The organism is Streptomyces sp. HNM0574, assembly GCF_012726235.1.
In the GTDB taxonomy this organism is placed as follows: Bacteria; Actinomycetota; Actinomycetes; order Streptomycetales; family Streptomycetaceae; genus Streptomyces.
Genome location: NZ_JAASAH010000004.1, coordinates 1 through 111,664, shown reverse-complemented (window position 1 = coordinate 111,664; position 111,664 = coordinate 1). Strand labels below are relative to the sequence as shown.

Annotated in this window: 107 protein-coding genes (1 of these 107 cut by a window edge); 59 read left to right on the top strand and 48 right to left on the bottom strand. The window is 72.9% G+C overall.

The genetic code is table 11. From position 1 onward, the window contains the following. The 9 genes from rapZ to pgi all read left to right on the top strand — a co-directional run. On the top strand, positions 1-276 hold the 3' end of the coding sequence (gene rapZ / locus HCC30_RS09565; protein WP_206323604.1) for an RNase adapter RapZ. Its footprint begins 687 nt before the window's first position; the window shows 276 of its 963 coding nt (coding positions 688-963); the start codon falls outside the window, past its left edge; the stop codon is at positions 274-276. Further along, positions 276-1,298, top strand: coding sequence for a uridine diphosphate-N-acetylglucosamine-binding protein YvcK (gene yvcK / locus HCC30_RS09560; RefSeq protein WP_169441990.1), 1,023 nt, complete (start codon positions 276-278; stop codon positions 1,296-1,298). Before rapZ ends, yvcK begins: the two co-directional genes overlap by 1 nt. After that, positions 1,289-2,266 (top strand): DNA-binding protein WhiA, encoded by a 978-nt coding sequence (gene whiA / locus HCC30_RS09555; RefSeq protein ID WP_169441989.1) that lies wholly within the window; start codon positions 1,289-1,291, stop codon positions 2,264-2,266. The genes yvcK and whiA overlap by 10 nt, the downstream gene beginning before the upstream one ends. 532 nt (positions 2,267-2,798) lie before the next feature. Beyond that, the gene (gap, locus tag HCC30_RS09550; RefSeq protein WP_169441988.1) at positions 2,799-3,803 is read left to right on the top strand and encodes a type I glyceraldehyde-3-phosphate dehydrogenase; all 1,005 of its coding nucleotides are present in this window, start codon (positions 2,799-2,801) and stop codon (positions 3,801-3,803) included. Positions 3,804-3,966: 163 nt separating this feature from the next. Continuing rightward, positions 3,967-5,178, top strand: a complete 1,212-nt coding sequence (locus HCC30_RS09545; RefSeq protein ID WP_169441987.1) for a phosphoglycerate kinase — start codon at positions 3,967-3,969, stop codon at positions 5,176-5,178. Between the two features lie 74 nt (positions 5,179-5,252). Beyond that, entirely contained in the window at positions 5,253-6,029 is a 777-nt protein-coding gene (tpiA, locus tag HCC30_RS09540; protein WP_169441986.1) for a triose-phosphate isomerase, read from the top strand. Between the two features lie 173 nt (positions 6,030-6,202). Beyond that, complete coding sequence (secG, locus tag HCC30_RS09535) at positions 6,203-6,430, top strand: preprotein translocase subunit SecG (RefSeq protein WP_169441985.1); 228 nt, start codon at positions 6,203-6,205, stop codon at positions 6,428-6,430. Between the two features lie 232 nt (positions 6,431-6,662). Beyond that, positions 6,663-6,998, top strand: coding sequence for an RNA polymerase-binding protein RbpA (locus HCC30_RS09530; protein WP_169441984.1), 336 nt, complete (start codon positions 6,663-6,665; stop codon positions 6,996-6,998). Positions 6,999-7,115: 117 nt separating this feature from the next. Then, positions 7,116-8,795 (top strand): glucose-6-phosphate isomerase, encoded by a 1,680-nt coding sequence (gene pgi / locus HCC30_RS09525; RefSeq protein WP_169441983.1) that lies wholly within the window; start codon positions 7,116-7,118, stop codon positions 8,793-8,795. Positions 8,796-8,877: 82 nt separating this feature from the next. On the opposite strand, the gene pgl is transcribed toward pgi, so the two are convergent. The 5 genes from pgl to tkt form a co-directional block, all read right to left on the bottom strand. After that, positions 8,878-9,660, bottom strand: coding sequence for a 6-phosphogluconolactonase (gene pgl, locus HCC30_RS09520; protein ID WP_169441982.1), 783 nt, complete (start codon positions 9,658-9,660; stop codon positions 8,878-8,880). After that, positions 9,657-10,772, bottom strand: a complete 1,116-nt coding sequence (gene opcA / locus HCC30_RS09515; RefSeq protein ID WP_169441981.1) for a glucose-6-phosphate dehydrogenase assembly protein OpcA — start codon at positions 10,770-10,772, stop codon at positions 9,657-9,659. Before opcA ends, pgl begins: the two co-directional genes overlap by 4 nt. Then, positions 10,769-12,295 (bottom strand): glucose-6-phosphate dehydrogenase, encoded by a 1,527-nt coding sequence (zwf, locus tag HCC30_RS09510; protein WP_169441980.1) that lies wholly within the window; start codon positions 12,293-12,295, stop codon positions 10,769-10,771. The genes opcA and zwf overlap by 4 nt, the downstream gene beginning before the upstream one ends. Positions 12,296-12,300: 5 nt before the next feature. Beyond that, entirely contained in the window at positions 12,301-13,419 is a 1,119-nt protein-coding gene (gene tal, locus HCC30_RS09505) for a transaldolase (RefSeq protein ID WP_169441979.1), read from the bottom strand. Between the two features lie 78 nt (positions 13,420-13,497). Further along, positions 13,498-15,588 carry a transketolase gene (gene tkt, locus HCC30_RS09500; RefSeq protein ID WP_169441978.1) on the bottom strand — a complete coding sequence of 697 codons (2,091 nt, stop codon included), beginning with the start codon at positions 15,586-15,588 and terminating at the stop codon, positions 13,498-13,500. Between the two features lie 481 nt (positions 15,589-16,069). Here tkt and HCC30_RS09495 point away from each other — a divergent pair, with 481 nt between their 5' ends. Beyond that, the gene (locus HCC30_RS09495; protein ID WP_169441977.1) at positions 16,070-17,017 is read left to right on the top strand and encodes a heme o synthase; all 948 of its coding nucleotides are present in this window, start codon (positions 16,070-16,072) and stop codon (positions 17,015-17,017) included. Positions 17,018-17,107: 90 nt separating this feature from the next. Here the strand turns inward: HCC30_RS09495 and HCC30_RS09490 are convergent, their stop codons facing one another. Continuing rightward, on the bottom strand, positions 17,108-17,422 hold the full coding sequence (locus tag HCC30_RS09490) for a hypothetical protein (protein WP_169441976.1): 315 nt from the start codon (positions 17,420-17,422) through the stop codon (positions 17,108-17,110). A gap of 150 nt (positions 17,423-17,572) precedes the next feature. Between HCC30_RS09490 and HCC30_RS09485 the strand changes: the two genes are divergently transcribed. Then, positions 17,573-18,763 carry an amidohydrolase gene (locus HCC30_RS09485; protein WP_169441975.1) on the top strand — a complete coding sequence of 397 codons (1,191 nt, stop codon included), beginning with the start codon at positions 17,573-17,575 and terminating at the stop codon, positions 18,761-18,763. Here HCC30_RS09485 and HCC30_RS09480 read toward each other — a convergent pair. The 3 genes from HCC30_RS09480 to HCC30_RS09470 form a co-directional block, all read right to left on the bottom strand. Then, positions 18,715-19,755 carry a COX15/CtaA family protein gene (locus tag HCC30_RS09480; RefSeq protein WP_169441974.1) on the bottom strand — a complete coding sequence of 347 codons (1,041 nt, stop codon included), beginning with the start codon at positions 19,753-19,755 and terminating at the stop codon, positions 18,715-18,717. The genes HCC30_RS09485 and HCC30_RS09480 overlap by 49 nt on opposite strands. A gap of 71 nt (positions 19,756-19,826) precedes the next feature. Then, positions 19,827-20,621, bottom strand: a complete 795-nt coding sequence (locus HCC30_RS09475; protein WP_169441973.1) for an ABC transporter permease — start codon at positions 20,619-20,621, stop codon at positions 19,827-19,829. An 85-nt stretch (positions 20,622-20,706) separates the two neighbouring features. After that, complete coding sequence (locus tag HCC30_RS09470) at positions 20,707-21,633, bottom strand: ABC transporter ATP-binding protein (RefSeq protein WP_169441972.1); 927 nt, start codon at positions 21,631-21,633, stop codon at positions 20,707-20,709. A 280-nt stretch (positions 21,634-21,913) separates the two neighbouring features. Between HCC30_RS09470 and HCC30_RS09465 the strand changes: the two genes are divergently transcribed. The 12 genes from HCC30_RS09465 to HCC30_RS09410 all read left to right on the top strand — a co-directional run bounded on the left by HCC30_RS09465 (position 21,914) and on the right by HCC30_RS09410 (position 31,826). Further along, entirely contained in the window at positions 21,914-22,684 is a 771-nt protein-coding gene (locus tag HCC30_RS09465; RefSeq protein WP_346776580.1) for an ArsR family transcriptional regulator, read from the top strand. Continuing rightward, positions 22,681-24,102: a Fe-S cluster assembly protein SufB gene (gene sufB, locus HCC30_RS09460; RefSeq protein WP_169441970.1), complete on the top strand. Its 1,422-nt coding sequence runs from the start codon at positions 22,681-22,683 to the stop codon at positions 24,100-24,102. The genes HCC30_RS09465 and sufB overlap by 4 nt, the downstream gene beginning before the upstream one ends. 92 nt (positions 24,103-24,194) lie before the next feature. After that, a complete protein-coding gene (sufD, locus tag HCC30_RS09455; RefSeq protein ID WP_169441969.1) occupies positions 24,195-25,376 on the top strand; it encodes a Fe-S cluster assembly protein SufD in 1,182 nt (393 codons plus the stop codon). Further along, positions 25,373-25,717 carry a non-heme iron oxygenase ferredoxin subunit gene (locus HCC30_RS09450; RefSeq protein ID WP_169441968.1) on the top strand — a complete coding sequence of 115 codons (345 nt, stop codon included), beginning with the start codon at positions 25,373-25,375 and terminating at the stop codon, positions 25,715-25,717. Before sufD ends, HCC30_RS09450 begins: the two co-directional genes overlap by 4 nt. Before the next feature lie 7 nt (positions 25,718-25,724). Further along, positions 25,725-26,489, top strand: coding sequence for a Fe-S cluster assembly ATPase SufC (sufC, locus tag HCC30_RS09445; RefSeq protein ID WP_169441967.1), 765 nt, complete (start codon positions 25,725-25,727; stop codon positions 26,487-26,489). A 115-nt stretch (positions 26,490-26,604) separates the two neighbouring features. Then, positions 26,605-27,861 (top strand): cysteine desulfurase, encoded by a 1,257-nt coding sequence (locus HCC30_RS09440; RefSeq protein WP_169441966.1) that lies wholly within the window; start codon positions 26,605-26,607, stop codon positions 27,859-27,861. Between the two features lie 57 nt (positions 27,862-27,918). Beyond that, the gene (gene sufU, locus HCC30_RS09435) at positions 27,919-28,431 is read left to right on the top strand and encodes a Fe-S cluster assembly sulfur transfer protein SufU (RefSeq protein ID WP_169441965.1); all 513 of its coding nucleotides are present in this window, start codon (positions 27,919-27,921) and stop codon (positions 28,429-28,431) included. Next, positions 28,428-28,757, top strand: a complete 330-nt coding sequence (locus HCC30_RS09430; RefSeq protein ID WP_169441964.1) for a metal-sulfur cluster assembly factor — start codon at positions 28,428-28,430, stop codon at positions 28,755-28,757. Before sufU ends, HCC30_RS09430 begins: the two co-directional genes overlap by 4 nt. Before the next feature lie 148 nt (positions 28,758-28,905). After that, positions 28,906-29,226, top strand: coding sequence for a multidrug efflux SMR transporter (locus tag HCC30_RS09425; protein ID WP_169441963.1), 321 nt, complete (start codon positions 28,906-28,908; stop codon positions 29,224-29,226). Beyond that, positions 29,226-29,780 (top strand): TetR family transcriptional regulator, encoded by a 555-nt coding sequence (locus tag HCC30_RS09420; RefSeq protein WP_206323602.1) that lies wholly within the window; start codon positions 29,226-29,228, stop codon positions 29,778-29,780. The genes HCC30_RS09425 and HCC30_RS09420 overlap by 1 nt, the downstream gene beginning before the upstream one ends. Before the next feature lie 74 nt (positions 29,781-29,854). Beyond that, positions 29,855-30,844: a 2,3,4,5-tetrahydropyridine-2,6-dicarboxylate N-succinyltransferase gene (gene dapD, locus HCC30_RS09415; RefSeq protein WP_169441962.1), complete on the top strand. Its 990-nt coding sequence runs from the start codon at positions 29,855-29,857 to the stop codon at positions 30,842-30,844. Positions 30,845-30,908: 64 nt separating this feature from the next. After that, entirely contained in the window at positions 30,909-31,826 is a 918-nt protein-coding gene (locus HCC30_RS09410) for an EI24 domain-containing protein (protein ID WP_169441961.1), read from the top strand. Here the strand turns inward: HCC30_RS09410 and HCC30_RS09405 are convergent. Further along, positions 31,800-33,647 carry an endonuclease/exonuclease/phosphatase family protein gene (locus tag HCC30_RS09405; RefSeq protein ID WP_169441960.1) on the bottom strand — a complete coding sequence of 616 codons (1,848 nt, stop codon included), beginning with the start codon at positions 33,645-33,647 and terminating at the stop codon, positions 31,800-31,802. The two genes, HCC30_RS09410 and HCC30_RS09405, sit on opposite strands and share 27 nt — an antisense overlap. Positions 33,648-33,884: 237 nt before the next feature. On the opposite strand from HCC30_RS09405, the gene HCC30_RS09400 reads away from it, so the two are divergent. Next, a complete protein-coding gene (locus HCC30_RS09400) occupies positions 33,885-35,432 on the top strand; it encodes a hypothetical protein (RefSeq protein ID WP_169441959.1) in 1,548 nt (515 codons plus the stop codon). 18 nt (positions 35,433-35,450) lie between these two features. On the opposite strand, the gene HCC30_RS09395 is transcribed toward HCC30_RS09400, so the two are convergent. Further along, complete coding sequence (locus HCC30_RS09395; protein ID WP_169441958.1) at positions 35,451-36,818, bottom strand: DUF5753 domain-containing protein; 1,368 nt, start codon at positions 36,816-36,818, stop codon at positions 35,451-35,453. After that, entirely contained in the window at positions 36,808-37,545 is a 738-nt protein-coding gene (locus HCC30_RS09390) for a hypothetical protein (protein WP_169441957.1), read from the bottom strand. Before HCC30_RS09390 ends, HCC30_RS09395 begins: the two co-directional genes overlap by 11 nt. Positions 37,546-37,780: 235 nt before the next feature. Between HCC30_RS09390 and HCC30_RS09385 the strand changes: the two genes are divergently transcribed. Next, the gene (locus tag HCC30_RS09385; RefSeq protein WP_169441956.1) at positions 37,781-38,020 is read left to right on the top strand and encodes a hypothetical protein; all 240 of its coding nucleotides are present in this window, start codon (positions 37,781-37,783) and stop codon (positions 38,018-38,020) included. Here the strand turns inward: HCC30_RS09385 and HCC30_RS09380 are convergent. Further along, positions 38,017-38,661, bottom strand: coding sequence for a chorismate mutase (locus HCC30_RS09380; protein ID WP_346776560.1), 645 nt, complete (start codon positions 38,659-38,661; stop codon positions 38,017-38,019). The two genes, HCC30_RS09385 and HCC30_RS09380, sit on opposite strands and share 4 nt — an antisense overlap. A gap of 116 nt (positions 38,662-38,777) precedes the next feature. Next, a complete protein-coding gene (locus HCC30_RS09375; RefSeq protein WP_169441955.1) occupies positions 38,778-40,511 on the bottom strand; it encodes an amidohydrolase in 1,734 nt (577 codons plus the stop codon). A 512-nt stretch (positions 40,512-41,023) separates the two neighbouring features. On the opposite strand from HCC30_RS09375, the gene HCC30_RS09370 reads away from it, so the two are divergent. After that, a complete protein-coding gene (locus HCC30_RS09370) occupies positions 41,024-42,424 on the top strand; it encodes a sulfatase-like hydrolase/transferase (RefSeq protein WP_169441954.1) in 1,401 nt (466 codons plus the stop codon). Positions 42,425-42,516: 92 nt separating this feature from the next. Here HCC30_RS09370 and HCC30_RS09365 read toward each other — a convergent pair whose 3' ends face one another. Next, the gene (locus tag HCC30_RS09365; RefSeq protein WP_169441953.1) at positions 42,517-43,272 is read right to left on the bottom strand and encodes a crotonase/enoyl-CoA hydratase family protein; all 756 of its coding nucleotides are present in this window, start codon (positions 43,270-43,272) and stop codon (positions 42,517-42,519) included. Between the two features lie 367 nt (positions 43,273-43,639). Here HCC30_RS09365 and HCC30_RS09360 point away from each other — a divergent pair, with 367 nt between their 5' ends. Further along, positions 43,640-44,959: a YeeE/YedE family protein gene (locus HCC30_RS09360; RefSeq protein WP_169441952.1), complete on the top strand. Its 1,320-nt coding sequence runs from the start codon at positions 43,640-43,642 to the stop codon at positions 44,957-44,959. A gap of 66 nt (positions 44,960-45,025) precedes the next feature. Here the strand turns inward: HCC30_RS09360 and HCC30_RS09355 are convergent, their stop codons facing one another. Beyond that, entirely contained in the window at positions 45,026-45,256 is a 231-nt protein-coding gene (locus tag HCC30_RS09355; protein WP_169441951.1) for a hypothetical protein, read from the bottom strand. 186 nt (positions 45,257-45,442) lie between these two features. Here HCC30_RS09355 and HCC30_RS09350 point away from each other — a divergent pair, with 186 nt between their 5' ends. From HCC30_RS09350 to HCC30_RS09340, 3 genes are all read left to right on the top strand, one after another. After that, a complete protein-coding gene (locus HCC30_RS09350; protein WP_169441950.1) occupies positions 45,443-45,820 on the top strand; it encodes a GntR family transcriptional regulator in 378 nt (125 codons plus the stop codon). A 74-nt stretch (positions 45,821-45,894) separates the two neighbouring features. Beyond that, positions 45,895-46,818, top strand: a complete 924-nt coding sequence (locus HCC30_RS09345; protein WP_169441949.1) for an ABC transporter ATP-binding protein — start codon at positions 45,895-45,897, stop codon at positions 46,816-46,818. Next, on the top strand, positions 46,815-47,831 hold the full coding sequence (locus tag HCC30_RS09340) for an ABC transporter permease (RefSeq protein WP_169441948.1): 1,017 nt from the start codon (positions 46,815-46,817) through the stop codon (positions 47,829-47,831). Before HCC30_RS09345 ends, HCC30_RS09340 begins: the two co-directional genes overlap by 4 nt. Positions 47,832-47,862: 31 nt before the next feature. On the opposite strand, the gene HCC30_RS09335 is transcribed toward HCC30_RS09340, so the two are convergent. From HCC30_RS09335 to HCC30_RS09320, 4 genes are all read right to left on the bottom strand, one after another. Then, complete coding sequence (locus HCC30_RS09335) at positions 47,863-48,927, bottom strand: DUF2993 domain-containing protein (RefSeq protein WP_169441947.1); 1,065 nt, start codon at positions 48,925-48,927, stop codon at positions 47,863-47,865. A 110-nt stretch (positions 48,928-49,037) separates the two neighbouring features. Continuing rightward, the gene (locus tag HCC30_RS09330; RefSeq protein ID WP_169442243.1) at positions 49,038-50,240 is read right to left on the bottom strand and encodes a TerD family protein; all 1,203 of its coding nucleotides are present in this window, start codon (positions 50,238-50,240) and stop codon (positions 49,038-49,040) included. 105 nt (positions 50,241-50,345) lie between these two features. Further along, entirely contained in the window at positions 50,346-50,612 is a 267-nt protein-coding gene (locus HCC30_RS09325; protein ID WP_346776579.1) for a GlsB/YeaQ/YmgE family stress response membrane protein, read from the bottom strand. A 245-nt stretch (positions 50,613-50,857) separates the two neighbouring features. Continuing rightward, entirely contained in the window at positions 50,858-52,309 is a 1,452-nt protein-coding gene (locus tag HCC30_RS09320) for a penicillin-binding transpeptidase domain-containing protein (RefSeq protein ID WP_169441946.1), read from the bottom strand. Positions 52,310-52,539: 230 nt separating this feature from the next. Between HCC30_RS09320 and HCC30_RS09315 the strand changes: the two genes are divergently transcribed. Next, positions 52,540-53,124: a carboxymuconolactone decarboxylase family protein gene (locus tag HCC30_RS09315; RefSeq protein WP_169441945.1), complete on the top strand. Its 585-nt coding sequence runs from the start codon at positions 52,540-52,542 to the stop codon at positions 53,122-53,124. 15 nt (positions 53,125-53,139) lie between these two features. Here the strand turns inward: HCC30_RS09315 and HCC30_RS09310 are convergent, their stop codons facing one another. After that, positions 53,140-53,910, bottom strand: coding sequence for an IclR family transcriptional regulator (locus tag HCC30_RS09310; RefSeq protein ID WP_169441944.1), 771 nt, complete (start codon positions 53,908-53,910; stop codon positions 53,140-53,142). Positions 53,911-54,157: 247 nt separating this feature from the next. Between HCC30_RS09310 and HCC30_RS09305 the strand changes: the two genes are divergently transcribed. Then, positions 54,158-56,017, top strand: a complete 1,860-nt coding sequence (locus tag HCC30_RS09305) for an alpha/beta fold hydrolase (RefSeq protein WP_169441943.1) — start codon at positions 54,158-54,160, stop codon at positions 56,015-56,017. Positions 56,018-56,100: 83 nt separating this feature from the next. On the opposite strand, the gene thpD is transcribed toward HCC30_RS09305, so the two are convergent. The 4 genes from thpD to ectA all read right to left on the bottom strand — a co-directional run bounded on the left by thpD (position 56,101) and on the right by ectA (position 59,513). Then, positions 56,101-57,000 (bottom strand): ectoine hydroxylase, encoded by a 900-nt coding sequence (gene thpD / locus HCC30_RS09300; RefSeq protein ID WP_169441942.1) that lies wholly within the window; start codon positions 56,998-57,000, stop codon positions 56,101-56,103. An 87-nt stretch (positions 57,001-57,087) separates the two neighbouring features. Continuing rightward, entirely contained in the window at positions 57,088-57,492 is a 405-nt protein-coding gene (locus tag HCC30_RS09295) for an ectoine synthase (protein ID WP_169441941.1), read from the bottom strand. Between the two features lie 79 nt (positions 57,493-57,571). Further along, positions 57,572-58,843 (bottom strand): diaminobutyrate--2-oxoglutarate transaminase, encoded by a 1,272-nt coding sequence (ectB, locus tag HCC30_RS09290; protein WP_169441940.1) that lies wholly within the window; start codon positions 58,841-58,843, stop codon positions 57,572-57,574. Positions 58,844-58,985: 142 nt separating this feature from the next. Beyond that, entirely contained in the window at positions 58,986-59,513 is a 528-nt protein-coding gene (ectA, locus tag HCC30_RS09285; protein WP_169441939.1) for a diaminobutyrate acetyltransferase, read from the bottom strand. Between the two features lie 707 nt (positions 59,514-60,220). Between ectA and HCC30_RS09280 the strand changes: the two genes are divergently transcribed. Beyond that, positions 60,221-61,315, top strand: a complete 1,095-nt coding sequence (locus tag HCC30_RS09280) for an amidohydrolase family protein (RefSeq protein WP_169441938.1) — start codon at positions 60,221-60,223, stop codon at positions 61,313-61,315. Between the two features lie 359 nt (positions 61,316-61,674). Continuing rightward, positions 61,675-63,225: an amidase gene (locus HCC30_RS09275; protein ID WP_206323599.1), complete on the top strand. Its 1,551-nt coding sequence runs from the start codon at positions 61,675-61,677 to the stop codon at positions 63,223-63,225. A gap of 51 nt (positions 63,226-63,276) precedes the next feature. Here HCC30_RS09275 and HCC30_RS09270 read toward each other — a convergent pair whose 3' ends face one another. Next, positions 63,277-63,999, bottom strand: a complete 723-nt coding sequence (locus tag HCC30_RS09270) for a FadR/GntR family transcriptional regulator (protein WP_169441937.1) — start codon at positions 63,997-63,999, stop codon at positions 63,277-63,279. A gap of 335 nt (positions 64,000-64,334) precedes the next feature. Between HCC30_RS09270 and HCC30_RS09265 the strand changes: the two genes are divergently transcribed. From HCC30_RS09265 to HCC30_RS09255, 3 genes are read left to right on the top strand one after another with little or no spacing between them, the layout of a single operon-like run. After that, positions 64,335-65,654 carry an SLC13 family permease gene (locus tag HCC30_RS09265; protein WP_169441936.1) on the top strand — a complete coding sequence of 440 codons (1,320 nt, stop codon included), beginning with the start codon at positions 64,335-64,337 and terminating at the stop codon, positions 65,652-65,654. A gap of 30 nt (positions 65,655-65,684) precedes the next feature. Continuing rightward, the gene (locus HCC30_RS09260) at positions 65,685-67,139 is read left to right on the top strand and encodes an acyl-CoA synthetase (RefSeq protein ID WP_169441935.1); all 1,455 of its coding nucleotides are present in this window, start codon (positions 65,685-65,687) and stop codon (positions 67,137-67,139) included. Continuing rightward, entirely contained in the window at positions 67,132-68,514 is a 1,383-nt protein-coding gene (locus HCC30_RS09255) for a carboxyl transferase domain-containing protein (protein WP_169441934.1), read from the top strand. The genes HCC30_RS09260 and HCC30_RS09255 overlap by 8 nt, the downstream gene beginning before the upstream one ends. Before the next feature lie 450 nt (positions 68,515-68,964). Here the strand turns inward: HCC30_RS09255 and HCC30_RS09250 are convergent, their stop codons facing one another. From HCC30_RS09250 to HCC30_RS09200, 11 genes are all read right to left on the bottom strand, one after another. Next, entirely contained in the window at positions 68,965-70,308 is a 1,344-nt protein-coding gene (locus HCC30_RS09250) for an alpha/beta fold hydrolase (protein ID WP_169441933.1), read from the bottom strand. An 82-nt stretch (positions 70,309-70,390) separates the two neighbouring features. Then, entirely contained in the window at positions 70,391-71,467 is a 1,077-nt protein-coding gene (cobC, locus tag HCC30_RS09245) for an Rv2231c family pyridoxal phosphate-dependent protein CobC (RefSeq protein WP_169441932.1), read from the bottom strand. Continuing rightward, a complete protein-coding gene (locus tag HCC30_RS09240; protein ID WP_169441931.1) occupies positions 71,451-72,584 on the bottom strand; it encodes a cobalamin biosynthesis protein in 1,134 nt (377 codons plus the stop codon). Before HCC30_RS09240 ends, cobC begins: the two co-directional genes overlap by 17 nt. Then, on the bottom strand, positions 72,581-73,996 hold the full coding sequence (locus HCC30_RS09235) for a cobyrinate a,c-diamide synthase (protein WP_169441930.1): 1,416 nt from the start codon (positions 73,994-73,996) through the stop codon (positions 72,581-72,583). Before HCC30_RS09235 ends, HCC30_RS09240 begins: the two co-directional genes overlap by 4 nt. A 34-nt stretch (positions 73,997-74,030) precedes the next feature. Continuing rightward, positions 74,031-74,627: a cob(I)yrinic acid a,c-diamide adenosyltransferase gene (gene cobO, locus HCC30_RS09230; RefSeq protein WP_169441929.1), complete on the bottom strand. Its 597-nt coding sequence runs from the start codon at positions 74,625-74,627 to the stop codon at positions 74,031-74,033. Then, positions 74,627-76,774, bottom strand: a complete 2,148-nt coding sequence (locus tag HCC30_RS09225; protein WP_169441928.1) for a putative cobaltochelatase — start codon at positions 76,772-76,774, stop codon at positions 74,627-74,629. Before HCC30_RS09225 ends, cobO begins: the two co-directional genes overlap by 1 nt. A gap of 67 nt (positions 76,775-76,841) precedes the next feature. Beyond that, positions 76,842-78,461 (bottom strand): cobyric acid synthase, encoded by a 1,620-nt coding sequence (locus tag HCC30_RS09220; protein WP_169441927.1) that lies wholly within the window; start codon positions 78,459-78,461, stop codon positions 76,842-76,844. Beyond that, a complete protein-coding gene (locus HCC30_RS09215; protein ID WP_169441926.1) occupies positions 78,458-79,516 on the bottom strand; it encodes a cobalamin biosynthesis protein in 1,059 nt (352 codons plus the stop codon). Before HCC30_RS09215 ends, HCC30_RS09220 begins: the two co-directional genes overlap by 4 nt. Before the next feature lie 573 nt (positions 79,517-80,089). Continuing rightward, positions 80,090-80,302 (bottom strand): hypothetical protein, encoded by a 213-nt coding sequence (locus HCC30_RS09210; protein WP_169441925.1) that lies wholly within the window; start codon positions 80,300-80,302, stop codon positions 80,090-80,092. Between the two features lie 60 nt (positions 80,303-80,362). Continuing rightward, positions 80,363-81,688, bottom strand: a complete 1,326-nt coding sequence (locus HCC30_RS09205; protein ID WP_169441924.1) for an inorganic phosphate transporter — start codon at positions 81,686-81,688, stop codon at positions 80,363-80,365. 180 nt (positions 81,689-81,868) lie between these two features. Beyond that, positions 81,869-82,630: a lysozyme gene (locus tag HCC30_RS09200; protein ID WP_169441923.1), complete on the bottom strand. Its 762-nt coding sequence runs from the start codon at positions 82,628-82,630 to the stop codon at positions 81,869-81,871. A gap of 179 nt (positions 82,631-82,809) precedes the next feature. On the opposite strand from HCC30_RS09200, the gene HCC30_RS09195 reads away from it, so the two are divergent. From HCC30_RS09195 to HCC30_RS09185, 3 genes are all read left to right on the top strand, one after another. Beyond that, entirely contained in the window at positions 82,810-83,502 is a 693-nt protein-coding gene (locus tag HCC30_RS09195) for a class II aldolase/adducin family protein (protein ID WP_169441922.1), read from the top strand. 78 nt (positions 83,503-83,580) lie between these two features. Further along, positions 83,581-84,738: an alpha/beta fold hydrolase gene (locus HCC30_RS09190; RefSeq protein ID WP_169441921.1), complete on the top strand. Its 1,158-nt coding sequence runs from the start codon at positions 83,581-83,583 to the stop codon at positions 84,736-84,738. A gap of 126 nt (positions 84,739-84,864) precedes the next feature. Beyond that, positions 84,865-86,319 carry a hypothetical protein gene (locus HCC30_RS09185; protein WP_169441920.1) on the top strand — a complete coding sequence of 485 codons (1,455 nt, stop codon included), beginning with the start codon at positions 84,865-84,867 and terminating at the stop codon, positions 86,317-86,319. A gap of 56 nt (positions 86,320-86,375) precedes the next feature. Here HCC30_RS09185 and HCC30_RS09180 read toward each other — a convergent pair whose 3' ends face one another. After that, positions 86,376-86,798, bottom strand: a complete 423-nt coding sequence (locus HCC30_RS09180; RefSeq protein ID WP_169441919.1) for a VOC family protein — start codon at positions 86,796-86,798, stop codon at positions 86,376-86,378. Between the two features lie 261 nt (positions 86,799-87,059). Between HCC30_RS09180 and abc-f the strand changes: the two genes are divergently transcribed. From abc-f to HCC30_RS09165, 3 genes are all read left to right on the top strand, one after another. Further along, positions 87,060-88,658 carry a ribosomal protection-like ABC-F family protein gene (gene abc-f, locus HCC30_RS09175; RefSeq protein ID WP_169441918.1) on the top strand — a complete coding sequence of 533 codons (1,599 nt, stop codon included), beginning with the start codon at positions 87,060-87,062 and terminating at the stop codon, positions 88,656-88,658. 425 nt (positions 88,659-89,083) lie between these two features. Further along, positions 89,084-89,305: a helix-turn-helix domain-containing protein gene (locus HCC30_RS09170; RefSeq protein ID WP_346776559.1), complete on the top strand. Its 222-nt coding sequence runs from the start codon at positions 89,084-89,086 to the stop codon at positions 89,303-89,305. A 79-nt stretch (positions 89,306-89,384) separates the two neighbouring features. After that, positions 89,385-90,164, top strand: a complete 780-nt coding sequence (locus HCC30_RS09165; protein ID WP_169441916.1) for an enoyl-CoA hydratase/isomerase family protein — start codon at positions 89,385-89,387, stop codon at positions 90,162-90,164. A gap of 42 nt (positions 90,165-90,206) precedes the next feature. Here the strand turns inward: HCC30_RS09165 and HCC30_RS09160 are convergent, their stop codons facing one another. Continuing rightward, on the bottom strand, positions 90,207-90,938 hold the full coding sequence (locus HCC30_RS09160; RefSeq protein ID WP_169441915.1) for a hypothetical protein: 732 nt from the start codon (positions 90,936-90,938) through the stop codon (positions 90,207-90,209). Between the two features lie 196 nt (positions 90,939-91,134). Between HCC30_RS09160 and HCC30_RS09155 the strand changes: the two genes are divergently transcribed. Genes HCC30_RS09155 through amaP form a run of 5 tightly spaced genes read left to right on the top strand, consistent with a single transcriptional unit; the run spans position 91,135 to position 93,493 of the window. Continuing rightward, positions 91,135-91,602 carry an Asp23/Gls24 family envelope stress response protein gene (locus HCC30_RS09155; RefSeq protein ID WP_169441914.1) on the top strand — a complete coding sequence of 156 codons (468 nt, stop codon included), beginning with the start codon at positions 91,135-91,137 and terminating at the stop codon, positions 91,600-91,602. A gap of 36 nt (positions 91,603-91,638) precedes the next feature. Then, on the top strand, positions 91,639-91,824 hold the full coding sequence (locus HCC30_RS09150) for a hypothetical protein (RefSeq protein ID WP_169441913.1): 186 nt from the start codon (positions 91,639-91,641) through the stop codon (positions 91,822-91,824). A 4-nt stretch (positions 91,825-91,828) separates the two neighbouring features. Then, positions 91,829-92,203: an Asp23/Gls24 family envelope stress response protein gene (locus HCC30_RS09145; RefSeq protein WP_169441912.1), complete on the top strand. Its 375-nt coding sequence runs from the start codon at positions 91,829-91,831 to the stop codon at positions 92,201-92,203. Positions 92,204-92,229: 26 nt separating this feature from the next. After that, the gene (locus tag HCC30_RS09140) at positions 92,230-92,871 is read left to right on the top strand and encodes a DUF6286 domain-containing protein (RefSeq protein ID WP_240979465.1); all 642 of its coding nucleotides are present in this window, start codon (positions 92,230-92,232) and stop codon (positions 92,869-92,871) included. A 25-nt stretch (positions 92,872-92,896) separates the two neighbouring features. Then, a complete protein-coding gene (amaP, locus tag HCC30_RS09135; protein ID WP_169441911.1) occupies positions 92,897-93,493 on the top strand; it encodes an alkaline shock response membrane anchor protein AmaP in 597 nt (198 codons plus the stop codon). A gap of 40 nt (positions 93,494-93,533) precedes the next feature. On the opposite strand, the gene HCC30_RS09130 is transcribed toward amaP, so the two are convergent. From HCC30_RS09130 to HCC30_RS09115, 4 genes are all read right to left on the bottom strand, one after another. Continuing rightward, positions 93,534-94,295 carry an SDR family oxidoreductase gene (locus tag HCC30_RS09130; protein WP_169441910.1) on the bottom strand — a complete coding sequence of 254 codons (762 nt, stop codon included), beginning with the start codon at positions 94,293-94,295 and terminating at the stop codon, positions 93,534-93,536. A 46-nt stretch (positions 94,296-94,341) separates the two neighbouring features. Continuing rightward, positions 94,342-95,172, bottom strand: a complete 831-nt coding sequence (locus HCC30_RS09125; RefSeq protein ID WP_169441909.1) for an SURF1 family protein — start codon at positions 95,170-95,172, stop codon at positions 94,342-94,344. A 26-nt stretch (positions 95,173-95,198) separates the two neighbouring features. Next, positions 95,199-96,263, bottom strand: a complete 1,065-nt coding sequence (locus tag HCC30_RS09120; protein ID WP_169441908.1) for a DEDDh family exonuclease — start codon at positions 96,261-96,263, stop codon at positions 95,199-95,201. A 230-nt stretch (positions 96,264-96,493) separates the two neighbouring features. After that, on the bottom strand, positions 96,494-97,270 hold the full coding sequence (locus HCC30_RS09115) for a serine hydrolase (protein ID WP_169441907.1): 777 nt from the start codon (positions 97,268-97,270) through the stop codon (positions 96,494-96,496). Positions 97,271-97,459: 189 nt separating this feature from the next. On the opposite strand from HCC30_RS09115, the gene HCC30_RS09110 reads away from it, so the two are divergent. Continuing rightward, positions 97,460-98,368 carry a sterol desaturase family protein gene (locus HCC30_RS09110; RefSeq protein WP_169441906.1) on the top strand — a complete coding sequence of 303 codons (909 nt, stop codon included), beginning with the start codon at positions 97,460-97,462 and terminating at the stop codon, positions 98,366-98,368. Between the two features lie 79 nt (positions 98,369-98,447). Here HCC30_RS09110 and HCC30_RS09105 read toward each other — a convergent pair whose 3' ends face one another. Then, positions 98,448-99,953, bottom strand: a complete 1,506-nt coding sequence (locus HCC30_RS09105) for a S8 family serine peptidase (protein ID WP_169442240.1) — start codon at positions 99,951-99,953, stop codon at positions 98,448-98,450. A 372-nt stretch (positions 99,954-100,325) separates the two neighbouring features. Here HCC30_RS09105 and HCC30_RS09100 point away from each other — a divergent pair, with 372 nt between their 5' ends. The 3 genes from HCC30_RS09100 to moaA all read left to right on the top strand — a co-directional run bounded on the left by HCC30_RS09100 (position 100,326) and on the right by moaA (position 103,513). Continuing rightward, positions 100,326-100,673 carry a DUF485 domain-containing protein gene (locus tag HCC30_RS09100; protein WP_346776558.1) on the top strand — a complete coding sequence of 116 codons (348 nt, stop codon included), beginning with the start codon at positions 100,326-100,328 and terminating at the stop codon, positions 100,671-100,673. Continuing rightward, complete coding sequence (locus tag HCC30_RS09095; RefSeq protein ID WP_206323596.1) at positions 100,670-102,322, top strand: cation acetate symporter; 1,653 nt, start codon at positions 100,670-100,672, stop codon at positions 102,320-102,322. Before HCC30_RS09100 ends, HCC30_RS09095 begins: the two co-directional genes overlap by 4 nt. A 201-nt stretch (positions 102,323-102,523) precedes the next feature. Beyond that, positions 102,524-103,513 carry a GTP 3',8-cyclase MoaA gene (gene moaA / locus HCC30_RS09090; protein WP_169441904.1) on the top strand — a complete coding sequence of 330 codons (990 nt, stop codon included), beginning with the start codon at positions 102,524-102,526 and terminating at the stop codon, positions 103,511-103,513. 52 nt (positions 103,514-103,565) lie between these two features. Here moaA and HCC30_RS09085 read toward each other — a convergent pair whose 3' ends face one another. Beyond that, positions 103,566-103,817, bottom strand: coding sequence for a hypothetical protein (locus HCC30_RS09085; RefSeq protein ID WP_346776557.1), 252 nt, complete (start codon positions 103,815-103,817; stop codon positions 103,566-103,568). A 257-nt stretch (positions 103,818-104,074) separates the two neighbouring features. After that, complete coding sequence (locus tag HCC30_RS09080; RefSeq protein WP_169441902.1) at positions 104,075-104,440, bottom strand: DUF3099 domain-containing protein; 366 nt, start codon at positions 104,438-104,440, stop codon at positions 104,075-104,077. A 279-nt stretch (positions 104,441-104,719) separates the two neighbouring features. On the opposite strand from HCC30_RS09080, the gene HCC30_RS09075 reads away from it, so the two are divergent. After that, positions 104,720-104,998 carry a GlsB/YeaQ/YmgE family stress response membrane protein gene (locus HCC30_RS09075; protein ID WP_169441901.1) on the top strand — a complete coding sequence of 93 codons (279 nt, stop codon included), beginning with the start codon at positions 104,720-104,722 and terminating at the stop codon, positions 104,996-104,998. 60 nt (positions 104,999-105,058) lie between these two features. On the opposite strand, the gene tyrS is transcribed toward HCC30_RS09075, so the two are convergent. Next, positions 105,059-106,480 (bottom strand): tyrosine--tRNA ligase, encoded by a 1,422-nt coding sequence (tyrS, locus tag HCC30_RS09070; protein ID WP_169441900.1) that lies wholly within the window; start codon positions 106,478-106,480, stop codon positions 105,059-105,061. 300 nt (positions 106,481-106,780) lie between these two features. Between tyrS and fabG the strand changes: the two genes are divergently transcribed. Both fabG and fabI read left to right on the top strand, forming a co-directional pair. Next, positions 106,781-107,500 (top strand): 3-oxoacyl-[acyl-carrier-protein] reductase, encoded by a 720-nt coding sequence (fabG, locus tag HCC30_RS09065; RefSeq protein ID WP_169441899.1) that lies wholly within the window; start codon positions 106,781-106,783, stop codon positions 107,498-107,500. 2 nt (positions 107,501-107,502) lie between these two features. Further along, positions 107,503-108,264, top strand: coding sequence for an enoyl-ACP reductase FabI (gene fabI, locus HCC30_RS09060; RefSeq protein WP_169441898.1), 762 nt, complete (start codon positions 107,503-107,505; stop codon positions 108,262-108,264). Between the two features lie 64 nt (positions 108,265-108,328). On the opposite strand, the gene HCC30_RS09055 is transcribed toward fabI, so the two are convergent. Beyond that, positions 108,329-109,018, bottom strand: a complete 690-nt coding sequence (locus tag HCC30_RS09055) for a FadR/GntR family transcriptional regulator (protein ID WP_169441897.1) — start codon at positions 109,016-109,018, stop codon at positions 108,329-108,331. Between the two features lie 105 nt (positions 109,019-109,123). Between HCC30_RS09055 and HCC30_RS09050 the strand changes: the two genes are divergently transcribed. The 4 genes from HCC30_RS09050 (at position 109,124) to HCC30_RS09040 (ending at position 111,655) form a co-directional block, all read left to right on the top strand. After that, complete coding sequence (locus HCC30_RS09050) at positions 109,124-110,494, top strand: MFS transporter (RefSeq protein WP_240979449.1); 1,371 nt, start codon at positions 109,124-109,126, stop codon at positions 110,492-110,494. Between the two features lie 17 nt (positions 110,495-110,511). After that, positions 110,512-110,628 carry an SGM_5486 family transporter-associated protein gene (locus tag HCC30_RS28980; RefSeq protein ID WP_277347966.1) on the top strand — a complete coding sequence of 39 codons (117 nt, stop codon included), beginning with the start codon at positions 110,512-110,514 and terminating at the stop codon, positions 110,626-110,628. Between the two features lie 139 nt (positions 110,629-110,767). Next, positions 110,768-111,019 (top strand): hypothetical protein, encoded by a 252-nt coding sequence (locus tag HCC30_RS09045; protein ID WP_169441895.1) that lies wholly within the window; start codon positions 110,768-110,770, stop codon positions 111,017-111,019. A gap of 117 nt (positions 111,020-111,136) precedes the next feature. Continuing rightward, entirely contained in the window at positions 111,137-111,655 is a 519-nt protein-coding gene (locus HCC30_RS09040; protein WP_169441894.1) for a histidine phosphatase family protein, read from the top strand. Positions 111,656-111,664 lie beyond the last annotated feature (9 nt).

The following is a 111,664-nucleotide window of genomic DNA, read 5'->3' as shown; positions in this document are numbered from 1 at the left end:
GTGCCCGAGCTGCGCCCCTTCACGGGCACCAGCGAGGAGGTCTCGGGCTACGTCTTCAACCAGCCCGGCGCCAAGGAGTTCCTCGACCGCTACAGCGAGCTCCTCCAGCTCATCGCCTCCGGCTACCGCCGCGAGGGCAAGCGGTACGTGACCATCGCCGTCGGCTGCACGGGCGGCAAGCACCGCAGCGTCGCCATGTCCGAGAAGCTCGCGAAGCGGCTGTCCGCCGAGGGCGTCGAGACCGTCGTCGTACACCGGGACATGGGGCGGGAGTAATGCCCCGCAGAACCATCAGGCTGCGGCGCCTCGTCGGCAGCCGCGGCACGCACCGCGGTACCCAGCCCAAGGTCGTCGCGCTGGGCGGCGGCATGGGGCTGTCGGCCTCCCTGACGTCGCTGCGCCGGATCACCGGTGACCTCACCGCCGTCGTCACCGTCGCGGACGACGGCGGCTCCAGCGGGCGGCTCCGCGACGAGCTCGGCGTCCTCCCGCCGGGCGACCTGCGCAAGGCCCTCGCGGCGCTGTGCGGCGACGACGACTGGGGCCGCACCTGGGCCGAGGTCATCCAGCACCGCTTCTCCAGCCGCGGCGACCTGCACGAACACGCGGTCGGGAACCTGCTGATCGTCGCGCTGTGGGAACAGCTGGGCGACCACGTCCAGGCGCTCGACCTCGTCGGCCGGCTGCTCGGCGCGCACGGCCGGGTGCTGCCCATGTCGGCCGTACCGCTGGAGCTCCAGGCCCTGGTCAAGGGCCACGACCCGGGCCGCCCCGAGGAGCTGTCGACGGTGCGCGGGCAGGCCACGGTCGCGCTCACGCAGGGCGAGGTGCAGCAGGTCAAGCTCGTCCCGCAGGACCCGCCCGCGGTGCCCGAGGTGATCGAGGCGGTGCTGGACGCGGACTGGGTGGTGCTCGGTCCCGGCTCCTGGTTCTCCTCGGTGATCCCGCATCTGCTGGTGCCGGAACTGCTCCAGGCGCTGACCGAGACCAAGGCCCGCAAGGTGCTGTCGCTGAACCTCGCGCCGCAGCCCGGCGAAACGGACGGGTTTTCTCCGCAGCGTCATTTGGAGGTTTTGGCCCGACACGCCCCTAAACTCGCCTTCGACGTGGTGCTGGCCGACCAGGCCGCCGTACCCGACCAGGAATCACTGCGCGAGGCCGCGGAGCGGCTGGGTGCGACGGCGGAGCTGGCGCCCGTGGCGGCGCCCGACCGTTCTGCCAGACATGATCCGGAACTGCTGGCCGCCGCGTACGACCGGATTTTTCGTATGCATGGAAGGATCGGCCCATGGCGATGACGGCTGCGGTGAAGGACGAGATCTCCCGGCTACCCGTCACCCGGACCTGCTGCCGGAAGTCGGAGGTCTCGTCGATCCTGCGCTTCGCGGGCGGCCTGCACCTGGTGAGCGGGCGCATCGTGATCGAGGCGGAGCTCGACACGGGGATCGCGGCCAGGCGGCTGCGCAAGGACATCCTGGAGATCTTCGGCCACGCCTCCGACCTGGTGGTGATGGCCCCCGGCGGACTGCGGCGCGGCAGCAGGTACGTCGTACGGGTGGTGGCCGGCGGCGACCAGCTGGCCCGGCAGACGGGCCTGGTCGACAGCCGCGGCCGGCCGATCCGCGGACTGCCCCCGCAGGTGGTCTCGGGGGCCACCTGCGACGCGGAGGCGGCCTGGCGCGGCGCCTTCCTGGCGCACGGCTCGCTGACGGAGCCGGGACGCAGCTCCTCGCTGGAGGTCACCTGCCCGGGCCCCGAGGCGGCGCTCGCGCTCGTGGGCGCGGCCCGGCGGCTGCAGATCGCGGCGAAGGCGCGGGAGGTGCGCGGCGTGGACCGCGTCGTCGTCCGGGACGGTGACGCGATCGGCGCGCTGCTGACCCGGCTCGGGGCGCACGAGTCGGTGCTGGCCTGGGAGGAGCGGCGGATGCGCCGCGAGGTCCGGGCCACCGCCAACCGGCTCGCCAACTTCGACGACGCGAACCTGCGCCGGTCGGCCCGCGCGGCCGTGGCCGCCGGTGCCCGGGTGCAGCGCGCGCTGGAGATCCTGGGCGACGAGGTGCCCGAACACCTCGCCGCGGCGGGCAAGTTGCGCATGGAGCACAAGCAGGCGTCCCTGGAGGAGCTGGGCGCGCTCGCCGACCCGCCGCTGACGAAGGACGCGGTCGCCGGCCGTATCCGGCGGCTGCTGGCGATGGCCGACAAGCGGGCCCAGGAGCTGGGCCTGCCCGGGACGGAGACCTCGCTCACCGAGGAGATGGTGGGCTGACCCGGGGGGCAGGGGGCGACGCTGCCGCGCCTCGCGCGCGGCACGCCCGCACCCTCCCCGCGGGGCCCCGAGGTGCGCGGGGCGCGTACCGGAATGGGTTCGGAAATCGGATCGTCCGGTGCCAGGAAAAACACGTGGAGAGTGCACCGGAATTGGGTGCGGGAAGGCGTTTCGGAAAGTTTTTCGACGGCCCGAAAGTGCTCCCCTGTGCAGGCCCCTTCTCGATTGTGCGGACGGGTTTCCCGGCGGGCCGCCCCGGTTCCGACATCCTTCATCTGTCTCGCATACGCTCGCGTTGGAAGCCGTAACGTTCGCCGCGCCCGAGGGTGTGCGTGCCCGTGCGTTCGGCTCGCGCACCCCGCAGTGTGGCGGGGGCAAAAACCCCGGCAGCGGCAGTCCGTGCCGCCCCGTCATGCCGTGGTGGTCGGTGTCACTCCGGAGCACCGATCGCGGTAGGGTCGGATGTGGTCGGGGACATCCCTAACAGCTTTCGCCGGTGTCTTTACCGGCGCACCAACGAGGAGATCGGTTCGTGACGATCCGCGTAGGCATCAACGGCTTCGGCCGCATCGGACGTAACTACTTCCGCGCGCTGCTGGAGCAGGGTGCGGACATCGAGATCGTCGGTGTCAACGACCTGACCGACAACGCGACCCTGGTGCACCTGCTGAAGTACGACAGCATCCTGGGCCGCCTCAAGCAGGACGTCAGCCACACCGACGACACGATCACGGTGGGCAACCAGACCTTCAAGACCATGGCGGAGCGCGACCCGGCCCAGCTCCCCTGGGGCGAGCTCGGCGCGGACGTCGTCGTCGAGTCCACCGGTATCTTCACCAAGCGCGAGGACGCGGCCAAGCACCTGGCCGCCGGCGCGAAGAAGGTCCTCATCTCGGCCCCGGCCAAGGACGAGGACATCACCGTCGTCATGGGCGTCAACCAGGACCAGTACGACCCGGCCCGGCACGACGTCATCTCCAACGCCTCCTGCACCACCAACTGTGTGGCGCCGATGGCCAAGGTCATGGACGAGAACTTCGGTGTCGTCAAGGGCATGATGACGACCGTCCACGCCTACACCAACGACCAGCGCATCCTGGACTTCCCGCACAAGGACCTGCGCCGCGCGCGTGCCGCCGCCGAGAACATCATTCCCACCTCGACCGGCGCCGCGAAGGCCACCGCTCTCGTCCTCCCGCAGCTGAAGGGCAAGCTGGACGGCATCGCCATGCGCGTGCCCGTCCCCACCGGTTCGGTGACCGACCTGGTCTTCGAGGTGGAGCGCGAGACCACCGCCGAGGAGATCAACGCCGCCTTCCAGAAGGCCGCCCAGGGCCAGCTGAAGGGTGTGCTGGAGTACACGGAGGACGCGATCGTCTCCTCCGACATCGTCAACTGGCCCGCCTCCTGCACCTTCGACTCGCAGCTCACGATGGTGCAGGGCAAGCAGGTCAAGATCGTCGGCTGGTACGACAACGAGTGGGGCTACTCGAACCGCCTCGTCGACCTCACCACCTACGTCGGCGGCAAGCTCTGATCACTGGCTGAACCGAGCCAGAGCGCCAACCGCCGCAGACCGCCGCGCAAGTGGCATGACACCAGGGCTCGCAGGGCGCGCTGACACGCGCCGTGCGGGCCCTGGCCCGTGTGGGCCCGGCCCCGGTTACGAGGGTCCGATTTCCAAGGAGCCGATACAAAAGATGAAGACGATCGATGAACTCATCGACGAGGGCGTGGCGGGCAAGCGGGTCTTCGTCCGCGCCGATCTGAACGTTCCGCTCGACGGGTCCGTCATCACCGACGACGGCCGCATCCGCGCCGCCGTACCGACGGTCCGCAAGCTGGCCGAGGCGGGGGCGCGCGTCGTCGTCGCCTCGCACCTGGGCCGGCCGAAGGGCGCCCCGGACCCGCAGTTCTCGCTGCGTCCGGCCGCCGAGCGGCTGGGTGAACTCCTCGGCGCCCAGGTCGCGTTCGCGACCGACACCGTGGGGGACAGCGCGAAGGCCACCGTCGCCGCCATGGCCGACGGCGAGGTCACGCTGCTGGAGAACCTCCGCTTCAACGCCGGTGAGACCAGCAAGGACGACGCCGAGCGGGGCGCCTTCGCGGACGAACTCGCCACTCTCGCCGACCTTTACGTCGGCGACGGCTTCGGCGCGGTGCACCGCAAGCACGCCTCGGTCTACGACCTCCCGGCCCGTCTCCCGCACGCCGCGGGCGGACTCATCGCCACCGAGGTCGGTGTGCTCAAGAAGCTCACCGAGAACGTCGAGCGGCCGTACGCGGTGGTGCTCGGCGGCGCCAAGGTCTCCGACAAGCTCGCCGTGATCGAGCACCTGCTGGAGCGCGCGGACCGGATCCTCATCGGCGGCGGCATGGCGTACACCTTCCTCAAGGCGCGCGGCCACGAGGTCGGCAAGTCGCTGCTGCAGGAGGACCAGATCCCGGCCGTCCAGGGGTACCTGAAGCGGGCCGAGGAGCGCGGCGTCGAGTTCGTGCTTCCGGTGGACGTGCTGGCCTCGGCCGACTTCCCGGACCTGAAGACCAAGGCCCCGGCGCACCCGGCCACCGTCGCGGCGGACGCGATCCCGGCCGACCTGGAGGGCCTCGACATCGGCCCCGAGACCCGTAAGCTCTACGCCGCGAAGCTCCAGGACGCGGCCACGGTCTTCTGGAACGGACCGATGGGCGTGTTCGAGCACCCGGACTACGCCGAGGGCACCAGGGCCGTCGCCCAGGGCCTGTTGGACAGCCCGGCCTTCACCGTCGTCGGCGGTGGCGACAGCGCCGCCGCCGTCCGGCTGCTGGGCTTCGACGAGAACGCGTTCGGCCACATCTCGACCGGTGGCGGGGCGAGCCTCGAATACCTCGAGGGCAAGACGCTCCCCGGCCTCGCCGCGCTGGAGAACTGACAACCGCTCCGCGGAACACGACCCCCGCCCGCGCCGCGCACCGCGCGGGCGGAGATGCACACGAAAGGACGGGTATGAGCACCCGCACCCCGCTGATGGCGGGCAACTGGAAGATGAACCTCAACCACCTCGAGGCCATCGCCCACGTCCAGAAGCTCGCCTTCGCCCTGTCGGACAAGGACTTCGACGCCGTCGAGGTCGCCGTCCTGACCCCGTTCACCGACCTGCGTTCCGTCCAGACGCTGGTCGACGGCGACAAGCTGAAGATCAAGTACGGCGCCCAGGACATCTCGGCGCACGAGGCCGGCGCGTACACCGGTGAGATCTCCGGTCCGATGCTGGCCAAGCTGAACTGCGCTTACGTCGCGATCGGCCACTCCGAGCGCCGCCAGTACCACGGCGAGGACGAGCCGCTGGTCAACGCCAAGGTCAAGGCCGCGTTCAAGAACGAGCTGACCCCGATCCTGTGCGTCGGCGAGGAGCTGTCGGTGCGCGAGGCGGGCGAGCACGTCCCGCACACCCTCGCGCAGGTCGACGGCGCGCTGAAGGACGTCCCGGCCGGGCAGGCCGAGACGATCGTGATCGCGTACGAGCCGGTGTGGGCCATCGGCACGGGCAAGACCTGCGGTGCCGCCGACGCGCAGGAGGTGTGCGGTGCGATCCGCGCCCGCCTCGCGGAGCTGTACAGCCAGGAGCTGGCCGACAAGGTGCGTATCCAGTACGGCGGTTCGGTCAAGTCCGGGAACGTCGCCGAGATCATGGCGCAGCCCGACATCGACGGCGCGCTGGTCGGCGGTGCCGCGCTGGACACCGACGAGTTCGTGAAGATCGTCCGCTTCCGCGATCAGTAACGTATGACGGCGGGCAGCCCGCCGTCGTACCCTGGCGGGGGCCGGACAGCGTGAGCCGTCCGGTCCCCGCCGCGCAGCAGCCACTGCCGTGGCGCACCCCGGCGCGCGGGCCGTGCCGGAAGAAATCCGTCAGCGTCGCCTATCAGTCCGAGAGAGTTGGTCCAGCCGTGGTTATGGGGTTCTCTATCGCCCTCCTTGTGTTCAGCGCCCTGCTGGGGCTGCTGGTCCTGATGCACAAGGGGAAGGGCGGCGGCCTCTCCGACATGTTCGGTGGCGGCATGCAGTCCTCCGTCGGCGGCTCCTCGGTCGCCGAGCGCAACCTCGACCGGATCACCGTCGTCGTCGGCCTGATCTGGTTCGCCATCATCGTCGTGCTCGGGCTGCTGATGAAGCTCGGCTGACGTCCGGCTCTGCCCCTGCGCGGGACGCTCCCTCCCGGGACGCGGTCCGTCACCCGACGGCGCAGAGCCCTCCACGCCCGGCTGGGCGCGGCCTATCATGAGGTCTCGCGTCCGGAGCCGACAGCAGTAACTCCGGTCACCGGGCGCGCGTTGGGCCCTGGGAACGCCAGGGCGCCCGCGGCGAGGCAGCGGCTTCGGGCCTGGCCGCACCATCAGGCAGGGAGTTACGACCGTGGCAAGTGGCAACGCGATCCGGGGAAGCCGGGTCGGAGCGGGGCCGATGGGGGAGGCCGAGCGAGGCGATTCGGCACCTCGCCTCCGCGTCTCCTTCTGGTGCTCCAACGGGCACGAGACCCAGCCGAGCTTCGCCGGCGACGCGGAGGTTCCCGAGACCTGGGACTGTCCCCGCTGCGGCTTCCCGGCGGGCAAGGAGCGGGAGAACCCGCCGGATCCGCCGCGTACCGAGCCGTACAAGACGCATCTCGCCTACGTACGGGAGCGGCGCAGCGACGAGGACGGTGAGGCGATCCTCGCCGAGGCCCTCGCCAAGCTTCGCGGCGAGATCTGAACCGTGATCAGACGACGGCCCCGGCGCCACCGCACACGCGGTGCGCGCCGGGGCCGTCGATCATTTAGGTTGGAGAGCAGCGGGGTACGTACGAGAAGAATGGGCTGATTCCGTCAGATGAACGCAGAGAGCAGCAGCGCCAGTTACGGCCGCACCCGGCTCGACCGGCTTCCCGAGTGGAAAGCTCTGGCCGGGCACCGGGACGAGATCGGTGAGACACATCTGCGTACGCTCTTCGACCGGGACCCGGCCCGTGCCGAGCGGTACGGCGTCACGGTCGGGGACCTGCATCTCGACTACTCCAAGCACCTCGTCACCGACGAGACGCTCCGCCTGCTGCGCGCCCTCGCCCAGGCCACGGACGTGGCCGGGCTGCGGGACGCGATGTTCCGCGGCGAGAAGATCAACGTCACCGAGCAGCGCGCCGTGCTGCACACCGCGCTGCGCACGCCCGAGTCGGCCACCGTCGAGGTGGACGGCGAGAACGTGGTGCCCAAGGTGCACTCGGTGCTGCGGAAGATGGGCGTCTTCGCGGACAAGGTGCGCAGCGGCCAGTGGAAGGGCCACACCGGCAAGCGCATCCGCACGGTGGTGAACATCGGGATCGGCGGCTCGGACCTCGGGCCCGCCATGGCGTACGAGGCCCTGCGCCCGTACAGCATGCGGGAGTTGGACTTCCGCTTCGTCTCCAACGTGGACGGTTCCGATCTGCACGAGGCCGTGCGCGACCTCGACCCTGCCGAGACGCTGTTCATCGTCGCCTCCAAGACCTTCACCACGATCGAGACGATCACCAACGCGAAGGCGGCCCGTGCGTGGCTGCTGGACGGGCTCGGCGCGGTGGGCGGGGACAACGAGGAAGCGGTGGCGAAGCACTTCGTCGCGGTGTCCACGAACGCCGAGAAGGTCGCCGAGTTCGGCATCGACACCGACAACATGTTCGCCTTCTGGGACTGGGTCGGCGGCCGTTACTCGTACGACTCGGCCATCGGTCTCTCGCTGATGGTGGCCATCGGTCCGGACCACTTCCACAGCATGCTCGCCGGGTTCCACCTCATGGACGAGCACTTCCGCACCGCCCCGCCGGAGCGGAACGCGCCGATGCTGCTGGGCCTGCTCGGTGTCTGGTACGGCGGGTTCTTCGACGCGCAGTCGCACGCGGTGCTGCCGTACAGCCACTACCTGTCCAAGTTCACCGCGTACCTCCAGCAGTTGGACATGGAGTCCAACGGGAAGTCCACCGACCGCGAGGGCAACCCCGTCGACTGGCAGACGGGGCCGGTGGTCTGGGGCACGCCGGGCACCAACGGGCAGCACGCGTACTACCAGTTGCTGCACCAGGGCACCCGGATGATCCCGGCCGACCTGATCGGCTTCGCCCGTCCCGTCGCCGAACTCGGTGACCTCGCGGGCCAGCACGACCTGCTGATGGCCAATCTCTTCGCGCAGGGCCAGGCGCTGGCCTTCGGCAAGACGGCCGAGGAGGTACGGGCCGAGGGCGTCGCCGAGGAGCAGGTGCCGCACCGCACCTTCCGCGGCAACCACCCGACGACCACCATCCTCGCCGAGGAGCTGACGCCGGGCGTGCTGGGCCAGTTGGTCGCGCTGTACGAGCACAAGGTGTTCGTGCAGGGCGCCGTGTGGAACATCGACAGCTTCGACCAGTGGGGCGTCGAGCTCGGCAAGGTCCTCGCCAAGCGGCTGGAGCCGGCGCTGACGGACGGCGAGCGGGTCGAGGGCCTGGACGCCTCCACCGCCGCGCTCGTGGAGCGGTACCGGACGCTGCGGGGCCGCTGAACTCGCGGTTCCGCCTGAAGCGACGACGAGGGCCCGTGACACCGTCGGTGGTGTCACGGGCCCTCGGCTTGGCCTGGTGCCGTCAGGAAGCCGGCGGATACAGGTCCGACGGCAGCTGTGAGGCCGCCGGTTCGTCCAGCAGCCACAGGGTCCGCTCGCGGCCCTGTGCGCCGGCCGCCGGGGCCTGCACCTCGCCCGCGCCGGAGAGCGCCATCGCCGCCGCGTTGGCCTTGTCCTCGCCGGCGGCGAGCAGCCACACCTCGCGGGCCGCGCGGATGGCGCGGAGCGTGAGCGAGACGCGGACGGGCGGCGGCTTGGGCGCCCCGTGCACGCCGACGACCGTGCGCTCGGTCTCCCGCACCCCGGGGTGCTCGGGGAAGAGCGAGGCCACGTGCGTGTCCGGGCCGACGCCCAGCATCAGCACGTCGAAGGACGGCACCGGGCCGTGGTCCTCCGGCCGTGCCGCCGCGGCGAGTTCGGCGGCGTACGCCTCGGCCGCGGCCTCGACGTCCGCACCGTACGCGCCGTCCGACGGGGCCATGACGTGCAGCCGCGAGGGGTCGAGCGGGACGGAGTCCAGCAGGGCGGCACGGGCCTGGGTGACGTTCCGCTCCGGGTCGCCCTCGGGCAGGAAGCGTTCGTCGCCCCACCACAGGTCGATCCGGGACCAGTCCACGGAGTCCCGCGCGGGGGACTCCGCGAGCGCGGCCAGGACGCCGTTGCCGTTCCGCCCGCCGGTGAGGACGACGGACGCGCTGCCGCGTGCCGTCTGCGCGTCGACGATCCGGGCGATCAGGCGTGCCGCCGTGGCCCGGGCCATCTCCTCCTTGTCGTGGTGGACGACGACCTGCGGGGTGGAGGTCACGAGCCGGCCCCCTGCCCGCCGGACTTCTTGCCCGCCGGCTTCTTCGCCGCGGCCTTCTTCGGCGCGGGCGCCGAAGCCTGCGAACTCTCCGAAGCCTCGGCGGACTTCGCGGCCGGCTCGGCGGCGCCCGTCCCCGAGTCGGCCGGGGCCGGGTCCGCCGGAATCGGCGCGGAGGGCGAACTCCCCGCGCCGGCGAGGCGGTTCACGCCGTACCGGACGGCCGCGGCGTACGCCTCGTCCGGGTCGAGCCGGCGCAGCTCCTCGGCGATCAGCTCGGCCGTGGTGCGGCGGTGCAGTGCCACGTGCCGGTCCGGCTGGCCCGGGACGGCGAGCTCGGCGAGCTGGCCGTCGGCGCGGTCCAGGCAGATCTCGCCGTCCCCGGCGTCCATCCGTACGGCCGTGATGCCCGGGCCCTCGGTGACCCGGCGCTCGACTGGGATGGCGAGGCGATCCGCGAGCCACAGGGCCAGCAGTTCGGTCGAGGGGTTGTACTCCTCGCCCTCCACCACCGCGGACTTGATCCTGGTGCGCTTCTGGTCGAGCGAGGAGGCGAGGATGCTGCGCCACGGGGTGATCCGGGTCCAGGACAGGTCCGTGTCACCCGGCGCGTAGGTCTCCCCGCGCAGGGCCAGCGCCCCGACCGGGTCCTCGGTGGCCGCCGCGTCGGTGATCCGGCGCTGCGCCAGCGTGCCCAGCTTGTCGTCCGAGGGGTGCTCGGGCGCGTCCTCGGGCCACCAGACGACGACGGGCGCGTCCGGCAGCAGCAGCGGCAGCACCACGCTGTACGAGTGCGAGGCGAGTTCGCCGTGCAGGCGGAGCAGGATGATCTCGCCCGAGCCCGCGTCGCTGCCCATCCGGACCTCGGCGTCGAGCCGTGCCTTCGCGCGGTCGCGGGGCGAGCGCCCGGGGCGCCGCACCACGACGAGGATGCGCGAGGGGTGTTCCTTGGACGCCTCGCTGGCGGCCTTGAGCGCGTCGTAGTGGTTGCCCTCGTCGGTGACGATGACGAGGGTGAGCACCATGCCGACGGCGGGGGAGCCCGCCGCCCTGCGCGCCTCGACCAGGGAGGCGTTGATCTGGCTGGAGGTGGTGTCCGTGAGATCGATGTTCATGGCCGGCGCCAGCTCCGTCCGTCGCGTGCCAGCATCTCGTCGGCGGCCTGGGGGCCCCAGGTCCCGGCGGGGTACTGCTCGGGCTTCCCGTGCTCGTCCCAGTACTCCTCGACCGGGTCGAGGATCTCCCAGGAGCGCTCGACCTCCTGGTGGCGCGGGAAGAGGTTCGCGTCGCCCAGCAGGACGTCGAGGATGAGCCGCTCGTACGCCTCGGGGCTGGACTCGGTGAAGGACTCGCCGTACGCGAAGTCCATCGTCACGTCCCGGATCTCCATCTGGGTGCCGGGCACCTTGGAGCCGAAGCGGATGGTGACGCCCTCGTCCGGCTGGACCCGGATGACGAGCGCGTTCTGGCCCAGCTCCTGGGTGTCCGTCGCGCCGAACGGCGAGTGCGGGGCGCGCTGGAAGACGACCGCGATCTCGGTGACGCGGCGCCCGAGGCGCTTGCCGGTACGCAGGTAGAAGGGGACGCCCGCCCAGCGGCGGTTGTCGATCTCCAGCCGGACCGCCGCGTAGGTGTCGGTCTTCGACTCGGGGTCGATGCCCTCTTCCTCCAGGTACCCCTGCACCTTGTGGCCGCCCTGCCAGCCCGCGGCGTACTGCCCGCGGACCGTGTGCTTGCCCAGGTCGCTCGGGAGCCGGACGGCGTTGAGCACCTTCAGCTTCTCGGTGACCAGCGCCTTGGCGTGGAAGGAGGCGGGCTCCTCCATGGCGGTGAGCGCGAGGAGTTGGAGCAGGTGGTTCTGGATGACGTCGCGTGCGGAGCCGATGCCGTCGTAGTAGCCGGCGCGGCCGCCGATGCCGATGTCCTCGGCCATCGTGATCTGCACGTGGTCGACGTAACTGCGGTTCCACAGCGGCTCGAACATCGTGTTGGCGAAGCGGAGCGCCAGGATGTTCTGGACCGTCTCCTTGCCCAGGTAGTGGTCGATGCGGAAGACCTGGTCGGGCTTGAAGACGCCGTGCACGACGGAGTTGAGCTCCTGCGCGCTCTTCAGGTCGTGGCCGAACGGCTTCTCGATGACGGCCCGACGCCAGGAGTCCTGGCCGCCGTCGGACAGCCCGTGCTTCTTCAGCTGGGAGACGACGGTGGGGAAGAACTTCGGGGGCACGGAGAGGTAGAAGGCGAAATTGCCGCCCGTGCCGCGGGACTTGTCGAGTTCCTCGATGGTGGCCTTGAGGTTCTCGAACGCCTCGTCGTCGTCGAAGACGCCCGGTACGAACCGCATGCCCTCGGCGAGCTGCTGCCAGACCTCCTCACGGAAGGGGGTGCGCGCGTGCTCCTTGACCGCGTCGTGCACGACCTGCGCGAAGTCCTGGTCCTCCCAGTCGCGCCGGGCGAAGCCGACGAGGGAGAATCCCGGGGGCAGCAGGCCGCGGTTGGCGAGGTCGTAAACCGCGGGCATCAGCTTTTTGCGTGACAAATCGCCCGTGACGCCGAAAATGACCAGGCCCGACGGCCCCGCGATACGCGGGAGCCGTCGGTCCTGCACGTCACGCAGCGGATTGGCTGCGTCGCTCAACTCGCTTACGCCTCCTTCGGCGCGAGACGCTTCAGCTCGGCCTCGGTGGAGGAGAGCAGGTCGTTCCAGGCCGCCTCGAACTTCTCGACGCCCTCGTCCTCCAGCACCCGCACCACGTCGTTGTAGTCGACGCCCGCCTTGGCCACGCCGTCCAGCACGGCCTGCGCGTCGGCGTAGGAGCCGGTGACGGTGTCGCCGGTGATCTCACCGTGGTCGCCGGTGGCCTCCAGCGTCGCCTCGGGCATGGTGTTGACCGTGTTCGGCGCGACCAGCTCGGTGACGTAGAGGGTGTCCGGCAGCGCCGGGTCCTTCACGCCGGTGGAGGCCCACAGCGGACGCTGCGCGTTGGCACCCGCGCGGCTCAGCGCCTGCCAGCGGTCGGAGGCGATGACCTCCTCGTACGCCTGGTACGCCAGGCGCGCGTTGGCCAGCGCTGCCTTGCTCTTGAGGGCCGCGGCCTCCTCGGAGCCGGTGGCCTCCAGGCGCTTGTCGATCTCGGTGTCGACGCGGGAGACGAAGAAGGACGCCACCGAGTGGATCTGCGAGAGGTCCAGGCCCAGCGACTTGGCCTTCTCCAGACCGGCCAGGTACGCGTCCATGACCTCGCGGTAGCGCTCCAGCGAGAAGATCAGCGTGACGTTGACGCTGATGCCCTTGCCGATCGTCTCGGTGATCGCCGGGAGGCCCGCCTTGGTGGCCGGGATCTTGATGAAGGTGTTCGGACGGTCCACCAGCCACGCCAGCTGGCGGGCCTCGGCCACCGTCGCACGGGTGTTGTGCGCCAGCCGCGGGTCGACCTCGATGGAGACCCGGCCGTCCTTGCCGCCGGTCGCGTCGAAGACCGGGCGCAGCACGTCGGCCGCGTCCCGCACGTCCGCCGTCGTGATCATGCGGATGGCTTCCTCGACGGTGACGCCGCGCGCCGCCAGGTCCGCCAGCTGCTGCTCGTACCCGTCACCGGACGAGATGGCCTTCTGGAAGATGGACGGGTTGGTCGTGACGCCCACCACGTGCTGCTCGTCGATGAGCTCGCCGAGGTTGCCCGACGTGATGCGCTGCCGGGACAGGTCGTCCAGCCAGATCGCCACGCCCTCGTCGGAGAGGCGCTTGAGTGCGTCTGTCATGGGAATTGCATCTCCTGCTGTGTTGGAGCTTTCGCAGCCGCACGCATGCCGTACGGCTGTACGGATCGTGGGCCGTGGTCAGCCGGCCGCGGCGGCGAGGGAGCTCTTCGCCGCCTCGACGACCGCCTCCGGCGTGAAGCCGAACTCGCGGAAGAGGACCTTCGCGTCGGCGGAGGCACCGAAGTGCTCCAGCGAGACGACCCGGCCCGCGTCGCCCACGAACCGGTGCCAGGTCAGCGCGACTCCGGCCTCGACGGCGACCCGCGCCCGCACCGAGGGCGGCAGCACGCTGTCGCGGTAGGACTGGTCCTGCTCCTCGAACCACTCGACGCAGGGCATCGACACGACGCGCGCCGGAACACCCTGCTGCCGCAGCGTCTCCCGGGCGGCGACGGCCAGCTGGACCTCGGAGCCGGTGCCGATCAGCACCACCTGCGGCGTCGTGCTGCGACCCTCGGCGTCCTCGGCCTCGAACAGGACGTAACCGCCCTTGGCCGCGTCCTGGTTGGCCTCGTACGTCGGCACGCCCTGGCGGGTGAGGGCGAGGCCGTGCGGGGCCGGCTTGGTGGCGTGCCGCTTGAGCACCTCGCCCCAGGCGATGGCCGTCTCGTTGGCGTCGGCGGGGCGGACCATGTTGAGACCGGGGATGGTGCGCAGCGCCGCCATGTGCTCGACGGGTTGGTGCGTCGGGCCGTCCTCGCCCAGACCGATGGAGTCGTGCGTCCACACGTAGGTGACCGGCGTCTCCATCAGCGCCGCGAGGCGGACCGCCGGGCGCATGTAGTCGGCGAAGGTGAGGAACGTGCCGCCGTAGACACGGGTGTTGCCGTGCAGCGCGATGCCGTTCATGGCGGCGCCCATGGCGTGCTCGCGGATGCCGAAGTGCACCGTGCGGCCGTACGGGTCGGCGCCCGGCAGCGGGTTGCCCTCCGGGAGGAAGGAACTCTTCGCGAACGAGGTGTTGTTGGAGCCGGCGAGGTCGGCGGAGCCGCCCCACAGCTCGGGGATGACCGGGCCGAGCGCCTTGAGCACCGAACCGGACGCCTTGCGGGTGGCGACGGACTCGCCGGCCTCGAAGACCGGCAGCGCCGACTCCCAGCCCTCCGGCAGCTCACCGGCGCGGATGCGGTCGAACTCGGCGGCCCGCTCCGGGTTCGCGCGGCGCCACTCGGCGAACTGCTTGTCCCAGCGCTCGTGCGCCTCGCGGCCGCGCTCGACGGCGCCGCGGACGTGCTCGAAGACCGCGTCCGAGACCTCGAAGTCCCGCTCGGGGTCGAAGCCGAGGACCTTCTTGGTCGCCGCGACCTCCTCGGTGCCCAGCGCCGAGCCGTGCGCGGCCTCGGTGTTCTGCGCGTTCGGCGCGGGCCAGGCGATGATCGAGCGGGCCGCGATGAACGACGGGCGCGCGGTCTCCTCCTGCGCGGCCTTCAGTGCGGCGTGCAGGCCGACCGGGTCGAGGTCGCCGTTCGGCAGCTGCTCGACGCGCTGCACGTGCCAGCCGTAGGACTCGTACCGCTTGAGGGTGTCCTCGGAGATCGCGGTCTCGGTGTCGCCCTCGATGGAGATGTGGTTGTCGTCCCACAGCATCACGAGGTTGCCGAGCTTCTGGTGCCCGGCGAGCGACGACGCCTCGGCGGAGACGCCCTCCTGGAGGCAGCCGTCACCGGCGATGACCCAGATCGTCTGGTCGAAGGGGGACTCGCCCGGGGCGGCGTCCGGGTCGAAGAGGCCGCGCTCGTAGCGGGAGGCCATGGCCATGCCGACGGCGTTGGCGACGCCCTGGCCCAGCGGGCCCGTGGTCGTCTCGACGCCGGTGGTGTGGCCGAACTCCGGGTGGCCCGGGGTCTTGCTGCCCCAGGTGCGGAACGCCTTCAGGTCGTCCAGCTCCAGGCCGTAACCCGCCATGTAGAGCTGGATGTAGAGGGTCAGGCTGGAGTGCCCGGCCGAGAGGATGAAGCGGTCGCGGCCGGTCCACTCCGCGTCGGTGGGGTCGTGCCGCATCATCTTCTGGAACAGAAGGTAGGCCGCGGGAGCCAGGCTCATGGCCGTGCCGGGGTGGCCGTTGCCGACCTTCTGCACGGAGTCCATGGCCAGGACGCGGACGGTGTCGACAGCCCGCTGGTCCAGTTCGGTCCACTCAAGGTCTGTGGTGGTCGGCTTGGTGCTCACCCTGCGTCAGGGCTCCTCTCCACATGTCTTCGATAGCCGGTGTCTCTGCGCTCACCGGGCCACATCGAGCGTACCCCGCACGGGGCGTGCGGCTTTTCGAGTGCTCGCAGTGTGGGCGTCCCTTCGCTGCGGGCAACCAAATCGGGGCAAGTCGTATTCCTGGCAGGGGGTTCGCGTGCTTCCTGCGCACCGCCGTGCTCACCTGCTTTCCGGGTGCGCGCGCGCACGCTCACGTGTGCGCGCACAGCGGGGGCGCGCACCCCTCCCACCCGCTCCCGTCCGCGTGCACGGAGAGTGACCTCCGGGCGTGCCGCGGCCGGTGACCGGCACCGGAGCCGCCCCGACCGGCGGTCCGGGCGCCCGGGTCAACACGGGTGACCCCCGCGCGGGACGAGATACCCGCGGCGTCTAAAGTGGCGTGGTACGCGCGAGCTTTACCGGGTCTTCACGCCCGGGCTCGCTTGTTCTTGAGTGATCAGGGGTGTTCGTGACGGCCGTCGAATCCCGTCCTGCGGGGGTGCTCGACAACAGCACCGCGCGCCGGCCAATTGGCGCTCGGGTCAAGGCGTTCATCGCGCTGACCAAGCCGCGCATCATCGAGCTGCTGCTCATCACGACGATCCCCGTGATGTTCCTGGCGGCGCAGGGGGTGCCCAACCTCAAGCTGGTGGTGATCACCACCGTCGGCGGCTATCTGTCCGCGGGTGGCGCCAACGCGCTGAACATGTACATCGACCGGGACATCGACGCGCTCATGCACCGCACCGAGCAGCGTCCGCTCGTCACCGGGATCGTCTCCCCGCGCGAGTGCCTCGCGTTCGGCATCTCGCTGGCGGTCGTCTCGACGCTGCTGTTCGGATTCCTCGTCAACTGGCTTTCCGCGGCACTGGCGTTGGGCGCGCTGCTGTTCTACGTGCTCGTCTACACGATGCTGCTGAAGCGCCGCACCTCGCAGAACATCGTGTGGGGCGGCATCGCGGGCTGCATGCCCGTCCTGATCGGCTGGTCGGCGGTCCGGAACGAGATCAGCTGGGCGCCGGTCATCCTCTTCCTCGTCATCTTCTTCTGGACGCCGCCGCACTACTGGCCGCTGTCGATGAAGGTGAAGGACGACTACGAGCGGGTCGGCGTGCCGATGCTCCCGGTCATCGCCACCAACACCGTCGTCGCGAAGCAGATCGTGCTCTACAGCTGGGTGATGGTCGGCGTCTCGCTGCTGCTGTGGCCGCTGGGCTACGTCGGCTGGTTCTACCCGCTGGTGGCCGTGCTGGCCGGCGGCTGGTGGCTGTGGGAGGCGCACGCGCTGCTCGCCCGCGCCAAGGCCGAGGTGACGGGCTCCAAGCTCAAGGAGATGCGGCTGTTCCACTGGTCCATCACCTACGTCTCGCTGCTCTTCGTCGCGGTCGCGGTGGACCCCTTCCTCCGCTGAGCAGGCTGAGCCGCCGCCTTCCCGAGACATACGGACGGGGCCCGGAACGTGATCACGTTCCGGGCCCCGTCCGTATGTACGGCTCGGCGGTCAGCCGTTGGACGGGCCGCCGATCTGGATCCCGGCCATCCGGCTCCACTCGTACGGGCCGGTGCGCACCTTCTCCGCCATCTCGCCGTCGAAGCCGTCCCGGACGGTGATGCCGGCGCGCTCGGTGGCCTGCCGGGCGACCTCGACCGAGGGCGCCATCAGGTCGCCCCACTCGCCGTTCGCGCCGACGAGGGCGATCCGGGCGCCGACCTGGCCGACGTAGGCGATCTGCCCCTCGGCGCTCCCGCCGTGCCCCTTGGCGAACGCGGTGATCTCCTTGGCGAGCTTGGCCGCCTTCTTGCTGCTGTCTGCCATGCCCCTGATGCTACCGACGGGTAAACCCCCTGGCGAGAGGCCGTCCCGCCGCGAGACCGACGCCACACACCGTCGCGGCCCCGGCACACAGGGCCCCGACACCCCGTAGCCTCCCGGCCGTTAGACCCGGCAGGGGACGAGGAGGTGCGGATGGACACCGCTGACGCGTGGCACACCCGGCGGACCACGCTCGTCGACCAGCACAGCTACGGCGTGCTCGGCGCCGATCTCGGGCTCGGCGTCTTCGAGACGCTGCTCGCCGCCGACGCCGACGGCGCCGTACCGCGCGCCGGCACCTTCTTCGACGGCCCGGCCGGCCTCGCCCTCCGCCGCTGGTGCCCGCCCCTGCTGGGCCTCCCGGCGCACTGCCCGCCCGCGCACTACCTGGCCCGGCGCCGCGAGCTCGGCGCGTACGCCGCGACGCGGGCGCTGCTGCGCGGCAGCGGCATCGGCTGCTTCCTGCTGGACACGGACGCGCGGGCCGCGCCGGACCCGTTCCCCGACGCGCACCCGCTCACCCCGCCGCACACGCTGGCCGCCGCGGCCGGCGGCACCGCGCGGGAGTCCGTCTGCCTGGAGTCGCTGGCCCGGCAGGTGGCCGACACCTCGGGCTCCGTACGCGCCTTCCTCGCCAACACCGCGGGCGCGCTGCACGCGGCGGCGCCCGGGGCCGCCGCCTTCGCCGTCGGCGCGTACTTCCTGGAGGCCCGCGCGCCCGACGTCCGCGAGGTCGGCAGGGCGGCGGAACGCTGGCTCCGCGCCCGCGAACGCGCCCGCGCCGCACGCCGCGCGCCCCCGCTCCTGCCCGGGCAACAGGCGCACCACGGCGCGGAGCTGCGCGACGAACCCGCGCTGCTGCGCCACCTGGTGTGGAGCGCCCTGGTCACCCGCAAGCCCGTACAACTGCGCTGCCCCGCGGACCCGGCGCCCCTGGAGGGGTTCCTGGACGCGAGCCGGGGCGCCGGCGGCGACGTGGTCCTGCTGCCGCGCCGCCCGCACCACGCGAGCGCGGCGCGGCTGGCCGCGGCTTTCCCGCACACCTACGCGGACGCGGGCCCGTCACCCGAGGAGACCCTGGCGCAGGCCCCGTTCACCAAGCTGCTGTTCTCCAGCGGCACCCGCACCCTGCCCGAGCTCTACGTCGTACGGGCCCGTTCCTTCGTGCGGGGGCTCGACGCCGTCCTCGCGCGCTGGGTCGGCGAAGGCCGCTGCGGCCCGGCGGACGCGGCACGCGTCACCGAGGCCATGACGCACGGGACGGCACGGCGGCTCTACGGGCTGGACGCCGGGGTTCAGCCGGCGGCGGGCGCGGCGGGCACCGCCCGGCCGTCGTCGGACTGAGCGGCCGGGTGCGGCACGGCGGAGCCGGTTTCGTCGTCGGACGGACCGGTGCCCGTCGGCGGGAGGCCGCGTTCCCGCAGCGAGAGCAGCAGCCGCAGCACGGCCACCCACACCAGGGCCGAGCCGAGCAGGTGCAGGCCGACCAGGATCTCGGGCAGGTCCGTGAAGTACTGGACGTAGCCGATGACGCCCTGGGACATCAGCACCAGGAACAGGTCGCGCGTCCGGCGCTTCGGGCCCACCGGCGCGTCCACCGCGCGCAGCACGAACCAGAGCGCGAGGGTCAGCGCGACCACGACCCAGGCCAGCGAGGCGTGCAGCTCGGTGACGCTCTTCGGGTCGACCGGCATCCGCGGCACGTCGCTGCTGTCGCCCGCGTGCGGACCGGAACCGGTGACCACGGTGCCGACGGTGACCAGCAGCCCCGAGACCGCCACCAGCACCCACACCAGCTGCTTGATCGGCTTGCCGACCAGCGGACGCGGCTGCTCGTCGCCCTCGCGGGCGCGCAGCCAGGTCACCGTGGAGACGGTCAGCAGCGCCGTCGCGGCGAGGAAGTGACCGGCGACGGTGTACGGGTTGAGCTCGGTGAGCACCGTGATGCCGCCGATGACGCCGTTGCTCATCACCAGCCAGAACTGCGCCCAGGCCAGCCGGCTCAGCGGCCTGCGCCGGGGCTTGACCGCGCGCGAGGCGACGATCGCCCAGCCGACGGCCGCGCTCAGCACGTACGTCAGCATGCGGTTGCCGAACTCGATCGCGCCGTGGATGCCCATCTCCGAGGTGGCGACGAGGCTCTCGCTGCTGCACTTCGGCCAGGTGTCGCAGCCGAGCCCCGAGCCCGTCAGCCGCACGGCGCCGCCGGTCACGATGATGAAGACGCTCATCAGGAGCGCCGACATCGTCGCGCGGCGGAGAGTGCGCTGCGTGGGGGTCCACCGGGCCGCGATGTACGCGATGGGATTACGTACGACTTCGAGCAGTTTCGGCACGGGCACATCGTACGGGTGTGCTTGTGCGTGCTTTCACGAGGGGTTGGCCAAGCGCCGGGGCCCCGCCCGGCTCACTCCCAGCGGAAGAACCGCGCCGCCGCGCCCAGCCCGGCGGCCGCCCAGACGGCGAGGATTCCCAGGTCGGCCCAGGGCGTCCCGGCGCCGTGCTGGAGCACCTCGCGCAGCCCGTCCGAGAGGGCCGAGACGGGCAGGAACTGGAGCACCGACTGCGCCGCGCCGAACTTCTCCAGCGGCACGATCACCCCGCCGCCGACCAGCAGCAGCAGGAAGACCAGGTTCGCGGCGGCCAGCGTCGCCTCCGCCCGGAGCGTGCCCGCCATCAGCAGACCGAGCCCCGAGAAGGCGGCCGTGCCCAGCACCAGCAGCGCCAGCACGGGCAGGGCGCCGAGCGGGCCGCCCTGCGGCGACCAGCCCAGCAGCAGCGCGACGGCCGTCAGCAGCACCAGCTGGAGGACCTCGATGACGAGCACCGACAGCGTCTTCGCCGTCATCAGCCCCCAGCGGGGCAGCGGCGAGACCCCGAGCCGCTTGAGCACCCCGTACCGCCGCTCGAAGCCGGTGGAGATCGCCTGCCCGGTGAACGCCGTCGACAGCACGGCCAGCGCCAGGACGCCCGGGGCCAGGAAGTCGACGCGGGCCTCGCCGCCGCTGCCCGGCAGGTCGATGACGTCGACCGTGCTGAACAGGACGAGCAGCAGCGTCGGGATGACCACCGTCAGCAGCAGCTGCTCGCCGTTGCGCAGCAGCATCCGCGTCTCCAGCGCGGCCTGCGCGGCGATCATGCGGGGGAGCGGCGCGGCGCCAGGCCGCGGCGTGAAGTCCCCGGTGCGCGTTCCGGTGCTCATGACCGCAGCTCCTTGCCCGTGAGTTCCAGGCTGTTGTCTTCCGGGGGGCGACCCCCGTACCCCCGGTGTGGCGGTGTGGGCCCGTTCATGACCGCAGCTCCTTGCCCGTGAGTTCCAGGAAGACGTCCTCCAGCGTGCGGCGCTCGACCGAGATGCGGTCCGGCATGACGCCGTGCTGGGCGCACCAGGAGGTGACGGTGGCCAGCATCTGCGGGTCGACGGTGCCGGTCAGGCGGTAGCCGCCGGGTGCGATCTCGGCCGCGTCGGTGTCCGGCGGGAGCGCCTTCAGTAGCGAGCTGAGGTCGAGCCCGGGGCGGCCGGTGAAGCGGAGGGTGTTCTCGGCGCCGCCCCGGCACAGCGCGTCGGGGCTGCCCTGCTCGATCACCCGGCCGCCGTCCACCACGGCCACGTGGTCGGCCAGTTCCTCGGCCTCGTCCATGTAGTGCGTGGTGAGGACGACGGTGACGCCGTCGGCGCGCAGTTCGCGCACCAGGTCCCAGGTGGCCCGGCGGGCCTGCGGGTCGAGGCCCGCCGTCGGCTCGTCGAGGAAGACCAGCTCGGGGCGGCCGACCACGGCCGTCGCCAGTGCCAGCCGCTGCTGCTGGCCGCCCGACAGCCGCCGGTACGGGGTGCGCCCGCAGCTGCCCAGGCCGAGGCGCTCGACGAGGGCGGGCACGTCCAGCGGGTGCGCGTACAGCGAGGCCATGTGCCGGAGCATCTCCTCGGCCCGCGCCCCGGAGTAGACGCCTCCGCTCTGCAGCATCACGCCCACCCGCGGGCGCAGCCGCGCCGCGTCGGCGACGGGGTCGAGGCCGAGCACGCGGACGGTGCCCTCGTCCGGGCTGCGGTAGCCCTCGCAGGTCTCGATCGTGGTGGTCTTGCCCGCTCCGTTGGGTCCCAGGACGGCGGTGACCGTGTGTTCCGTGACGGTCAGATCCAGCCCGTCCACCGCGGTCTTCTCGCCGTACCGCTTCACCAGCCCCGCGACCTCGACAGCCGCTGCGTTTCGCATACCGGCGAGTCTAAGGAGCGGGGTGCGCGCGCCCCGGGGCGGGGCCGGGCCGGCCGGACGGCGAAAGCCCTCGTGAGACCCCGTGAAGGGGGCTCCGGAGCCGCTCCGGGTAAGGCTTGCCTTACGTGATGCACTGCATCAAGGCAGGTCACGGAGTGGCTTGCCGGGCCTCGCGGAATTACGCAACAATGACGTTGTGAAAAAGACGGGCACGGCAGACGAGACGCGGCAGGCGGCCACACCGGCGCCCGCCCAGGGCGTCGCGTCCAGCGCCTCCGGCGTGCCCGCCCAGCAGGACGAGCAGCAGCACGGTACGCGGAACAAGGTGGCCCGCTCCATCCTGGACCACGGCCCGTCCACCGCGGCCGAGCTGGCCTCCCGCCTGGGGCTGACCCAGGCCGCCGTCCGCCGTCACCTCGACACCCTGCTCGGCGAGGGCGTCGTCGAGCCCCGGGACAAGCGGGTCTACGGCTCGCGCGGCCGCGGCCGCCCCGCCAAGGTCTTCGCGCTCACCGACGGCGGCCGGGACGCCTTCGACCAGCACTACGACGAGCTCGCCGCGGACGCCCTGCGCTGGATCGCCCGGAGCGCCGGCGGCGGCGAGGCGGGCGAGGCCGCGGTGGCGGCCTTCGCGCGCGACCGGATCGCCGAGGCCGCCGAGCGGTACCGCGAGCGGCTGGCGGACGTACCCCCCGAGGAGCAGGCCAGGGCGCTTGCCGAGGCCCTGACGGCGGACGGGTACGCTGCCACTGCGCGCAGCGCACCCGCTTCCGCCGGCGGCCCGTCCGGGCAGAGCCCAGGGGGAGAGCAGCTCTGCCAGCACCACTGCCCGGTGGCCCACACCGCCGAGCAGTTCCCCCAACTGTGCGAGGCGGAGACGGAGTTGTTCTCCCGCCTGCTCGGGACCCACGTGCAGCGTCTCGCCACGATCGCCCACGGCGACGGGGTGTGCACGACCTTCATCCCGCGCGCGCACCCCACCAGGACCACCAGCACGAACACCGAAGCCACCAACGCATCTGCGAAAACCGCCGGGAGGAACCCCGCATGACCTCTCCTACGGAGACTGCTCACCCCGAGCTCGAGGGTCTGGGCCGGTACGAGTACGGCTGGGCCGACTCCGACGCGGCCGGAGCCTCCGCCAAGCGCGGCCTGTCCGACGACGTCGTCCGCGACATCTCGGGCAAGAAGAACGAGCCGGACTGGATGCTGAAGCTCCGCCTCAAGGGGCACAAGCTCTTCGAGAAGAAGCCCATGCCCAACTGGGGCTCGGACCTCTCCGGCATCGACTTCGACAACATCAAGTACTTCGTCCGGTCCACCGAGAAGCAGGCCCAGTCCTGGGAGGACCTGCCGGAGGACATCAAGAACACGTACGACAAGCTCGGCATCCCCGAGGCGGAGAAGCAGCGCCTCGTCGCCGGTGTCGCCGCGCAGTACGAGTCCGAGGTCGTCTACCACCAGATCCGCGAGGACCTGGAGCAGCAGGGCGTTCTCTTCCTGGACACCGACACGGCCCTGCGTGAGCACCCGGAGATCTTCCAGGAGCACTTCGGCACGGTCATCCCGCCCGGCGACAACAAGTTCGCCGCGCTGAACACCGCCGTGTGGTCCGGCGGTTCCTTCATCTACGTGCCGCCGGGCGTGCACGTCGACATCCCGCTCCAGGCCTACTTCCGGATCAACACCGAGAACATGGGCCAGTTCGAGCGGACGCTGATCATCGTCGACGAGAACGCCTACGTGCACTACGTCGAGGGCTGCACGGCGCCGATCTACAACTCGGACTCGCTGCACTCCGCCGTCGTCGAGATCATCGTGAAGAAGGGCGGCCGCTGCCGCTACACGACGATCCAGAACTGGTCGAACAACGTCTACAACCTGGTCACCAAGCGTGCCGTGGCCTACGAGGGCGCGACCATGGAGTGGGTCGACGGCAACCTCGGCTCCAAGGTCACCATGAAGTACCCGGCCGTCTACCTGATGGGCGAGCACGCCAAGGGCGAGACGCTCTCGGTCGCCTTCGCGGGCGAGGGCCAGCACCAGGACGCCGGCGCGAAGATGGTGCACATGGCGCCGCGTACGTCCTCCAACATCGTCTCCAAGTCGGTGGCGCGCAGCGGCGGCCGCACCTCCTACCGCGGTCTCATCGAGATCGGCGAGGGCGCCGAGGGCTCCAAGTCCAACGTGCTGTGCGACGCGCTGCTGGTCGACACCATCTCCCGCTCGGACACGTACCCGTACGTGGACGTCCGTGAGGACGATGTGACGATGGGCCACGAGGCGACGGTCTCCAAGGTGAGCGACGACCAGCTCTTCTACCTGATGAGCCGCGGTCTGTCGGAGGACGAGGCCATGGCGATGATCGTCCGCGGCTTCGTCGAGCCGATCGCGAAGGAGCTGCCGATGGAGTACGCGCTGGAGCTGAACCGGCTGATCGAGCTGCAGATGGAGGGCGCGGTCGGCTGACGCCGCCGCCCGTCCGCAGTCCCGCCCCGCCTCCGGGCAGCAGCGCCCGGGGGCGAGCCGAACACACTAAGGAAGCGAGCAACACGACAGCCATGGCTGAGGCTCAGAACATTCCGGTCGGTTCGAACACCACCGGATCGATCGCGGTGGCGGCTGAGTCCACCGTCGCCACCCGGATGAGCGCATCGCCCTCGTTCGACGTGGCGGACTTCCCGGTCCCCCACGGGCGCGAGGAGGAGTGGCGCTTCACTCCGCTGGAGCGGCTGAAGGGCCTGCACGACGGCTCGGCCGAGGCGTCCGGCTCGCTCAAGGCCGAGATCTCCGCGCCGGACGTCGTGACGGTCGAGACCGTCTCGCGCGAGGACGCCCGGATCGGGCGCACCGGCGCTCCGGTGGACCGGGTCGCGGCGCAGGCGTTCTCGTCCTTCGAGAAGGCGTCGGTCATCTCGGTGCCCAAGGAGGCCGTGCTGGAGGAGCCGGTGCGGGTCGGCCTGCACGGCGAGGGCGGCGTGACCTACGGGCACACCGTCTTCGACATCGGCGCCTTCGCCGAGGCCGTGATCGTCCTCGACCACACCGGTGACACGGTCCGCTCGGCCAACGTCGAGTTCGTCCTCGGCGACGGCGCGAAGGTGACCGTCGTGTCCATCCAGGACTGGGACGACACGGCCGTGCACTGCTCGCAGCACAACGCGCTCGTCGGCCGGGACGCCAGCTTCAAGTCGGTCGTCGTCACCTTCGGCGGTGACGTGGTCCGGCTCAGCCCGCGCGTCAACTACGCCGGCCCCGGCGGCGAGGCCGAGTTCTACGGTCTGTACTTCACCGACAACGGGCAGCACCAGGAGCACCGTCTCCTCGTCGACCACGACCGCCCCAACTGCCGCAGCAACGTGGCCTACAAGGGCGCGCTCCAGGGCGACGAGGCGCACGCGGTGTGGATCGGTGACGTGATCATCCGTGCCGACGCCACCGGCACCGACACCTACGAGCTGAACCGGAACCTCGTCCTCACGGACGGCGCCCGGGTCGACTCGGTGCCCAACCTGGAGATCGAGACCGGCGAGATCGTCGGCGCGGGCCACGCCTCGGCGACCGGCCGCTTCGACGACGAGCAGCTGTTCTACCTGATGGCCCGGGGTATCCCGGAGCAGGAGGCGCGCAGGCTCGTCGTGCGCGGCTTCTTCGCCGAACTGGTCCAGCAGATCGGTCTTCCGGACCTGCAGGAGCGCCTCATCGCCAAGATCGAGGCCGAGCTGGAAGCGTCCGTCGCATGAGTGGGCCGGAAGCGGTGTTCGTGCGCGTCGCGTCACTGGGCGAACTCGAGGAGGACACCCCGAAGCGGGTGGAGCTCGACGGCGTCCCGGTGGCCCTCGTCCGCACGGAGGGCGAGGTGTACGCGATCAACGACATCTGCTCGCACGCGAACGTCTCCCTCTCGGAAGGCGATGTCGAGGACTGCCAGATCGAGTGCTGGCTGCACGGCTCCAGCTTCGACCTGCGCAGCGGCAAGCCCTCCGGGCCGCCCGCGACCCGGCCCGTCCCCGTATACCCCGTAAAGATCGAAGGAGAGGGTCCGGACGCGTCCGTGCTCGTCTCCGTCACCCAGGAGTCCTGAAGCCCCCATGGCAACGCTTGAGATCAACGACCTGCACGTCTCCGTCGACACCGAGGGCGGCGCGAGCGAAATCCTGCGCGGCGTCGACCTGACCGTGAAGCAGGGTGAGACGCACGCCATCATGGGGCCGAACGGCTCCGGCAAGTCCACGCTCGCCTACTCGCTCGCGGGCCACCCCAAGTACACGATCACCGGCGGCTCCGTGAAGCTGGACGGCGAGGACGTGCTGGAGATGACCCCGGACGAGCGCGCTCGCGCCGGCGTCTTCCTCGCGATGCAGTACCCGGTCGAGGTTCCGGGTGTCTCCGTCTCCAACTTCCTGCGGACCTCCGCCACCGCCATCCGCGGCGAGGCCCCCAAGCTGCGTACCTGGGTGAAGGAGGTCAAGGAGGCCATGGAGCGCCTCAGCATCGACCCGTCCTTCGCCGAGCGGAACGTCAACGAGGGCTTCTCCGGCGGTGAGAAGAAGCGGCACGAGATCCTCCAGCTGGAGCTCCTCAAGCCGAAGATGGCGATCCTCGACGAGACCGACTCCGGTCTGGACGTCGACGCGCTGCGCGTGGTCTCCGAGGGCGTCAACCGCGTCCGCGAGTCCGGCGAGGTCGGCACCCTGCTGATCACGCACTACACGCGGATCCTCCGGTACATCAAGCCCGACCACGTCCACGTCTTCGCCAAGGGCCGGATCGCCGAGTCCGGCGGCCCCGAGCTCGCGGACAAGCTGGAGGAAGAGGGCTACGAGGAGTACGTGAAGGGCGGCGCCGCTTCGTGAGCGACGCATTCGCGGCCCCCGGGCCGCTGACCACCACGACGGCCGCGCACCCGCGGTCCGCGGACGGCGGCATCCGCCGCCTCCGCGGCCGCGGGGCGAACGGAGGGACAAGGGCATGACGCAGCTGCCGGGCCTTCTCGACACCGAGGCGATCCGCAAGGACTTCCCGATCCTGGACCGCGTGGTCCACGACGGGAAGAAGGTCGTCTACCTGGACAACGCGGCCACGTCGCAGAAGCCCACCCAGGTCCTCGACGTGCTGAACGACTACTACGAGCGGCACAACGCGAACGTCCACCGTGGGGTGCACGTCCTCGCGGAGGAGGCCACGGCGCTGTACGAGGGCGCGCGGGACAAGGTCGCGGCGTTCATCAACGCGCCGAGCCGGGACGAGGTCGTCTTCACCAAGAACGCCTCGGAGTCGCTCAACCTCGTCGCGAACATGCTGGGCTGGGCGGACGAGCCCTACCGCGTGGAGCACGACACCGAGATCGTGATCACGGAGATGGAGCACCACTCCAACATCGTGCCGTGGCAGCTGCTCTCGCAGCGCACGGGCGCGAAGCTGAAGTGGTTCGGGCTGACCGACGACGGCCGGCTCGACCTCTCCGCGGTGGACGAGGTCATCACGGAGAAGACCAAGGTCGTCTCCTTCACCCTCGTCTCCAACATCATGGGCACGGTCAACCCGGTCGAGGCGATCGTCCGGCGTGCCCAGGAGGTCGGCGCGCTCGTCGTCGTCGACGCCTCGCAGGCGGCGCCGCACGCGCCGCTGGACGTGCAGGCGCTCCAGGCAGACTTCGTGGCCTTCACCGGTCACAAGATGTGCGGCCCGACCGGCATCGGCGTGCTGTGGGGCCGGCAGGAGCTGCTGGACGACCTGCCGCCGTTCCTCGGCGGCGGCGAGATGATCGAGACGGTCTCGATGCACTCGTCGACGTACGCTCCGGCGCCGCACAAGTTCGAGGCGGGTACGCCGCCGGTCGCGCAGGCCGTCGGCCTGGGTGCCGCGGTGGACTACCTCACCTCGATCGGCATGGACCGGATCGCCCAGCACGAGCACGCGCTGACGGAGTACGCCGTCGCCAAGCTCAAGGAGATCCCCGACCTGCGGTTCATCGGCCCGACCACGGCCGAGGAGCGGGGCGCGACGATCTCCTTCACGCTCGGCGACATCCACCCGCACGACGTGGGCCAGGTGCTGGACGAGCAGGGCATCGCCGTCCGGGTCGGCCACCACTGCGCGCGGCCGGTCTGCCTGCGGTACGGAATTCCTGCGACCACGCGAGCGTCGTTCTATCTGTACTCCACGCCCGCCGAGGTCGACGCACTGGCCGAGGGGCTGGAGCACGTACGGAACTTCTTCGGCTAGAGACCGGCGACGGCCGAAGGCATGGCGACCGAGAACCCTGAGGGCTGGGACTGACACGTGAAGCTCGACTCGATGTACCAGGACGTGATCCTGGACCACTACAAGCACCCGCACGGGCGCGGCCTGCGCGAAGGCGACGCCGAGGTGCACCACGTCAACCCCACCTGCGGTGACGAGATCACCCTGCGGGTGCGGTACGACGGCAGCACCGTGAGGGACGTCAGCTACGAGGGCCAGGGCTGCTCCATCAGCCAGGCGAGCGCCTCGGTGCTGAACGAACTGCTGGTCGGCAAGGACATCGGGCGGGCCCGGGAGATCCAGGAGACGTTTCTGGAGCTCATGCAGTCCAAGGGCCAGATCGAGCCGGACGACGCCATGGAGGAGGTGCTGGAGGACGCCGTCGCGTTCGCCGGCGTCTCCAAGTACCCGGCTCGGGTGAAGTGTGCTCTGCTGAGCTGGATGGCATGGAAGGACGCAACGGCGAAGGCGTTCGGCGGGGCGGAAGCAACGGCGCAAGCGCTGGGCGAGACACAGGCGGGCGCCGACGCGGCGAAGGAGAAGACCGCATGACTGAGACCACCACGAAGCCCGCGAGCGAGGACGAGGTCCGCGAGGCCCTGTACGACGTGGTCGACCCCGAGCTGGGCATCGACGTCGTCAACCTCGGTCTGATCTACGGCGTGCACATCGACGAGGCGAACATCGCCACCATCGACATGACGCTGACCTCGGCGGCCTGCCCGCTCACGGACGTCATCGAGGACCAGGCGAAGTCCGCGACCGAGGGCATCGTCAAGGAGCTGCGGATCAACTGGGTCTGGATGCCGCCGTGGGGTCCGGACAAGATCACGGACGACGGGCGCGAGCAGCTGCGCGCGCTCGGCTTCAACGTCTGAGCACCCCGCGCCGCGCTCGCGCGGCGGGGACAACGGCCGTGCCGGGTCGGCAACACGCTGACCCGGCACGGCCGTTCGCATGCGCGGACGGCTGCTGCGCAACGGCCGCTGTGTACGACCGTACATAACCTTGTGTACGCTTGTACGCATGGTCTATCTGACGCTTGCGGGGGCGATCCTCGCCGAAGTGCTGGGCACCACCGCGATGAAGTACAGCGACGGCTTCACCCGCCTGTGGCCCTCGCTCGCCACCGTCGCCGGGTACATCGTGGCGTTCACGCTGCTCGCGCAGGCGCTCAAGAGCATGCCGGTCGGCACCGCGTACGCGATATGGGCCGGGCTCGGCACCGCGGCCGTCGCCGCCATCGGCATGGTCTTCATCGGCGAGGCGGTCACCGCGGCGAAGATCATCGGGCTGCTGCTGGTGATCTGCGGAGTCGTCGTGCTCAACCTCGGGGGCTCGCACTGATGGCCCGCCGCTACGACCCCGAGCGCCGGCAGCGGATCATCGACGCGGCCATCCGGCTCGTCGAGCTCAAGGGCATCGACGCGCTCAGCCACCGCGCCGTCGCCGCCGAGGCCGACGTGCCGCTCGGCTCCACCACGTACCACTTCGCCGGGCTCGACGACCTCCTCGTCGCCGCCCTCGAACAGGTCAACTCCGCGCCGCAGACGGCCATCGCGGGCTGGAGCGAGGAGCTGCCCGAGGACGAGCCGCTGGCCGACGCGCTCACCGGGCTGCTCCAGCGCTACGCCTCCGGCGGCCGCGGCCGCATCCGGCTGGAGTACGAGCTGTACCTCGCCGCCCTGCGCCGCCCCGCGCTCCAGCCCGTCGCCGGCACCTGGATCGACGACATGGTCGACGTCGTCGCCCGCCGCACCCCGGACCGGGCCACGGCGCGCGCCCTGACCGCCCTCGTCGACGGCCTGATGCTCCAGATGCTCCTCACCGACCGGCCCTTCGACCCGGCCGAGGTGCGCTCCGCGCTGGCCCGCGTCACGGGCGAGCCGCCGCGCACCTGAGACCGTCCCCGGCCGCGGCTCATGAGCTGAGACCGGTTCGCCTTCGCCCTCCCCGTACGGATAGCGTTCGAGGTATGACCGACGCATCCACACCCCGTACGACCGGCGCTGTCGGCGCCGGGCTCGCGACCGTCGCCTCCGACGGCACCGTTCTCGACACCTGGTTCCCCGCCCCCGAGCTCGTCGACGAGCCGGGTCCCGCAGGGACCGAGCGGCTGAGCCCCGAGCGCGCCGCCGAACTGCTGGGCCCGTCCGCGCCCAAGGCGCTCGGCGCCGACCCGGTGCGCGGCGTGGAGACGGTCGCCGTCCGCACCGTCGTCGCCTCGCTCGACGACAAGCCGGCGGACGCGCACGACGTGTACCTGCGGCTGCACCTGCTCAGCCACCGCCTGGTCCGGCCGCACGGCCAGAACCTCGACGGCATGTTCGGCCACCTCGCCAACGTCGCCTGGACCACCCGCGGTCCGGTGCAGGCCGACCGCATCGAGGAGGTCCGCCTCGCGGCCCGCGCCGAGGGCACGTACCTCAACGTCACCAGCGTGGACAAGTTCCCGCGGATGACCGACTACGTCGTGCCCAAGGGCGTCCGGCTCGCCGACGCCGACCGGGCCCGGCTCGGCGCGCACCTCGCCGAGGGCACCACCGTCATGCACGAGGGCTTCGTCAACTTCAACGCCGGCACCCTCGGCACCTCCATGGTCGAGGGCCGGGTCAGCGCGGGCGTCGTCGTCGGCGACGGCTCCGACATCGGCGGCGGCGCCTCGATCATGGGCACCCTCTCCGGCGGCGGCAAGCAGACCATCTCCATCGGTCAGCGCTGCCTGCTCGGCGCCGAGGCCGGTATCGGCATCTCCCTCGGCGACGACTGCGTCGTCGAGGCCGGGCTGTACGTCACCGCCGGTACGCGCGTGACGCTGCCCGACGGCAAGGTCGTCAAGGCGGCGGACATGTCCGGCGCCAACAACCTGCTCTTCCGCCGCAATTCGACCACCGGCACCGTCGAGGCGCTCCAGCGCACCGGCTCCTGGGGCGGTCTGAACGAGGCGCTGCACGCGCACAACTGACGGCGGCGGCCCCCGCGCCGCACCGCGTACCCCGCGCATGCCCGTAGGCCATAGGCTTACGGGCATGCGTGATGTCAGGGCGGGTGCACGGTACTTGGGGCGCGGACAGCGCTGGGTGATGGGCCACGGACGGTGGTTCGGCTTCGGGCTGCTGCCCGCGCTGATCACGTTCGTGCTGTACGCGGCGGGGCTCGCCGCCTTCGCCTTCGCCACGGACGACATCGTCACCTGGGCCACGCCCTTCGCGGACGACTGGGCCTGGCGGGCGCCGCTGCGCACCCTCTTCGCCGTCCTGCTGTGGCTCGCGGTGCTCGGCATCGCGCTGCTCACCTTCACCGCCGTCACCCTGCTCGTCGGCGACCCGTTCTACGAGAAGCTCTCCGAGGAGACCGAGAAGTCCTACGGGGGATGCCCCGAGGGCCCGGACCGGTCGCTCGCGGCCGAGCTGTGGATCGCCCTGTGCGACAGCCTCTACGTGCTGTGGCGGGCCGCGCTCTTCGCGGTGCCGCTGTTCTTCCTGGGCTTCCTGCCCGTCGTCGGCCAGACCGTCGTCCCCGCGCTGGGCTTCTGCGTCTCCGGCTTCTTCCTCGCCGTCGAGCTCTGCTCCGTCGCCATGCAGCGCCGGGACATCCCGGTGCGCGAGCGGCTGCGCCTGCTCGGGCGGCGCAAGGGGCTGGCGATCGGCTTCGGGCTGCCGCTGGTGCTGTGCTTCCTCGTCCCCTTCGTCGCGGTGCTGCTGATGCCGGGCGCGGTCGCGGGCGCGGCGCTCCTCGTCCGCGACGTCCTCGGGGAGGACACCGAGCCGCGGGAGGACGGTGCGCAGGACGCGTCCCAACCGCAGGCGGCACAGGGCGACTTGGGCACGCAGCAGGGCCCGTGGGCCCCGCAGACCCCGTGGGGGCAGCAGGGGCCGACGGGCCCCGGTGGTGCGGTGGATCCGCGCGGCGCGTGGAGCTCAGCCGAGGGGAAGCCGGGTCACTGACGGGTCGTGGTCGCTGGACTGGTCGTGGAACTCGGCGTTGACGTGCACGATGTCGTAGTCCACGCGGCCCGCGCCCGGCGAGGTCAGGATGTGGTCCAGGGTCTGTGAGTTGCCGTTGAAGACGTAGCCGTAGCGCTCGTTCTCGGGCAGCTGGTCCATGGGGCTGGTGAGGGCGCCGTCGGCGCGGAGCGCGTCCAGCGCGGGGGAGAAGGGGAAGTCGTTGAAGTCGCCGGTGGCGACGACGGCGGCGTCCGGGTCGACCTTCCGGATGTCGCGGACGAACTCGTTGACCAGTTCGGCCTGTTCGATCCGCTGGGGCTCCGAGTGCCGGGTGGGCGGCTGGAAGCGGCCCTCCATCGGCTCGTCGCCCTCCAGGTCGCCGCCGCCCTTGGAGCTGAAGTGGTTGGTGACGACGAAGACCGGGCGCCCCTTGAAGCGGAACTCACCGGCCAGCGGCTTGCGCGCGGCCTTCCACGCCTCGTCCTGCGGGGCGACGCGGCCCGGCGAGGCGGACAGCGCGGGGGCGCCGTCGGACTCCTCGACCGTCACGGGCGTCGTCGCGTCCCCGCCCTTGCGGTCGGTGAAGGAGACCCGCTCCGGGTTGTAGAGGAAGGCGACGCGGATGTTGCCGCCCGGCTGGCCGCCGTCGGCGCCGTCGGCCGGGTCGATCTGGCGCCACTCGTACGACGGGCCGCCCGCGGCCGCGATGGCCTCCGTCAGCTGCTTCAGCGTCTTGTCGGCCGAGACCGTGCCGTCGTCCTCGGGGCCCGAGTCGTCCTGGACCTCCTCCAGGGTGACGATGTCGGGGGAGGCGAGGTTGTCGACGAGGGCCTCGGCGAGGCGGGCGAACTTGCCGTCCTCGGTGGCGGGGGAGAGGTTCTCCACGTTGTAGGTGGCGACGGACAGCTCGTCCTCGCGCTGCGCGCGGGTGCGTTCGCGCTTCAGGCCGCCGTCGGTGTGCTTGCCCAGCTCGGTGGCGCGGAGGGTGTAGCCGCCGAACTGGTCGTAGTCCAGGGGGCCTTCGGTGCGGCCGCTGAGGGTGTCGCCGACGTCCGCCTTCGGGAAGGGGTGGTCGGCGGCGGGGAGCAGCGAGGATATCTTGACGCGGGCGCCGTTCTGCTCGTCGTACGCGCCGTAGAAGGTGCCGCCGCGCGGGGTGGGGTTCTGCTCCGGGTCGGCCGTCACCCACAGGTCGTCGTAGGCCGAGGTCGGGCCCGTGACGGGCGCGTCGTTGACCGAGGCGCGCATCCCTTCGAGGGATTCGTAGAGGTCGAGGGCGTACTTCCCGGGGCGCAGCGGCAGTTCCTCGATGCTCTTGCCGTCCTTCTGCGGCGCGTAGGCCGCGGGGACGCGTTCCGCGTCGAGCGTCACCGCCTCGGGCAGCGCGGCCGTGCCGGAGCCGGCCTTCCAGGTGGCGCCGGTCAGCTGCGTGACGGACTGGCCGCCGGCCTCCTCGCCGCCCGGGTAGTACTCGGCCACCTCGCCGGTGAGGCGCAGCACGTCGCCCGGCTTCACGTCCGGTGTCTTCTCGCCGGTGTAGACGAACAGGCCCTCGCTGGTGGCCGGGTCGTCGTCCGGCTCCGGGTCCTGGACCCAGAAGCCGCGGGCCTTGCCGAAGCCGCGTACGGCGGTCACCACGCCCGGCACGTCCGAGACCCGCTCGCCCGCGAGGGGGGAGAGGCGGGTGGCGCCCTGGATCTCGTGGATGCGCGTGCCCTCGTCAGGGGCGGCGGCCGACGAGGAGGCCGGCAGGACGAGCAGTGTGGAGCACAGCGCCGCGGCGGTCAGTGCGGCGGTACGGGCGTGGCGAGACGACGACAACGGTCCCTCCGGGGAAGCGGATGGCGGTGGAGACGGTGGTGCCGGTGATTCTCTACGCGCGTAAAGTCTGGCCGGGAAACGGGAGTTGTCAAGAGCGTGGCGTACGGTCGGCGAAGCGGGCCGCGGCACCGGGCGGATGGCCGGTGCACGATTCGGGCAGTGGGGGACAGATCCCGTCTACCCTGGGGCACCGCAGCGTCCCGCAGTCCGGAAACCCCGTAGGAGATGAGCGCGTTGATGTCCGGTGAAGACCGTCCCACCATGCCGCCCGTGCGGCTGCCGTCCGAGGCCGAGCTGGCACGGGACGCCCTCGCCGCGCCGCTCTACTCGCGGGCCGTGCGGCTCGCCCGCTGGGCGGGTGCCGCGGCCGAGGAGGCCGGGGAGGAGGGCGTCCCGGTGGGCGTCGGCGGGGAACTGCTCGCCGACCGCCTCAAGGAGGCCGTCGACCACCTCGGCCTGGCCGGGGAGGAGGACGGCGACACCTACACCTCCGAGGCGTGGAACCTCGCCGTCGACACCGGCCTCGTCGACATCGACGAGCTGGAGCAGGACGGCGGCGCGGCGGGCGAGGAGAAGGAAGACGCCCCGTCCGGCCTCGCGACGCCCGGTGACGAGCTGAGCCGGGTCTCCGGCAGCCCCGAGGACGTGCTCGCGCTCTGGCAGGAGGGCCTGGACTCCGTCCTCGCCGACGCCTCCACGCCCAGCTTCGAGGACCTGCTCGGCGGCATGAACCCGGTCGTCGACGCGGACGGGAACATCGACCCCGACTCCATCGACCTCGACGCCATGGACTGGAACCCCGAGGAGGAGGCCGACTTCCTCGACAGCGCCCTCGGCAACCTCTACGTCCTCACCGCCACGGACGTCGCCGTCGCCGCCGGGTCCATGGTCCCGCTGCCGGTGCTGGCCGCCTCCATGATCGTCCCGGACGACATGGACGAGCCGACCAACGAGATCCTCGAAGAGGTCTCGGCCGCGATGATGAAGCTCGACGACCAGTTCCGGATTCTGGAGCTGACCGGGCTCGTCGAGTACCGGCCGGTCGACGAGGCGCTGACCGCCGAGATCGACATGGACGACCCGGAGGCCGCCGTCGCCGAGGCCATCGGCCCCGACGAGGAGGACGTCGACCGCTACGGCCTGGTCCGGCTCACCCCGCTCGGACTGCACGGCGTCCGCGTCCGGATGCGGGACGCGGGCATCGAGGCGCCGCTCGTCGGCGACCTCGCCGAGGCGTCAGCGGCCACCCTGCTCGGCGCCATCCCCGCGTACCCCGAGGAGACCGCGCGGGCCGAGATCGAGGCCTGGCTCGCGGCCCGTACGGCGGTGACCGCGGCGCGTGAACTGCTCGCCGCCGCCCGCGGGGACGACGCCGACGCGCCGGCCCGCCGCCTCGCCTGCCAGCAGACGCTGTCCCTCACCCCGGGCACCGAGGCCGAGCCCGCGCTCCGCGAGGTGCTGGACGACCGGGAGCTCGGCGGGCTCGCCCGGGTCTGGCTCGCCGAGCGCGGCGCGGGCGACGTGCCGCCGCCGGACGAGGACATGATCTTCTGGCTGACGGTCGACACGATCGCCGCGCAGCTCCAGACCGTGGGCGAGGCCGAGGAGTTGAAGGGTCTCGTGCAGGGGCTCGTCGACCAGCACACCGGTTTCTTCGACAAGGTCTGGCGGGTGGCGCACCCCGCCACCGGCGACGTCCTGGAGGCCATGGGCCGCATCCACCCGGACAAGGCCACGGCCAAGGAGGCCCGCAAGGCGGCCTTCAAGGCGCGGTCGCTGGGGTAGTCCCGGAGCCCGCCGGGCTCAGCGCACCGCCGACAGGTACTGCACCAGCCGTCGCTGGGTCTCGGCCGGGGTCTCGGCCTGGACGGCGAGGGTGTGCCAGGCGGCGGTGTAGCTGTCCAGCTCGGAGCGGTTGCGCAGGTACAGCACGCCGGTCAGGTACTCGATGTAGACCACGTCCGTCATCCGGCGGTCGTGCGGGCGGACGACGGTGAGCCGGCCCGGCATCGGATAGCTCAGGTGCCGGGGGATGATCTGCAGGGTGACGCGCGGGTGTTCGCTCAGCTCCAGCAGGTACTCCACCTGTGCGCGGTGCACCCCGTCGTCGTCGCTCACCCTGCGGTGCAGCACCATCTCGTCGAGCACCGCCCACAGCCGGGTGCCGCGGCCTGGGTGCAGGAAGCCCTCGCGGCGCGCGGCGACCTCGTCCGCCTTGCGGCGGACGTCCCGCGCCGAGGGGCGCTCCGCCGGGGAGGCGGCCCGGTACATCGCCCGGCAGTACTCCGGCGTCTGCAACAGAGGCGGCACCACCTGGATCTCGTACGAGCGGATCAGCGAGGCCGACGCCTCCAGCTCGGCCAACAGGGCCGCCCCCGGCGTCCGTTGACGCAGCGGGCGGTGCTGCACCGCCTCCGCCAGCACGCCCAGCCAGCGCCGGTACGCCTCGCCCGCGCGGTACACCTCCAGCAGCGCCGCCACCTGGTGCGGCGAGGGTGTGCGGCGGCCGAGTTCGATGTCGCGCAGCGCCGAGGGGCCGATGCCCAGCGGGGTCGCCGCCGGTGCCGGGAGCAACCGGCTCTCCCGGCGCAGCCGCCGCAACTCGGTGGCCAGCAGCATCCGCTGGGTCTCCTGGTCCAGCCCCCGCGCGTCCACCTCGGGCGGCCGCAGGGACGCCGCAGGGCAGCACTCGTCCGGCCCGTACGCGGGCTCGCTGTCGGTGACGGTCGCCAGCGAGGAGGCGGCGGGGAGCCGGGCCGGGGTGTGCGCCTCCGGGTGGTGGCAGAAGGAGACCCGGTCGGCGCCGCGCACCGGCCCGGCCGTCATGACGGGGGCGAGGTGTCCGGGCGCCGCCGGACGCGGCTGCGGCGGGGCGGCCGAGCCGTGCACGCGGGAGAGCAGCGCCTGCCGGGCGGCGACCTCGTCGGCGCGCGCGTCGTGGCCCAGGCTGCGGAGCAGCGCGGTGATCCGGCGGAGCTCCTCGGGCGAGGGGGCCGCGTGGTCCAGCCGGTCCTGGAGGCGGCCCAGACCGCGGACCGCGTGCGCCCGCGCCGGCGTGGTGCGCCGCCGCAGCCGGGCGACGCCCTCGCCGCCCAGCGAGGAGCGCTGGAGCAGGGCCTCGAACTCGGCGTCGCCGCAGGGGAGTTCGCGCTCCCCCTCGTCAGGAGCCATCTGCGTCCTCCCGGAGGCTGTCGCGCCAGCGCTTGAGCACGCCCTCGACGGCGCGCGCCGAGTCCTCCATGAGGATCTCCTTGATCTCCTCATGGCTGTACCCCCACGCCCGCAGCGCCACCATGGCCCGGGTCCGGGGCGAGACCTCGCGGTCCAGGTGGTGCAGGGCCTTCTCGCGTCCGGCGACTATCGCGGCCGGGTCGGCGGAGCCGCTGCCGGGCGGGGCGTCCGGCACCTGGCCCCAGAGTTCCTCGCGGGAGAGCTTCCTCCGGCGGGTGCGGTACTTGCGGAACTCGCGGGGGAAGACGTTCAGGCACTTCTCCAGGAAGTACGTCTTCAGGCTCGCGCCGCCGTCGGGGTGCCACTCGCCGCCGAGGAGGGCGCTCTCGCGGAAGTCCGGGAGGGTGAGGGCGACCGTCATGTTGGCCAGTTCCTCGCGGAGCGCCGAGTCCCGTTGCAGTTCGGCCAGTTCGTCGTCCGCGGGGTGGAGGTTCCAGCCGCGGCCGTTCAGCTTCCGGAAGACGAAACCGGTCCGCATCCACGCGCAGAGCGTCGGAATCCCGTACTCCGTGAGCACGTGCTCGAAGCGTTCGTAGCGGCGGCCCGCGAAGCCGTCGGCGGCCAGCACCCGCACCAGCTCCCGGTCCTCGGCGAGCCGGTCGCGTGCTTCCCGGCCGGGTGAGGGCAGCGCGTACAGCCCTTTCCTCCGTCCGCCCTGGTCGTGCATGCCGAGTCCCTCTTTCCGTGCCTCACCTCCCTGCCCCCCAGGAAGCGAACCCCGCGGCGGACGCGTGATGCTGCCGTGCCCCGCCGCCTGTCGGCGGCTTGTAGGCCGCGCCGCGGGGGCCGTCCCACGCGGCACCCGCGCACCTCACCCGATCGGATGAACGGCGGCCGCGGCGCATGGGATACCGGCCCGGCGGGCGCCTACCACCAGCCGTACCCGACCCGCAGGAGGCCCTGTGCCCGACCAACCGCCGACCGACTCACCCGCACAGGACGCGAGTTCAGCACAGGAGCCCGGGGCGCTGCTCAGCGTGCGGGCCGCGCTGGTGCTGCTGCTCGCGGTCGTCACCGGTGGCGTCGCGGGCCTGCTGAGCCACCTCGACGGGAACTCGGCCGCCGCCTCGCTGCTCGCCGGAGGCGGCGCGGCCGGTGCGGGGCTGCTGCTCTTCCACGCGCTCGTCGGCGGTGGCGGCTAGTTCGCGCAGAAGGACGGGACGGCCCGTGCCAGGCCCCTGGTGTGCAGCGGGTCGAAGTGGCGGGCGTGCGCGGCGCGCGCGGTGTCGGCGGCCAGGCGCGGGGCGCAGCCGGGGCCGCTGTGCCGCGCGGCCTCGCTGTCCCGCAGGGCGTCGAGGAGTTCGCCGGTGATGCGGTCGAGCACCGGACGGACCTCCTTGGCCAAGTCCGGGCGCTGCGCGGGGCGTTCGGCCGGGTGGCGCTCCCAGCGGGCGTGCAGCCCGCGCTGCACCAGCTTGTTGGCCTCGATCTGGTCGCGGAAGACGGCGGTGGCCTCGTCCGGGTCGACGCCCGTCGCGGCCGAGCGCCGGGCGACGTCGTCGAGGATCTGCCGCTCCCGCGCCGGGTCGTCGACGGGCTTGCCGGCGCCCCACTTGGCGGCGGCCACCTTGTCCGCCGTCTCCAGCCGCTCGGCGGCCAGTTCGGCGAGCCCGGCGAGCCGCGTGCGCTCGGTGAGGGGCGGGAGGCCGGGCCGTTCGGCGGTGGCGGCGGCCGGTGCCCGGGCCTGCGCCGGGGCGGGCAGGGCGGCGAGCGGGGCGAGGGCGGCGAGGGTGACGGCGAGGGCCGGTGCGAGGCGGGCCGTCGACGGGCGGCGGAAGGGCACGGGGTACGGGTTCCTCTCGGGTGGACGGCGGCGCGGCGGTGCGCGCCCGGGCCCCTGTTTCTACCCGGGGACGCGGCCGCCGCGCCGCCGTGCCGCCCTCCGGTCCCCCGGAGGGGTCAGGTCTGCGGCTCCAGGTCGGGGCCGAGGGAGGCGAACTTCTCGCGGCTGACGACCCGTTCGGGCGGCCAGGTGATGTTGCCGGGCGGCCAGCTCTGCCCCGTCCGTCTCAGGAACCACTCGGGCGGCTCGTACATCGGCGGCTCGTACCCGTCGGGCAGGGCGGTGCGCCAGTCCACGTCCTTCTTCCGCTCCTCGAACTCCTCGGTGATCCGCCGCAGCAGCTCCGGCCTGGTCAGCAGGTCGACGGCGGTGGCGGCGAGGTACGAGGCGGCGGACAGCAGCGCGGTGTGGCCCGGCGCCGACCCGGCGCAGGAGGCCGTGGACCAGGTGTGCATCTTGGTGCCGACGGGGGCCAGGGCGGTGCCCATCGAGACGGTCGGCACCTGCCAGCTGATGTCGGCGACGTCCGTCGAACCGCCGCCGGGGAAGACCGGGTTGGGCGGGGTCAGCTCGGCTATCTCCTCGTGCAGGCCCTCCTGCGGGAGGCCCAGGGACTCCTGGAGCTCCTTCGCGATCCGCTGTGCCTCGCGGGAGAACTCCGGCGGGCCGATCGTCCGCATGTTGTCGTGCATCAGCTCGGCGAAGGAGCGGGACGGCAGCTGGTTCCAGCAGGCCGCCGTGATCTTGTGCCGGACGGTGGTCCGGCTCGCCTTCGCCGCCGCCTCGGAGACCGCGATCACCTTCTCCAGCAGCGCGGACACCCGTTCGGGGCTGCCCTCGCGGACGAAGTAGGAGATCTGCGCCGTCTCCGGGGTGACGTTCGGGACGTCGCCGCCGTTGGTGATCACCCAGTGCAGGCGGCCGGAGGGCGCGAGGCTCTCCTCGCGCAGGAACTCCGACATCGTCGCCATCATCACCGCCGCGTCGCCCGCGCTCTTGTTGCCCAGCGGGGAGCCGCCGTGCCCAGCGACGCCGAGGAAGGTGAAGGTGACCGCCGTCATCGCGCTGGTGGTGCCCCAGCCGGTGGCGTTGCCGGTGGAGGGGTGCCAGTCGAGGAAGGCGTCGAGCCCGTCGTACACGCCCTTGCTGACGGCGTACGTCTTGCCGATCAGCTGTTCCTCGGCGGTCGAGCCGAAGAACTTCACGGTCACGTCCAGCCGGTGGCGCCTGGCCGCCTCGGCCACGGCAGCGGCGGCGGCAGCGGCCGCGGTGCCCAGTGCGCAGTGCCCGCAGCCGTGGCCCGGGCCGTAGCCGGGGGCGAAGGGGTCGTGGACGTATGCGAGCGGGTCGTGCCGCCCCGCGCCCCGCTTCTGCGAGAGCCCGGGCAGCGCGTCGTACTCGCCGCTGAAGCCGATCACGGGGCCGCCGCTGCCCCGGGTGAAGGTCGCGGTGAAGGCGGTGGGGAAGCCGGCGGTGCCGAACTCGACGTCGAATCCGGCCCGTTCCAGGAATTCGGCCTGGGCGAGGGAGGACTTCCACTCGCGCAGGCTGAGTTCGGCCCTCTCCCATATCTCGTCGTTCAGCCCGGTGATCCGGGAGGCGTGGCCGTCGATCCACGCCAGCGCGGAGCGCTTGGCGGCGGAGTCCTCGGCCAGGTCACGGGGCGGCTCGTACGCCCCGTCCGCGGCCGCCGGGTCGGCGGCAGCGGCCACGGCCGGGTCGGCACCGGCGGCCGTCGCGGCTCCGCCCGCCCCGGCCGCGCCGAGCAACTGGACGATCCTGCGGCGGCTCAGCCCGCTCGCCGCCGTCGTCTGCCGGTCTTCCTCGTGAGGGTCGTGCAGATCGCACACGGAGCGCCTCCACTGTTCGTGGGCGGTACACACATCGGGGAACGTGGGGGACTCTCGTCCCGGTCCGTTGCCACGTCAATACCTGCGGATCAACAACGGATGACGAAGCCGGCGGGCGAACTCCGCGCGCCCGGGCGGAGTTTGGGACGCGCTGAGGTATTTGCGGCCGGGGATTCGGGGGATTCGCGCCCCGAATGACGCCTCGGCGGCCGTTCACCGGGCGCGCCGACGGCGTTGACCGGGGTTAAGGACCCGGTGAGAATCCCTCGTCATGCGCAGCCGTCGGCAGATTCTCGTACGGCGCCGGCACGTCGACCTCCGTCGCGTGACCGGCGCCGCGTGTCGCCGCGCCTGACCGCACTCCGCGTCCCGGGACCGCTCCCGGCTTTCCTGTTCCGCCCCGCCGTCCGGGCCCAAGAGGTCCTGGAATTCCGGCTTCTGCGGTGACGGTATTTCCGTCCCGCCCGGCGGCTCCCTTTCTCCTTTCCGTTCTTCACCTCCGGGGATCACGCATGTCCGCTTCCTTCTCCCGCCGCCGTTTCGGCGGGCTCATCGGCACCTCGGCCGCTGCCGCCGCGCTGCCCGCCGGGACCGCCGAGGCCGCCGAGCGGCCCTTCCGCGCGGCCGGTTCCGGCGCGGGCCGCCGCCGGCCCAACTTCCTGGTGATCCTGGGCGACGACCTCGGCTGGGCCGACCTGTCCTCGTACGGCTCCGCGCACATCCGCACCCCGCACCTGGACCGGCTGGCCCGCCAGGGCGTGCGGTTCACCCAGGCGTACTCCGGCTCCGCGACCTGCTCGCCCACCCGCTTCGCGCTCTACACCGGCCGCTACCCGGGCCGCACCGCCGGCGGCCTCGCCGAGCCGATCGCCGACCGCACGGCGGGCCTGGACCCGGACCACCCGACGCTCGCCTCCCTGCTCCGCGACGAGGGCTACGCCACGGCCCTGATCGGCAAGTGGCACTGCGGCCATCTGCCCGACCACAGCCCCGTCAAGTCCGGCTGGGACACCTTCTTCGGGAACTTCGGCGGCGCGCTGGAGTACTACTCCAAGCTCGGCCTCGGCGGCGAGTACGACCTGTACGAGGGCGACGCCGAGTACCGCGATCTGCGCTACTACACCCGCGTCCTGACCGAGCGCGCCGCCGCCCACGTACGCGCCCGCGGCCGTGAGACCGACGGGCGGCCGTGGCTGCTGAACCTCAACTACACGACGCCGCACTGGCCCTGGATCGCCGAGGGCGACGAGCGGGAGAGCGCGGAGATCGTCCGGCGGATCAGGGCGGGCGAGAAGGGCGCGCTCTGGCACCGGGACGGCGGCTCGCTGGCGAAGTACGTGCAGATGGTCGAGGACCTGGACCGCTCGGTCGGCGAAGTCCTGCGCGCAGTGCGGGAGTCCGGGCAGGAGCGGGACACCCTGGTGCTGTTCGCCAGCGACAACGGCGGCGAGCGCTGGTCGTACCAGTGGCCGCTGTCCGGCGGCAAGGCCACGCTCCAGGAGGGCGGCATCCGGGTGCCGCAGATCGTGCGCTGGCCGGGCGGGCTGGGCCACGGCCAGGTCAGCCACCTGCCCCACTACTCGCCCGACTGGACGGCCACCCTGCTGGAGCTCGGCGGCGCGCGCCCCGCCCCGGACCACCCGCTGGACGGGCACAGCCTCGCCGGATACCTGCTGCGCGGCGAACAGCCCCCGCGGCGCGACCTGTTCTGGCGGGTACGCGGCGAGCGCGCGCTGCGCCGCGGCCGGTGGAAGTACTACCGGGGCAAGGACGGCGCCGACCACCTGTACGACCTGGACCGCGACCCGCGCGAACAGGCGGACCGCGCCCGCGAGGAGGCCGCGCTCCTGCGGGACCTGCGCCGCAGCTGGGAGCGGACGGACGCGGAGCTGCTGCCGTACCCGGAGGGGTAGGGCCTGCCCGGCCGGGGTTCAGGGGGTGCCCCCTGTCGGTGCGTCGCGGAGTGCCGGTGCGCTGTGGTCCGTCGCGCAGTTCCCCGCGCCCCTCAAGGGGCGCCGTGGCGGCCCGCGCCCCCGGCGAAGCGGGCCGCGCCCTCGGCGGCCTCCGCCAACGCGGCCTGCCCGTAGTGGAGTTCGCGTGCCATCGCCTCCTGCTCCGGGAGCCCCTCCTGGGCGTGCAGCGAGGCGAGGTCGGTGCGCAGGCAGGTCTGCGGGAAGCGGGCCAGTGCGGCGGCGAGCTCCTCGGCCGCGGTGCGGGCCTGGCCGGTGGGGACGAGCCGGTTGGCGAGCCCGATCTCGTACGCCTCGCGGGCGGGGACGGGGCGGCCGGTGAGGATCAGGTCCGTGGCGCGGCTGGTGCCGATGAGCCGGGGGAGCCGTACGGTGCCGCCGTCGATCAGCGGCACGCCCCAGCGGCGGCAGAACACCCCGAACTCGGCGTCCTCCTCGACGACCCGCAGGTCGCACCAGAGCGCGAGTTCGAGCCCGCCCGCGACGGCGTACCCGCTGACGGCGGCGATGACCGGCTTCGACAGCCGCATCCGGGTCGGCCCCATCGGCCCGTCGCCCCCGGCCTCGACGCGGTTGCCGTGCTCGGTCGCGATCGCCTTGAGGTCCGCGCCCGCGCAGAACGTCCCGCCCTCGCCCCACAGCACCGCGACCCGGGCCTCCGGGTCGGCCTCGAAGGAGCGGAAGGCGTCGGCGAGCGCGGCGGCCGTCGGCCCGTCGACGGCGTTCCGCGCCTCGGGACGCGAGAGGGTCACGGTGGTGACGGGACCCCGGTGCTCGGTACGTACGGTCATGGCGGCACGGCCTCCGGTTAGAGGGACGACGGCGAGCGGGGCGACCCTATCGCCGGGGCCGCGGCCGCCCGACGGGCCGTCGCGTCTCAGCTCACGTCTCGCGATCCGGGACGGGGGAGTGACGTCCCGGCGCCGTCCATTACCGTGGCACGCATGTTCGGACCCGCACGAGAGCTGGCGCTCGCGCTCTTCGCCGCCACGGCGTGGAGCGTCGACGACGCGCTCTGTCGCCGCTGACCCCGGCCGCCGCCCCCTTTCCGGCGGTCGGCCACCGTCCGCGCCCGCCGGTGTCCGACCCCGCACAGCCGGGTACTCCGTCCGAGGCGCGCCGCGTCCGTGCCGCAGCCCCCACCTTCGGAGACCCCTGGTGACCACCGCTCCCCCCGGCGATCCCGCCGACACCGCCGCCGCGTCCACAGCCCCGTCCGGATCGCGGACGCAGACCGGGCTCGTGACCCCCGCGCCCACCCGCGTCCCCGCGCCCGAGGCCGCCGCGCTGCCCGCCGTGCGACGGCTGCCGCTCGCCGTCGCCGGGGCGCTCGGCGCCCTGCTCACCGTGTACGTCTGGGCCACGCACGGCGCGAAGCCCGGCGTCCTGCTGCTGCTCGGCATCGGGCTCGGCGTCGCGCTCTTCCACTCGCGCTTCGGATTCACCTCCGCCTGGCGGCAGTTGATCGCCGTCGGCAACGGCACCGGTCTGAGGGCCCACACGCTGCTGCTCGGCACGACGGCCGCGCTCTTCGCACTCGTCATCGGCACCGGAACGGGCCTCTTCGGCTCCCAACCCGCGCCCAGCGCGGGCCCGTTGGGCCTCGGCCTGCTGCTCGGCGCCTTCCTGTTCGCGGTGGGCATGCAGCTCGGCGGGGCCTGCGCCTCCGGCACGCTCTTCGCGGTCGGCTCGGGGCAGAGCAGCATCGTCCTCACGCTCGGCGGGTTCATCGCCGGGTCGACGATCGCGGCCGCCGGGTTCGGCCTCTGGAAGGACCTGCCCGCGCTCGACCCCGTCCTCTTCTCCGACTACGTCGGCTGGCCGGGCTCGCTGGCCGTGACACTGCTGCTGCTCGCCCTGGTCGTGCTGGTCTCCCGCCGGGTCCAGGCCCGGCGCAACCCGCCGCCGGTCGGTACGCCGCCGTCCGCGCGGGGCGCCCTCGCGCGCGCGGTGCGCGGCTCCTGGCCGCTGCTGGCCGGGGCGCTGGTGCTCGCCGTGCTGGGCGGCGCGGTGCTGCTGGTCTCGGGCGGGGCCTGGGGTGTCACCAGCGCGTTCGCGCTGTGGGGCTCCAAGCTGGTCGGCCTGCTGGGCGGTTCGCCGGAGACCTGGGCGTTCTGGCAGCAGCCGGACAACGCGGCCCAGCTGGCCGGTCCCGTCCTCGCGGACAAGACCAGCCTCACCGACATCGGCATCATGATCGGGGCGGCCGTCGCCGCGGCGGCCGGCGGGGTGTGGAAGCTGCACCGCGGCGTTCCGGCGCGTACGGCGCTCGCCGCGGTGCTGGGCGGGGTGCTGATGGGGATCGGCGCCCGGCTCGCGGGCGGCTGCAACATCGGCGCCTACCTCGCGGGCATCGCCTCCGGCAGCCTGCACGGCTGGGTCTGGGGCGCGATCGCGCTGCTGGGCACCTGGGCGGGGCTGCGGCTGCGGCCGCTGTTCGGCCTGGGCAACCCCAAGCCGGGCGACGGGGTCTGCTGACGCGAGAGGTTCACCGACCGGCGCCCGTCCACGGACGGGCGCCGGTCGCGTACCGGGGGTGTGAACTCAGCCGGCGGAGCCGGGGCGTGGCGCCCCGTCGTCCGCCGGGTGCTCGGTGACGTCCGGCCGGGCCGCCGCGTGCGGGGACTGCGGCCGGGGAAGGGACCGGCCGCACTCCTGCCACTCGGACGCGAGCTCGGCGTAGATCGGGGTGTCCAGCCAGTAGGCACCGGTCAGTTCCGCGAAGCCCGGCGTCTCCTGCCTCTCCGGCCGCAGTCTGATGGTCGTGTCCTTCATGGCCGGGAAACGAGGCGGCGCGGGGACGTGGCACGGCGCGGCGCGCGCCGTCACCGGAGCGTGGGCCCAGTTCGATTACGGGTGCGTTGCGGCCCCGCGGGCCCCGCAGCGAGGCCCGCGGGTTTGACAGTACGGGGAGGCTTGCACCACCCTTTCACTACTCAATTAGTGAAAGGGTGGTTGCGAGTGGTCGAGTACCGCATCGACAGGCGCGCCGGCGTCGCCACCTACCTGCAGATCGTCCAGCAGACGAAGCACGCGCTCCGGATGGGCCTGCTGCGCCCCGGCGACAAGCTGCCCACCGCCCGCGAGGTCGTCGAGGCGACCGCCGTCAACCCGAACACGGTGCTCAAGGCGTACCGCGAACTGGAGCGCGAGGGGCTCGTCGAGGCCCGGCGCGGCCTGGGCACCTTCGTCCGCAAGGGACTCGGCGCCGCCCCGGCGGAGTCACCGCTGCGCGCCGAACTGGCCGACTGGGCCGCGCGCGCCCGCGCCGCCGGACTGGAGAGGGACGACGTGGCCGCGCTGTTCGCGGCCGTGCTGGAACAGCACTTCGACACCTGACCGGCGGCCGGACTCCGCCCCAAGACCTCGAACGGGAGCCCGACGGGCCCCGTGAACCGACGAAAGGCACAGGCATGACCGATACCGCCATGGAGGCGGCCGAGCTCGGCAAGAGGTTCGGCAGGCGCGGCCGTTGGGGCCTGCGCGGCTGCACTTTCCGGCTGCCCGCCGGAAGCGTGTGCGCCGTGGTCGGGCCGAACGGCTCCGGCAAGTCCACGCTGCTCACCCTCGCCGCCGGCCTGGAGGCGCCGACCGAGGGCGGCGTCACGCTGCTCGGCGGGCAGCCGTCCGCCGTCCGCGACCGGGTCGGATTCGTGGCCCAGGACAAGCCGCTGTACCCGCAGCTCACCGTCGCCGAGACGCTGCGCCTCGGCGCCGGGCTCAACCCCGGCGGCTGGGACGCCGAGGCCGCCGAACGGATCGTCGCCTCCGGCGGACTGGACACCACCGCCCGCGTCCGCACGCTCTCCGGCGGCCAGCGCAGCCGCGTCGCCCTCGCCCTCGCGGTGGCCAAGCGGCCCGAACTGCTGCTGCTGGACGAGCCGATGGCCGACATCGACCCGCTGGCCCGGCACGAGCTGATGGGCGTCCTGATGGCCCAGGCCGCCGAGCACGGCACGACGATCGTGATGTCCTCGCACGTCGTCGCCGAACTGGAAGGCGCCTGCGACCGGCTCCTGCTGCTGCGCGACGGCCGGGTACGGCTGGACGGCGACATCGACGAACTGCTCGACGCGCACGCGGTCCTCACCGGCCCCGCCGACGAGGTGGGCGGACCGGCACCCCGCGACGTCGTCGACCACCGCACCACAGGACGGATGCTCACCGCGCTCGTCCGCACCTCCGAGCGCACCCCGCCCGAGGGCTGGGAGGCCGGCCGGCCCTCCCTGGAGGAGCTCGTCCTCGCCCACCTCCGCGCCCCGCAGGCCGCGGGCCCCGCCGACACCGTCAAGGACCCCGCATCCGCCCCGACCGAGAACCGGGAAGCCACGTCATGAGCACCCTCGACACCGCAGCCGAGCCCCGGACCGCGGCCGCCTCGCCGTCCCGCGCCCTGACCCGCTTCCTGCTGCGCCTGCACCGGCCCGCACTGACGCACTGGACGATAGGCGTCCTCGTGCTCGCGGCCCTGCTGCTGTACCTGGGCGGGCCGCTCACCGACGACGCCGCCGACGCGTGGAAGCAGTACAACTCCTGCGGCCTGATGGAGCGTTGCTCCTACGACCAGGAATCGATCCTGCTCTACAAGGACCTCTACGCCTGGACGACCCACCTCCTGCTGGCCGTCCCCCTCCTCGTCGCCGCCTGGGCCGGAGCCGCGCTGACCGGACGCGAACTGGAGCAGGGCACCGCGAAGCTCCTCTGGACGCAGGGCGTCTCCCCGGCCCGCTGGCTCGCCACCAAGCTCGCCGTCCCCGCCGTGTTCGTCACCGCCGGGACCGGTCTGCTCGTGCTGCTCCACCGCACGGCCTGGAACGCGAGCGAGGGCCGCTTCGACACCGCCAAGCCCTGGTACGACACCGCCACCTTCTACGCGAACGGGCCCGTGCTCGTCGCCCTGGCCCTGCTGGGCCTCGTCGTCGGTGCCCTCGCCGGGGTGGCCCTGCGCCGCGCCTTCGCCGGGCTCGGCGCCGGCGTGCTCGCGCTGCTGCTGATGTGGGGCGGCCTGCACCTCGCGATGCCCCGCCTCTGGCCCGCCGCCACCCGCACCGGCGACCTCTCGGGCGGCGTGCCGGGCTCCGGCCTCACCCTCTCCGAGGGCTACGTCACCTCCGCCGGGGAACGCGGTGCGCTGCTCTCCGACTGCGGGCCCAACGTCTACGGGAAGTGCGCCGCCGACTACGACAAGCTGGGCGCCACCGGGTTCTTCCACGAGTTCCACCCGGCCTCGCACCACTGGCCGCTCCAGCTGGTGGCGGCGGCCCTGCTGCTCGCCGTCGCCGCGGCCCTGACCCTGGCCGCCTTCCGCCTCCTCCGCCGCCGCACGGGAACGGGGCGCCCCGCCGCGTGACGGCGAAGGGGCGCCCCCGTGCGCCCGGGCGTCAACCCACGCGGACGTCCGTGCCGGTCAGTTGGGCCGCGATGCCCTCGTCGGTCACCTTGATCTCGCGGAGCCCGAGGTCGCCGGGCAGGTCGTCGGGGAGCCGCGCCGCGAACTCCATCTCCTGCGCGACCTTCGGCTCCCGCACCTTCTGGAGCCCCTGGAGCAGCGAGGTGTCGACCCCGGCCGGCTCCAGCAGCGAGGGGTGCTCGACGAGGGTGTCCAGCACGCGGCCCTTCAGCATCCCCTCCGGACGGGTCCGCTCGCCGGTGGCCTGCTGCAGCGCGTCCTCGTCGACCTTCTCGGCGGCCGGCGCGGTCAGCTGGAGGCCGCCGCCCTTGCCCGGGGTGTAGGTGAGGAGGCCGGGGACCACCAGCTTGGTGTCGGCCACCGTCAGGGCCACCCCGTGGTCGTCGGTGCGCCGCACCTGTGCCCGGGCCCGGACCTCGGCCTGCTTGCCCGCCACCGGCAGCTCGCCGTGCGCCAGCACCGTGTTCCGCTCCGGTCCTGGCGTCAACCGCACCTGGGAGGCGCCGACTTCGCGGTTCAGGTCGTCGAAGTCGAGGAACACGTCGCCGCGCACCGTGCCCAGGTCGGCGCCCTTCACGGAGGAGGGGAGGCTGCCGACGATCCGGATGTCGTCCACGCTCGCCTTGACCTGGGCGAGGGAGACGCGGCCCGCGGGAACGTCCGGGATGTTGACCGCGACGTGGTCGAGCCCGCCCATGGCGACCTGCCCGAGGAACGGGAAGCTGTCGATGTGCACCTCGGGCTCGGCCCGCAGCTTCAGCGCCTCCTGCACCTTCTCCGCCGCCATGTTCTCGGCGTACAGCACGGCCCAGCGGTCGCCGAGGGCGAGGAAGGCCAGGACGACGGCGAGCGCGCCGGCGGTCTTGACCAGCCGCCGGACCGTACGTCGCCGCGGCTTCCCGCCGGTGCCGTCCGGGCCGGCCGGGCGGTCCGCGCCGCCGTCGACGGGCCCCTCGCCGGGCCGGCCGGTGCCCTCGGCCGAGGGGGCGGCCGGTATCGGTGCCGTGGTGTCCGCGGAAGGTCCGTTCGAGATCATCGCCATATGCGATCACACGGCGGGGGTTACCAGCCAGAAAGAGCGGGCGGGGGAAGGCGCCTGCACCCTTCCCTCACCCGCTCTTCGCGGCCTCTGCGCAGGTCAGCCCGTCAGAGCGCCGCCCCCGCCGGCTTGACCATGCCGCGGACGGTGCGGGAGTCGACGTACTCGCCGAGGGCCGTCATCTCCCACTCGCCGGAGAACTGGCGGATGAACTTGCACATCAGGACGCCCGTGCGGGACTCGGCGTTGGTGAGGTCGAAGCGCACCAGCTCCTGGCCGCCGCCCCCGTCGAGCAGCCGGCAGTACGCCTTGGCCACGTCGGTGAACTTCTGCCCGGAGAAGGAGTTGACCGTGAAGACCAGGCCCGTGACCTCGGGGGGCAGGTGGCCGAGGTGGACGGTGATGGTCTCGTCGTCGCCCGCGCCGTCGCCGGTGAGGTTGTCGCCGGAGTGCTGGATGACGCCGCCGAGGATGGAGAGCTTGCCGAAGTAACAGGCGTCGATCTTCTTGCGGTTGGCGTCGAAGGCGATGACCGAGGCGTCCAGGTCGATGTCCTTCGCGCGGCGGCCCGCGCGGAAGACGGGCTCCCAGCCGAGGCCCATCCGCACCGACTCCATGACCGGGCGGCCGCCCTTGACCAGGGAGACCGACTGGTTCTTCTGGAGGTTGACCCGGCCCTTGTCCAGGTTGATCTTCCCGCCGTCGGGGGCGGGCGCCGGGGCGGCCGGAGCCGCGGCCGCCGGGGCCGGTGCCGGAGCCGGTGCCGCCGCGGGCGCCGGGGGAGCGGGCTGCTGCGGGGCGGCCGGGGTTGCCGGGGCCTGCGGCTCCTCGACGTCGACGCCGAAGTCCGAGGCGATGCCGCCCAGTCCGTTCGCGTACCCCTGGCCGACCGCGCGGACCTTCCAGGCGCCGTTCCTGCGGTACACCTCGACGATCACGAGCGCCGTCTCGGCGCCCAGCCCGGGCGGGGTGAACGACGCGAGGACCGCCTGCGTCTGCGCGTCCCTGACCGTCGCTGTCGGCTCCGTGCCCGCGAAGGTGGCTCCCGGCGCGTCCAGGCTGGCGGTGACGACGACCTTCTCCACGTCGGCGGGGACGGCGGCGGTGTCGACGGTGATGGTGTCCACCCCGCCGTTGCTGCCGTGCGAGACGCCGGGGCCCGAGGGCTGGTTGTAGAAGATGAAGTCGTTGTCGGAGCGGACCTTGCCGTCGGCGCCGAGCAGCAGGCCCGACACGTCGAGGCGGGACGGGGCGGTGACGTCCACCGCCACCCGGGCCGCCGGGAGCGGAAGGTTCGAGCCAGGAGTCATTGCGGTCATGTCCGTCGTAACGAGCGGCCGGACCGTGCGGTTCCTGTGCCGTCGCCCCCGCTCGGCGGCCGTTCGGCGGCGGCCGGGGCCGCCCGCGCCGAGGGCTCAGCGGCGCTCGCGGGAGTGGCCGAAGAAGATCCGGTAGCCGACGAGCAGGACGAGCGAACCGGCGATCGCCGAGACCCAGAGCGCCGGGTCGACGAAGTTGTTGCTGACGGGCTTGTCCAGGAACGTGGCCGAGAGCCAGCCGCCGAGGAACGCGCCCGCGACGCCGATGAGCGCCGTCCCGACGATGCCGCCCGGGTCCCGTCCCGGCAGCAGGACCTTGGCGACGGTGCCCGCGATCAGTCCCAGGATCAGCCAGCTGACGATGCCCGAACTCGCGAACTCCGAGAGCGCGTCCCCGAGGTCGTTCTCGGCGCCGGATTCGGCCAGTTGAACAGCGATGTGCACGATGGGTAACCCTCCCCGTAGTGATCGGTCGGCCTCCCATGATGCCTGGTCGCCGTCCCGGCGCGTGCGGAGGGATTCCGGCGGCGGCCCCCAACTCCCCGCCGTACGGGCCGCACTGGCGCGGGACGCGCCCAACGTGCCCGCGCCGGGCGGGAGATGAGGCGTCAGCCCGCCAGGCCCGCCTCCATCATCCGCTGCGCGATCGGCGCCGCCAGCCCGTTGCCGCTGACCTCGGCGCGCTCCGCGTCCGAGTCCTCGACGACGACCGCGACGGCGACCTTCTTGCCCGCGCTGTTCTCCGCGTACGAGGTGAACCACGCGTACGGCTTGCCGCTGTTGTCCACGCCGTGCTGGGCCGTACCGGTCTTGCCGCCGACCTTCATGCCGGGGATCTGCGCGTTGGTGCCGGTGCCCGTCTCGACGACGGTCTGCATCGCGGACTTCAGCTGCGTGGCCGTGTCCTCGCTCATCACGCGGTGCCTGCCCGGGTCCCCGGTCTCCTCCACGGCGTCGCCGTTGCCGTCCTGGACCTCGGAGACCATGTGCGGGTCGACGAGTTCGCCGCCCTCCGCGATCGCCTGCGAGACCATCGCGATCTGCAGCGGCGTCGCCGTCACCTCGAACTGGCCGACGCCGGACAGACCCGTCTGCGCCTCGTCCATCTCCTTCGGGAACAGGCTGGTGGCGGCGCGGACCGGGACGTCCTGCTCCTTGTCGTTGAAGCCGAACTTCTCCGCCTGCGCGCGCACCTTGTCCTTGCCCAGGTCGGTGGCCATCTTCGCGAAGACGTTGTTGCAGGAGTAGCGCAGGCCGGTGCGGATCGAGGCGTCCTCGCAGGGCGCGGCCTTGTTCTCGTTCTCCAGCTTGGTGGCGGTGCCCTTGAGCGTGTACGGGTTCGGGCTGTCGGTGCGCTCGTCGACGGACGAGTACAGCCCGTCCTCCAGCGCGGCGGCGGCCACGACGAGCTTGAAGGTGGAACCCGGCGGGACGGGCTGACGCAGCGCGCGGTTGATCATCGGCTGGTCCTCGTCCTCGTTCAGCTCCTTCCACGCCTTCTGGTCCTTCTCGCCGCTCCCCGCGATGCGGGCGGGGTCGTAGGACGGGGTGCTGACCGCGCCGAGGATCGCGCCGCTGTCCGGGTCGATGGCGACGGCGGCGCCCTTCTTGTCGCCGAGCGCCTCGTAGCCCGCCTTCTGCACCTTCGGGTCGATCGTCGTCACGACGTTGCCCGGCTTGGTGTGCTCGCCGGTGAGCAGGTCCAGCGGGTTCTTCAGCCGGTCGTCCGAGCCGTTGAGGACGTCCTGGTAGATGCCCTCCAGCTGGGTCGTCCCGCGGTGCGAGCCGTACCCGGTGACGGCTGAGTACAGCTCGCCGTCGGTGTACGTCCGCTTGTACGTGAAGTCGCCGCTGTCCACCCGCTGCGAACCCGTGACCGGCTTCCCGCCGACGATGATGTCGCCGAACGGGTAGCCGTACTGCTCGATCGTGTTGCGCCTGTTGTCGTCGTCCTCGGCGAGTGCCGTGCCCTGGGACACCTGTATCCAGGTGATGCGCAGCAGCAGCGCGAACACGAAGAGCAGAATGACGACGGAAGAGCGCCTGATTGTCCTGTTCATCCCCCGGAGAAACGCCGAAAGCGGGGGTTCGGGTTCCGTTCAGCGTCCATTCTCAGTGAACTCTCATCCGTCACTTCCGCACCGTGAACACCCCGTCACCGCAGGTCACTTCGGGTCCGGCGGCCGGTCGATGTCACATCCGCGGGGCCGCGCCCCGTCACAGGGGCAGCAGGCACCACAGCGACACGACACAGCGACACGACACAGCGACACGACACAAGGGGATCACGATGGCCCGCATCGCACTCGACCCGCCCCGCACCCTCGTCTACCGGCTCGTGGAGTGGTACTCCCGGCGGACCTACGGCCGCGTCCTCGACCCCATCCGCGCGATGGGGCACCACCCGGGGGTGCTGAAGGACGGCGGACGCTTCGAACAGCGCGTCGGCAAGTGGAAGGAGCTCGACCCCGGCCTCAAGCACCTCGCGGAGATGGTCTCCGCCGTCCGCATCGGCTGCTCCTGGTGCGTCGACTTCGGTCACTGGCTGGCCGACGAGGACGGGCTGCCCATGGAGAAGATCCAGTACGTGCCCGAGTGGCGCGAGCACCGGGAACTCTTCGACGACCTCGAACTGCGGGTCATGGAGTACGCCGAGGCCATGACCGAGACCGAGCCCACCGTCACCGACGCCATGACAGAGGAGCTCCTCCGGCGGCTCGGCAGGCCCGCGTTCATCGAGCTCACCGCCATGGTCGCGGTCGAGAACTACCGTTCCCGCATCAACGCCGCACTGGGCCTGACCGGCCAGGGCTTCTCCGACCGGTGCGCCGTCCCGCTGCGCACCGCCTCGGCCGGGGACGGCCACGCCACCTGACGTCCGGCTCGCGGCTCAGAGGCGCCGCGTCGCGGCGGCCAGCCGCTCGCGCGCGTCGAACAGCGACCGCTTGATCAGCTGCTCGTGCGCGGGCGTCAGCCGGGCCGCGGGGACGGAGCAGCTGATCGCGTCCCGCGCGGGGGAGCGGTACGGCAGGGCGACGCCGAAGCAGCGCAGGCCGACGGTGTTCTCCTCGGTGTCGAGCGCGTACCCCTGCTCGCGCACCAGGCGGAGCTCCTCGATCAGCCGCTCGCGGTCCGTGGTGGTGCTCTCCGTCAGCCGGTCCAGCGTCCCGGGCAGCAGCTGCCGCACCTGCTCGTCGGTGTGCGTCGCGAGGAGCGCCTTGCCCAGGGAGGTGGAGTGCGCGGGCAGCCGCCGTCCGACGTTCGCGGAGGGGCGCAGGTAGTGCCGCGACTGGCGGGTGGCCATGTAGACCACGCTCGTCCCGTCCAGCCGCGCGAGGTGGATGGTCTCGCCGGTCTCCTCGGAGAGCCGGTCGAGGGTGGGGCGGGCCGCGGTGACGACCTCGTCGCCGTCGATGTACGAGGTGCCCACCAGCAGGGCGCGGACGCCGATGCCGTACCGCGTGCCCGTCGCGTCGACCTCGACCCAGTCGAGGTCGACGAGGGTGCGCAGCAGCATGTAGAGGCTCGACTTGGGGTAGCCGACGGCCTCCTGCACGTCCGTGAGGGTGTGCATGCCGGGGCGTCCGGCGAAGAACTCCAGCAACTCCACTGTGCGCACCGCGGACTTGACCTGCGCGCCGCCCGCTTCACCGGTGGACATCGGTGTGCCCCCTCTGCTCCGATCTGTTCCGGCCCGGGCCCCGGTCCGGACCCGCCGGTTCGCTGACTTAAAACGGTGTTCAGCTTAGCGAACGGGCCGGAGGCGGCGGACGGTTGTGCCGTGCACGCGTCTTGACTTCCCGTCGGCGGTGCGGCGAGATTACCGACCAGTTGGTCGGAGCAGTTGGCAATCGGCATACGGCACAAGGCAGTTGGCCCGAGCACCGTTCACCTCACGAGAGGCGCTGATGTCCCGCAGACCGTGGCTCGTCGCTCTGAGTACCGCAGCACTCCTCCTGCCCCTCGGCCTGACGGCCCCGGCGCACGCGGAGACACCCGGATTCACCACCGCACCGCTTGAGTTCACCGTCGACCTCGGCCCCGGCGCCACCGCACGGAACGCCGCGGACGCACCCCGGCGGTGCACCGTCGACGCCACCCTCTACCGCCCCGACGGGGCCGACGCCCGGCACCGCGTCCCCGCCCTGATCACCACCAACGGCTTCGGCGGCGCCAAGGACGACCCGGCCACCGCCGGTCTCGCCGAGCGCTTCGCCGAACGCGGGTACGCCGTACTCGCCTACTCCGGGCTCGGGTTCGGCAAGTCCGGCTGCCGCATCACGCTCGACGACCCCAGGACCGACGGCCGCGCCGCCTCCGCGCTGGTGGACTTCCTCGGCGGCGGCCGCGCCGCCGACGACGGCACCCGCGCCGGATTCGTCACCCGGGACGGCCGCCACGACCCCCGCGTCGGCATGATCGGCGGCTCCTACGGCGGCGCCGTGCAACTGGCCACCGCCTCCGTCGACGACCGCGTCGACGCGCTCGTCCCGATGGTCACCTGGAACGACCTCACCTACTCGCTCGTGCCCAACAACACGGCGCGGCGCACCGGCGTCACCCCGAAGCTGCCCGGCGCGTACAAGACCCAGTGGACCAACGGCTTCTACTTCCTCGGCCAGATCCAGGGGCTGAAGGAACTCGCCACCGACCCGGACCGGGCGAGCCTCGGCTGCGTCAACTTCCCCGAGGAGATGTGCCGTACGAAGCGGATGCTGGACAGCGGCCGCTTCCCGGCGGGCCGGACGCAGGAGGCCATGCGGATGATCCGGGACGCCTCCCCGGTGTCCTACCTGCACCGCGTCAAGGCGCCGACGCTGCTGGTCCAGGGCCAGAACGACACCCTGTTCAACCTCAACGAGGCCACCGCCACCTACGAGACGCTGCGCGCGCAGGGCACCGAGACCCGCATGATCTGGCAGGAACCGGGCCACAGCGGCGCCACCTCGGGGGAGCCCGCGCTGCACGAGGGCGGCCTGGAGTCCACCTACGTCGGCAAGCGGATCACCGCCTGGTTCGACCACCACCTGCGCGACGACGCCTCCGCCGACACCGGCCCCGCCTTCGCCTGGTACCGCGACTGGGCGGCCGAGGACGGCCCGGAACGCGCCTACGCCACCTCGGCGCGCTTCCCCGCCGGACGGCAGCAGCGGCTGTACCTCTCCGGCGACGGCACCCTCGTCACCTCGCGGGACGCGGTGCGCCGCGGCAGCGCCACGTACCGCAACTGGCCGCTGCTGCCCAGCAGTTACTCGGAGAACTCGCTGCTCGCACTCGCCGGCGGGCAACTCCCGCCGCCCCGGGACGCCGAGGGCACCCACCTGTCCTGGCGCACCGCGCCGCTGACCGCCCCGATGGACGTGGTCGGCGCCCCGGAGGCGCGGCTGCGGGTGATCTCCCCCGAGGCCGAACGCACCCAGCAGACCGGCGAGGACGGCACCGTGCCCGACGTCACGGGCAACCTCGTCCTGTTCGCGAAGGTGTACGACCTGGCGCCGGACGGCAGCAGGACGCTGGTGAAACGGCTCGTGGCCCCGGCCCGGGTCGAGGACGTCACCCGCCCGTTCACGGTCACCCTGCCCGCGCTCGCGCACCGCTACGAGGCGGGCCACCGGCTGGAGTTCGTGATCGCGGCGGGGGACAGCGCCCACTACGGCAACCGCGGCGTCAAGCCCGTCACCGTCGCCGCCGGGCCCGGGGACACCGGCACCCTGGACCTGCCGGTGACGGGCGGCGGCGTGCCGTCCGGTGCGGCGGCGGGCCGCTGAGCGCATGAAGAGGGGCGAGGCCGTGCCTGGCCCCGCCCCTCTTCCCTGGAACTACCGGGGCGTCAACGGCCCCGCGCTCCAGGTCACTTCACGGGCGTGAAGTCCCGGGCCCCGATGAACTCGGGGCGCCGGACGGGTGCCGCGAACGGCTCCTGCGCCCGGTTCTCCACGCTGTTGAAGACGATGAAGACATTGCTCCGCGGGTACGGAGTGATGTTGTCACCGCTTCCGTGCATGCAGTTGCAGTCGAACCAGGTCGCCGACCCGGCCTCGCCGGTGAAGAGCCGGATGCCGTGGGCATCGGCGAACTTCGTCAGCGACTCGTCGGACGGCGTGCCCGCGTCCTGCATCTGCAGCGACTTCTTGTAGTTGTCCTTCGGCGTCTCGCCCGAGCAGCCGAGGAACGTCTGGTGCGACCCGGGCATGATCATCAGGCCGCCGTTGGTGTCGTGGTTCCGCGTGAGAGCGATCGAGACCGACACCGTCCGCATCTTCGGGAGGCCGTCCTCCGCGTGCCAGGTCTCGAAGTCGGAGTGCCAGTAGAACCCCGTCGCGCCGAAGCCCGGCTTGACGTTGATCCGGGACTGGTGGACGTAGACGTCCGAGCCCAGGATCTGCCGGGCACGGCCCACCACGCGCGGGTCCCGCACGAGCGATGCGAAGACCTCGCTGATCTTGTGCACCTCGAACACGGTCCGGATGTCCTGCGACTTGGGCTCGACGATCGAGCGCTCGTCGGCACGGATCCCCGGATCCGAGGTGAGCCGTTCCAGTTCCCGGCGGTACGTCTCGACCTCATCGGGGGTGATGAGCTGATCGATCGCCAGGAACCCGTCCCGCTCGTAGCCCGCCAGGTCCGGAGCCGAAATCGGCCCCGGCGCACCCGGGTCGGACCACACCACGGGGTCCATCCGCGGAGTGGCCACTTCGGTGGTTCCGCGAGTCGGGTACAGGTCGGCGGTGCGCTCGGGTGCGGTGGTCATGGTGTTGCCTTCCTCTCCTCTCGTACGGCCCTGTCAGGGGGGCGAACGGCCGGGCCCGGCCGGAGGGATGGCCGGCCGGGCGACGGCTCAGCCGGCGTCCGGCTCGGTGAGCAGCGGGTAGACACCGTTCTCGTCGTGGTCCTCACGGCCGGTCACCGGCGGGTTGAAGACGCACACGCAGCGGAAGTCGGTCTTGGGGCGCATGGTGTGCTTCTCGTGCCCGTTGAGCAGGTACATGGTGCCGGGCGTGATCCAGTGCTTCTCACCGGTCTCGTCGTTGGTGAGCTCGGCCTCGCCCTCGACGCAGAGCACGGCCTCGATGTGGTTGGCGTACCACATCGACGTCTCGGTGCCCGCGTAGAGAGTGGTCTCGTGCAGGGAGAAGCCGACGCGCTCCTTCGCCAGCACGATGCGCTTGCTCTCCCAGGTCCCCGAAGCGGCCTTCACGTGCCGGTCGGTGCCCTCGATGTCCTTGAACGAACGAACAATCACAGTGCAGTTGTACCTTTCTCTCTCATTACGGGGGCGGCCCGCCCCGGACGCAACCGGGACGGGCCGATGAACGGGGGAACTAGGCGGTTTCGCGGACCGCGCGCGCGAGCACACGCAGCCCCTCGTCCAGGTCCTCCGGGGTGATGGTCAGGGGCGGGAGCAGCTTGACGACCTCGCTCTGGGCGCCGCAGTCCTCCAGCAGCAGACCCAGTTCGAAGGCCCGCTTGCACACCGCGCCGGCCCGGTCCTTGTCGTGGAACTCCATACCCCAGACCAGCCCGCGTCCACGGTAATCGGCGACGACGTCCTTGCCGTGCTCCTCGGCGATGGCGCGCATGACGGATTCGATCTGCTCGCCGCGGGCCAGCGTCTGCTTCTCCATCTGGCCGTCGGTCCAGTAGGTCTCGATCGCGGCGGTCGCCGTGACGAAGGCCGGGTTGTTGCCGCGGAAGGTGCCGTTGTGCTCGCCCGGCTCCCACACGTCCAGCTCCGGCTTGAACAGCGTGAGCGCCAGCGGCAGTCCGTAACCGCCGATGGACTTGGAGACGGTGATGATGTCCGGCTCGATGCCCGCCTCCTCGAAGGAGAAGAAGGCACCGGTGCGGCCGCAGCCCATCTGGATGTCGTCCACGATGAGCAGCATGTCGTGGCGCCGGCACAGGTCCTGGAGCGCACGCAGCCACTCGGCGCGGGCGACGTTGATGCCGCCCTCGCCCTGCACGGTCTCGACGATCACGGCGGCGGGCTTGTTCAGACCCGAGCCCTGGTCCTCCAGCAGACGCTCGAACCAGACGAAGTCGTCGGTGGCGCCGTTGAGGTAGTCGTCGAACGGCATCGGGGTGCCGTGCACCAGCGGGATGCCCGCACCGGCGCGCTTGAAGGCGTTGCCGGTGACGGCGAGGGAGCCCAGCGACATGCCGTGGAAGGCGTTGGTGAAGGACACGATCGACTCGCGGCCCTTGACCTTGCGGGCCAGCTTCAGCGCGGCCTCGACCGCGTTGGTGCCCGTCGGGCCGGGGAACATGACCTTGTGGTCCATGCCGCGCGGCTTGAGGATGACGTCCCGGAAGGTCTCCAGGAAGGCGCGCTTCGCGGTGGTGCTCATGTCCAGGCCGTGCACCACGCCGTCCCGCTCGAGGTAGTCGAGCAGCGCGCGTTTCAGCACCGGGTTGTTGTGGCCGTAGTTGAGGGTTCCGGCGCCGGCGAAGAAGTCGAGGTACGTGTGGCCGTCCTCGTCGTACATGTACGAGCCCTGCGCGCGGTCGAAGATCGTGGGCCAGCCACGGCAGTAGCTGCGCACCTCCGACTCCACGGTCTCGAAGACGCTCAGGTCCGGCTGGGTGATGGTCACAGCATGCTCCTGGGAGTGAGTTGCGTGGGGGGAAAGTCTGTTGGGTTGCGTACGGGTCGTACGGGGGTGCCGTCGGGGCGGGGCGGGTGCCTCGCGCGGAGCGCGGCGCACGCGCGGCCCGGGCCGTCGCGGGGCGCGGTCCTCAGCGCCCGGGGGCGGCCTGCGCTTCCGTGAGCGCGGCCACGGGGCCTATCCGGTACAGCACTTCGGGCTCGTGCCCGGCCTCGGGGAACACCTCGCCGTCGAACAGCACCTCCTTCTCCGCCGCGGCGTCGTGCCGCTGCGCGTAGGAGGTGAAGAGGCGGTTGGAGGCGACGTTGTCCGGGGTGACGGTCGTCTCGACTCTGTCGACACCGGCTTCCTCGGCCACCCGCGCGGTCAGACCGTCGAGCATCGCCGCCGCGAGACCGCGTCCGCGGGCCGCCGCGTCGACGGCCACCTGCCAGACGAGGAGAGTGCGCGGCTGCTGAGGACGTACATAGCCGGTGATGAATCCGACCGGCTCGCTGTCCGCGCCCCGGGCCACCACCGACGTGGCGGCGAAGTCGCGACACCACAGGAGGTAGCTGTAGGAGGAGTTGAGGTCGAGAGTCCCGGAGTCGCGGGCGATACGCCAGATCGCGGCTCCGTCTTCGATCCGTGGAGTGTCGAGCTTCAGCCCCTCCGGCATTTCCAGGAAATCACTAAGGGCACGTGCATGGTCTGCTTGTGCGGCGGTCATGTGAAATAAATTTACCCAGCAGAATCCGAAAACGCACGGCCGGGTGGGGTTACGCGGGAGGGGGTTCCTGTGTTATCGCGCGAGTGCGCGCACGACGGCCGCGGCCCCGCGGTTCCACAGGGAATGTCCTGATATGAAGGGGCGAAACGACGGTCTTGTGGGGTCGGTCACATTGCGGTAACGACCTCGACTTGCGCTCGGAATCGAGTGGTCGGGGCAACCAAAATTGCGGCGTTTGAAGCCGGGGAGAGCGGGCAGAAGAATACGGGAAGCTGTGCTCCTGAAAGGCCCCGGAACAGATCGTAAACCGGGCCCGCGGGCGGTGTCCCGCTTTCCGGTGAAGCCACCCGGAAGAGCCTCCCCCAAGAGCTTCGCGAAGGGCCGGGACAGGATGCCGTACGGGCACCCTTGATCGCATTCGGCGCACGCACCAGAAGCGCACTTCCGCAACTCGACAAGGCGCCCCGAAGAGCATCGGGTAACACCCGCATATGCATCCGTGGAATGCGCGGGAACTACTCGCCGGAACGCGCCGGGAACGCATCGCGGAACACGTCCGGGAACCCGAACCCGCCGCGGAACGCCGCGGTGCGCCCGTGGCGTGATCCGCGCCCGCGGGCTGCCCGGCGCCGGGGGCCGGCTCGTAGGGTGCGGGCATGAGCGAGCGCGGAAACCTGCACATCAAGGGACGTGTCCTGGCGGGCCCGGACGACGTACGGGACGAACTGTGGGTCGTGGACGGGAAGATCACCTACCGGCGGCCGCCACGCGCCGCCGGTGACCTCACCCGCGTCGACGGCTGGGTGCTGCCCGGACTCGTGGACGCGCACTGTCACGTCGGCCTCGGCGCGCACGGCCCCGTCGACGAGGCCACCACCGAGAAGCAGGCGCTCACCGACCGGGACGCCGGCGCCCTGCTGCTGCGGGACGCGGGCTCGGCCGCCGACACCCGCTGGGTCGACGACCGCGAGGACCTGCCCCGGATCATCCGCGCCGGCCGCCACATCGCCCGCACCAAGCGCTACATCCGCAACTACGCGCACGAGATCGAGCCGGGCGACCTGGCCGCGTACGTACGGCAGGAGGCGCGGCGCGGGGACGGCTGGGTCAAGCTCGTCGGCGACTGGATCGACCGGGGCGAGGGCGACCTCGCGCCCTGCTGGCCCCGGTGGGCGCTGGAGGAGGCCATCGCCACCGCGCACGAGGAGGGGGCGCGGGTCACCGCGCACTGTTTCGCCGAGAGTTCGCTGCGTGACCTGGTGGAGGCGGGCATCGACTGCGTCGAGCACGCCACCGGCCTCACCGAGGACACCATCCCGCTGTTCGCCGAACGGGGCGTGGCGATCGTGCCCACGCTCATCAACATCGCGACCTTCCCCGACCTGGCGGCGGGCGGCGAGGCCAGGTACCCGCGCTGGTCGGCCCACATGAGGGACCTGCACGCGCGCCGGTACGAGACGGTGCGCGCCGCGTACGACGCGGGCATCCCCGTCTTCGCCGGTACGGACGCGGGCGGTTCGCTGGCACACGGCCAGGTCGCCGACGAGGTCGCCGAACTCGTCGCCGCGGGCATCCCCGCACGGGACGCGCTGTCCGCGGCGACCTGGGGGGCGCGGGCCTGGCTGGGCCGGTCCGGCCTGGAGGAGGGGGAACCGGCCGATCTGGTCGTGTACGGGGAGGATCCCCGGGAGGACGTGCGGGTGCTGGGGGCTCCGCGGGTGGTGGTGCTGCGGGGGCGGGTGGTCGGGTAGGGGCTTGGGGGTTGCGTCGCGGGTGCGGGGCTCGTCGGGGCTCGGGTCTTTGCGCAGTTCCCCGCGCCCCTTTTTGCGCCGTTCCCCGCGCCCCTGATCGCGGGCTCGCCCCGCTTGGGAGGACTGCGCCGTAGGCGTAGGGCTGGCAAGCGCAGCGCGGTCACCCCCGCGCGGGGTGCGCAATGCCGTCTCCGGGCCACCCCGTCGCCGTGGCCGTTCGCGCCGTTCCCCGCGCCCCTTAAGGCGCGAACCCCCGGCGCAGGTATTGACCGTGGGCGGAGGCGGGCCCAAAGTGGCTGAGCCACTCGGCCACTTGGCCAGTTGGCCACTCACTGGGCCGGCCCGTCGAAGGAGCCCGCATGGCCGACACGTTCCGCGCACCGGCCGACGATGAGCGCGACCGCATGGGGCGGCGCGCTTTCCTGGGGGCCACCGGCGCGCTCGGCCTCGGCCTGGCCGCCACCCCGGCGAGCGCCGCCGCCACACCGTCCGCGAAGGAGAGCCCCGTGCAGGACATCGTGTCGTGGGACGCCTCCCGGCTGTCCCGGGCGATCGAGCGCCGCGAGGTCGGCTGCGTCGAGGTCATGGAGGCGTACCTCGGGCACATCGAGCGGCTGAACCCGGAGGTCAACGCCCTGGTCGGGATGCGCGACCCGGCGGACTGCCTGCGCGAGGCGCGCGAGCGCGACCGGCAGCTGCGGCGCGGCGAACGCCTCGGCTGGATGCACGGTTTCCCGCACGCCGTGAAGGACCTGGCCGAGGCGGAGGGCCTCCCGTGGACGGAGGGTTCGCCGCTGTACGCCGACCGCCTCGCGACCCGGGACGCACCGTTCGTACGCCGGCTGAAGGACGCCGGAGCGGTGGTCGTCGGGAAGACCAACACCCCCGAGTTCGGGCTCGGTTCGCAGTCCTACAACCCGGTGTGGGGCACGACGGGCAACGCCTACGACCCCTCCCGCACCGCCGGCGGCAGCAGCGGAGGGGCCGCCTCCGCGCTGGCGCTGCGGATGACCCCGGTGGCCGACGGCAGCGACTACATGGGCTCGCTCCGCAACCCGGCCGCCTTCAACAACGTCCTCGGGATGCGCCCGAGTTGGCGCCGCGTGCTCGACCCGGCCTTCGTCTCCCAGCTCGCGGTGACGGGCCCGATGGCCCGTACGACGGAGGACCTCGCCCGGCTGCTGGCCGTCATGACCGGCAGAGACGGAGCCGGGGACCCGACGACGCTCCGGCGCCGCCTCGCAGCGGACTTCCGGGGCACGCGGATCGCCTGGGCCGGCGACTGGGGCGGCCGGCTGGCGACCGAGCCCGGACTGCTGGACGTGTGCCGCGCCTCGCTCGCCGTCTTCGAGGAGCTCGGCTGCGAAGTCACCGAGGCGCTCCCGGACTTCCCCGCCGAGGAGATCTGGCGGACGTTCCTGACCTGGCGCTGGTGGGCCAACCTCGACCTGCACCCGCTCTACGCCGACCCGCGCAGCCGGAAGCGGCTCAAGCCGGAGGCGGTCTGGGAGGTCGAGCACGGCATCCCGCTCACGGCGCTCGACCTCACCCGGGCCGTCGAGGCCCGCGACCGCTACCGCGCGGCACTGACCGAGTTCTTCGGCCGCTTCGACTTCGTCCTCGCGCCCTCGGCGCAGGTGTTCCCCTTCGACAAGGAGACCCACTGGCCGAGGACGGTCGGCGGGCGCGAGATGGACACCTACCACCGGTGGATGGAGACGGTCGCGCCCTGGTCGCTCAGCGGGCAGCCCGTCATCGGCATGCCCGCCGGCTTCGACGCGCGCGGCCTGCCCGCCGGAATCCAGCTCGTCGGCCGGGACGGTGCCGACCGGGAGGTGCTCCAACTGGCCCACGCCTACGAGCAGTCCACCGGCTGGGTCGACCGTGTACGGCCCCGCCTCCTCGGCTGAGGGCCGTCGGCGGGCAGCGGACGGCAGGGCCGGGTAAGGCCCCGCCGTCCGTCAGTCCCGGTCCGGTTCCTCGTCCTCCGGGTTCCACTCCAGCAGCCGGACCTCGGCCACCGTGCGGACGTGACGCCGCATCGCGTCGGCCGCGGCCTCCGCGTCGCCGCGGTCGACGGCGTCCAGGATGCGCGCGTGCTGGCCGAGCGAGCTCCTGGGCCTGCCCGGCTGCCGCAGCGACTCCTGGCGGCTCTCCGCGATCTGCCCGGACAGCGCGCGCATGAACTCCGCGAGCAGCGCGCTGTGTCCGGCCTCGGTGAGCGCCGCGTGGAAGAGCCGGTCGCCCTCGTCGCCGTACCCGCCCGCCGCGATGTCCCGCTCCATGAGCAGCAGCGCGTCCCGCATGGCGGTCAGGTCCGCCTTCGTGCGGCGCTCGGCGGCGAGTTCGGCGAGCTTCGTCTCCAGCGCCTCGCGCGCGTCCAGGACGTCGGGGAGTCGCCGGCGGCGTTCCATCAGCCGCTCGACGGGCTCGACGTCGAGGGTGTCGCGGGTGAGGTACGTGCCGCCGCCGTGCCGGGTCTCGACCAGCCCCTGCACCTCCAGGACCACGACGGCCTGCTTGACGGACGCCCGGCTCACGCCCAGGCGTTGGGCCAGGTCGCGTTCGGCCGGGAGCCGGTCGCCCGCGCCCAGCCCGTGGTCGGCGGCGTAGGTGCGCAGGCGGTCGAGGACCTGCTGGTACAGGCGCGGCCGAGTCATCGGGCGCAGCGCGTCATCGGTCATCCGGACCCCCCTCGTCGGTGCTGCTCAGCCGGTCGGAGCGTAGCACCGGGCGAGGGCGGCCGAGGCCGGGCGCCGAGCGGCTGAGTGGCCAAGTGGCTGAGCCAATTTCCGTCCGATCCGTTGACACCGGCAGGCGCCAACACCGAGCGTGGTCCAGCCACTTGGCCACCGGTCCCGACGCGGGCCGCCGGCGGTGGCAGCAGCCCCTGAGCAAGTGGCCGACCGGCCACCCGAGGCCCGTGACCGCCGGCACCGTGACCCCCGCGTACCGGCCGCGGAACGGTGTGACCGCGCGGTCGCGCCGCGAATCCTGGGACCCACCGGACGGGAGCCCGATGTCTGCCGAACTCATTTCCATCCTGGTGCTCGTGGTGCTCTTCGTGGTCGCCACCACCCGGTCGATCAACATGGGCGCGCTCGCCTTCGCCGCGGCCTTCGGCGTCGGCACCCTGGCCGCCGGAATGGACGCGGAGGAGATCTTCGCGGGCTTCCCCGGCGACCTGTTCGTCGTCCTCGTCGGCGTGACGTACTTCTTCGCCATCGCCCGCGCCAACGGCACCACCGACTGGCTCGTCCACGCGGGCATCCGCCTGGTACGGGGGAAGGTGGCGCTGATCCCCTGGGTGATGTTCGCCGTCACCGGGGTGCTCACCGCCATCGGCGCCGTGAGCCCCGCCGCGGTCGCGATCGTCGCCCCCATCGCGATGGGCTTCGCCGCCCGCTACGGCATCCGCCCGCTGCTGATGGGCGCGATGGTGGTGCACGGGGCGCAGGCGGGCGGCTTCTCGCCGATCAGCATCTACGGGTCCACCGTCAACAGCATCGTGGCCAGGGAGGGCCTGCCCGGCAGCCCGGCCGGACTGTTCCTCGCCAGCCTCGTCGTCAACCTGCTCATCGCCGCCGCCGTGTTCCTCGCCTGCGGCGGCACCCGCCTGCGCGGCACCGGCAGCGTCGACGGCGCCGGCCCGGGCGCCTCAACGGCCGCCACCGGCGGCCCCGTTGACGGCGGCACCCCGGCCCGCACCGCCGTCGCGGCCCCCGTACGGCCCCCCGGCACCGGCCTGGACGCGCGCCGTGCCGCGACCCTGACCGGGCTCCTCGCGCTCGTCCTCGCGGTGCTCGTCCTCGACCTCGACGCGGGACTGACCGCCATCACCCTGGCCGTCCTGCTCGCCGTGTTCTGGCCCGAGGACAGCAAGCGGGCGGTGGAGCACATCACCTGGCCGACGGTGCTGCTGATCTGCGGCATGCTCACCTACGTCGGCGTCCTCCAGGAGATGGGCACCATCGACTGGGCCGGAGAGGGCGTCAGCGGCATCGGCGTCCCGCTGCTGGCGGCCGTGCTGTTCTGCTACATCGGCGCCGTCGTCTCGGCGTTCGCCTCCTCCGTCGGCATCATGGGCGCGCTCATCCCGCTCGCCGTGCCGTTCCTGGAGCAGGGCGAGATCGGCGTCGCGGGCATGGTCGCCGCGCTCGCGGTCTCCGCCACCGTCGTCGACGTGAGCCCCTTCTCGACCAACGGCGCGCTCGTCCTCGCCAGCGCCGAAGAGGCCGACCGGGAACGCTTCTTCCGCCAGCTCATGGTGTACGGCGCCGGCGTCACGGTGCTCGTGCCCGCCGTCGTCTGGCTGGCGCTCGTCGTCCCCTCCTCCTGACGCCCGCCCCGACCTCCGTGAGGAGCCCGCGTGACCACTCTGCTTCCGTCGCTCTCCGCGCCCGACCCCGCCCGGCCCGCCCTCCGTTTCCCCGGCCGCACCCTCACCTACGCCCAACTCGCCGCCCACGCCCGCTCGGTGGCCCGCGAGCTGACCCCGGGACGCCGGGTCGCGGTCTGGGCCACGCCGGGGCCGGAGACCTGCGTCGCCGTTGTGGCCGCGCTGCTCGCCGGGGCACCGGCGGTGCCGCTCAACCCGAAGTCCGGCGTACGCGAACTCGGCCACATCCTCGGCGACAGCGCACCCGCGGCCGTCCTCGCGGCCCCCGCCGAGCCGCTGCCCGACCGCCTCGCCCGGCTCCCGCGCGTCCCCGTCGACCTGGACCCGGAGCCGGCGGCCGGGAGCGCCCAACTCTCGGACAGGGACCGCGAGTTGCCCGGCGAGGCGCCCGCGCTGATCGTCTACACCTCCGGCACCACAGGACCGCCGAAGGGCGTCGTGCTGCCCCGCCGGGCCCTGACCGCCACCCTCGACGCGCTCGCCGACGCCTGGCACTGGACGGCCGACGACGTCCTCGTGCACGGACTGCCGCTGTTCCACGTCCACGGGCTGATCCTCGGCGTACTGGGCCCGCTCCGCCGCGGCGGCACCCTGCGGCACCTGGGCCGGTTCACCACGCGGGGCCTGCGGGAGGCGCTGCGGGACGGGGCCACGCTGATGTTCGGGGTGCCCACGATGTACCACCGCGTCGCCGAGGAGGCCGGGACGGACCCGGAGCTGGCGGCGGCGCTCGCCGGCGCCCGGCTCCTCGTCTCCGGCTCCGCCGCGCTGCCCGTGCACGACCACGAGCGGATCACCGCCGCCACGGGACAGCGGGTCGTGGAGCGCTACGGCATGACCGAGACGCTGATGAACACCAGCGTCCGGGCCGACGGCGCACCCCGCGCCGGCACCGTCGGCCCGCCCCTCGACGGCGTCGCCCTGCGCCTCGTCGACGACACCGGCACCCCGCTGGCGGAGTGGGACGGCGAGACCGTCGGCGAGATCCAGGTGCGCGGCCCGAACCTGTTCACCGGCTACCTCAACCGGCCCGACGCCACCGCCGACGTGTTCTGCGGCGACTGGTTCCGCACCGGGGACATGGCCGTACGGGAGCCGGACGGGTACGTGCGCCTCGTCGGCCGGAGGGCGACCGACCTCATCAAGAGCGGCGGCTACAAGATCGGCGCGGGGGAGATCGAGAACGTCCTGCTCGCACACCCCGGCGTCCGGGAGGCCGCCGTGACGGGGGAGCCCGACGACGACCTCGGCGAGCGGATCGTGGCCTGGGTCGTACCCGGCTCGCGCCCGCTGACGGACACTGAGCTCATGGACCACGTCGCGAAGCAGCTCGCACCGCACAAACGGCCCCGCGTCGTACGGCGGCTGGACGCCCTGCCGCGCAACGACATGGGGAAGATCATGAAGCGGGCCCTCCATGACTGACCCCGGCCCCACGCCGCGCCCGCACTCCGCGCGCGCCGCCGTCCGCCTCGTCGCCGAGGACTTCACCGAACTGCCCCCGCCCGGAGCGCCGTTCACCGGCGAGGACCGTCCCGGCTTCCCCGACGACGACGGGCCGCTCGGCTGGGCCGGCTACGGCGCGGCCCGCGCCCGGGCGCGCGAGCGCACCGGCGAGAGCGAGTCCGTCGTCTGCGGCACGGCCCTCGCCGGAGGCCGGGAGGCGGTGCTGGTCTCCTTCGAGTTCGGCTACCTCGGCGGCTCCCTCGGCGAGCGCACCGGCGACCGCATAGCGGCCGCCTGCGAGTACGCCCGTACCCACCGGCTGCCGCTGGTCTCGCTGATCGCGACCGGCGGCAGTCGGATGCAGGAGGGCATGCGCGCACTCGCCCAACTCCAGCGCGTGGCACGGCAGTCGGCGCTCAACCGGCGCGCCGGCATCCCGCAGGTCGCGGTGCTGCGGGACCCGGTCACCGGCGGCGGCTGGGCCACCCTCGGCTCCGGCGCCGACGTCGTCCTGGCGCTGCCCGGCGCCCAGGTCGGCTTCGCGGGCTCACGCGTACGCCCGGCGGACGCCGATCCGGCCGCGTACACGGCGGAGGCGCAGCAGGCGGCCGGGCACGTCGACCGGGTCGTGCCCGAGGCGGAGCTGTCCGGGGTGCTCGGCCGCTGGCTCACGCTCCTCGCGCCGGACGTCGGACGGGCGCGGCCCGCGCCGCCGCCCCGCGCCCTGACGTCCGCGCCGCCGCCGGACAGCGGACGGGAGGCGGTGGCCCGCGCCCGCGCGGCGGAACGGCCGCGCGCACGGGCCTACTTGGACGCCTACTTCGCCTGGCGCGAGGAGATCAGCGGCGACCGCTGCGGTGGCACCGACCCGGACGGCATACTGTGCGGCTTCGGGCGCCGGGCCGACGGCAGCACCGTCGCCTACGCGGCCCAGTGCGGCGGACCGGTACGGCCGGCCGGCTTCCGGACGGCGGCGCGGCTCATCCGCACCGCGGACCGGCTCGGCATCCCCGTGCTGACCCTCGTCGACACCCCGGGCGCGGCGAACGACGCGGAGGCGGAGCGGGGCGGGGCCGGGGCGGCGATCGGGGACGTCTTCGCCGCCGTCGCCGAGGCGGCCGTCCCCGTCACCTCCCTGCTGATCGGGGAGGGCGGTTCGGGCGGTGCGCTCGCCCTCGCGGCGCCGGACCGCCTCTGGGTCACTCCCGACAGCTACTTCTCCGTCATCGCCCCCGAACTCGCCGCCCCCATCCTCAAACGGCCCCTCACGGAAACGCCCCGCACCGCCGACGAACTCCGCCTCCGGCCCCAGGACACGATCGACCTGGGCCTCGCCCGCGGCTTCGCCCCGTAAGGGGCGCGGGGACGGCGCGCCTTTAGGGGCGCGGGGAACTGCGCGAACGGCCACGGCATATGGGGTGGCCCGGTGACGGCGGTTGAGCACCCCGCGCCGGGGTGAGCGCGCTGCGCTTGCCAGCCCTGCGCCTCGGCGCAGACCTCCCAAGCGGGGCGGGCCCGCGATCAGGGGCGCGGGGAACTGCGCGAACGGCCACGGCATATGGGGTGGCCCGGTGACGGCGATGCGCACCCCGCGCCGGGGCTAGGCGCTGCGCTTGCCAGCCCTGCGCCTACGGCGCAGTTCTCCCAAGCGGGCCGAGCCCGCGATCAGGGGCGCGGGGAACTGCGCAAAAGGCCCGAGCCCCGACGCACCCGCACCCGGCGACGCACCGCACCCGGCGACGCACCGCACCCCGCGAAGGACCCGCACCCCGCGAAGGACCCCGCAAAAGAAGCCGCGAAGCGGCTAGACCTCTCCCCGCCCCATCGCCAGCAGCCGCTCCAGGACGCGCCCCTCGCTGAGGCGCAGCCCGTCGTGTTCCCACTCGTTGGTGATCCAGGTGCGGACGTTGCCCACGGCGGCGGCCGTGGCCAGGGAGTTCTCCCGGTCGACGTACATGTCGTCGTGGTACACGGCGGCCTGTACGGGCACCGTGTTCGCCGCGAGGCGCGCGGGGTCGTACAGGTCGGGCCAGTCCTCGCGCTCGGCGAGCAGCCGGGCCGTCTCGGCGAGGGGCCGCAGCGCCGGGTCCGCCTCGAAGTGCCAGGGGTAGATCATCTCGCCGGTGAAGTACACCGGCCGGTCCCCGTCCAGCGCCGCCGCCGCGTCGAACTCCGGGAACTCCGGCCGTACCCGCTGCGCCGCCCAGCCCGTGCCCGCGCGGCTCACCGACCGCTGCCCGTAGCTCGCCTCGTGCAGCACGGCGAAGAGCGGGTTGGGGGCGAGGGAGACCGCGGTGTGCACGGCGGCGAGGAAGGTGTCGGAGAGTTCGGCGCGCGGGCTGCCCGGGACGCCGCCGGTCACCCAGGCGTCCTCCAGCAGGTAGTGCAGCGTGTCGGAACCGCTGCCGCCGCCCAGCATCAGCCCGAGCGACTGGAACCGCGCGACGGTCAGCGGGCTCCCGTCCGGCAGCCGCACGGGCTCGCCCGCCTCCTCCGCCGCGCGCAGGTGCCCGGCGACGGCGCGTACGGCGGCGACGTCCCCGGGGTAACGGGCGTAGTGCGCCGCGTTCTTGCGGGCGACGGTCGGGTACGTCCGGCGGTAGACGTCCTCGGCCGGGACGCGCAGGCCGGGGATGCCACCGGTGACGAAGGCCTCGCGCAGGCCCTCGGGCGCGTACGAGAGGTAGGTGAAGGTGCACATGCCGCCGAAGCTCTGCCCCAGCACCGACCACGGGGTGTCCTCGCCGAGCAGCCGCTTCCGGACGAGTTCGGCGTCGCGGACGATGGAGTCGGCCCGGAAGTGCGCGAGGTAGTCGGCCTGTTGGGCGGCCGTGCCGCGCAGCGGGAGCGTCTGCCGGCTGGCGGGGGTGGAGCGGCCGGTGCCGCGCTGGTCGAGGAGCAGGACGCGGTAGTGCCGGAGCGCCGGTTCCAGCCAGGACGGGCCGAGCGGGCGGGGCGAACGCCCGCCCGGGCCGCCCTGGAGGTAGACCAGCCAGGGCAGTTCGTCCCCCTCGCGTCCCGCGGCGACGACCTCGCGCGCGTACAGCTCGATCTGCTCGCCGTCCGGCGCGGAGTGGTCCAGCGGCACCGGGAAGGTGTGGTCGGTCAGGACGGTTCCGGCGTGGCGCAGTACGGCGGTTTCGGGCACGGCCTGGGCTCCTCGGGGACGGCGGGGCGGACGACGCCGCCGACCCTACCGCCGGGCCCCGGCCGCCCCGCCGCCCCGGGGCTCACCCGCGCAGCGCCTCCCGGAGCGCGGACGCCAGCCGGTCGGTGGTGGCGCGGTCGCGTACCGCGAGCCGCAGCCACTCGGTGCCCAGGCCGGGGAAGGTGTCCCCGCGGCGGGTGGCGAAGCCCAGCTCGCGCAGCCGGAGCCGCAGCTTCTCGGCGCCCTCGCAGCGCACCAGGACGAACGGCCCGCGCGCCTCCGGCACCGCCGTCAGCTCCCCGAACTCCCGCAGCCGCGCCAGCAGATGGGCCCGGTCCTCGTCGGTGCGCCGCGCCGCCTCCTCCGCCTCGGCCAGCGCCGGGGGCTCGCAGCAGGCGACGGCCGCCGTCAGCGCCGGGGAGGAGACGGGCCACAGCGGCTGCCGGGCCGCCAGCTCGCCCGCGGTCGCCCGGTCGGTCAGCACGTAGCCGATGCGCAGGCCCGCCAGGCCCCAGGTCTTCGTCAGGCTCCGCAGTACGATCACCCGCCCGGGAAGCCCGTCCAACAGCGGGACCAGGGACTCCTGTTCGCCCGGCACCGCGTCGACGAACGCCTCGTCGACGACGAGCGTGCGCCCGGGACGCGCCAGCGCCGCGAGGCTGCCCGCCGGGTGCAGCACCGAGGTCGGGTTGGTCGGGTTGCCCACCACCACCAGGTCGGCGTCCTCGGGCACGAGCGCCGGGTCCAGCCGGAAGCCGTCCTCCCGGCGCAGCAGCACCCGGCCGACGGTGTGCCCCGCGTCCCGCAGCGCGGCCTCGGGCTCGGTGAACTGCGGGTGCACCACGACGGGACGCCGCGCGGGCACCGTACGCGCGACGAGCACGAACGCCTCGGCCGCGCCTGCCGTCAGCAGCACGCACTCCTCGGGCAGCCCGTGCCGCGCCGCGACCGCGGCCCGGGCGGCACGCCCGTCCGGGTACGCGGCGAGACCGGACAGCGAACCGGCGATCCGCTCGACCAGCCAGCCGGGCGGCGTCCCCGTCCGCACGTTGACCGCGAGATCCGTCAACCCGGCCTCGGCGTCCCGCACTTCGGCGTCCCCGTGGTGCCGAAGATCGGGCCCGCCGGGCGGGGGAGCGGCCTCAGACGACATGGACATCGCTCACCTCGGGCTTCTCGTACTCCGCCGCCTGCCCACCCGCGGCCTGCCCGGCCGTGGCCCCGGTGGTGCGGGGGCGCAGCGGGCGGCGGCGAGTGACGGCGGCGGTGGCGCGGGCCGGGCTGCCGTCCAGCGGCCGGGAGGCCACCTTGGGGACGACCAGCTCGCCGTACCCGTCGGCCGCCAGCAGCGCGGCCGCCTCCGCGACGGACGGCGTGCCCACCATGGCGCCGGCCCGCCGGGACGGGTTCGGCACCGGGACGGCCGTGAGCCGCCCGGCCGGGTACGTGCGCAGCGGCACCCCGAACCGTTCGGCGGCCGCGCGCGGGCCCGGCTCGTCGGCGCGGATGTCGAGGGTGGCCAGCTCGGCGACGCAGCGCGCGGACAGGCCCGCGTCGTCCAGCGCCTGCTCGATCAGCTCCACGATCTCGGCGGCCGCCGTGCCCCGGCAGGTGCCGAGCCCGATGCCCAGCGTCGGCGGGCGCAGCACGGCCTCGGTGGGGCCGGTGGCCACCACCTGGTCGGTGATCCACAGCCCGGGCCCGCCGCCCTCGCCCGGGGCGGTGCCGGTGGCGCGGACGTTCGGCGGCAGCGCGGGCAGCGGCCACTCGACGGTGTCGCACACGGCGACGTCCGTACCGGACAGGAAGGCCCGGCCGACGGTCGCGGCCGCGCCCTCCACCGGCCAGCCCAGGGAGTCCAGCACGGGGACGCCCGTCGGCGCCCCGGCCGCGGCGGGAACCGCGACGCAGCCGGGCAGCGCACCGGCGACGGCGGCCGCCAGCTCCCGCGCCGCCTGCCCGGGACCGGCCAGCAGCGGCACCGCGTACCGGCCGTCCTCGTCGACGCACACCACGGCCGGGGCCGTGGTCCGCGCGCGCAGCAGCGGCGCGAGCAGGCGCAGCGCGGGCCCGGTGCCGAGGACGCACACGATCCGCTCCTCGGCGGCGCACTCCCGCGCGACCCGCGCGGCCGCGTCCTCCGGGAGCCCGGGAGCGTACGGACCGTCGGTGTCCGTGGCGGGCAGCGGGTGCTCCCGCAGGTGTCCGGGCCAGGCGGCGGCCAGCAGGTCGCGGACGCGTTCGCCCGCCGGGCTCGCGGAGATCAGGCCGATCACGCGGAGGCTCCCCTCTCGGTTCCTTCCTCGGTTCCCTCGCCCCCGCGCGCCGCCGCCACGAAGCGGCTCGCCGCCTCCGGCACCGAGGCCCAGTGGACGTGCAGGTACGAGGCGTGCACCCGGCCCCGTACGAAGCCCTCGACGCGGCGCTCCGGGGCGACCACGCCCCAGGCCGGAGCGGTGCCGGCGCCGGGTTCGATCACCGTGCGGTGGAACTCGTGCCCCGAGACCCGGGTCCCGGCGGCCGCCAGCACGCTGTCGCCCACGGCGACCGCCTGCCGGTAGCCGAGCGTCAGCTTCGGCGTCATCCGCGCGCTCGCGTCCAGCACCCCGCACATGGGCCAGGCGCCGCCGCCGTCCTCCGGCTTCGGGCGCAACTCCCGTGCCAGATAGAGCAGTCCGGCGCACTCCGCCGCCACAGGACCCCGGAATCCGGCGACCGCGGCGCGCAGCCGCGTGTTGGCCGACAGCTCCGGCGCGTACACCTCGGGGAAGCCGCCGCCGATGACGAGCCCGCGCGTGCCCTCCGGCAGCGCCTCGTCCCGCAGCGGGTCGAAGGTGACGACGTCCGCGCCCGCCGCGGCGAGCAGTTCGGCGTGCTCGGCGTACGAGAAGGTGAACGCCGGGCCGCCCGCGACGGCCACCACCGGACGCCCGCCGCCCGCCGGGCCTCCGGCGGCCACGGCGGTGTGCGGGTCCCAGGGCGTCGCGGGCAGGTCGGGGGCGCTGCGGGCCAGCGCGAGCACCGTGTCCAGATCCACGCCCTCGCGGACCCGTTCGGCCAGCGCGGCCACCGACTCCACGGCCTCGCCCCGCCGTTCGGCCACCGGCACCAGGCCCAGGTGCCGGGACGGGGTGCTCACCTGCGGCGCCCGCCGCAGCACACCCAGTACCGGCACGCCCGAGGAGCCGAGCGCCTCGCGCAGCAGCGCCTCGTGCCGGTCCGAGCCGACCTTGTTGAGGATGACGCCGGCCAGCCGCACCTCCGGGTCCCAGGAGGCGAAGCCGTGCACCAGCGCCGCCACCGAGCGGGACTGCGAGGAGGCGTCCACCACCAGCACCACCGGCGCCCGCAGTTCCTTGGCGACCTGCGCGGTCGAGGCCAGCTCGCCCTCGCCCGCCGCGCCGTCGTACAGGCCCATCACGCCCTCGACGACGGCCAGTTCGCAGCCGGCCGCGCCGTGCAGGAACAGCGGCGCGACCAGTCCGGGGCCGCACAGATAGCTGTCCAGGTTGCGTCCGGGGCGGCCGGTGGCCAGCGCGTGGTAGCCCGGATCGATGTAGTCCGGGCCGACCTTGTGCGGGGAGACGGACAGACCGGCGGCGGCGAAGGCGGCCATCAGGCCCGTCGCCACCGTCGTCTTGCCGCTGCCGGAGGACGGCGCGGCGACGACGATCCGGGGGATGTTCACCGCGCGTCCCCCGCGTGCGGTGCTCGGCCTGCGGTCACCATTCGATGCCCCGCTGGCCCTTCTGGCCCGCGTCCATCGGGTGCTTGACCTTGCCCATCTCGGTGACCAGGTCGGCCGCGTCGATCAGCTCCTGCGGCGCGTTCCGCCCGGTGATGACCACGTGCTGGTGGCCGGGACGGTCCCGCAGCACCTCGACCACCTCGGCGGGGTCGATCCAGCCCCAGTGCATCGGGTAGTTGAACTCGTCCAGCACGTACAGCCCGTACGTCTCGGCGGCCAGGTCGCGCTTGACCTGCTCCCAGCCCTCCTTGGCCGCCTCCTCGCTGGACTCCAGGTCCCGCTGCACCCAGGACCAGCCCTCGCCCATCTTGTTCCAGGTGACGGTGCCGCCCTCGCCGGTGGCGCCCAGCACCCGCAGCGCGCGCTCCTCGCCGACCTTCCACTTCGCCGACTTCACGAACTGGAACACCCCGATCGGCCAGCCCTGGTTCCAGGCCCGCAGCGCGAGCCCGAAGGCGGCCGTCGACTTCCCCTTGCCGGTGCCGGTGTGCACCGCCACCAGGGGACGGTTCCGCCGCTGGCGGGTGGTGAGACCGTCGTTCGGGACGACGTTCGGCTGACCTTTCGGCATCAGGCTGCCCTCCGTGCGTGAGTCGTGGTGGTTCCGGTGACGCCCCGGACGAGGTCGGTCACCGCGTCGGCGCGCAGCTCTTCCAGCGTGACGGCGGTCCCGCCCAGGTCGCGCGCGAGTTCCCCGGCCAGGCCGAGCCGTACGGGGCCGGACTCGCAGTCCACGACCACCGAGGCCGTGCCGTCGGCCGCGAGCATCCGGGCCGCGCGCCGCGCCCGCCCGACCGGCTCCGGGCCCCCGGTGGCCCGCCCGTCCGTGACGGTGACCAGCAGCGGACGGCGCGAGGGGTCGCGCAGCCGCTCGACGCGCAGCACCTCGCGGGCCTGCGCGAGCCCGTCGGCCAGCGGGGTGCGCCCGCCCGTCGGCAGCGACTCCAGTCGGGCCGCCGCCGCGTCGACCGAGGACGTCGGCGGGAGCACGACCTCGGCGCCGGTCCGGCGGAAGGTCACCATGCCGACCTTGTCGCGCCGCTGGTACGCGTCCAGCAGCAGCGACAGCACCGCGCCCTTGACCGCGCTCATCCGCTTCCGCGCCGCCATCGACCCCGAGGCGTCGACGACGAACAGCACGAGGTTGCCCTCGCGCCCCTCGCGCACCGACTCGCGCAGGTCGTCCCGCCGGACGACGAGGCCGGGGCCGCGGCGTCCGCGCGCGTGCTGGTGCGGCGCGGCGGCCTGCATCGTGGCGGCCACGTGCAGCTTGCCGAGCGTGCCGCGCGGGCGGCGCGCGCCGGTGGTGCGGCCGTGCGGGGTGCGGGCGCGCGAGCGGCGGCCCGAGGCGCCCTCGCCCAGCCCTGGCACGGACAGCCGGCGGGTCTTGAACGGCTCCCCGGCACCGGCGGCCGCCTGCTCGCGTGCGGCGCCGCCGGCGGGCTGCTGCTCCGCGTCACCGGCGGGCTCCTCCGCCGAGTCCTGCGGGGTCTCCTGCGTGGCGTCCCGCGAGGGCTCGGGGGTGCCGGGCGTGTCCTCGGTGCGGCTCTGCTCCGGGACCGAAGTGTCGTCCGCGGGCGCCTCGTCCGGGGACTCGCCCCGGGGCCCGCCGTCCTCGTCGGAGGGCGCGCCCCCGCCGCCGTCCGGGCCGCCGTCGGGGTCGTCGTCCGGGTCCGGGTCGTCCTCGCCGCTGTGCTGGTCCAGCGTCTCGTCCAGCTTGTCCTCGTCCAGGTCGGGCGAGTCGAAGGGGTTGCGGCGCCGGCGGTGCGGCAGCGCCAGCAGCGCGGCCTGCCGGACGTCCTCGGCGAGCACCTCGGTGCGGCCCGCCCAGGCGGCCAGCGTCGTCGCCGTACGGGACATGACGATGTCCGCGCGCATCCCGTCGACCTCGAACGCGGCGCAGGTCGCGGCGATCTGCCGGAGCGCGCGGTCGCCCAGCCGCACCTGCGGCAGCAGGGCGCGGGCCGCGGCGATGCGCTCGCGCAGCTCCCGCTCCTCCTCCTGCCAGCGCGCGGTGAACTCCTCGGGCGCGTCGTCGAACTCCAGCCGCCGCCGGACCACTTCGACCCGCTCGTCGGTGTCCCGGGACGCGGCGACCTCGACCGTCAGCCCGAACCGGTCCAGCAACTGCGGCCGCAGCTCGCCCTCTTCGGGGTTCATCGTGCCGACGAGCAGGAACCGCGCGGCGTGCCGCACGGACACGCCCTCGCGCTCCACGTACGAGGCGCCCATCGCTGCCGCGTCCAGCAGCAGGTCCACGAGGTGGTCGTGGAGCAGGTTCACCTCGTCGACGTACAGCACACCGCGGTGCGCGGCCGCCAGCAGGCCCGGCTCGAAGGACTTCACGCCCTCCGACAGCGCCCGCTCGATGTCCAGCGCGCCGACGAGCCGGTCCTCCGAGGCGCCGACGGGCAGTTCGACCATCCGCGTCGGACGCGACTCGCCCGCTTCCCCGCCCGCGGCCTCCGCCCAGTCGGTGTGCGGCCCGTCCGGGCATGCCGGGTCGGGCGCGCCGGGCGCGCAGGAGAACCGGCAGCCGGGCACGACGGCGACCGGCGGCATCAGCGCGGCGAGGGCCCGGACGGCCGTGCTCTTCGCGGTGCCCTTCTCGCCGCGCACCAGGACGCCGCCGATCCGCGGGTTCACCGCGTTGAGCAGCAGACCCAGCTGGAGATCCCGCATCCCCACGATCGCGGTGAACGGATAGGGGGTGCTCATGCTGCGCTTCCTCCTTGGGACGGTGGTGCGGTGAACTGGCGTGACGGGAGGGGGAGTCGGGCGTACCTCACGGTGCCACCCCCTCGGCTTCCCGCGCGGGCGGGAGTCCGACCGGCGCGGGCGCGCCCGGCGGGACGAACGGGACACCGGCGGGCGGGCCCGACTCGATCAGCCGCAACAGCGCGTCCGTGTCGGCGTGTTCGGCGATCAGGTCGCCCAGCAGGTCGAGCTGCTCCTCGCGGAGCGTGCCGAAGCTCGTGTCCGGGGCCGGGACGAAGCCGGTCCGGCCCGCAGCCTCGGCCACCCGCCGCAGGAACGCGCGGCGGAACCCGTCGCTCTCCAGCGAACCGTGCCAGTGCGTGCCCCACACCGCGCCGACCCGGCAGCCGTCCGGCTCCGTGCCGTCGGGGCCGTGGAACAGCGGCTCGCCGCCGTGCACCCGGGCCACCCCGTGGTGGATCTCGTACCCCTCGACGTCCTCCCCGAGGGCCCGCCCGTGCGGCCGGGCCAGGGTCTTCTCCGGCGCGAACCGCACCCGCACGGGCAGCAGTCCGAGCCCGTCGACCGTCCCCTCCCGGGACTCGACGTCGTCCTCGATCCGCTCGCCCAGCAGCTGGTAGCCGCCGCAGATGCCGAGCACCGGGCGGCCCTCGGCCGCGCGCCGCAGCAGCGCGTCCGCGAGCCCGCGCTCGCGCAGCCACGCCAGGGCCCGCACGGTCCCGCGGGTGCCGGGGACCACGACCAGGTCGGCGTCGGCCAGTTCGTCGGGCCGGTCCGCGAAGCGGACGAGGACGCCCGGCTCGGCGGCCAGCGCGTCCACGTCGGTGAAGTTCGACATCAGCGGGACGGGCAGCACCGCGACCCGCAGCACCTCCGTGCCGTGCGCGGGCGCCGTCGCCGACTCGCGGACGGTGCCGCGCAGCGAGACCCGCAGCCCGTCCTCCTCGTCGATGCCGAGGCCGTGCCGGAACGGCAGCACGCCCAGCGTCCGGCGGCCGGTCAGCTGCCGCAGCATCTCCAGGCCGGGTTCCAGCAGCGAGACGTCGCCGCGGAACTTGTTGACCAGATAGCCCGCGAGCAGCTCCTGGTCCTCCTCGGCGAGCAGCGCCGTCGTCCCGAAGAACGAGGCGAACACCCCGCCGCGGTCGATGTCGCCGACGACGACCACCGGCAGCCGGGCCGCCCGTGCCAGGCCCATGTTGACGATGTCGCTGCGGCGCAGGTTGATCTCGGCCGGGCTGCCCGCGCCCTCGCAGATCACCGCGTCGTGGGTGCGCCGCAGTTCGTCCAGGCAGCCGTTGACCGTCTCGGCCAGCCGCGCCTGCCGGTCCGCGTGGTAGCCGCGCGCGCTCAGCTCGCCGACCGGCTTGCCCAGCAGCACCACCTGACTCGTACGGTCCCCGCCCGGCTTCAGCAGCACCGGGTTCATCAGCGCGCTGGGCTCGGTACGGGCCGCCGCCGCCTGCATGGCCTGCGCCCGCCCGATCTCCGCGCCCTCCAGGGTCACGTACGAATTCAGCGACATGTTCTGCGCCTTGAACGGCGCCACCTTGACGCCCTCGCGGGCCAGCCAGCGGCAGATGCCCGCCGTCACCACGCTCTTGCCCGCGTCCGAGGTCGTCCCGGCGACGAGCAGCCCGCCGCCCCGGCCGTCGCCCGCGCGGGAGCCCCGCCGTCCGTCCGTCACACCGTCCCCTTACCGCGGCTCGCCGCCGCTGCTCGTCCCGCCGCGCTCGCCGCGAGGCGGCCGGCCGTGGTCACCGCCAGCGCGAGCACGCCGACCCGGCGCGACAGCCGCGCCGCCCGCTCGACGTCCGCCGCCTCGACCCGACGCCCCTCGCCGTTCAGCACCGGCCGGTGCTCGGTTCGCCCGCCGTACGACAGCGTGCCGCCCAGCCGGACGCCCAACGCGCCCGCGAACGAGGACTCCACGGGCCCCGCGTTCGGGCTCGGATGCCGGTGCGCGTCCCGCCGCCAGGCGCGCAGCGCCCCGCGCGGATCGGGCCCCGCGAGCGTCGCCAGCACGGCGGTCAGCCGGGCGCCGGGCCGGCCCGCGACGTCGTCCAGCCGGGCCGAGGCCCAGCCGAACCTGAGGTACCTGGGGGAGCGGTGACCGACCATCGCGTCCAGCGTGTTCACCGCGCGGAACCCGGCCATCCCCGGCACCCCCGCCACCGCGCCCCACACGAGCGCGCCGACGACGGCGTCCGAGGTGTTCTCCGCGACGGACTCGACCACCGCGCGGGCGATCCCGTCCGCGTCCAGCGCCTGCGGGTCCCGCCCGCACAGGTGCGGCAGCCGCCGCCGCGCCGCCTCGACGTCGCCGTCCTCCAGCGCGGCGCCGATCAGCCGCGCCTCGCGCACCAGGCTGCTGCCGCCGAGCACGGACCAGGTGACGGCCGCGCCCAACGCGACCCCGGCGCACGGCAATCCGGGCCGGGCACCCGTGGCCCCGGCGATCCGCGCCGCGAGATGCGCGGCGGCGACGGTGCCGCCGGCCAGCGCGGCGGTGTACGCGGCACCCGCCGCGCGGCTGTCCCGCCACAGCGGGCGCTCGGCCGCGGCGGCGGCCCGGCCGAAGAGGGCGACGGGGTGGCCGCGGCGCGGGTCACCCAGCACCGCGTCGGCCAGGAACCCGAGCGCGGCACCGGCCGCGTGCACACCGGCGGCCCGGACCGCGGCCGTGGCGGCGGCAGTTGACGAGGGGGAGGAAGGAGAGGGGGAGCTGTGTGAGGCCCGCATCGGTCAGCGTGCCGCGCTGCCTCGGCGGACGGACGAGGGGACACCCGGGCCCGGGGCGCCGGTCACCTCGTCGCGCGGGGCGGCGGGTACGGCGGGTCCGCGGCGGACGGCAGGGGCGTGCGGTGCGGCGGTGGTGCCACGCATGGCGGTGTCCTCACTCAGGGTCCTCGCCCTGGCTCGACGTGACCGGCGGTGAGAGTCTCCTGGCTCCCGGATCGCCGCGCACTCCCCACCTGTGGCCCCGCGCTGTCCGCCGCCGTCCGTGCCGCTCGTGGGGGCCGGACCGTTCGGGTCGTACGTCGCGTGCTGCGCCTCGGTGCGGGGTGCGCTCCCCGGTGACAGTGGCGGGACCGCGCCGGACTCGCACCGGCTTCCTCTCCTGCCGCCGTTTGGGCAACGGGCAGTCCACCACGGTGGCGAACCCTGGTCAACTCGCCTTTGACCTGCGGCGGGAGAGTGTGAGTAGACACACGCGTGAGGGGTGCGGGCCGGGCCCGCACCCCTCACGGTGCTGTCCTGGTGAACTGTCCGCCGGTCAGGCGGGTGCGTCGCCGTCAGGCGGGTGCGTCGCCGTCAGGCGGTGATCAGGTAGATGCCGAACGCCACCGCGGCCGCGCAGACCGCGTAGCAGGCGTAGGCACCGGTACGCGCCAGTGCGGTGGAGCCACCGGCGTCGGCCCGTACCGAGGAGCCGAGGATGCCGAGCGTGAACACGCCCACCAGACCGACCGTCGCCGCGAGGCTGACGCCGAAGACCTGGCCGAGAGCTGCCCAGTCGATGTGCATAACGGTGTTCCTTCTCCGAGTACGTCGAGTACGTGGAAGTCCGCGCGGCCCGTGCGGCCGTCAGGACAGGGGCGAGGCCGAGGCGGAGGGCTCGCGGACCGCGGCCGCCGGCTCCTGGCGCTGTGCCGGGACACCCGCTTCCGGCTCTCCGCCGTCCTCGGCCGGGGCCGCGGACTGGGCGGCGCCGGTGGGCGGCGGGGCGACGGACTGCATGGCCGTGGTGACGACGCCGGGGCTCTCCGGCTCGCCGCCGGTGGCCTCGGAACCCTCGGCACCGGCCGCCTGCGGCTCGTTGACGTTGGTGTGGTCGACGGGCTCACGGCGCGAGGCCACCCAGATCGCACCGCAGATGACGACGGCGAGGACCGCGACCGTGGTGACGCCCCAGTCGCCCTGCTGCGCCAGCAGCGCGGCACCGGCGGCGACGAGTCCCGCCGCGGGGAGCGTCAGGCCCCAGCCCACGAACATCCGGCCGGCCGTGCTCCAGCGCACGACGCCGCCCTTGCGGCCCAGCCCCGAACCCATGACCGCACCCGAGCAGACGTGGGTGGTGGAGAGGGAGAAGCCGATGTGCGAGGAGGCCAGGATGGTGGCCGCCGCGCTGGTCTGCGCCGCGAAGCCCTGCGGGGGCTGGATGTCGGTGAGGCCGTTGCCCATGGTGCGGATGATCCGCCAGCCGCCGAGGTACGTGCCGAGCGCGATGGCCAGGCCGGCGGAGGCGATGACCCAGACCGGCGGGTCGGCGTTCGGCGCGAGGACACCGCCGGTGATCAGCGCGAGCGTGATCACACCCATGGTCTTCTGCGCGTCGTTGGTGCCGTGCGCGAGCGAGACGAGCCCGGCGGAGGTGATCTGACCGGCGCGGTAGCCCTTGGCCGTCTGCTGCGAATCGGCCTTGCGGGCGAGCCGGTAGGTCACCCGGGTCGCGGCGAGCGAGGCGATGCCCGCGACGAGCGGGGCCGCGATGGCGGGGATGAGGACCTTCATCACCACGGTGCCGCCGTTGACGGCACCGAAGCCGACCGAGGCGACCGTGGCACCGATGAGGCCGCCCATGAGGGCGTGCGAGGAGCTGGAGGGGAGTCCTGCGAGCCAGGTCAGCAGGTTCCAGATGATGGCGCCGACGAGTCCGGCGAAGATCACTTCAGGCCGGACGCCCGCGCCCTCGTCGATGATCCCGGAGGAGATGGTTCTGGCGACCTCGACGGAGAGGAAAGCTCCGACGAGGTTGAGGACCGCCGACATCGCCACCGCTGTCTTGGGCTTGAGTGCCCCGGTGGAGATGGTGGTGGCCATGGCGTTGGCCGTGTCGTGGAAGCCGTTCGTAAAGTCGAACACCAAGGCCGTGACGATCACGATCCCGATGAGAAGCGTGATGTGTTCCATTCACCCAGGCACAATCAGTCGGTTGTCGATGACTCGTTGAACGTAGGAAGGGTGGGTGAACGGAAGGTGAACTGCGGCAGGCGCCGGAGTGTCACCCCCCGACGCCTTACGTGAGCATCCGATCACGGACCGCACCACGGGGTGCCTGGAACCCCTGTGGTGCGCCCCCGCCGCCCCTGTTCACCCCCTCGCGAAGCGCCGCAGCTGGTCCATCGAGCCGTTGAAGAGATTCTGGTCACCGGGGAGCGCCCCGGAGGTGGAGTGCTGCCAGATCGACCGGTAGGACCAGCCGTTCGGCAGCGGCCCCCGCTTGCGGCCCCAATCGGCAAGCCACAGCGGGTGGTTGGCGGCGAAGTTGGGGCTGTTGCCCGCGCACCTGCGCCACCAGCGGGTCGAGGTGTAGATGACCGGGTTGCGGCCGGTCAGCCGGCGCACCTCCAAGCTGAAGGACTCGATCCAGGCGCGCATCCTGGTGTCGCCGAGTCCGTGGCAGAAGCCGTTGGTGCCGGCCTCCAGGTCCAGCGCCGGCGGCAGCGTCCAGCCGTCGCGCTGCCACTGCCCGCCGTTGCGGACGAAATAGCGGGCCTGCGCCTTCCCCGAGGAGGAGGCGGGATGTGCGAAGTGGTACGCGCCGTGCAGGATTCCGGCCCGGCGTGATCCGTTGAACTGCTGGGCGAAATGCGGATTGCGGTAGCTGGTGCCTTCGGTCGCCTTCACGTAGACGAACTTCGCACCGTTCGCCTTCGCTTTCCGCCAGTTGACGTCGCCCTGGTGCGAGGAGACGTCGTGACCCCGTGTGCCGGATATTCCGGTGGCGCCGGGGTCCGCCGCGGCGGCGGGTGCCGCGGCTTCGGAGAGGGCCGTGCTTCCGAGCGCGAGAGCCGCGACGGCCAGGGTCAGTGAGCGGATTCGGGGATGCGGAGAACGTCGATCACGAGTCATGTTTCCCCTCATGATGTGCGCACACGGCAAATCCCTCCGAGATTAGCCTCCCGCGCCCGCGAGGAGGGATTTCCGGCCGTAAACTCCTCAATTCGGGCAGTGCCGCGGGGAATTGGGGACGGAAACGCGTTACACAGGGTTCAGCTCACCGGTAGAGTTCCGTTCCGGAGGGAGCGCCCATGCAGCAGGAAAACCATGCGGAATCGTCACTCGCGTCCCAGGAGGAAACCCGGGACGCATGGCGGCGGCTCGTGGAGGTGGCACGCAGGACGGTGACCGACGGCCTCGTCGTCGGCACCTCGGGAAACGTCTCGGTACGCGTCGGCGACACCGTCCTCGTCACCCCGAGCGGCATCCCGTACGACCGGCTCGGCCCCGGCGAGCTGTGCGCCGTCGACCTGGACGGCAGGCGCGTCGCCGGGCACACCGTGCCGACCAGCGAACTCCCCATGCACCTCGCCGTCTACCGGAACACCGGGGCGCGCGCCGTCGTCCACACGCACGCCGTGCACGCGACCGCCGTCTCCACCCTCGTCACCGAACTGCCCGCCGTGCACTACATGACGGCGGCGCTCGGCGGCCCCGTCCGCGTCGCCCCCTACGCGACCTACGGCAGCGACGAACTGGCCGCGCACATGCTCACCGCGCTGGAGGGCCGCAGCGGCTGCCTGCTCCAGAACCACGGCACCGTCGTGCACGGCGCCGACCTGGACCAGGCGTACGACCGGACGGCCCAGCTGGAGTGGATGTGCCGGGTCTGGCTCACCGCCTCCGGCGTGCCCGGACGCACCCCCAGCCTGATCCCGCCGGACGAACTCGACCGCGTCGCCGACAAACTGAGCCGCTACGGCCAGCCCGGTCCGCAGGACTGACGCCGGGGGCCCGGCCCGCTCACCCGCCCGCTCCCGCTCCGCTGGCCGGGCACCGCCCCCGGGCCGACACTTGGCGGGATGAAGCGTCTGCACACAGCGGCGGCCGTCGCCGCGACCTCCGTACTCGGTGCCGGTGCCGCCGTCGCCGCCGGACGGTACGCGGCGGGCACCGCGCTGCGCCCCTCCCGGCACCACCGCGGCCGCTCCCACGTCCCGGCCGGATTCGAGGGCCCCGCCCTCACCGTGCACGCCACGGACCCAGGCCACATCACGCTCACCCGCTCCCTCACCTCGCTGCTCCCCGGCACCTACGGGCTGGCCGGACGGCACGGGCACGCCGTCGTCGGCCCCGTCGTCGAGGGCCCGGACGGGCAGGGGGCCGCCGCCGACACCGTCGTCCGCGCCCTGCTGCGCACCGGGCCCGGCGAGCTCGGCCCGGGGGACCGGGTGCGGCTCACCCCGCAGGTGTACTCCGGCGACCCTGTCGGCGCGCTCGGGCTCGCCAGTGCCGAGGCCGACGTCCCGGGTGAACTCGGCACGCTGCCCGCCTGGTTCGTGCCCGGCGGCCGCCGCACCTGGGTGATCGCCGTGCACGGACTCGGTGCCACTCGCGAACAGGCCCTGTGCGTCCTGCCGTTCCTCGCCGAACGGCGCGTCCCCGTCCTCGTCCTGGGCTACCGGGGGGACGCCGGAGCACCCCGCCCGGCCGACGGCGTCGGGCACCTGGGCAACACCGAGTGGCGCGACCTGGACGCCGCGATCCGCTACGCGATGCGGTACGGCGCCGAACGTGTCGTCCTGCACGGCTGGTCCACCGGCGCTTCCATGGCGCTCCAGGCCGCCGCCAACTCCGCGCTCCGCGACCGCGTCGCCGGGCTCGTCCTCGACTCCCCGGTCCTCGACTGGCGGGCCACCGTCCGCGCGCTGGCCTCGGCCCGGCACGTCCCCAAGCCGCTGCTGCCGCTCGTCCTCCGCGCCGCGCAGGGCCGGGCCGGGCTCGGCACCGAGCGGCTCGCCACCGCCGCCGAGCCCCGGCGGCTGGCGGTGCCCACCCTGCTCTTCCACGGCCCCGCCGACTCCGTCGCGCCCTGGCAGGCGTCCCGCGACTTCGCCGCGGCCCGCGAGGACCTCGTCACCCTGCACACCGTCAACGGCGCCCCGCACGCCGCGATGTGGAACGCGGACCCGGAGAAGTACGAGGAAGCCCTCCGCCGCTTCCTCACCCCACTCGTCTGACTCCGCCCTTCTGCCCCGGTCCGTCCCCGGACCGCGGCACCGTGAACCGGGGCGGTTCGGACGGCGGTAACCGGAATCCTGGACCCCGTTTGGGATTTCGGGCTCACAGCATGAAGACTGCTCCCTGTGACGTCGTCCCGTACTCCACGCGACACCCGGCTCCAGCTCGTGCCCCGACGGCCCGTCGCGGCGGCCCGCCGCACCGTGCGGTCCCGGCGCGCCGATCCCGCGCCGCCGCCGCCCGACGGCGTGCCCGCCAGGGACCAGCTCGCGCGGCACGCGCGGGCGGCACTCGCCGACACCGTCGCCCTCGCCCGCTGGATCGAACAGGGCGGTACGCCGCCCGAGACCGCCCGCGAGGCCGAGGAGTGCGCGGCCGCGCTGCGGATGACGGTGCCCCAGGTCCGGCTGCACTGGGACCGGGCACGGCTCGCCGGGCTCATCGAGCTGCACGACACCACCGCCCGCCCCGGCTGGCGGCTGCGCGCCTGGGACAAGGACGACAGCGCCGTACTGCGCGGCTGGGTCGGCCTGTTCGACGCCTGGTCGCTGGCCTTCCCCGCGCCCACCCCGGCCGACCCGGCGCTGGTGGCCGAAGTCATCGAGGCCGCACCGCAGTTGCTGTCCGTGATGCACCTCTCGGCCGGCCCCGTCACCTTCGCGCTGCTCGACGACCTGCTCGCGCAGCGCATCACCGAACTGCGCGCCGAACGCTCCGAACGCGAGAGCACCGAGCGCGCCGAACCCGAGACACCCGCCGACGGCACCCCCGCCGTCGAGGACGCGGCCCCGGCCGCGGCCCCGCACCCGGTCAGCCCCGGCGTCGCGCTCTCCGGGCTGCTCGACTGGGCGCTGGACGGCTTCGCCGCCGTCGGCGCCCTGACCCGCTGCCCCGACGAGGAGACCGGCGTCAAACAGGGCTCGGCCGTGCTCACCCCGCTCGGCAACTGGGCGGTGTGGATCAAGCTGGAGCAGATCTGCGTCGCGGCCCAGAGCCCCGCGGGGAACATCGAGCAGTCGGCCGAGGACATGCTCCGCGGCTGCGCCCGCCTTACCCCGGGCCCCGCCCGCGACGAGTACCGCGCCTGGCTCGCGGCCCGCTCCACCGGACTGGCCATCTCCGAGCTCGTCGAGGCCGCGCGCGGCGAGGACGCCCTGATCCGGGGCCTCGCCTTCGAGGCGCTCCGGGTGGTCGGGGCCCCGGCCGAGGAGGCCGTCCGCGCGGCCGCCGAGCAGGCCGTGCTGCGGCCCTACGCGCTGCTCTGGCTCGCCGAGCTGGAGGGCGCGGACCCGGAGGACCTCGCGGGCGGCGCCCCCGGCGTCCTCACCCGCGAGGAGGCCACCTGGCTCTGGGTCGACACCGCGGCCGCCGTCACCGACCACGGCGAACAGCGGCTGCTCGTCGACCACTTGGAGACCGCGGTGCAGGGCTCGGTGCCCAGCCTGCTGCGCGAGGTACGCGCCACCGGCCACCCGCGCACCGTCCAGGTGCTCGTCGCCCTCGCCGCCGCGCACCCGGACCCGGCCCTCGCCAAGGCCGTACGCCGCGCCGCCTTCCAGGTCCACACCGGCGGCGTCTGACCCGGCGGGCGGGCGGCCCCGGGGCCGCCCGCCCGCGTACGTCCGTCCCCCGTGCGTCAGCCGCCCGGGGTGGGCCGGTAGGTGCCGAAGGCCCAGACGTTGCCCTCCAGGTCACGGGCCAGGTACTCGCGGGATCCGTAGTCCTGGTCCGTCGGTTCCATGAGGATCTCCACGCCCGCCGCGCGGGCCCGCTCGCAGTGCGCGTCGATGCCGGAGGCGCCCGACGTCACCGCGACGTAGACGCACGTCGGCCCGGCGCCCGCCATGGCGGAGCCGAACGTGCCCCGGGGATCCGCCGTACCCAGCATCACCAGGCCGTTGCCGTGGGAGAGTTCGGCGTGCGCGACGCTGCCGTCCGCTCCCTCGTGGACCGCCTCCTCGGTGAAGCCGAAGGCTTCCCGCAGCTGGGCGATCGCGGCCCGCGCGTCCCGGTACTGCAGCGTCGGAAACACCGTCGGTCCGTCTGCCATCCCGCTCACCTCTCCGTTTTCGGTGCCGGCGGCCGCCGTCGCGGCCGTCCCCGAGGTTCCTTCGCAGTGTGGCACCGGCCACTGACAATGCCCTCCCGGAGCGGGCGTCCGGGAGGGTCCGGCGGCCCGGACGGCACCGGAATAACGACTTGCGCTCCGCCGTTAGACTGGCGTCATGGCTGCTCCACTCATTCATTAGGCGGCGTACGGCCGCACACCCGACGCATCGCACCCCGTACGTCCGTCCTCACCCCTGCCTGGAGTCAGTCCGTGATCACCGCCACCGGCCTTGAGCTGCGCGTCGGCGCCCGCACCCTGATCGAATCCGCCACGTTCCGCGTCGCCCAGGGCGACCGCGTCGGCCTCATCGGCCGCAACGGAGCGGGCAAGACCACCCTCACCAAGTGCCTTGCCGGAGAAGGCATTCCGACCGGCGGCACCATCACCCGCAGCGGTGAGGTCGGCTATCTCCCCCAGGACCCGCGCACCGGCGACCTCGACGTCCTCGCCCGCGACCGCATCCTCTCGGCCCGCGGGCTCGACAGCGTGATCCGCAGGATGCGGGAGAACGAGGACCGCATCGCGAACGGCCAGGGCGCCACCCGCGAGAAGGCCCTGAAGAAGTACGAGCGCCTGGAGACGGAGTTCCTCACCAAGGGCGGTTACGCGGCGGAGGCCGAGGCGGCCACCATCGCGGCCAGCCTGAAGCTCCCCGAGCGCGTCCTCGGCCAGCCGCTGCACACCCTCTCCGGCGGCCAGCGCCGCCGCGTCGAGCTGGCCCGCATCCTCTTCTCCGATGCCGACACCCTGCTCCTCGACGAGCCGACGAACCACCTGGACGCCGACTCGATCGTCTGGCTGCGCGACTTCCTGCGCACCTACCGCGGCGGCCTGATCGTGATCTCCCACGACAACGACCTGGTCGAGACGGTCGTCAACAAGGTCTTCTACCTGGACGCCAACCGCTCGGTGATCGACGTCTACAACATGGGCTGGAAGCAGTACCAGACCCAGCGCGCGGACGACGAGAAGCGGCGCAGGCGCGAGCGTGCCAACGCCGAGAAGAAGGCGACGGCGCTGTCCGCGCAGGCCGCGAAGATGGGCGCCAAGGCGACCAAGGCCGTCGCGGCGAAGAACATGGCCCGCCGCGCGGAGAAGCTGATGTCGGGGCTGGAGGCCGAGCGCCAGTCGGACAAGGTCGCCAAGCTCCGCTTCCCCGAGCCCGCGCCCTGCGGCAAGACCCCGCTGATGGCCGAGGACCTGTCGAAGACCTACGGCTCGCTGGAGATCTTCACCGGTGTCGACCTCGCCATCGACAAGGGCTCCCGCGTGGTCATCCTGGGCCTGAACGGCGCGGGCAAGACGACGCTGCTGCGGCTGCTCGGCGGCGTCGAGGAGCCGGACACCGGCAAGGTCATCCAGGGCCACGGCCTCAAGCTCGGCTACTACGCGCAGGAGCACGAGACCCTCGACCCGGACCGCACGGTCCTGGAGAACATGCGCTCGTCCGCGCCCGACATGGACCTGGTCGAGATCCGCAAGACCCTCGGCTCGTTCCTCTTCTCGGGCGACGACGTGGACAAGCCCGCCGGTGTCCTCTCCGGCGGCGAGAAGACCCGGCTGGCCCTGGCCACGCTCGTCGTCTCGTCCGCGAACGTGCTGCTCCTCGACGAGCCGACGAACAACCTCGACCCGGCCAGCCGCGAGGAGATCCTCGGCGCGCTGCACACCTTCACCGGCGCCGTCGTCCTCGTCACGCACGACGAGGGCGCCGTCGAGGCGCTCTCCCCGGAGCGGATCATCCTGCTCCCGGACGGCGTCGAGGACCTGTGGGGCGACGACTACGCGGACCTGGTCGCCCTCGCCTGAGCGGCGCGCCGCCGAGCTTCCGCACCGGGCCCGTACGCCGCCGCGCGTACGGGCCCGGAGTGCGTGCGGGGCGGTGCGGCGCGGAGCCGATCACGCGCTTCTGGATCATTCGGCCGACCGTTGATCCTTCATCTGAGTGAGGACGGCTGGTACACCGGCGCGCCCGCACGGCAGCCGCGGGACACCGCGCCCCGTGGTCCACGCCTCCCGCACCCAAGCCGACGGACGCGCGGCTGACCTGCTTCTTCTCCCGGCGCCCCGGCGACGGCCCCGCCGCGCGCCTCCCGGAATGATTCCTTCCGCCGGGGCGCGCCCGTGGACCGCCGCCGACGGCTGAGTGACGGACCTTGCCGAATGGGTGGCCAGAACCGGGAGGAGGGGTGATCATGAGAGTCACAGAGCGCACTTCCCATGAGGAGGCACGGGTGGCCGAGACTCTGAAGAAGGGCAGCCGGGTGACCGGCGCCGCGCGCGAGAAGCTCGCGGCAGACCTCAAGAAGAAGTACGACTCCGGTGCGAGCATCCGGGCGCTGGCCGAAGAGACGGGCCGTTCCTACGGATTCGTCCACCGGATGCTCAGCGAATCCGGCGTGGTCCTCCGCGGCCGCGGAGGAGCGACCCGGGGAAAGAAGACCGCGTCCGGCTGACGACCGGACTTCCGGGCATCCTCCACGGTGGTTACTCTGCAGTTAACTTATATGCGGAGTGACCACCGGAGGATGTTCGATGACCCTGCTCGACCAGGACGGCGTACGGCTCACCACGGACGGCGCGGTGGCCACGGTGACCCTCTCCGTACCGGAGAAGCGGAACGCCCAGACGCCCGCCATGTGGCGGACCCTCGCCGAGGCGGGACGCGCGCTCCCCGGTGACGTGCGGGTCGTGGTGCTGCGCGGCGAGGGCAAGTCCTTCTCCGCCGGGCTGGACCGGCAGGCGTTCACCCCCGAGGGCTTCGAGGGCGAGACCTCGTTCCTGGAGCTGGGCCGCGGCCCGGCGGACACCCTGGACACCGTCATCGCCGAGTACCAGGAGGCGTTCACCTGGTGGCGGCGGAACGACCTGATCAGCATCGCCGCGGTGCAGGGTCACGCCATCGGCGCCGGCTTCCAGCTCGCGCTCGCCTGCGATCTGCGGGTCTGCGCCGACGACGTCCAGTTCGCCATGCGGGAGACGAGCCTCGGGCTGGTGCCCGACCTCACCGGCACCCATCCGCTGGTCGGCCTGGTCGGCTACGCGCGCGCCCTGGAGATCTGCGCCACCGGCCGGTTCGTCCGCGCCGAGGAGGCCGAACGCTCCGGGCTCGCCAACATCGTGGTCCCCGGTGCCGAACTCGACGGCGCCGTCGCGGACTTGACCGCGGCCCTGCTCGCGCCGCCGCGGGACGCCGTCGTCGAGACCAAGGCCCTGCTGCGTGACGCGACGGCGCGCACCTACGAGGAGCAGCGCGCGGCCGAGCGCGCGGCCCAGGGCAGGCGCCTCCGCGACCTCGCGGGCCTCGGCGACTGACGGCCGTCCACGGGACGCAAGGCGCCCGGCGCGCGCGGGAGTTCAGCTCCCCGCGGGCCGGGCGCCTTCGTCGTCGCAGGCGGTGACCAGCACGGCGACGGGGCCGCCTCCGGGGTGCGCCGCCCCGGCCGCTTCGCGCACCGCGCGGGCGACGTCCAGGGCGCGCCGCGAGGCGGACACCGCGCACTGCACCAGGACGCCCTCGCCGCCCTCCCGGACGTGCACGCCGTCGCCGGAGAGGGGCCCGCCCAGCACCGGTGCCACCCGCGTCACCCCGGGCACGGCCCGTACGGCACGGAGCAGCGGGCCCGCCGCGTCCTCGGGGGCGTCCTCCTCGGGGGAGTCCGGGGCCTCGGGGGAAGCGGGCCCGGGCGGGGTGTCGAGGAGGGCGGTGACGTGCAGGTCGGCCGTGCGGACGGGCAGGCCGAGGCGGGTGTCGGCGGCCGCCAGCAGGGCGGCGCGTAGCTGTTCGGCGAGCGCCGGCAGCGGCCGGCCCGCGAGCGCCGCGAACCCGGCCTCGATCCGCAGCGGGCCGTGCGGCAGCGCCGACGGAGGCCCCGGCACCACCGCGTCCGGTACGTCGTCGTTCTCGGGGAGGACGCGGAGGCCGTCCAGGCGGGCCGCGCCGGAGGCGGCGGGGGCGAGCGCCGCGCGGAGGACGGCGACGGCGGCGTATTCGGTGATCCAGGCCCCGTCGCGGGCCTCGCCCAGCGGCAGCAGCCGCCCCAGGCGCAGTTGGCGGCGGACCGTTCGTGCCAGTGCCTCGGCCGTCATGGGACTGCCTCCTCGTCCGGTCGTCCAGCGGGTCGTGCCGGTGCGCACGTGCAGGCAGCTTCGCGCATCGGGCGCGCCGGGGCGGGGAGGCACTCGCTCGGATGCCCATGTGCGCAGCGCGTCCACGGCGGCACGCTTAGTGTGGACAGCGGGCCGGTGCGACACACCGGTGTGTCCCGTGAAAGGGGTTCAGGCGATGTCCGAGACCACGGCCGGCAGCACACCCCCGTCCGTCCCGCCCGGCGGAAGGGCCGCGCCCGAGGGCGCACCCGGGAGCCGCGGCCGCACCACCATCGCCGACGGGGTGGTCGAGAAGATCGCGGGCATCGCGGCCCGTGAGGTCTCCGGCGTGCACGCGATGGGCAGCGGGATGGCCCGCACCCTCGGCGCCGTACGGGACCGGGTGCCCGGCGGCAGCAGGTCCGTCTCCCGCGGCGTCAAGGCCGAGGTGGGGGAGGTGCAGACCGCGCTCGACCTGGAGATCGTCGTCGAGTACGGGGTCGCTATCGACAAGGTGGCGCGCGCGGTGCGGGAGAACGTCGTCTCCGCCGTGGAGCGGATGACGGGACTTGAGGTCGTCGAGGTCAACATCGCGGTCAGCGACGTCAAGCTGCCCGATGAGGAGGACGAGGAGGACGAGGGGGACCGGCCCCGCCTGCGGTAGCGGGCGGCAGGGGGACGTGGAGCGAAGGAGCGCACGATGAGCATGGCCGTGATCGGCATGATTGCCGGAATGGCGCTGGGCTTCGCCGGATACTTCGGCGGCTTCGGCGCCTTCCTGCTGGTGGCCGCGCTGGGAGCCGTCGGCTTCGTGGCGGGCCGCTTCCTCGACGGCGACCTGGAGCCGGGGGACTTCCTCCGGGGCCGTGACAGCCGGCGCAGGTGACCGGGTGACGGAAGCGGAGGTGCCCGCCGCCGAACGCGGTGCCACGCGCATCGCGGACCGGGTGGTGGCCAAGGTCGCGGCGGAGGCCGCGCGCGAGGCGCTGCGCGCGGGCCCCGAGGCGCACACGCTCCCGCCCGGCGGCCGCTCGGCCCGTTCGGCGCCCGGCGCCACCGTCGCGGTCCGTGAACTGACCGCGCGGGTACGGGTGTCGGTGGAGCTCGGCTACCCCTCGGACATCGGCGCGCAGTGCGGCGCGGTGCGGCGCCACGTCGCCGCGCGGGTCAGGGAACTGGTCGGCATGGAGGTGCCGGACGTCGGCGTGGACGTGGAACGCCTGCACACCGGACACCTCAACGGCAGCTCGGGGAGGGTCCGTTGAGCGAGGAGCACACCAGCCCGCCCACGCTGGAGAAGGGTCCGGGCGCGGGCGGCGAAGACGACGGCGGGTTCGAACAGACCCGCTCGGCCGGCGCGTTCGAGGCGGACGACCACGGCGGGGGCCGCGGCGCCGGACGCTTCTGGTCCGCCCGCCGGGTGCCCGCCGCGATCCTGGCCCTCGTCCTGCTCGGCGCCTCCGGGCTGCTGCTGTACGACGTCGCGTCCGTCCGCGCCGGACGGCAGGCGATGGCCTGGCGCAAGGCCATCGCCGACAAGCTGGCCGCGACCTCGCTGGACAGCGCGTGGGTGCTGGCGGCCGGCGCGGTGGCCGTCGTCCTCGGGCTCTGGCTGCTGGTCCTGGCGCTCACCCCCGGCACCCGCCGCCTGCTGCCGCTGCGCGGCGACAGCGGGGGAGTGGTCCGCGCGGGGCTGGACCGGGACGCCGCCGCGCTCATCCTGCGGGACCGGGCCCAGGAGGTGTCCGGCGTGCAGTCGGTCCGCGTCGACGTCGGACGGCGCAAGGTACGGGCGCGCGCGCAGGCGCACTTCCGCGACCTGGACGCGGTACGCGCCGACCTGGACGCCGCGCTCCAGAACGGCATCCGCTCGCTCGGGCTGGCCCGGCGGCTGGGCCTGTCCGTGCACGTGCGGCGGCCGAAGAAACGGTGACGCGGGACGAGAGGAGGCGGGCGTGATGCGGCGGACGGTGAACCGGGTGCTGCTGGGACTGACCGGCGCCGTGCTGGTCGCGGCGGGACTCCTGCTGCTCGCGGGCGGATTCGACCTGCCCGCGCGCTGGAACCTGAGCTGGATGACGGGCTGGTACTGGTCCGAGCCCGGCGACGTGGTGCTCTCCGACGCGGACCGCACGCGGTGGCGGGACGAGGGCTGGTGGTGGCCCGTCGTCATCGCCGCGCTCGCCGTGCTGGTCCTGCTCGCGCTGTGGTGGCTGTTCGCGCAGCTGCGGCGGCGGAGGCTGAACGAGGTGCTGGTCGACAGCGGCGACGGCGAGGGCGCCGTGCTGCGCGGCCGGGCCCTGGAGGAGGCCCTCGCCGCCGAGGCCGAGGCCCTGCCCGGAGTGGACACGGCCCGGGTGCGGCTCGTCGGCCGGCGTACCCGGCCCGGTGCGCGGATCCGGCTGGCGCTCGCGCCGCAGGCCGAACCCGGGCCCGCCGTACGGCGGTTGCGCACCGAGACGCTGGAGCACGCGCGTACCTCGGCCGGTCTCGAACGGTTCCCCGCCGAGGTCAGGATGCGCGGCGTCCGGCACCGCGCGGAACGCGTGAGCTAGCGGCGGGGAGGCCGGGAGCCTCCCCGCCGCGGGTGTGCCGTCAGAAGCCGTGGCGGGCGCCGCCGTCGACCGGGAGCATCACGCCCGTGAGGTACGAGGCGGCGGGGGAGAGCACGAAGGCGGCCGTCCTGCCGAACTCCTCCGGGGTGCCGTAGCGGCGCAGCGGGATCGTCGTCTCGTTGTGCGAGCGCGTCGCGTCCCCGTCGCCGGAGAGCGAGTCGAGGTACTGGAGGCGCTCGGTGCCGATGCGTCCCGGCAGCAGGCCGAGGACGCGGATGCCGCGCGGGCCCACCTCGTCCGCGAGGGTCTTGGCGAAGCCCGCGAGGCCGGGGCGGAGCCCGTTGGAGATGGTGAGGCCGGGCAGCGGCTCGTACACGGAGCTGGAGAGGATCATCCCGATCACGCCGCCCGCCTCCAGCTCACCGGCGGCGGCCCGCGCGAGCCGCACCGCGCCGAGGAAGACGGTGTTGAACGAGGACTGCCACTGCTCGTCGGTGATCTGCTCGGCGGGCACCCCGGCGGGCGGACCGCCGACGCTGATCAGCACGCCGTCGAAGCGTCCGAAGCGCGAACGGGCCGTCTCGATGAGGCGGGTGGCGGCGTCCGGGTCGGAGTTGTCGGCGGCGACGCCGACGGCCGACTCCGCGCCGAGCCGCTCGGCGGCCCCCAGCGCGCCCTCGTCGGTGCGTCCGGAGACGACCACCCGGGCGCCCTCGGCGACGAGCTGCTGGGCGACGGCGAAGCCGAGCCCGCGGGTGGCGCCGGTGATGACATAGACACGGTCTTTCAGCCCAAGATCCATGGCCTCAGTCTGCGCCACCGCACGCTCGCACGGCACGGGGGGTCGCTCAGCCGGACCCGGCCATCTCGCCCGTGCGGCTGTCCTCGGCCGCCTCGGCGGACTCGTCCGTCCCGGCGGCCGCGGCCTCCTGGCGCTCCTTGCGCTCGCGGCGTACCAGGAAGACCCAGCCGACCGGGACGGCGGCGGCGAACAGCCACCACTGCACCGCGTACGCCATGTGCGGGCCGATGCTGTCGTGGTCGGGCTCGGGGATCATCGCGGGCTGGGTGCCGCCGGGCTTCGGCGAGGTGGCGGTCAGCTGGAGGTAGCCGCCGATGACGGGCCGGTCCAGCTGCTTCGCCTGCTGCTTGCTGTTGATCAGCATGACCTGGCGCGGAGGCAGGCCCTGCTTGTCCTTGATGCCGCTGGCCTCGCTGGTCTCGTCGGCCATCATCCGGCCGGTGACCGTGACCTCGCCCTTCGGCGGCGCGGGCACCTCGGGGAACTTGGTGAGGTCGCCGTCCGCCTCGATCCAGCCGCGGTTGACGAGCACCGCCTTGCCGTCGGACTGGACGAGCGGGGTGAGCACGAAGTAGCCGATGGACTGCTCGTCGGCGGCCGTCCGCTGGCGCACGACGACCTCGTGCTCCGTGTCGTACGTGCCCGTCGCCGTCACCGTGCGGAACTGGTCGTCCTCCCGCGGCTCACGGCCGACGCCGGAGAGCGAGGCGAACGGGACGGGATCGGCGGCGAGGCTGGAGGAGATCAGCTCGTTGTGCGCGACCCGGGCCTCGTGCCGGTGAAGCTGCCAGAAGCCCAGCTTGATCATCACCGGAATGAGCACGAGGCCGAGCAGGGTGAGGCACACCCACTGCCGGGTCAACAGGAAGCGGTACACGCTTCATGACGGTACCCGGCGGGGACTCAGCGCCCCGGCGCGGGGGCCACATCCTGGAGCAGCTGGCTGAACGCGGCCTCGTCGATCACCGGGGTGCCGAAGGAGGCGGCCTTGGCGACCTTGGAGGTGACGGCCTCCGGATCGTTCGTCACCAGCACGCTCGTCAGCCGCGAGACGCTCGTCGCGATGTGCAGCCCGGCCTCGATCGCGCGGTCCTCCAGCAGCTCGCGGTCGACGGAGGTGTCCCCGGAGATCGCCACCCGCATGCCCTGCACCAGCCGCTCACCCGGGACGTACCGCCCCGGGTTCGGATACGGGCAGGCGGGGCGCTTCCGCGAGGGGCGCCAGCTGTTCGCGTACGGCCGGGACCCGCCGGAGGTGTACGAGCGGCCGCCCGAGCCGTACCCGGACGGGGCGGAGTCGCCGGTGGCGGGAGGGGTGCAGGCGAGCAGCGGGAGCCGGACGCCGGAGCCGGCGGCGAGCCGGAGGCTGGGGCGGAACGCCTCGGCCAGCACCCGCGCGTCGTCCAGCGCGTGGTGCGCGTGTTCCTGGACGACGCCGTAGTACGCGACGAGGGTCTCCAGCTTGTGGTTGGCCAGTGGCAGGGACAGTGCCTTGGACAGCGCTATGGTGCACAGCCGCTGCCGGACCGGCGCCGTGCGCCGGGCGCGCGCGAACTCGCGGGCGATCATCGACCAGTCGAACAGGGCGTTGTGCGCGACCAGGACGCGTCCCTCCAGGCGGGCGGCGAGTTCGTCGGCGACCTCGGGGAAGAGCGGCGCGTCGGCGAGCACGTCCGGCGTCAGGCCGTGGATGTGCACCGGGCCCGGGTCGCGCTGCGGGTTGACCAGCGTGTACCAGTGGTCCTCGACCTCGCCCCTGGCGTCCAGACGGTAGACCGCGGCGGAGATGATGCGGTCGTCGCGGCCGAGGCCGGTCGTCTCGACGTCGACCACCGCGTAACCGGCCGGATAGCCGGCCGGCCAGGTGATGCCGTCGTGCGCCTCGGGGGCCTCGGCGGCGGTCGGCTGCGCGGGGAGCTGGACCTCCCGCGCCGTCTCGTCCGGGAGTGCCGTCTGGTCTTCGAGCATGGTCCCAGAGAATACGGGGCGGCACTGACAGCGGACGAAGCGCGCCCGCGCACACTCCCGCGCACGGGACGCGAAGACCCGCCCGTACGGCAGGCGTTCGCGGCGGAGACCCGCCCGGCGCGCAGCGGAATGCCCGACTTGCCGGAATGCTCCGCCGGTTGCGGCCGTACGCTCCCCGTTCCCGACGCCCGCGCGGGCCACGGGAGTTGGCGGAACCGGCCGGGCGCCCGTCAGCGCGGTGCCGCGAGGGCGTGCCGGTGGGCCCAGGCCCGGGCCGAGATCCTGGCCAGGAGGCGGGCCGCCGGGTCGCCCGTGGCCCGGCCGTTGGCGAGCGGGCCCGCGTAGCAGACGCTGAGGACGTACGGGGGCGCGTCGTGCGGGAAGACGATGCCGGCGCTGTGCCGGATGCCCGTCACCCACCCGTTCTTGAACGCGATCCGGGTGCCCGGCGGCAGGCCCGCCGCGAGGTCGACGCGGTGGACGTTGGCGGCGAGCGGGCCGAGGAGTTCGGCGGGCAGCCACCGCAGCAGGCGGGCCAGGTCGGCGGCGGTCACCAGGTTGGTGACGCCGGCCTCGCGGGCCGCCGCGTCCTCGATCCCGCGCCGGACGGTGCTGTGCCGCGCCCCGGCCAGCCGCCAGATCTCCTGCGCCGCCGCGCAGCCCAGGAGTTCCAGCAGCGCGTTGGTCGCCAGGTCCGAGGAGTGGCCGATCATGCGCCGCGCGAGCCACCGCAGGGTCACCGGCCGCCCCAGCATCCGCCACGTCCCGGGGTCCTCGGCCGCCAGGTCCGCGGGGATCGCGTAGGGCGGGGACGGGACGGCCGAGGTGAACTCGTTGCGCAGTTCCACCTGTCGGTCCGGGACGTACGGGCTGCGGTGCAGCGCCGCGAGCACGGTGACCTTCATCGTGCTCGCCGCGTAGTAGGGGTGGTCGGGGTGGCGTTGCCACACCCGGTGGGCGGACGTGTCGCCGTCGCCGTTCAGAGGTCCCGCGTACACCGAGAGCATGCGGGGCAAGCTAGCCGCGCCCGGCGCGGGGCGCACCGGGCGGAATCAGGCCAGAGGGCGGCTCAACGGGCCCGGGGGCGGCGCGGGTTCGCGGCAAGGGGGGGAGAAACGGTGCACGGCGGCGTGATCGTCCTTACTCGCGGGTAAGAACCTCTGGCGGGAGGCCACGGCAGCGGCTAGCTTGCGGACATGCCGTCTTCCCTGCCCGACGTCGTGCTGTGGTCGATACCCGCCTTCGTTCTCCTGACCGTGCTGGAAATGGTCAGTTACCGCATCCACCCGGACGAGGACGCGGCCGGCTACGACGCGAAGGACGCCGCCACGAGCATCACCATGGGGCTCGGCAGCCTCGTCTTCGATGCCCTGTGGAAGATCCCGATCGTCGCCGTGTACGCCGCGATCTACGAACTCACCCCGCTGCGCGTGCCCGTGCTGTGGTGGACCCTGCCGCTGATGCTGCTGGCCCAGGACTTCTTCTACTACTGGTCCCACCGCGGCCACCACGTGATCCGCATCCTGTGGGCCTGCCACGTGGTGCACCACTCCAGCCGGAACTTCAACCTCACCACGGCGCTGCGCCAGCCCTGGACGACGCTCACGGTCTGGCCGTTCTACGTGCCGATGATCGCGCTCGGCGTGCACCCGGCGGCGCTCGCGTTCTGCTCGTCCGCCAACCTCGTGTACCAGTTCTGGGTGCACACCGAGCGGGTCGGGAAGCTGCCGCGGCCGGTGGAGTTCGTGCTGAACACGCCCTCGCACCACCGGGTGCACCACGCGTCCCAAGGCAGCTATCTGGACCGGAACTTCGGCGGAATCCTGATCGTCTGGGACCGGCTCTTCGGCTCCTTCGTGCCCGAGACCGAGCCCTGCGTCTTCGGGCTGACCAAGAACATCGGCACCTTCAACCCGCTGCGCGTCGCCACCCACGAGTACGCCGCCATCGGCCGCGACCTCAAGGCGGCCCGCAGCTGGAGCGAACGCGCCGGCCGCGTCTTCCGCGGCCCGGGCTGGCAACCGCAGGACGCGGCCGGCACGGCAACGGAGCCCGCGAAGGCGCCCGCCGGCCCGGCGCCGGAGAAGACGCTCGCCGAGTCGTAGCGCGAGGGCCGGACGCGCAGGGGGCCGGACCGCTGACCGCGGCCCGGCCCCCCTTCATGGCGTCACCGGCTCATACCGGTCACTTCGTGACGGCGGCCAGCGCGTCGACGATGCCGTGGCCGTAGAAGCTGTTGTCACCGTCGGTGCCGGTGCACTCGGCCGCGTACGTGCCCTTGCCGTCCGGGTCGTACTCCTTCGGGCACTTCTCCGGCGCTGCCTGGGCCTTCAGCCGCCAGGCCAGCTCCTGCGGCGAGATCTCCGGGTGCTCGCTCTTGATGAGCGCGGCCACGCCCGCGACCTGCGGTCCGGCCATCGAGGTGCCCTGGAGGTAGGCGTAGTCGCCGCCGGGCATCGTGGAGAGCACGCCGCCGTTCTTGGCGGGCGCTTCCGGCTGCTGGTAGCGGGAGTCGCCGCCGGGGCCGGTGACGTCGATCTGCCCGAGGCCGTAGTTGGAGTAGTAGGACTTGCCGTTCTCCGGCCCGGAGGCGGCGACGGAGGTGACGCCGTCGAGCTGGGTCGGCATGTCCGCGCACTTCTCCATGTCGATCGTGCGCTTGACCGGCTTCGAGTCGTTCGGACTGGTGTCGTCGGTGAGCTTCTCCGCCGCCATGTCGTGCGAGGAGTTGCCCGCCGAGGTGACGTGCGCGACGCCCTTGCCCGTCGCGTACTCCAGCGACCTGCTCACCGCGTCCACGAGGGCCTTCTGGTCCTCGTCGTCACGGCAGGCGTAGAGCCAGGGGTCCACGTAGTAGCTGTTGTTGGTGATGTCGATGCCGTGGTCGGCGGCGAAGACCATCGCGCAGACGACCGCCTCGGTGTAGAAGAGCGACGTCTCGGGCTCGCTCACCTTGATGGCCGACAGCGAGACGCCCGGCGCCGCGCCGGCTATGCCGGTGCCGTTCCGTGCCGCGGCGACGATCCCGGCCACGTGCGTGCCGTGGTAGTCCTCCTTGGCGTTGTACGGGCGCCAGGAGCCGGGGCTCGTATCGGCCTTGCCGCCCACGCAGTTGGCGGACCGGTCGGCCGCGAAGTTGTCCTTCAGGTCCGGGTGCGTGTCGTCCACGCCGGTGTCGATGACGCCGACGGTGACCCGCTCGCTGCCCTCGCTGATCTCGTGGGCGCGGTCGGCCTTCATGACCCGCTTGTCCCACTGCAGGGGCTCCAGCGGCTCCTCGCCGTCCGCCTTGGCGCGCGTCGTCGCGCCCGGTTCCTGGACGAACTGCGGCTTGCCGACGTCCGTGGTGCCGGCCGCCTTGATCGGCGCCGTCCGGGTCGCGCCCGCCGAGTCGACGCCCGGCACGGCGCGCATGTCCTTCGCGAAGCGCGGGGAGGAGGAGTGCGCGACGACGACGCCGATCTGGTCGTACGCGGTGACGACCGAGCCGCCGGCCTCCTTCACCGCACGCTCGACGCGGTCGACGGCGTCCGCGTCGGCCTCGGTGTTGACGACGTAACTCAGCTTCTCGCCGCCCTGTGCGGCGGCCGTGCGCGCACCGTCGGTGCCCTGTGCGGAGGTGTCCTGCGCGGTGGCGACGGCGGTGCCGCCCAGGCCGAGTGCCGCGGTCAGCAGCAGGCCGAGGGGCAGGGCGAGGGCGCGGCGCCCCCGGGTTCCTCCCGTACGGGTGAACGGTGCCGTCCGGCCGGTGAAGGGCGTGCGGCGCTGCGGGGGTCTTGAAGGTCTTGAGTCCACAGGGTCTCCATGTCCCTAGAAGTTGACCACAGACGTGGGAACTTAGCGCCGAGCGTCCCAGCACAGCAACGGATTCTGAAAGATGGGGGACGGCGGGGGCAGCGGGGGCGCCGAACGGGGTGAGACGGGCGTCAGTGTTTCCTCTCCGGCCCCTGTTGTCGCGGGTGGTGACGATCTACCATGCGCGCACCGCACCGCAGTAGGTATCCGGCCGCACCGCTCTTTTCCGCCGACATTCCGTCAACACCCGTTCCGACTGGAGACATTGTGGACACCGCACCAGATCAGAGCAGGTCCGGCCCGCCGGGCGGCATCGACTACACGGAGGTGCAGCAGAGCGAGGAGTTCTCCGAACTGCGTACCACCTACCGCTCGTTCGCGTTCCCGCTCACGGTGGCCTTCATCGTCTGGTATCTGCTCTACGTCCTGCTGTCGAATTACGCAGGCGGCTTCATGAGCACCAAGGTCATGGGCAACGTCAACGTCGCCTTCGTCTTCGGCCTCGCCCAATTCGCGACCACCTTCCTCATCGCCTGGTGGTACTCCCGTCACGCCGCGGCCAAGCTCGACCCGAAGGCCGAGGCCATCAAGTCCCGCCTGGAGAACGACGCATGAGCCTCACTCAGCACCTCGCCGACGCTCCGGTGCGCCAGCTCGCCGCCGCCGAGGGGGCGAGCGAGCACCGGACCTTGATCATCACACTGTTCCTGCTCTTTGTCGTCTCCACGCTGGCCATCACGGTGTGGGGAGGACGCCGGACGAAGGACGCGACCGACTTCTACGCGGGCGGCCGCGGATTCACCGGATTCCAGAACGGGCTGGCGATTTCCGGTGACTACATGTCGGCCGCGTCGTTCCTGGGTATCGCCGGTGCCATCGCCCTCGCGGGGTACGACGGATTCCTGTACTCCATCGGATTCCTCGTCGCCTGGCTGGTGGCATTGCTGCTGGTCGCGGAGCCGCTGCGGAATTCCGGCCGGTACACCATGGGCGACGTGCTCGCCTACCGGATGCGGCAACGTCCGGTGCGTACCGCGGCGGGAATCTCGACGATCATCGTCTCGATCTTCTACCTGCTCGCGCAGATGGTGGGCGCGGGTGCGCTGGTCGCGCTGCTGCTCGGGATCACGGGTGAGGCGGGCAAGAATCTGATCGTCGTGCTCGTCGGCGTCGTCATGATCCTTTACGTGACGATCGGCGGAATGAAGGGCACCACCTGGGTGCAGATGATCAAGGCCTGCCTGCTGATCGGCGGCACCCTCGTGATCACCGTCCTGGTGCTGCACAAGTTCAACTACAACATCTCCAGCCTGCTGGGCGCCGCCGCCGAGAACAGCGGCAAGGGCGCGGCCTTCCTGGAGCCGGGCCTGAAGTACGGCGCGACGGCCACGTCGAAGATCGACTTCATCTCGCTCGGCATCGCCCTCGTCCTCGGCACGGCCGGGCTGCCGCACATCCTCATCCGCTTCTACACCGTCCCGACCGCCAAGGCGGCCCGGAAGTCGGTCAATTGGGCCATCGGCATCATCGGCGTCTTCTACCTGATGACGATCGCGCTCGGCTTCGGCGCCGCCGCGCTGCTCTCGCCGAAGACGATCACCGAGTCGGACGCCGCGGGCAACACGGCCGCGCCCCTGCTCGCGCAGGAGATCGGCGGCGGCGCGGACTCGACCGGAGGCGCGATCCTGCTCGCGATGATCTCGGCCGTCGCCTTCGCGACGATCCTCGCCGTCGTCGCGGGACTGACGCTCGCCTCCTCCTCGTCCTTCGCGCACGACCTGTACGCGAACGTGATCCGCAGGGGGAAGGCCACCGACAAGGAGGAGGTCAAGGCGGCCCGGGTGTCCGCCGTCATCATCGGCGCCGTGGCGATCGTGCTGGGCATCTTCGCGGGCAAGCTGAACGTCGCGGGGCTGGTCGCGCTGGCCTTCGCCGTCGCCGCCTCGGCGAACCTGCCGACGATCCTCTACAGCCTCTTCTGGAAGCGGTTCACCACCCAGGGCGCGCTGTGGTCGATCTACGGCGGACTCGTCTCCTCCGTCGTCCTGGTGCTCTTCTCGCCGGTCGTGACGTCCAAGCCGACGTCGATGTTCCCCGGCGCCGACATCGCCTGGTTCCCGCTGGAGAACCCGGGCCTGATCTCCATCCCGCTGGGCTTCCTGTGCGGCTGGATCGGCTCGCTCCTCAGCAAGGACGAGAGTGCGAACGGCGAGAAGTACGCCGAACTGGAGGTCCGTTCCCTCACCGGCACGGGCGCGCACTGACCCCGGTACGAGGGTGGTCGTCCGCGGCCGTCGTCGCGTCGCTCTGCGTGACGCGACGACGGCCGCCGCGCAGGTCGGCGGCGTACTCACGACCTGCGTGTGACCCACGGTGAGCGTTCCGTAACATCAACGATCTGTTGAATGTTACGGGCGTCACGTACGCTGCCAGCCGGACCAGGAAACCGTGGGAGGGCCGCCAGCATGCTGCTCGACACATACGGCAGAGTCGCCACCGACTTGCGGGTGTCGCTGACCGACCGCTGCAATCTGCGCTGCACGTACTGCATGCCGGAAGAGGGACTGCAGTGGCTGGCGAAGCCCCAACTGCTCACCGACGACGAGATCGTGCGCCTCGTGCACATCGCCGTCACCCGGCTGGGCGTCGAGGAGGTCCGCTTCACCGGCGGTGAGCCGCTGCTGCGCCCCGGGCTCGTCGGCATCGTCGAGCGCTGCGCGGCCCTCGAACCCCGCCCCCGGATGTCGCTGACCACCAACGGCATCGGACTGGAGCGCACGGCGGGCGCCCTGCGCGAGGCCGGGCTCGACCGCGTCAACGTCTCCCTCGACACCCTCGACCCCGAGGTCTTCCAGCGGCTGACCCGCCGCAAGCGGCACGGGGACGTGCTGCGCGGCCTGGAGGCGGCCCGCAGCGAGGGCCTCACGCCCGTCAAGGTCAACGCCGTGCTGATGCCCGGGTTCAACGAGGACGAGGCGCCCGACCTCCTTGCCTGGGCCGTCGAGCACGACTACGAGCTCCGCTTCATCGAACAGATGCCGCTCGACGCCCAGCACGGCTGGCAGCGCGACGGGATGATCACCGCGGGGGACATCCTGACGTCCCTGCGTACCCGCTTCGAGCTCACGCCCGAGGGGGAGGGCGAGCGCGGCTCGGCGCCGGCCGAGCGCTGGCTCGTCGACGGCGGCCCGCACCGCGTCGGCGTCATCGCCTCCGTCACCCGCCCGTTCTGCCGGGCCTGCGACCGCACCCGGCTGACGGCCGACGGACAGGTCCGCACCTGCCTCTTCGCCACCGACGAGTCCGATCTGCGCGGTGCGCTGCGCGAGGGCGCGGAGGACGAGGAGATCGCGCGGCTGTGGAAGACGGCGATGTGGGGCAAGAAGGCCGGCGCCGGGATCGACGACCCGTCCTTCGTGCAGCCCACGCGCCCGATGTCGGCCATCGGCGGCTGACGCGGGACCGGCCCCCGGGCTCCCGGGCGTCGCGGAAGCGGAGCCGGAAGGCTCAGTTCCCGGGCGCCTGCGGGCCGTTGGGCTCCGACTCCCAGTCCTCCAGGCGTACGACGTCCTTCAGAAAGCCGCGCATGTCCAGGAACGAGGACAGGTGCTCGCGGTGCTCGTCGCACGCCAGCCAGGTCTTCCTGCGGTCCGGGGTGTGCAGCTTCGGGTTGTTCCACGCCAGCACCCAGACGGCGGGCAGGCGGCAGCCCTTGGCGGAACAGATGGGGGACTCGGGATCTTCAAGCGGAGGGAACACGCCCTCCATCCAACACCCTTGAGCGACGCGCGGGCGACCGCGCTCCGCGCGAGCGGCGCAAGGAGGGGAAACGGCCCCGGAAATGAAGCGACGCCGGGCAGCCACGGGGGGAGCCGCCCGGCGTCGGTCTTCGCTCCGACGGGGGATGCGGAGCGTCTGAGAAGTATGGCACGGGGGACCCGCCGGGGTGCACCGGAACCGCATGATTGATCTGAGGTTTTCTTGAGCCTTCGGCGGAGACCGAGGTCAAAACCCCTTCAGGCGCGGCCTTCTGACGATTCGTCGGGCCCGGAGGCGCGGTCATCCGGAGCTTCCGCATCCGGCTTCGGCGCCTCCAGCGCCGCCCGCGAGGGCCCCGGCACGAAGGTGCTCGGCAGCGAAGGGACGTTCTCCCGGCCCGCGTTGGCGATCACCACGGCGATGTACGGGAGGACGGCGCCGAGCACCAGCGTGCCCACCGCCAGCCACAGCTGAACGTTCCACAGCAGCATCGTGAGGATGATCGAGACGGTGCGCACGGCCATGGAGATGGCGTAGCGGCGCTGTCGCCCGCGGACGTCGTCCTCCAGCCCCTGCCGGGCTCCGGTGATCCGGAACACCTCAGGACTGCTCTGCTTCCGCATCACACTCCACCACCTTGACCGCGCCGGAAACCCACCCGGCACCCGAGGTTCCGGACGCCCTCCACGGTACGCCTCGCCTGCGCAGCGGGGGAGAGCGGGGCCGTCTGCGCGCGGACTCCGCGGCCTGCGCCGTCGCCCGCACGGGCCGCTACGTCGTGCGGCGTAGCCGGGCCGGTACGAGGCTGGTGACCGCACGTGCGCGTGCCGGTCGCCCCCGGGCGCCGGGCACGCGGCGGCGTGATGTGGCACCGGACGGCAGGCCCGGACTTCGGAGGCGACATGAGCTGGTTGTGGGCGATCATCGTGGGGCTGGTGCTGGGCGTCATCGCCCGGGCGCTCCTCCCCGGGAAGCAGGGCATCCCCCTGTGGCTGACGGTGGTGTTCGGCATCATCGGCAGCATCCTCGGCAACGCCGTCGCCGGCTGGATCGGCGTCGCGGACACCAGGGGCATCGACTGGATCCGGCACGTGCTCCAACTCGTCGGCGTCGTGGTCGTGGTGGCCCTCGGCTCCCCGCTGTGGGCGACGATCAGGGGCCGGAACAGACCCCGCGCCTGAGCCCGGTCCCGGACCGACGAAGGGGAGGCCGGGTGCGGCCTCCCCTTCGTGATGCGGGTGTCAGCCGTCCAGGCCGTGCACCTCGGCCAGCTTGCGGCCGGCCTTGAGGTAGACGGTGCCGCTCGCGCCCGCGGCGGCGAGCTGCTCCGCGACGACCTCGCGCAGCGGGCGCAGCGCGTCGGCCTCCGCGACGACGAGCGTGAGCTGCTCGCCGTCACCCTCCGGCTCGACGACGAGCCGCAGCCCGTTCTGCTTGGCCAGGCGGCGCGCGGCGGACGCGCTGGGGGTGAACTCCAGGACCTTCGTCAGCACCGCCGCGATGCCCTCGTCGCCGTGCTCGGCGGCGTCGACGGTGGGCAGCGTCCCCACGTCGTGGAAGGACTTCTTGGAGAACTGCGCGACGAACCCGGCGCGGGCCGTCATCGCCGCCGCGGTGCCGTACAGCGCGGTGACGACCTCGCCCGCGAGGACCTTCTTCAGGTCCATCGGGTGCAGGGTCTTCGCCTCGATGCGCTCGGTGGCCAGCGCGATCTCCGCGTCCGTCCACTCCGTCCAGGCCCGCAGGTACGGGACCATCAGGCGGTCCGGGATGGACATGATCTTGCCGAAGACGTCCTCGGCGGGGCTGCTCAGGCCGATGTAATTGCCCTTGGACTTGGACATCTTGGCGCCCGAGCCGTCCGTGCCCTCGATCAGCGGCACCGTCGCCACCAGCTGCGGCTGCTGCGCGCGGATCTCCATCAGACGGCGCCCCATCTGGAGGTTCAGCAGCTGGTCGACGCCGCCGAGCTCCACGTCGCACTCCAGCGCCACCGAGTCCAGGCCCTGCGCGACGGGGTACAGCAGCTCGGACATCGTCAGGCCGGCGCCGGAGGCCAGGCGGGTGCGGAAGTCCTCGCGCTGGAGCAGCGAGGAGGCCGGGACCTGGGTCATCAGCGACAGCAGTTCGGGGAAGGTGTACGGCGCCAGCCACTCGCTGTTCTGCCGGACGGAGACCTGCTCGAAGTCGAAGAACGGGCGCACCTGGTCCCGGTAGCCCGCGAGGTTGTGCGCGATGTCCTCGTCCGTCAGCGGCGGACGCTCGGCCGTGCGGCCGGACGGGTCGCCGATCTTGGCCGTGAAGTCGCCGATGAGCAGGGTGACGTCGTGCCCCATCCGCTGGAAGCGGCTGAGGATGATCATCGGCACCGCGTGGCCCAGGTGCACGTCCGTGGCCGTCGGGTCGATGCCGAGCTTGATGTGCAGCCCCCGGCCCTCGGCCCGGCGCTTCTCGATCCGCTCGGCGAGCTGCTCCTTGGAGGGCAGCACGTCGACGGCGCGGGCGCCGATCAGCGCGGCCTGCTCGGACGCGGGGAGATCGCTCAGGTCGAGATAGCGGCGGGACCCCGTCTCGGTGAGCAGCTGCTCCACGGTCTTGTCGGAGGAGAGGTCCTGGGCCAGCAGTTCGCTGACGCGCTGCACTGAGTCGCCGAGGCGTGTCACGTTGCGTCCTGAGATCGAAGCGGATGGATCGGGGGAGAGTCTATTCGCCGGACCCCGCGGCCGGTCGGCCCCCGCTCCCGCTTCCCGCGCGGGAACCGTGCGTTACCGCCGGAACCCGCGCGGAAACTGTAGGGATCCCACAGGGGCCCGGCGTACCCCCTGTCATGGCCCGATTCCACGCAGCGGGGGCGCACCCGATAGTTTTCCCGAGGAAGCTCCGGCCTCGTCACGCTCGGTGGCCCCGGAAGCCGCGCAGACCGCAGAAGAACGCGATCACATCGCAGAAAGGGTGGTCACACCTTGAGCCGCTCGGTACTCGTCACTGGGGGCAACCGGGGCATCGGCCTCGCCGTCGCCCGCGCCTTCGCCGACGCAGGCGACAAGGTCGCCATCACCTCGCGTTCCGGCGAGGCCCCGCAGGAGCTCGCCGAGCTCGGCGTCCTCGCCGTCAAGTGCGACATCACCGACGCCGATCAGGTGGAGCAGGCCTACAAGGAGGTCGAGGAGAAGCACAGCGCCGTCGAGGTCCTGGTCGCCAACGCGGGCATCACCCGCGACCAGCTGCTGCTCCGCATGTCGGAGGAGGACTTCACCGGTGTCGTGGACACCAACCTCACCGGCACCTTCCGCGTCGTGAAGCGCGCGAGCAAGGGCATGCTGCGCGCCCGCAAGGGCCGGATCCTGCTGATCTCCTCGGTCGTCGGGCTGCTCGGCTCCGCGGGGCAGGCGAACTACGCCGCCTCGAAGGCGGGCCTGGTCGGCTTCGCGCGCTCGCTCGCCCGCGAGCTCGGCTCCCGCAACATCACCTGCAATGTCATCGCCCCGGGATTCGTCGACACCGAGATGACCCAGGTGCTCAGCGACGAGCAGCGCGCGGGCATCGTCGGGCAGGTGCCGCTGGGCCGTTACGCGCAGCCGGAGGAGATCGCCTCCTCGGCACGCTTCCTGGCCTCCGACGAGGCCGCGTACATCACTGGAGCCGTCATTCCCGTCGACGGCGGATTGGGCATGGGTCACTGAAAATGAGCGGAATCCTCGCCGGCAAGCGGATCCTCGTCACCGGGGTCATCACCGACGGATCGATCGCCTTCCACGCCGCCAAGGTCGCCCAGGAGGAGGGCGCCGAGGTCGTCCTGACCGGCTTCGGGCGGCTCTCCCTCGTCGAGCGGATCGCCAAGCGGCTGCCGAAGCCCGCGCCGGTCATCGAGCTGGACGTGCAGAACCAGGAGCACCTGGACTCGCTGGCCGGCCGGGTGCGGGAGCACGTCGACGGCCTGGACGGCGTCGTGCACTCCATCGCCTTCGGCCCGCAGGGCGCCTTCAACTTCCTGGAGGCGGACTGGGAGGACGTCGGCACGGCCGTGCACGTCTCCGCGTACTCGCTGAAGTCGCTGACGACGGCCTGCCTGCCGCTGATGCCGAACGGCGGCTCCGTCGTGGGCCTCACCTTCGACGCGCAGGTGGCCTGGCCGAAGTACGACTGGATGGGCGTCGCCAAGGCGGCCCTGGAGTCGACCAACCGTTACCTGGCGCGCGACCTGGGCGAGAAGAACGTCCGCTGCAACCTGGTCTCGGCCGGCCCGATCAAGTCGATGGCCGCCAAGTCCATCCCCGGCTTCGAGGAGCTGGCGGACGTGTGGAACCACCGCGCCCCCATCGGCTGGGACCTCACCGACCCGGACCCGGCCGGCCGCGGCGTCGTCGGCCTGCTCTCCGACTTCTTCCCGCGCACCACGGGCGAGATCGTGCACGTCGACGGCGGCGTGCACATGATGGGCGCCTGAGCCCCGGCCCGCAGACGACGAAGCCCGCACGGTCCCGGACCGTGCGGGCTTCGTCGCGTCCAGGTCAGCGCTGCGCGGCCATCCGCATGCCGCAGCCCCAGCCCCGGGTGTACGAGGCGGCCTCGTGGCCCGCCGTCTCCGGGTCGCCCGCGCGGATCGCGGCCAGCAGCCGGTGGTGGTCCATGTGCGCCTCGGGCACCAGTTCCTCGCCGACGTCGACGCGGAGGAAGGCCCGCATCACGGTGCCGAGGTCGGCGTACACGTCGGTGAGCACCTCGTTGTGCGAGGCGGCGACGACGGCGAGGTGGAAGTTCGCGTCCGCCTCCACGAACCGTCCGACGTCCCGCGACTCCCAGGCCGCCTCCCGCTTGTCCAGCAGCGCGTCGAGCTGCTTCAGGTCCGCCTCCGTGCGGCGCACCGCGGCCAGCCGGGCCGCGGACGCCTCCAGCGCGGCGCGGAGTTCGCCGACGTGCCCCGGGTCGGCGTCCGCGAAGCGGCGGTGCATCACGCCGGCCAGCTCACTGGTGGCGACGACGTAGGTGCCGGAGCCCTGGCGGATGTCCAGCAGCCCGTTGTGGGCCAGCGCGCGCACGGCCTCGCGGACGGTGTTGCGGGCGACGCCCAGCTGCTCGACGAGTTCCGCCTCGGTCGGGATGCGGGAGCCGACCGGCCATTCCCCGGAGGCGATCTGGGCGCGGAGCGCGGAGATCACCTGGTCGGACAGTGCGGAACGGTGCGCTGACGACAGCGTCATGTCTCTCCCGGGGTCACGGGTCGTGGATGTCGGAGGGGCGGAAGCCGCGGATCGCGTGGACTCAGCGGGATGAAGCATTCATCCCATCATTCTATGATGGCCGCTATGGTAACGACGGACGACGACGTGAGTTCCCGCCCCGAGGCCCGAGCCCCCGGCTCCGCCGAAGGCACCGGCACCGGCACGCAGGGGGACGCCGCAGCGGCGAAACCGCCCGCCTTCTCCCGCTGGACGCTCCGCTTCGTCGCCGTGGGCCTCGTCCTCGCCGCGCTCAACCTGCGCCCCGCGATATCCGGGCTCGGCACGCTGCTGGAGGAGGTCCGCGCGGGCCTCGGCATGAGCGGCACCGTCGCCGGGCTCCTCACCTCCGTCCCGCCGCTCTGCTTCGCGGTCTTCGGCGGCCTGGCACCCCGGCTCGCCCGCCGCTTCGGCCCGGCGGCCGTCGTGCTGACGGGCATGCTCGCGATCGCCGCCGGGCTGGCGCTCCGCCCCTTCACCGGCGGGACGGCCGCGTTCCTCGCGGCCACGGCGCTCGCGCTCGCCGGCATCGCGGTGAGCAACGTGCTGATGCCGGTGGTGGTCAAGCACTGGTTCCCGGACCGGGTGGGCACCATGACGGGCCTGTACTCCATGGCCCTGGCGCTGGGCACCTCCTCGGCCGCCGCGATCACCGTCCCCATGACCGAGGCGCTGGGCGGCAGTTGGCGCGTCGGCATCGGCGCCTGGGCCCTGCTCGCCGCCGTCGCCGTCGTGCCGTGGGCGCTGGTGCAGAAGGACCGCACCAGCCGCCGCCCCGAGCCGCAGGCGGCCGAGGAGGCCGTCACCGAGGAGTCCGGGACCGGCGAGCGGGCCACCGAGGCCAGGCAGCCGGCCGCGCCCGGGCAGAACGCGAAGCCGCTGCGGATCACCAGGTCGTCCACCGCCTGGGCGCTCGGCGTCTTCTTCGGCCTTCAGGCCTCCGCCGCGTACATCACCATGGGCTGGCTGCCGCAGATCTTCCGGGACGCCGGGGTCTCCGCCTCGGCCGCCGGGGTCATGCTCGCGGTCACCATGGGCATGGGCGTCCCGCTCTCCTTCGTGCTGCCGAAGATGGCGACCCGGATGCGGCACCAGGGCCCGCTCGTCGCGGCCCTCGGCGCGTGCGGACTCATCGGGTACGCGGGCCTGTGGTTCGCGCCCGCCTCGGGCGCCTGGCTGTGGTCCCTCGTGCTCGGCGTCTCCAACTGCGCCTTCCCGCTGGCCCTCACCATGATCGGGCTGCGCTCGCGCTCCTCCGCCGGCGTCGCCAAGCTCTCCGCCTTCGCGCAGAGCACCGGCTACCTGATCTCGGTGCCGGGACCGCTGCTGGTCGGCGCCCTGCACGGCTCCAGCGGCGGCTGGCACCTGCCGCTGCTGCTGATGGCCGGGCTGATGGTCGCGCAGATCGCGGTGGGCCTCCTCGCGGGCCGGGACCGCGTGATCGAGGACGGAAGCTGAGTGCGACACTGGCCCGTATGCCAGTGCTTGAACCCAACCCGCAGAACGGGCAGAAGAAGCTGCTCCTGACCTTCGGCGTGATCCTCGCCGTGCTCGTCGTCATCGGCGTCATCGCCTCGCTCGTCGCCCCCTGACGAGGGGCCCGGACCCGTTCCCCTAGGGGGACGGGTTCAGGGTCGGGTGGGTGGCTCCCCCGATGGGCGGCGGCCGCCGCGTTCCGTAGCGTCGGAGACGACAGCGACAGGACGAGCAGCAGCGACGGAGGGGAGCAGCATGACCGCGGGCTTCCGCCGTGCGCCGTCGCGTGGTGCGCCGGAGCAGACCAGGCTGCCCTGGTGGGCGCTGGCGCTCCCGGCTCTCGCGTTCACGGTGCTCTTCGGCCTGCTCGTGTGCGGGGGAGGACCGGCGGCGGCCGGTGACGTGAGCGGGCCGGGATCGGCCGGGACGCGGCAGAGCTCCGGCGGCCCGGGCGCCGAGCCGCTGGAGCAGCTGATCGCCCACCTCGTCGGCGTCCTCCCGGGCTGAGCCCCCGGGGACGGGTGGTACGTGGGAGCACGTCATCGTGCGCGGGGGCTTCACCCGGTACGGGGGCTGTCCCAACACCTGGCGCTGGACCGGCTGTTTCGTGCGAAGCTGGGGTGCATGAGCGTCGATGTGCCCCGCAGTATCGTCCTTCTCCGGCACGCCAAGGCCGACTGGCCCGATGTGGCAGACCACGAACGGCCCCTCGCCGACCGAGGCCGTAAAGACGCCCCGCTCGTGGGGGAGTGGCTCGCCTCGCACGGCATCACCCCAGGACTGACCTTCTGCTCGACCGCAGCGCGGACCCGCGAGACCTGGAAGCTCATCGCGCCCCGGCTGCCCAGGCGGCCGAGAACGGTGTACGAGGACCGGCTGTACGAGGCCTCGCCCGGGGAGATCATCGCGGTGATCAACGAGACCCCCGACGAGGTCCGTGACCTGCTGGTCGTCGGCCACAACCCCGGCATCCAGGGCGTCGCCGAGCACCTGGCCGGCAGCGGCGACCACGAGGCCGGGGAGCACATGTCCCGGCACGGATTCCCCACCTCGGCCCTCGCCGTGATCACCTTCGAGGGCGACTGGAAGGCCGTCGAGCCGGGCACCGGACGCCTGGCCCACCACTGGTCCCCGCACGAGTGACCCCGGTGC

Excerpts from the sequence above, each read along its gene's own strand:
- yvcK (WP_169441990.1), top strand. The coding sequence starts at position 276 with ATGCCCCGCAGAACCATCAGGCTGCGGCGCCTCGTCGGCAGCCGCGGC.
- whiA (WP_169441989.1), top strand. The coding sequence starts at position 1,289 with ATGGCGATGACGGCTGCGGTGAAGGACGAGATCTCCCGGCTACCCGTC.
- HCC30_RS09545 (WP_169441987.1), top strand. The coding sequence starts at position 3,967 with ATGAAGACGATCGATGAACTCATCGACGAGGGCGTGGCGGGCAAGCGG.
- tpiA (WP_169441986.1), top strand. The coding sequence starts at position 5,253 with ATGAGCACCCGCACCCCGCTGATGGCGGGCAACTGGAAGATGAACCTC.
- secG (WP_169441985.1), top strand. The coding sequence starts at position 6,203 with ATGGGGTTCTCTATCGCCCTCCTTGTGTTCAGCGCCCTGCTGGGGCTG.
- pgi (WP_169441983.1), top strand. The coding sequence starts at position 7,116 with ATGAACGCAGAGAGCAGCAGCGCCAGTTACGGCCGCACCCGGCTCGAC.
- opcA (WP_169441981.1), bottom strand. The coding sequence starts at position 10,772 with ATGAACATCGATCTCACGGACACCACCTCCAGCCAGATCAACGCCTCC.
- tal (WP_169441979.1), bottom strand. The coding sequence starts at position 13,419 with ATGACAGACGCACTCAAGCGCCTCTCCGACGAGGGCGTGGCGATCTGG.
- HCC30_RS09490 (WP_169441976.1), bottom strand. The coding sequence starts at position 17,422 with ATGGCAGACAGCAGCAAGAAGGCGGCCAAGCTCGCCAAGGAGATCACC.
- HCC30_RS09485 (WP_169441975.1), top strand. The coding sequence starts at position 17,573 with ATGGACACCGCTGACGCGTGGCACACCCGGCGGACCACGCTCGTCGAC.
- HCC30_RS09475 (WP_169441973.1), bottom strand. The coding sequence starts at position 20,621 with ATGAGCACCGGAACGCGCACCGGGGACTTCACGCCGCGGCCTGGCGCC.
- HCC30_RS09470 (WP_169441972.1), bottom strand. The coding sequence starts at position 21,633 with ATGCGAAACGCAGCGGCTGTCGAGGTCGCGGGGCTGGTGAAGCGGTAC.
- sufB (WP_169441970.1), top strand. The coding sequence starts at position 22,681 with ATGACCTCTCCTACGGAGACTGCTCACCCCGAGCTCGAGGGTCTGGGC.
- sufD (WP_169441969.1), top strand. The coding sequence starts at position 24,195 with ATGGCTGAGGCTCAGAACATTCCGGTCGGTTCGAACACCACCGGATCG.
- HCC30_RS09450 (WP_169441968.1), top strand. The coding sequence starts at position 25,373 with ATGAGTGGGCCGGAAGCGGTGTTCGTGCGCGTCGCGTCACTGGGCGAA.
- sufC (WP_169441967.1), top strand. The coding sequence starts at position 25,725 with ATGGCAACGCTTGAGATCAACGACCTGCACGTCTCCGTCGACACCGAG.
- HCC30_RS09440 (WP_169441966.1), top strand. The coding sequence starts at position 26,605 with ATGACGCAGCTGCCGGGCCTTCTCGACACCGAGGCGATCCGCAAGGAC.
- HCC30_RS09430 (WP_169441964.1), top strand. The coding sequence starts at position 28,428 with ATGACTGAGACCACCACGAAGCCCGCGAGCGAGGACGAGGTCCGCGAG.
- HCC30_RS09425 (WP_169441963.1), top strand. The coding sequence starts at position 28,906 with ATGGTCTATCTGACGCTTGCGGGGGCGATCCTCGCCGAAGTGCTGGGC.
- HCC30_RS09420 (WP_206323602.1), top strand. The coding sequence starts at position 29,226 with ATGGCCCGCCGCTACGACCCCGAGCGCCGGCAGCGGATCATCGACGCG.
- dapD (WP_169441962.1), top strand. The coding sequence starts at position 29,855 with ATGACCGACGCATCCACACCCCGTACGACCGGCGCTGTCGGCGCCGGG.
- HCC30_RS09410 (WP_169441961.1), top strand. The coding sequence starts at position 30,909 with ATGCGTGATGTCAGGGCGGGTGCACGGTACTTGGGGCGCGGACAGCGC.
- HCC30_RS09400 (WP_169441959.1), top strand. The coding sequence starts at position 33,885 with ATGTCCGGTGAAGACCGTCCCACCATGCCGCCCGTGCGGCTGCCGTCC.
- HCC30_RS09395 (WP_169441958.1), bottom strand. The coding sequence starts at position 36,818 with ATGGCTCCTGACGAGGGGGAGCGCGAACTCCCCTGCGGCGACGCCGAG.
- HCC30_RS09390 (WP_169441957.1), bottom strand. The coding sequence starts at position 37,545 with ATGCACGACCAGGGCGGACGGAGGAAAGGGCTGTACGCGCTGCCCTCA.
- HCC30_RS09370 (WP_169441954.1), top strand. The coding sequence starts at position 41,024 with ATGTCCGCTTCCTTCTCCCGCCGCCGTTTCGGCGGGCTCATCGGCACC.
- HCC30_RS09365 (WP_169441953.1), bottom strand. The coding sequence starts at position 43,272 with ATGACCGTACGTACCGAGCACCGGGGTCCCGTCACCACCGTGACCCTC.
- HCC30_RS09355 (WP_169441951.1), bottom strand. The coding sequence starts at position 45,256 with ATGAAGGACACGACCATCAGACTGCGGCCGGAGAGGCAGGAGACGCCG.
- HCC30_RS09345 (WP_169441949.1), top strand. The coding sequence starts at position 45,895 with ATGACCGATACCGCCATGGAGGCGGCCGAGCTCGGCAAGAGGTTCGGC.
- HCC30_RS09340 (WP_169441948.1), top strand. The coding sequence starts at position 46,815 with ATGAGCACCCTCGACACCGCAGCCGAGCCCCGGACCGCGGCCGCCTCG.
- HCC30_RS09335 (WP_169441947.1), bottom strand. The coding sequence starts at position 48,927 with ATGATCTCGAACGGACCTTCCGCGGACACCACGGCACCGATACCGGCC.
- HCC30_RS09330 (WP_169442243.1), bottom strand. The coding sequence starts at position 50,240 with ATGACTCCTGGCTCGAACCTTCCGCTCCCGGCGGCCCGGGTGGCGGTG.
- HCC30_RS09320 (WP_169441946.1), bottom strand. The coding sequence starts at position 52,309 with ATGAACAGGACAATCAGGCGCTCTTCCGTCGTCATTCTGCTCTTCGTG.
- HCC30_RS09315 (WP_169441945.1), top strand. The coding sequence starts at position 52,540 with ATGGCCCGCATCGCACTCGACCCGCCCCGCACCCTCGTCTACCGGCTC.
- HCC30_RS09310 (WP_169441944.1), bottom strand. The coding sequence starts at position 53,910 with ATGTCCACCGGTGAAGCGGGCGGCGCGCAGGTCAAGTCCGCGGTGCGC.
- HCC30_RS09305 (WP_169441943.1), top strand. The coding sequence starts at position 54,158 with ATGTCCCGCAGACCGTGGCTCGTCGCTCTGAGTACCGCAGCACTCCTC.
- thpD (WP_169441942.1), bottom strand. The coding sequence starts at position 57,000 with ATGACCACCGCACCCGAGCGCACCGCCGACCTGTACCCGACTCGCGGA.
- ectA (WP_169441939.1), bottom strand. The coding sequence starts at position 59,513 with ATGCCGGAGGGGCTGAAGCTCGACACTCCACGGATCGAAGACGGAGCC.
- HCC30_RS09280 (WP_169441938.1), top strand. The coding sequence starts at position 60,221 with ATGAGCGAGCGCGGAAACCTGCACATCAAGGGACGTGTCCTGGCGGGC.
- HCC30_RS09275 (WP_206323599.1), top strand. The coding sequence starts at position 61,675 with ATGGCCGACACGTTCCGCGCACCGGCCGACGATGAGCGCGACCGCATG.
- HCC30_RS09270 (WP_169441937.1), bottom strand. The coding sequence starts at position 63,999 with ATGACCGATGACGCGCTGCGCCCGATGACTCGGCCGCGCCTGTACCAG.
- HCC30_RS09265 (WP_169441936.1), top strand. The coding sequence starts at position 64,335 with ATGTCTGCCGAACTCATTTCCATCCTGGTGCTCGTGGTGCTCTTCGTG.
- HCC30_RS09255 (WP_169441934.1), top strand. The coding sequence starts at position 67,132 with ATGACTGACCCCGGCCCCACGCCGCGCCCGCACTCCGCGCGCGCCGCC.
- cobC (WP_169441932.1), bottom strand. The coding sequence starts at position 71,467 with ATGTCCATGTCGTCTGAGGCCGCTCCCCCGCCCGGCGGGCCCGATCTT.
- cobO (WP_169441929.1), bottom strand. The coding sequence starts at position 74,627 with ATGCCGAAAGGTCAGCCGAACGTCGTCCCGAACGACGGTCTCACCACC.
- HCC30_RS09225 (WP_169441928.1), bottom strand. The coding sequence starts at position 76,774 with ATGAGCACCCCCTATCCGTTCACCGCGATCGTGGGGATGCGGGATCTC.
- HCC30_RS09215 (WP_169441926.1), bottom strand. The coding sequence starts at position 79,516 with ATGCGGGCCTCACACAGCTCCCCCTCTCCTTCCTCCCCCTCGTCAACT.
- HCC30_RS09210 (WP_169441925.1), bottom strand. The coding sequence starts at position 80,302 with ATGCACATCGACTGGGCAGCTCTCGGCCAGGTCTTCGGCGTCAGCCTC.
- HCC30_RS09205 (WP_169441924.1), bottom strand. The coding sequence starts at position 81,688 with ATGGAACACATCACGCTTCTCATCGGGATCGTGATCGTCACGGCCTTG.
- HCC30_RS09200 (WP_169441923.1), bottom strand. The coding sequence starts at position 82,630 with ATGACTCGTGATCGACGTTCTCCGCATCCCCGAATCCGCTCACTGACC.
- HCC30_RS09195 (WP_169441922.1), top strand. The coding sequence starts at position 82,810 with ATGCAGCAGGAAAACCATGCGGAATCGTCACTCGCGTCCCAGGAGGAA.
- HCC30_RS09190 (WP_169441921.1), top strand. The coding sequence starts at position 83,581 with ATGAAGCGTCTGCACACAGCGGCGGCCGTCGCCGCGACCTCCGTACTC.
- HCC30_RS09165 (WP_169441916.1), top strand. The coding sequence starts at position 89,385 with ATGACCCTGCTCGACCAGGACGGCGTACGGCTCACCACGGACGGCGCG.
- HCC30_RS09160 (WP_169441915.1), bottom strand. The coding sequence starts at position 90,938 with ATGACGGCCGAGGCACTGGCACGAACGGTCCGCCGCCAACTGCGCCTG.
- HCC30_RS09155 (WP_169441914.1), top strand. The coding sequence starts at position 91,135 with ATGTCCGAGACCACGGCCGGCAGCACACCCCCGTCCGTCCCGCCCGGC.
- HCC30_RS09150 (WP_169441913.1), top strand. The coding sequence starts at position 91,639 with ATGAGCATGGCCGTGATCGGCATGATTGCCGGAATGGCGCTGGGCTTC.
- amaP (WP_169441911.1), top strand. The coding sequence starts at position 92,897 with ATGCGGCGGACGGTGAACCGGGTGCTGCTGGGACTGACCGGCGCCGTG.
- HCC30_RS09130 (WP_169441910.1), bottom strand. The coding sequence starts at position 94,295 with ATGGATCTTGGGCTGAAAGACCGTGTCTATGTCATCACCGGCGCCACC.
- HCC30_RS09120 (WP_169441908.1), bottom strand. The coding sequence starts at position 96,263 with ATGCTCGAAGACCAGACGGCACTCCCGGACGAGACGGCGCGGGAGGTC.
- HCC30_RS09115 (WP_169441907.1), bottom strand. The coding sequence starts at position 97,270 with ATGCTCTCGGTGTACGCGGGACCTCTGAACGGCGACGGCGACACGTCC.
- HCC30_RS09110 (WP_169441906.1), top strand. The coding sequence starts at position 97,460 with ATGCCGTCTTCCCTGCCCGACGTCGTGCTGTGGTCGATACCCGCCTTC.
- HCC30_RS09095 (WP_206323596.1), top strand. The coding sequence starts at position 100,670 with ATGAGCCTCACTCAGCACCTCGCCGACGCTCCGGTGCGCCAGCTCGCC.
- moaA (WP_169441904.1), top strand. The coding sequence starts at position 102,524 with ATGCTGCTCGACACATACGGCAGAGTCGCCACCGACTTGCGGGTGTCG.
- HCC30_RS09080 (WP_169441902.1), bottom strand. The coding sequence starts at position 104,440 with ATGCGGAAGCAGAGCAGTCCTGAGGTGTTCCGGATCACCGGAGCCCGG.
- HCC30_RS09075 (WP_169441901.1), top strand. The coding sequence starts at position 104,720 with ATGAGCTGGTTGTGGGCGATCATCGTGGGGCTGGTGCTGGGCGTCATC.
- fabI (WP_169441898.1), top strand. The coding sequence starts at position 107,503 with ATGAGCGGAATCCTCGCCGGCAAGCGGATCCTCGTCACCGGGGTCATC.
- HCC30_RS09055 (WP_169441897.1), bottom strand. The coding sequence starts at position 109,018 with ATGACGCTGTCGTCAGCGCACCGTTCCGCACTGTCCGACCAGGTGATC.
- HCC30_RS09050 (WP_240979449.1), top strand. The coding sequence starts at position 109,124 with ATGGTAACGACGGACGACGACGTGAGTTCCCGCCCCGAGGCCCGAGCC.
- HCC30_RS28980 (WP_277347966.1), top strand. The coding sequence starts at position 110,512 with ATGCCAGTGCTTGAACCCAACCCGCAGAACGGGCAGAAGAAGCTGCTC.
- HCC30_RS09045 (WP_169441895.1), top strand. The coding sequence starts at position 110,768 with ATGACCGCGGGCTTCCGCCGTGCGCCGTCGCGTGGTGCGCCGGAGCAG.
- HCC30_RS09040 (WP_169441894.1), top strand. The coding sequence starts at position 111,137 with ATGAGCGTCGATGTGCCCCGCAGTATCGTCCTTCTCCGGCACGCCAAG.